A 115,343-nucleotide genomic window follows, 5' to 3' on the forward strand; every position below is an offset into this window, starting at 1 on the left:
GGTTGTTCTGAGAGAGTACCTTACCATGGTTGGTAGGACAGATAGAGTCCCATCACGGATAAATCTGTCGAGGCTGAGTTTCAGTGGTAATCAGAAAAAAAATTGCCATTCCGGTGCGTTCGCCGATCAAAGAGGGTGAAAAAATGAATACAGATAAACTGGTTGGTGCATGGACACTCATATCTTCCATTCAATCTCGAAATAATGTCATATCCCGAACCTTTGGTGATCCACCGTCGGGACAGATTCAGTACACGAACGATGGTCGCATGTCGGCCTTTTTAATGGATCCAGATTGGGCACGAACCGGAAAGAATGCGGTGGAGGAGTCTGACAGATTTTTTGCTTACGCAGGACGATGGGAGCTTGACGGAAATAAGGTAAGCCATTTTATCGAATTCTGCTCGGCTCCGACGAAAATTGGCACGACCTTTGTCCGTAATTTGAATTTTCTAAGTGAAAATGAAATAGAACTTACGACAGAACGTGAAACTACTAAATCAGGGAATGTCTACGAAACAAAACTTATCTGGAGACGGCACGTTTTATCAAAAAATGTGGTATAATGATCTGCGACATTGTATGGATCAGTGAACCTTGAATTCAGGAATTTGACAGCATGAATGTGTTTGTATTGTTTCTATTATCGTTCATCGGAACACTTCCATTAGTATTTCTTTGTTTTTTCTCCATTGCACTTGTATTTAACAGGAAAATTGTTCCCAAAAAGGTGCTTCTTATCTGGTTCCTGTTCACCTGGATCATTGCAACCATCTTTACAGCGATGATGGGACCGCTCAACCCATCTCCTTTTTTGGCCCCTATCGTACTGTCTGCTGTGGTCAATAGTTGGCTGTATTTTAGCCATCGCGACGGTAAGAAAAAAACTTTCCTGTCGAAGCGGACGTGAGCCTCAGCCAGGAAAATCATCTCGCCTGCGACGCAACGGTCATCTGTCTGTACTACACAGACTGCACCGGGGCTGTCGTTGCTTGAGTCGTTGCTGTTGCGGTCAGCCCACCAGACGCAACAGATATACAGTCAGCACGCCGCTGAACATCGTCAGCAGCAAGCGCCGTGTGCCCATATAGACGGCCAGACATGCCACTACCCCGACCACACCCTGCCAACCACTGTGAACCGCGCTGGGAACGACCAGCGACACCAGAATGGTCCCCGGCAGCGCATCGAGAAACATCCGCAGCGGGCCGGTGCGTGGCAGCCGGTCCGCCAGCAGGAGCCCACCGAAACGGAAGCAATACGTGATAAGCGAAGCGGCAATGATTGCCGCAGGCCCATTTTCAATAAACAGATTGGCTGACATGCGCTTGGCTCCCGTTACCGCTTCTGTAATCGCAGATATTCAATGACGCCGGCAACCATCGCCCCACCCACGCCGCCGATGACAATGTACCACTTTCCGGGAAGGAATTTTTCGCTCACCAGCGCCAGGACGATAGCGGCGGCCCACGGTAGCCCATCGTTCCTTCCCCGCCACAGGCTCAGAGTCAAGGCGGCGAAGACCGCGACGAAGGCGAAATCCAGCGCGTATTTTTCGGGCTGGGTGATGAAACTGCCGAGCAGATTTCCCCCAAGCGTGCCGCAGGACCAGGCGCAGAGCAGCAGCAACCCGCCGCCGAAGAGAAAATAGGGGTTGGTGCCGTTCTTTCGATGCTCGGCAATCGTCACCGCCCAGTTCTCGTCGGCGACCAGATGCATCAGCAGCGCCTTGCGCCACAGCGAATGGCCGGCGAAGACCGGATGCAGCGAGGCGCCGATCAGCAGATAGCGCAGATTGATGATGAAGACGGCCATCGCGACGGCCATGACCGACAGCGGCGCCTGCCACATATCGACCATCACGAATTGTGCCGAACCGGCAAACATCAGGACATTCATCGCCGACATCTCGGCCCAGGTCACGCCTTTCTGGGCACTGAGGACACCAAGGACCCCGCCGTAGGTGACGGCGCTGACCGCGAGAGGGATATTGGCCATCGCCCCTCGGTACATGCTGGTGGAAATCGATGCATTCTGTATCGATATGATATCGCTCATAATAACCTCCGTATTTCCCAGGAGATGGATTTGCAAACAGGATTATCAGACATGTATCGCCAACCTTGGATTTTACACCATATGACAGATTAGTGCAGAGTCAGATTCGACTCTTTGATACCGGCAGAGGTTGCCGGCGGCCGGCGGCCAACGATCGTTGGCGTTCCCTCTTCGCGGTGCGATCCTGACAGATCTTCCCCATTTTTCCTGATGCGCGGATCTCGATAGCGGCGCTCTTGTGCCAACCAGGATTGATTTGCCGTTTGCCTGCCGTACTGAGGAGTTACCTGTCCTGACGCCGGATCGTGGCCATCCCCAGGCACGTTACAGGAGGAGGACTGAACCCCGACGTCCGTCGCAACGAGCCGAAATCCTCTGCCAGAAACAAAAATACACAACTGCAAAGACTCATCTTCCTGATATATTTCTGCTTTGTACCGTTTGCCGGCAAGGTGTTTTCGATTTGAGTGGTTAAAAAAGTAAATCAAATTACAATGAAATATCAGCAGTGGACGGGATTCGGCCCGGCCGATATCACATCACGCTTCCATATCGGCCGTATAGACCAATCATGCCGCACACTCCAGCTGATCACGGCACATTTTGATATCCATTAAAATATCGGACACCTTAGACAGAGTGCGAAATCTTTGACCAAGGTCCGCATCGGTCAAAATTTCAGAAATCAGGGACAGGCTGCAGGTTCAATCTTTTGTGGCGTTGTCCCGAGAGTATCGCCGAACCAGAAATGAGGTTTCCTATGAGCATGCTGATCATCGACCAGAAAAAATGCGCCCAGGATGGCCTGTGCGCCGCCGACTGCCCGATGGGGATCATTCACTTCGAGGGGAAAGGCCACTTCCCGGAGATTGCGGCCGCCAACGAAGCCGCGTGTATCCGCTGCGGCCACTGCGTTGCGGTTTGTCCGCACGGCGCCCTGGATCACTCCGAGGTGCCGTTGGCCTCGTGTACGGCCCTCGACGAAGCGCTCGTCATATCATCGGCTCAGGCCGATCAATTCCTCCGCTCACGGCGCTCGATCCGGCAGTTCAAGAACAAGCCGGTGGAACGGACCACAATGCAGCGGTTGATCGAGACCGCCCGCTATGCTCCGTCGGCCAGCAATGCCCGACTGGTGGAGTGGCTGGTCATCGACGATCGGCAACGGCTGGAGGCGATCTCCGCCAAGGTTATCGACTGGATGGGCTCCTTGCTGCAGGACCCCAAAGCGACGGTGATGCCCTACTATCAAGTGCTGGTGAACGCCTGGGATGCCGGCGTCGATTCAATCCTGCGCTCCGCTCCCTGCCTGGTTACAGCGATGGCCAAGGGCCCTGAATCCGTCCGCCTTATCGATGTCACCCTGGCCCTCAGTTACCTGGAACTGGCCGCTCCCAAATATGGGCTGGGAACATGCTGGGCCGGGCTGCTGCAGGGAGCGATGCTCGCCAACCCCGCCCTGAAGCAGGCAGTGGGCATTCCACGCGACTACCCGTATCATTTTCCGCTGATGATCGGCTACTCCAAGGTCCGATATTACCGCCTGCCGGAGCGCAAACCGCCGGTGATCCATTGGGGTTGAGATCCGGAGGACATACCAGCCGTACAAATCAGGGCCGCTCCGGTTTATTCCAGGATCAAGATCCATGGGTCGGATCCCCCTGTTGCTGTTGCAGCCCCTTGCCTGGGATGTGGCTCATCAAAGTTCCCTGCATTGATAGAGCTGACCTTGGCTCAGCACTTTTCACAACCCTCAAAATTTTTAACCGGGTAACGACAATGAACTCGATCACCTCAAAAACTCCTGTTTTCCTGCTGGCATTGGTCATCGTCCTTTATTGCGGAGTGCTGCCCGGTATCCCCGGCGGCCTCGTCAACCCCGACACCGCACTTGCCGACAAGGATGATAACATAGAATACCCCCGGAATGGGGATGGCTGGAAAGATACCCGGGACAACAATGAATATTATCAGGAAATGAACCAACTCGATGTCGAAAGAGATCGTGAACGTAACAAGCTGGAACAAGAGTATAACCGTGAGTTGGAAGGGATAAATCAAGAATTTCAACGCGATATCGCCGAAGAGGACGATCCGGCGGCGGCTGAGGAAAAATATCGGGAAAAACGCGATGACCTCGAATTCAAATTCGAAGAAAAACAACAGCAGCTTTCAGAGTGGTATGAGGAAAAAGCGGCTGAAATCGAGGGACGATGATTGCAGCCGATTCTGTGGCGACGGGCATCAAACTGGCTGTCGTGACGCCTGTACCCACGCCCGGAGAGGAGCAAGAAACACGAGGAGCTATATGAGAAATCCAGTGAAGGCAGTGGTGCTCAATCTTTTCCTGCTGCTTGCCGGACCCAGTCTGGTCCCGGCCGAAGATCTGGGATGCCTGGACACGACGTTCAAGTTGTTGAGCCCCAACGATTCGGTCTGCGTCTCGGCGTTCGAGGACCCGAAGGTGGCCGGTGTCACCTGCCATATCAGCCAGGCCCGAAAAGGTGGTTGGGCCAGTGTGGTCGGTCTCACCGAAGACCCTTCACGTTTTTCCATCGCCTGCCGGCAGACCGGACCTGTTACGCTGCCTGCCAAGTTGCCGGCCCAGCAGAATGTCTTCAGCGAGAAGACCAGCGCTTTCTTCAAGAACACCAAGGTCATCCGGATGTTCGACAAAAAGCACAACACCCTGGTCTACCTGGCCATCAGCAAGAGAGTGATCGAAGGAAGCCCCGACAACGCCATCTCCACAGTGCCCATTATGCCTTGGGGCGGCAAGTAGTGCAGGGACGGGAATCAATCTCCCACCAACACACAATCCCTTATTGTGCACCTACCGACTCGCCCAATCCCCATCGATACTGCCGACCGGGCGAGCTTTTTCGGGCAAAGCCATAAACTCTTCCTGTCGCAACCTGACCGGCATTTCTGGAACACGACCCGTCCCATCCGTAGATACCGGTACAACCTCATTATTCTTTGGGAAGAGTGAAGACAAAATTAGGATGCCCCCCCGGGGAATCCTCGTACCACAGATCTCCCCCGTGACGCCGTACAAGCTCACGGATGACAGGTAATCCAATCCCAGTGCTGGACTCGCTCTCATACATTTCAAATATCGATTTTCTCTTCTCCTCGGGAATTGATTGACCGCTATTGAAAACGTTGAGTTGATACATCTCCCCTTTGTCCTCAAAACCGTAGGCAATGACTCCCCCTCTTGGGGTATACCGTATAGCGTTGGAAAGAAGATTTCGATAAACGATCACGAGCCAATTCTTGTTGGCGGAGATGAAAATCTTATCACCTGGTATGCCACCGAGCCGATTGTCGATCAAAATCTCGCCATTCTCGATTTCCTGTGAAAACTCCTCAAGAAGAGGATCTATGATATCCTCCCGGAGATCGAGTTTTTCTTTCCTGCCAACTCGAGTGGAATTCATCACGCATGATTTGGTCAAATATTCCCCGACAATTTTCTCGAGTTTCACCATGCGGTTGAAGACATCGTTGAGCGTCTGCTTCACGCTTTCGCTCACCTCTCCAAATCTTCCCCTTGACAACAACTTGATGGTTGAAGCAATTGACACGATCGGCGATCGCATATCGTGCGTTGCTATCGAAAGCATTTGCAAGATATGGTGTTCCAGATTTTTTCGTTTAGAGATATTTCGGGAAATTCCAATCACTCCGATAATCTCTCCGCTGGTATGTTTCCACGGAAATTTAGAGACTGAAACCCAGGTGTGGGATCCGTCCGGACGAGTCAGTTCTTCCTCCTTGTCCAGAATCGCCTCACCTGTCTCCATAACGAATATTTCATCATCACGGCATCGTATGGCCTCATCTTGGGGAAGAAAATCAAAATCGGTTTTCCCGATCATATCCTCCCACCGCACCCCTGATCTCCTTGCCTTGGACTCGCTCACCAGGACAAATCTTCCGTCCATATCCTTGAAGAATATGGAATCTTCTGTATGGCGCAACAGCGCCATCATCTCCGGGCACCTTTGGCTGAAATTATTTGCCATGCCTGTGCACCTCCGTAAAGAAGGATAAAGTGGCCGATGTACCACCGCTTTCCAGGAGAGTTTTCAAAATCGGTTCACCTTGCAAGCAAGATATAATTCGTTCTTCCCCAAGGCGTGCAGACAAAAATTCTCTGTGTTTTTTCGCTGCCGACTTCCCGGTCGTTATCCACCAACTGCAATCCAACGAGGCATTCTCTTCAAAAGTATATGTTGCGATATCGGAATATGGAAACAGAAACGCGCACCAGACAATGATAAAAACTCTGCACTTGCAAGGTCCCCTCAATATGCCGACAACCGGGGTCATTCGTTACGGCATTTCTCGCCAGTTCACATGATCTTCATGCCATTTCCTTCAGCCCGGCGATGTCCCTGCCGGATATGCCATGTTATACCTGTCAGATACCTAACATAGCTGATTTTCTGCTCATCTGGCAAGAAAAGGCATTGCAGTTCCTGCCACTGACACATATTGACAACACGGCAACCTCCCCTTAACTTCTCAGAAAGACAGCCTGTTTCTCCCGACAGATGTGTTGATTTTTGAAATTTGATCTGCAAAAGCCAGACTGCCGGGAGCCTCCCGGAATTCCGGGAGTGAAGGAAAGAGGCTGTCGAACAACTCAAACATATGGAGGCTACCCATGACCTATACATGTCAAAACTGCGGTGTTACGGCAAAAGAACGCAGCAAACTCTGTAATCCGGCAAACGAAATCGAACTCGAAAATGCATGTGCCGTTACTGCGGAGAAAGTTTGCAGCGAAAAAATCGATGAAATCAAATTTTCCTGCGATGCCTGCGGCAGCGTTTCGGCATCCTCGGATAATCTGTGCGTCCCGATCGAAATCAGATGAATTACAACAAGGGGATGGACGGTGATCGTGCAATCCCCGGATCTCCGTCCATTCTTTTTCCAACTCCCCTTTCCGAGACGGGAACGGGAAGATGCACCGTTTCCCCGAGTTCACCAACCTCTTCCGCCAAGGGCTCTCCGGTCGCTGTCGCTACTGGAACCAGATCAAAAACCGGCCTTACCTGCACCTGCAGCAAGATCAGCAATGCGCTTGCCAATCTTGTTCCGAAAACCCCTCCCCCTTTGATTCGGCATTCGGCGCGCCGAATACCTCGTAACCTGACAACACCTTGAACCCAGACGGCGCAACACGTTTCAACCCTCCCGTTTTTTTCTTTTTATAACAATAGGTTAAATTCACATACTATTTTTCCTTGCGAAAGTCGCCCATCAACTGTTAGGTAATGGTGCTGACTGTGATCTCCAAACTCTTCCAGGCCCAGGACCGCTCTCTTCCCTTTCCGCCCCTTCCTGGCATCGCGGTTCAGCATGTGCCGGCAAAAAACAATCAGGCACCTCCGCCATTCGATCTCATCGACGCTCCTGCGCAGAGGCTGTTTGCTGAAATTTTTTTGGAATCAATTTGTATACGGTGAGGTAAAAAACCAGTTCTGTACGTGCACGCCCGAAGTAGACCACCAAAAAAGGAGGGTTGAATGATCCAGATTATCGACCATGTCGGGGAAAGATATCTGTGTCCGGTTACGCAAAAAACAGAGACCGTTTTGATTCAGCAAATAACCACCAAACCGAAGGTGGTGGAGATCCGGAAAGAGCATATTTACCCGATTGCCAAAAACTTCGAATACTGCTCCGGGCTTGACGTCTGCGGGGTAATGACAATCCATGGCGATGGCCTCACGTTTTCATGGGAACTGTGTCCATTGAAGGCAAGCCTGTAACGGGAGATCCTGACGCAACCGGTAGTGCAACCGCCCTGATGCGATCAGGTTTTCCCGGTCCCGGAATCCAGCCCGGAAGAGAGAGCCCACCCTGCTGATTTCGTACCCCGGGGAACAGCGATATCCATGGCGTCAACGTCCTGTTGGGGGCAAGGTCTGAAACACCTCGCCCGCAACAACTTGAAAGAGCCGTCGCTTGTATTTCCAGTTCCGGCAATCGCTGCCTCATGGCTCGCTGTTTCCCCCTTCAACCCACGCGAATATATCCGCTGCCGGCGCGAACACGGCCAACCCACCACCATCCCTGCGCCCGGGCAACCTCGGACGGGCAAGACCCATTTCGGACGGGCCTTGCGGATCGATTCCGGCAACGCCCGCTGTCGGCACCTGGTCGACCGCGCCAAGTAAAACATCGGCGACACCGTCGATGCATCCTTTGAATGTGATACCCAAAGTTCATGGATGGACTCCTTCACTTCACCGGGGGAAGGACTTATACTGTTCTGTATCTTCTGGAGAGACGGATAGTGGCAGATAAAGGTTTTTTGCTGTGACCATAGCAATTTACCGTTGATCGCCAATCGGGCCATTGGATTGTTCTCATCTGATAAAACTCCACATCCAATGGAATAGACGCTCAAACCATGAGGGAGGAAGATACATGAAACGACTGCTGTTGTTTGCCGCGATCATCGCTGGATTCATCGCCACACCCCCGGCCTTTGCCGCAGACTCGACGGTTACGATGAATTTGATCGACGAACAAGGGGTCGGCAGGAGCATCGGCACCGTTGCGCTATCCGAAGGACCGGATGGACTGGTCCTTACCCCGAAGCTCACCGATCTGACGCCGGGGCTCCACGGTTTTCATATTCACCACAACCCCGACTGCGCCGCAGTTGCAAAGGACGGCAAGGTGGTTCCAGGTCTTGCCGCCGGCGGTCATTATGATCCGGAGGGAACTGGAAAACATGAAGGCTTTGCGGGCAGGGGACATCTCGGCGACCTCCCTGCACTCAGCGTAGATGCCGATGGCCGTGCCACAACCGCCATGACGGCTCCGAGGCTCAAGTTGTCGAATGTCAGGAACCGGTCACTGATGATCCATGCCGGAGGAGACAACTATGCCGATCAACCGGCCCCGCTGGGGGGTGGAGGGGCACGTATCGCCTGCGGTGTCATCGAATAGTCCGGGAAGCGGAATCCCCTTGCCGGCACGGGTTAACCTGACCCCTCCGTTGCGGTCGACGTCGGCAATCGCCTGCGGAGGGGTGTCCATGCGCATCCGGGCAGCGGTATCCTCTATGCGGGAAAACAACATCTAATCAGCATTTTAAACGAAAAACCTAATGAGAATACTGACAATTCGATGGCAGCGACTCGTTGATGAAAAAGGTCGGACATGCCCCCGTTGCCAATCCACCGGTGATACGGTTTCGAACACGTTCCAGAAGATCGAGAAGGCCCTGGCAGAACTCGGCATCGCCGTCGATTTGAAAACGGAAGCCATCGACTTTCCAATGCAAGTCTCCTGGCGGCAGCGGCCCTGTTCGGTGCTTGACCCGCCTCTCCCCTGTCCCCTATAATTGATAGATGAACCTCTTTTTCACAAATTCACAGCCGCTGCAAACGCGGAATTCAACCGTACACTCCCAAAATGACAGGAGAACACCTCATGACCGATGATAACGTCACCCCCTCTTCCCGCGGAGAAGGCACCGAATCCGCTTTTGTGGTTTTCAAGCCCTATCCCCTGCAGGTCGGCCACCGGATATTTATCGAAAGTGGCCCCCGCCATGGAGACTGGGAGGTCATCGGCGTAGGCGAGCGCAAGGTCAGGCTCCGCTGCCCCTTCACGGGCCGGGAGGTGGAATGGGACCGCTTTTGTTACCTGGTCGAAGAGAAGTACGGCCGATGGCCGCATCCTGAATAACCGGCACCGCCACAACCCATGGATCCGGTCTTGATGCCACGCGACCGCATCCATCGTCCGCTTCGGCAACCGGGATGCTCGGCTGTATCAATTGACGGCTCAACAACGAAGTCACAGGATTGATCCACAGGACAAAATTCGACAACAGGGGGGCGGAACAATGAGATTGAACGACATCACCAGAGGCACGGGGCTCGAAGCGCATGGCATCACCAATGCCAACTTGATTTACTGGACGCCGCCGACATCGGCACTGTACGAGCAGATCGTCAAACGCGGCGAAGGCCTGATTTCCCACCTCGGTGCCGTCGCGGTCAAAACCGGACATTACACCGGCCGGGCCGCCAACGAGAAGTTCATCGTCGACGAGCCGACCAGCCACGACAACATCGCCTGGGGCAAGGTCAATCGGCCCTTCGCCCCGCTGAAGTTCGATGAGCTGTACAAACGGATGTGCGCCTACATGCAGGGACGCGACCTGTTCGTCCAGGACTGCTTTGCCGGCGCCGACCGGGAGCACCGGCTGCCGATCCGGGTCGTCACCGAGAAGGCCTGGCACTCCCTGTTCGCCCGCAACATGTTCATCAATGCGACGGAGGAGGAACTGCAGCACCACGCACCCCGGTTCACCGTCGTCAACATGCCCGACTTCCACGCCCTCCCCTCGATCGACGGCACCAATTCCGAGACCTTCATCATCATCAACTTCGCCCGCCGGATGATCATCTCCGGCGGCACCAGCTATGCCGGCGAGATCAAGAAGGGGATTTTCACCATCCTCAATTATCTGCTGCCGGTGGAAAAGAAGATCATGGCCATGCACTGTTCCGCCAATGTCGGGCCGCAGGGCGACACCGCGGTCTTCTTCGGCCTGTCCGGCACCGGCAAGACAACCCTCTCCGCCGACCCGAACCGCTCGCTGATCGGCGATGACGAGCATGGCTGGGACGACAAGGGGGTGTTCAACTTCGAGGGCGGCTGCTATGCCAAGATCATCAATCTCTCCAGGGAAGCCGAACCGGAAATCTACGAAACGACCCGCCGTTTCGGCACCGTCCTCGAAAACGTGGCGATCGATACCTTTACCCGCCGAATCGACCTGGCCGACGACTCGTTCACCGAAAACACCCGCGCTTCCTACCCGCTGACCCACATCCCCAATATTGTCGGCAGCGGCTGCGGCGGCCATCCGGCCAACATCGTCATGCTGACCTGCGACGCCTTCGGCGTCCTGCCGCCGATCGCCCGCCTGACCCCGGCTCAGGCGATGTTCCACTTCCTCTCCGGCTATACCGCCAAGGTGGCCGGAACCGAGGCCGGGATCACCGAACCGACCGCCACCTTTTCCACCTGTTTCGGCGGCCCGTTCATGCCGCTCAACCCGACCGTGTACGGCGAGCTGCTGCGCACCAAGATCGCCAGGCACAACGTCACCTGCTGGCTGGTCAATACCGGCTGGAGCGGCGGAGCGTACGGCGTCGGCTCGCGGATGAAGATCGGCTACTCCCGGGCCCTGGTCAATGCGGCCTTGAACGGCTCCCTCAATGCCGGGACTTTCGAGAAGGATGCCTTCTTCGGCCTCGACATCCCGACCAGTTGCGCCGGGGTGCCGACCGGGGTTCTCAATCCGCGCAATACCTGGGCCGACAAGGCCGGGTATGACGAAACGGCAACCAGGCTGGTGGGAATGTTCAAGGAAAATTTCAGAAAGTACGAACCGGATGTCACCGCCGATGTGGCCAATGTCATGTGAACACCACTCCACCGGACGACTCCGACCGCGTGCCTTCGCGCCTGGAGCCGTCCGGTTCTTTCTGCGGACCGAATCCCGACCACCGGGTCCTTGTCGAAATCGCCACGCCGCCACGCTTCTTGTTTATCCTGGGCTCATCCTTATAGTGAAAGTATCAGTAGAGTTTCGACTCTGCTGTGTCATTCATTGTGAAGAAAGGAGGTTGCGATGAAGATAACCAAAGAAGCACTATGCAGAAAAATAGAGGAGGTCCTCCCCAAGGTCGGAGCATGCGGGATCGACTTTGATGTCGAATTTGATGACAAGGTCCAGGCATGGACCGTGGACCTGCACCATGAGGATCGTCATTTACGTACATTCGTCGACGTTGATGAGGCGAGCGTCTGCCTCGAAGGAAAGCTGTGCATCCCTCTCGGCGTGCAGGTGGGACAACTCAGACACAACTTCGACCTGCTGACCTGCAGCGACCACTGACACCCGGGAAGCCATGGAGAACAGCGTGCGTTGACAATCAGCAAGGGGGCCGTCCGGCCAGACGGTCCCTTCGTTTACTCAGGCAACCTTTATAAACAGCGTATGCCGGACTTGATCGACAGGATGTATTTTAAACAACTCTCGACACTTGATCCCGCCGAGGTCTGTACGCGGGCTTCATGTACCTACGATGGGGCAAACAGGTTCTACACCGTCGCCGTCTGGGATCAGAACTACAGGGTCTATCCGCACCTGATGCAGGTCGAGCCTGCCGGCGACGGGGCCGAAAAGCTACACCCCTATTTCGACCTCTTCCTCGTCCACTATCTTCTTCGGGCCAAGGCGATCACACCGGCAGGGCAATGGATTTCCGAGAAGGATATCCCGGGCGGCGCCACTTTTTTCCGTGGTCCCCATGCCATCCCGACGGAATCATTGTCGGGGAGTTTCGGCAACGATCTCCAAGCCTTCAAAAACCGATGCGAACAGCTGGGAGGCCTTCCCCTCGACCTCGCCGACGCCGCCTTTGTCTTTGCGATAACGCCACGAACTCCGATTGCTGTCCTGTACTGGGAAGGTGACGAGGAATTTCCGGCAGAGGCGAAGGTTCTGTTCGATCAAACCATAGCCCAGCATCTGGCAACCGATATCGTCTTTGCGGCAGCCGTCGGGATCTGCGAGCGGCTGGGAGAGATGTCCGACTGATCGAACCGGTATATCCCGAATGGATTGTGTCATTTCAATACCATGGAACATACGCGGCGCCGTCGCAGAATCGTGGCGGCGGGAAACAGGATTGTCGTGCTTTTTTAGCAAGAGGAGGGCCCCCAATGGTGTATTCATGCCGAAATTGCGGTGCATCCGCCGAAGATTCCAGCAAACTCTGCAACCCAACCGATGAGGCGCTGAACCACAAGTTCTGCGGCGCTTCACCGGAGGATATCTGCGACGGCAAACTGGTGGAGATGAACTTCGTCTGTACTATCTGCGGCAGTTTTTCAGCAGACTCGGCGACGCTGTGCAGTCCGGACCAGGTCGACTAAAAGCGGGGCAAATCCCCAGCCGGGTCTGGTCACATGCAAACCTGCTATCATTTTCACGGTGATCTGACGAATCTGCTTCGTCGCCGCTGGCGTGGCGCCAATCCGATCATCCAACCGGTCACCCGCTCCGCCTCCATCAAGGATGTGATCGAATCTTTCGGATTGCCGCACACCGAGATCGGCGATCTCCTGTGTGACGGCCGACCGGTGAATTTTTCCCGGCCGGTCGCGGCCGGGCACCGCTTCGACATCCACCCGGTTCCTGCCCCCTGGGATGTGACACGCCCCACCCTGCTGCGCCCCCATCCCCTGCAGGGCCTCGGCTTCGTCGTCGACATCAATGCCGGCCGGCTTGCCCGCTACCTGCGAATGGCCGGGTTCGACACGTTGTACGAGCCCTCCTGGGACAACGCCAAGATACTGCAGGTGCTGCAACTGGAGCCGCGCATCCTGCTGACCCGCAGCCTCGACCTGCTGAAATGGAAACAGGTGGAATTCGGCCGTTATATCCGGGCCGAGGCGCCGGTCGACCAGCTGCGGGAGGTATTGGCTCTCTTCGGCGTCGTGGAATCGCGCCATTCGCTCAGCCGCTGTCTTCAGTGCAACACCGTGCTCCAACCGGTGCCGAAACAGGAGATACTGCACCGCCTGGAACCGCTGACCATCCGCTATGTCGATGCTTTCAGTATCTGCGGCCGTTGTGATAAGATCTACTGGAAGGGAAGTCATGCCACCGGGATGCAGCGGGTGCTGGAAGGTCGATAGGAACTTCCCTTCGGGTCGCTTGCAAAATGCACAGGGAACGGCCGGCATCGCGGATTGAAGATGCCGGCACAGCGAGACATCGACAATGATCCGACCAACCAGAAAGATAGAGTTCATCCCGGAACAGCGCGACGCCACCATCAGGCAGGCGCTGGTGCAGCTCCTTGAAGGCAGGCAGCTGCCCGTCAGCGTTCTTTCGCAAGAGATCCGCAAATCTGAAAAAGAGCTCTACGACCATCTCGAGCATCTGCAACGGTCGGGAATCCTCGTCATGGTCCCGGCTGCATGCGGTGCCTGCGGCTATATCTTTGCCCACAGGTCCAGACCGCGCAAACCCGGCAAGTGCCCCCGCTGCAAGGGGACCCACATCGAACCTCCGCTCTTTTCAATAGCTCTGCCGTAATCAGCTGCGCAAACGGGTTGTACCTGAGGTCACAGGCAGGGGGGAGTAGCGGGCAATTCAGGGGAAACAGATGGAGAGGGGAACAGCCAATCGCCTCGACGGATCCGACCGGGAGACGATTGGCTGAAACAGCTCAGAACGTGTAGCGCATGCCTAAGTAAACATTATGACTGGAGGGTGATTCTACTTCGCCATCCAGAATTTCCACATCATCGATCACAAAATAACGGTATTTTACTTCGAGATCGAAATTTGCATTGACGGCATAGCTCACTCCTGCCCCAACCTGCCAGGCGAACGCGGTATCGTCATCACTCGCCGATGGTTCCCCTGAACCAGGGTAGTCAAGATCATCCATCTCGACTTCGGCCATACCGATGCCGGCAGTGATGAACGGGGTGAATCTGCTGCCGGTGGTAAAATCATAATAGCCATTGGCGAGAAACGACGTTGCCGTCATATCTCCCGACAGTGGCATGCTCCATATGGAATAGCCAATTTCGTCTGTATCGTTGTTCTGGTAACCGATTTCCGCTTCCATTCGCACGTTCCCCATTCGGTAGCCGATCGCGCCGGTAACCGCCACACCCGAATCAAACTCCATCGATAAATTTATAGGCTCACCTTCGACTCCTACGTCGGCATCCTCGGCAAAGGCCATACCGACATCGGCACTGACATACACCCCGTCGGCGCTATAGGCGGTGGCGGTAAAAATGAACGTTGCCGCAACCAGTGAAGTGCAGAGTACTTTCTTCATGACGCCCTCCCCATGAGAATGAAAACAGATTCTACTTCTTGTAATCATTACATCTATGACATCACCTGATGCAATGACCCTCCTTTTTCGAAGAGTAATGGAAACGTCTCTTATAATCATATTGGAACGTATAATTTTTTGTCAAGGTACAATTTTTTTGATCAGGTTATTCCCATGTTGCAGGTGGTGACAGCCCGTTCATCATCGATCGCCAGCGCCTGCCCGGCCGGCTGCCGCCGACCCGGGAGACGCCCCATTGCTCCCCCGCAACTCTCCGCTGGACATCTCGAAACAGATATGAGACCTTTCGACGAGAGGGTATTGCAGTCGCTGCCAACGGAATGAGGCTGGAAGGGGAATTGACGGTATGGATCTGATCATGTTCCGGATTATTGGCCACCCAGCGATGCCGGACTCATCGTGGATCGAGATCGGCAGAGGGCTGAATGTCCTGAAGACCGGCGACACGGACCAGGCCCAGGCCCTCGCCCACACCCTCCAGACCATCAACCCGCCGTATGATATCAACCAGGCAGACCCGTTTCGCGATTTCCCTCAGTACCTCGACGGTCCAGGATATCGCCGCAGAATCGATCCCTCCAGGAAAACCGCCGCCCTGGCGATCTTTGCCGCTTCGCCCCAACTGGTCCGGGAACTGACCGCCATCGATCCGGTATACTATGAAACCGGCCGGATCGAATTCGGCCGAAGGCGTGATCACAGCCGGTGGGTGAATTTCGTCGAACTGGCGGGGTCGATCCGCTGGAGCGAGATCGAACCGACGATCAGTTCCCTGCTCGACCATACCGGAGCGGCCGGCAAAGCCCTCAGGCAACAGCTGCGCCCTGCAATTGCTCCGCTGCGCGGCGTCGATCGTATCAAGGGGCCGGTGGCGGCGACACTGAAAGAGCACCTGGAGACCCTGTCGCCCTTTCTGCCGGCACAGCGACAGGAGCAACTCGACCGGTGCCTGAACGCCATCGACCGGGCCGAACATTTCCGCCGGGCCAAAGACCGGGCCAGCGCCTGGCTGCCGTATTTTGTGCTCATCACCGCCGCCACCGTCGGCCTTACAGGCAACAACGGCGACGAAACAGCCGCCACCCGCCTGCAGGCAATGAGCGTCGCCCCGTTGACCTTTCTCACGGCACGTCTCGCCACCGTCGACACGGACAAGATTTCCTGGAACCAGCGGCTATCCCGGACCAACCGGCAGTTGGAAGACCTCTATCCCGGCCTGACACTGCAGTGCGAGCTTGAAGGAGCCACGGCGACCCTGGAAAGCCGCGAGAGGCCGGACCCTCTTTCATTCCACGAACTGCCGGTGGTCCGGAGGATCGAGGCACTGATGGCGGCTGCCTCCGTCCTGCATGAGCAGCTGCACGGCAACCAGCCGATTTTCCTGCTCGATGTCAACGGCATGCAACTCCAACCCGCAGAGCAGACCGATCTGCTGCAGATTCTGCTTCGCCATTGCCACCACTGGCAGAGCGTGGTCGTCCCCGATCGCGACTTTCTCGCCATCTGCAGCAAACGCCTGGGGCCGGGCGGGAAGGATGGGCATGCCCTGGCGCAACTGGTCGACGCGTCGCCGGCGGCCTAGGCCATCCCCAAGGCCTCCTGCAGTGCCGGCAACATCCTGCGGACACAACCTTTCCCCTCGGCGATGGCCTCATTGGCGCGGTAAAACTCCAATAAACCGATATGGGACAGTCGCGGTGACAGCAGAATGTCAGGCGGATCTCCAGCCATCCGGCTCCTGGTGATTCTGTCCTGCGTGATATTGACCGAGGCGGCGATGGCCTCGAACAGGTTGGGCGGTTGGACATCGACCTTTGCCGGCGCAAACAGCGAGGCCGTATACTCCGTCACCAGATTCGTCAATTTCTCAACAACACCTTGATTTTCCTCTTTTTTAAGAGGGTTTCCAGGTCTTTTGAAATGTTTTCCGACAATATCGCCATTCAAATTGACTGCGATGACAATGTCCGCACCCAAGGCCCGGCAGACGGAAACGGGAACCGGATTGACCAGGCCGCCATCGACAAGCCACGTGTTGTTGTTGCGGATCGCCGGGAAGAGACCGGGCAATGAGATCGACGACCAGACCGCCTCGAGCAGCGGCCCTTTCGTCAACCACACCTCCCTGCCGGTTTCCAGTTCCGTTGCCACCGCGGCATACTGTCTTGCCAGGTCCTCGATCAACGCCTCGTCGCTCGCCACGTATTCATTCAGGAAATGATGCAGCCGCTCCTTGTTCACGAAACCATTGAGGGAATGGTTGATCTCGAAGAATCTGGCGGTCTCAAATTTCGTCAGCGAACAGACCCAGGACTCCAGCTTATCGAGGGTGTCGGACACATACGCGGCGCCGACCAATGAACCGATCGACGTGCCGCAGACGATATCGGGCTCGATTCCCAGTTCGATCAGAGCGCTCATGACCCCAATATGAGCCCAACCACGGGAAGATCCACTGCCGAGGGCCAAACCGATTTTCATTTCATACTCCATTGAAGAGACTGCAACTCTCTGGTCGCACCGCCGTCGCCTCCGGTTCGTGCTGTCACCACGTCGAGGGCCGTCGGCACCATGTCCCGGCAGGGCCCGCCCCCTGACGAATCCCCCCGGCTGATAGTATACGTGGCGGCAGGCGCGTCTACCAGCACCTAATACCGATTTTCGACCATTTCCGGCCACTGCCGCGAAAAATAACGTCAGCATTCTTCTCTCAATCCGATTTGGCGAATAATCGAGGTTGCCCTTGCCAAACCAGGTCTTATTGTCCAAACTATACTCATGTAAAATTTCCGGGAATGGCTGCACCGGATGGCCACTGCCATGGTATGCGGTTACCGATGCAGCAGGGCGTATTCAGAATGCAGCGCCACATTTATGTTGTCGCCTTTTTTCACTGTTCCGATCGCTTGGAGATCGGCCAGTTTTCCGCAATCCGGCGGATTGAAAAAGTAAAGGGAGAACAGCCATGGGATACGATGAACTGAAAGCCGCCGTACTGAATCTTGAGCAGAGCCAGCAGAAACAGCTTGTCATGGAGGTGCTGACGCAACTCCTGCCCAAAGTATGCAACGACGAAGCCTGTCTCGATCAACTCCGGAATTTTGTCGATGAGGAGACCATCCGCTCCTACCGGGAGCAGCACATGGACAGCGTATAAGGGGTACGCTGCAGGCGGGGAAGACCTCGTGGCGCCGACCCCGGCCACGAAGCTTCCCCGCAACGAACGGATGCCGCCCAGAAGGTCGATTGCAGGCGGCAACCGGCATCGCCAACGAGTTACACCTTCTCCACCGCCGTCGGACCGTGTAGTTCGACAGGCGGACGCCAACCGGGTAACAATCTGAGTTTTCTCAATCCCATAGAAAAAAAACGAAGTACCTCTATTGCGGATACTTCAACGGCCTGATAGCCTGCATCCAGGAGACAGGGGTCAGGACGGAACAGGCCTGGTCCCCGATCAAGAGTTCACCGACCTCAAGGACGAGGAGTGACATCCGTCATCCCGCTGTTTGACAGCGTGTAGTGGACACTGCTATTGTTCCCGGCAAGATTTCTCACGCCGTCGTTCATCATCTGACAGGTCTTCGGCGGCTGTTGCAATGGTCTGTTTCCAGGCAGCGGATAATTGAACCGAAATACAACAAGGAGGTGCGCATGGCTCTGTCGGATTTTACCTACTACCGCGTCATCAGCCGGAATGCCGCACTGTACGGCAACAAGCCGGCCTGGCATGAGGCCGAAAGCGGCAGGTTCGCTTCCTTTCGGGAAATCAGGGAGATGACCGACAAACTGGCCGCCGGGCTCAGGGCGGCAGGGATCGGCAAAGGCGACCGGATCGGCGTCGTCGGCAAGAACAGTCTGGAATATTTCCTGCTATACGGCGCCACCGCCGCCCTCGGGGCGGTCATGCTGCCGATCAACTGGCGGCTGTCGGCCGGCGAGATCCGCTTCAACCTCGACGACGGCCAGGCCAAGATCGTGTTCACCGATCAGGAGTTCGAGAAGATCATCGGCGAAATCAAGGACGGCCTGCCAACCGTCGAACACTATCTTTCTCTTTCGGATCACGGCACCGCCCTTCCTCCCTTTTCAAGCCTGTCGATCCCAGCCGCCGACTTCGAACCCGAGGACATCCCGGCCGACAGCGATTTCGTCATCATCCATACCGCCGCCGTCGCCGGCCGCCCCCGAGGCGCGATGCTCAGCCACGCCAATATCGTCCTCTCCAGCCTCGAGTTGATCCGGGCGATGGCACTGAGCGACGACGATGTCCACCTCAACCTCCTGCCCCTGTTCCACGTCGGCGGACTGTTCATGACGATCAGCTCCTTCCATGCCGGGGCATCCTGCCTGAACATGGCGAAATTCGACGCCGCCGCCGCCGTCGACCTGATCAGCGGCCAAAACGCGTCGGTGCTGTTCGATTTCGCCCCGATCCTCGGGGCGATACTCGAGCAGAGCCAGAAGTCGGGGAAAGACATCTCCGCGCTGCAAAAGGTCATCGGCCTCGATTCGCCGGAGACCATCACCCGCTACCAGAGCAGCACGGGCGGCACCTTCTACAGCTTTTTCGGCCAGACCGAGACCTCCTGCCTGACCACGGTCAGCCGTTACAACGACCGGCCGGGGTCGGCCGGCAGGCCGGTGCTCGCCGCCGAGGTCCGTCTCGTCGATGACGACGACCGGCCGGTCGGGGACGGCGAAACCGGGGAGATCGTGGTTCGGGGACCGATGATCTTCAAGGGGTATATCAACCTCCCGCAGGACACGGCCCAGACCTTCCGCAACAACTGGCACCACACCGGTGACCTCGGCCGCTTCGATCGGGACGGCTTCCTCTTCTACATGGGGCGCAAACCCGACAAGGAACTGATCAAACCGGGCGGGGAAAACGTGTACCCGGCCGAGGTCGAGAACGCGATCCTGCTCCACCCGGCGATTGCCCGAACCGTGGTCTTCGGCGTTCCCGACCCGAAATGGAAGGAGGGAATCAAGGCGGTCTGCGAACTCAAGGACGGTTGCCGTCTCACCGCCCGGGAGCTGATCGAGTTCGTCGGCGAAAAGATCGCCCGCTACAAGAAACCGCAGTATGTGGAATTTGTCGACGCGATGCCGCTACTGACGAACGGAGCCCCCGACCGGAAACAGGTCAAGCTGCTCTTTTCATCGCCGGATGCCACTCCGGACCAGCAGTCCCGGTAATGGACAGAAAACGTCGTGCCCCAGCCGCCACAGGCGGCGGCCGGAAAGGTGGAGCATCACATCAGATATCCAATATTCGGCGATGGTCTCCACCCTGCCGTCGCCACTGATTTCCGCAGGCCCATTGTCCCTATGACTCCAGCCATCAATGCCGCCAGGAAGGCCAGGATCCGCTACACGATCCACCAGTACCCCCACGATCCCGCCGCTGATTCCTACGGCCTCGAAGCCGCCGAAAAGCTGGGCGTTCCAGCGGCGCAGGTCTTCAAGACCCTGGTCGTCAGCCTCGACGACGCCCTCGCCGTCGCCGTCGTCCCGGTGTCGGCGATGCTGAGCATGAAGCGCTTCGCCCGGGCGGCGGGGGCCAAGAAAGCGGACATGGCGGCGGCGGCCGAGGTGGAACGCGCCACCGGCTATGTTCTGGGCGGGGTCAGTCCCCTGGGCCAGAAGAAAAGGCTGCAGATCATTGTCGACGCCTCGGCCCAGTCCCTCGCCACGGTGTTCGTCAGCGCCGGCCGCCGGGGGCTGTCGCTCGAACTCCGCCCGACGGACCTGCAAGGCATGACCGGCGCCACCTTTGCGGCAATATGCCGGCACGAGCGCTAGAATCAACGTTGCAGTGAACCGTTGCCGATACTGGGCTTCCGACAGCACAACGGACCACAGCGCCGGCCTGCCGCGCCACCTGATCACCACACGGAGGACACCATGCATATCTATGCCTTGCCGGGAATCAACCAGAAAACGGAAAAATGGGCCACCAACCTGCTGAAAGAGCTTGAAGGGCCGGACAGGACCATGACCGTGCAGCATTACGCCCATTGGGATGGAGGGGGCGAGCAGTGTCTCGATTTGAAAGGTGAAATCGAGAGCCTGAACGGCCGCGACATCGACCTGCTGATCGCCAAGTCACTGGGAGTGATGATCGCCCTGATCGCCTGCGACAAGGGAATCATCGCTCCAAAGAAGATGGTTCTGATCGGCACCCCGGTCACCGGATTCCGGGAAAAGGGCCTCGATCTGCGCCAGCTGGCGGCCGGTCCGGACATTCCCCTGCTCTTTATCCAGCAGGCCCAGGACATCGTCGGCTCCTGCGCCAGCCTGCGCCAGGAGATATCCGGCATGAAGGGGGCGGAGATCGTCGAAATTCCCGGCGATAACCACCAGTACAAGGATCTCAAGCTGCTCGCCCGCCATATCAAGAAACTGTTGTAGACCGGTGCTGCCCGACGGCAGGAAGGCCTGGAGGCGGATGCGCCCCGGCTGATTGGCCACCCCTTGCCTGACCGACCGTTTCTTCAGCCTGGTTCGACCAGCCGAGCGGACCTCTCATGCCAAAACGGCGCCATTGTTTGCGGAGGCAATCGAGATACTTGAAAATGTGCGAGAAAAACGGCATATTGGGTGATCTTTCCGACCCTCCGGCGGCTTCGGCGCAGAGCGATCCCCTTCGAACAAGGATGCGAAATGACGGAATATACCAAAATTTTTAATGTTATTGTCGCGGTTGACTCGACCTACATGAACGAATCGTTCTGGACCTCGGTCATCACCGACTACATGCCCTTTCTGGCCCAGTCTTTCCAGGAAATGGGGGCGGATGTCAGCAAACGCTTCGTCTGCATCACCCGCCAGGACGACGAGGCCAGGATCAATGCCAGCCTGAGGGTGATCCGGAAACACAGCGTTCTCCAGCAATTCGCCGAAACGGTCAAGGGTAGCCCCTGCCCCTTCGACATCCCGGCCATCCTCCGCTTCGCCCTGGAGGAGGCCGAACAGACTCCCCTGCAAGGATTGATCATCTTCGCCGCCAGTCAGCGACAGCCGGCCAAGGCGAAGGCCCTGGAGAACGAGATCCGCCCGCTGGCCCAGCGCTTGAAAGCGCTGGGGGTGACGACCTTCATCTTCGACAGCGCCGACGAACACAATCTGGTTTCCTCGCATATCAGCGGGATGTTCGGCAAGACCGCGCTGTGGGCCAATGGCATGCATGTCTCGTTCCACTCGGGAAACCTGCGGGTCATGTACGAATACATGAAGCTTATCGGCCCCGTGGTCGCCGCCGATCTCGGCGCCTTGAAAAGGCAATCGGGGGACCTGATAACGGTCCACGGCAAACATCTGTTCAGGAAATGCCTCATGCGGCTCGACCCGGGGGCGAAAAAGGGCTGAATTCGGGGGTGCGGATTTTGCCGCCGCAGAGCCACGGCCGGATTGAACGGCGTCCTGAGAACAAAGGAGGAAGACGTGAATGCCTATCTGATCATTGGTGAGCCGGGAACGCGGAAGTCATCACTGCTGCGCAGTCTCACCGGCTGTTTCAACCGGAACTACCGGGATATCGAACTGCTTGACGGCACGACGATCAAGCTCTATGCCCGGGTTTCGACCCTGCAGGAATCGAAGACGAACGCCAGGGATTTCATCGCCGAGGTCGCAAAGCGGGACTGCCCCAACGTCATTTTCAGCCTGTTGCCGGACCCGAATCCACTGTTTCCGATTCCCTATCCGGATGCCCAGAGCTACATCGACACCTTCCTCGAGGCCGGCTGGCATTTCGTCCGTACAGCAGTGGTCGGCGTCCATCCGATCAGTCCGACCATTCCGCACGTCGCTCATTTTCCCCGGGCCGCCTCGCAGCCGATCAATATCGTTGCCAGGAACATCCGGGCTCATTTCGAGTGGTACTGATGCACCGCTTGCCTTCGAGTGATTCCAGCCAGTATCTGCCGGCGGCGCAACTACCTGCCGACGATACGATCCTCGGCGGCAATACACCAGACATAGAGACGGACCGGAACGTTCCATCCCCGGGGTACCGGTACCGGTCACTTCGACTTGACCGTCACGGCCACGACAAGACGATGAGGCGGGCCCGGAGATGAACAGGTGTATGCCTCTGCTCCTGCTCATCATCCAGACCCTGGCGTTGGTTGAAACCGGACTCGGCTGCGAGATTCGGGTCAGGGTGCCGGAAAACAACGCCTATGCGCCCTTTTACATGCAGGACGATTCCGGCCGCTGGAGCGGCCTGAGCATCGATCTTGCCCAGGCCCTGCTCGACGAGGCCGGTTGCACCCCGGTCTACGTCCCCTTGCCCTTCTCGCGCGGCATCTATTCCCTCAAGACGGGTGGAATCGACGTGATGCTCAACTTGTCGATAACCGAGGAAAGAAGGTCATTCCTGACCTTCATAGGTCCGCAACTCGACGATACCGTGCTCTTCGTCACCAGAAAAGACACACCGTTTCCCATTGTTTCCCTGGACGATTTGAAAAAACTACCGGCAGCGGTGGGGATCGAACGAGGCAAGCTCTACGGTGTCGAATTCGAACGCCTGCGGCAGTCCGACCCGGATTTCAGGAACAAACTGGAGGAGGTCAACGAGATCGATCTCAACGCCAGAAAGCTGGCGCTTGGCCGCATCAGCGGCTTTATCAGCTACAGCTACAACGTCACGCATCTGCTCCGCACCAATCCCCTCTATAGAGACTTCAGGATACATCCTTTTATCGTCAGCCGGGACTGGGTCTATGTCGGGGTATCGAAAAAAGCGGTGCCACCCGGCCTGGAAAACAGAATCCGGGACGCCTATGACCGGGCCACTGCCAAAGGCTCGTTCGAGGCAATCCGCAAAAAATACGTCATGGGGCCGGACTGAGGTCGACGGCGCGTCGCAAACACCGGATGACCGCCCGGAAACGCCTCACGATCCCCTGCCGTCTCTCAGGTCTCCAGGGCCTCGCCAACTTTGGCCGCCAGGTCATCGAGGGTGAAGGGTTTCCGGATAAAATGGACGGCCTTCTCCAGGGCATCGTGGTGGCCGATGACATCGGCGCTATAGCCCGAAGTGAACAGCAGTTTCAGATCGGGCTGGATGGCCTGCAGTTTCCTGGAAAGTTCCCAGCCATTCATCTCCGGCATGATGACATCGGTCATCAACAGGTTGATTGTCCCGCCGTATTCGCCGGCCCGATTGACGGCCTCCGCCGGCGTGGTCGCCGTCAGGACGTTGCAGCCGATTTTTTCCAGCATCTCCCTGGTCATGCCCAGGATTGCCGGCTCATCCTCGACCAGCAGCACCGTTGCCTGACCGGCTGGATATCCTCCGCCGGCCTCTGTCCCTTCCCTCCGGTCGCCGTCCCCGACATAACGCGGCAGGTAGACCCGGATCGTCGTTCCCTGGCCCACCTTGCTGTCGACCTTGATGAAGCCGTTGTTCTGATGAACGATGCCATAGATCGTCGCCAGCCCCAGGCCGGAACCATGCCCCGTTTCCTTTGTGGTGTAAAACGGCTCGAACAGCATGTCGATGACATCCTTGTCCATGCCGCAGCCATTGTCGGCAACCGTCAACAGGACAAAATCGCCGGCCGCACACCCCTCGTGACCGGTGCAGAACGAACTGCTGAGGCTGACGTTCTCGGTGGCGATGGCAATCCTGCCGACATCGGCGATCGCATCCCTCGAATTGGTGCACAGGTTGGCGATGATCTGGTCGATCTGGGAGGGATCCATCCACACCGGCCAGATATTCTCCCCCGGCCGCCAGATCACCTCGATATCCTTCCCGACCAGCCGCCCCAGCATCGTCAGCATGCCGGCAACGGTTTCATTGAGATCCAGCATCTTCGGCACGACGTTCTGCCGACGGGCAAAGATCAGGAGTTGACGGGTGAGATCGGCCGATCGCCGTGCCGCATTCTCAATCGCCCGAAGATTTTCGTGGAGCTGGTCGTCCGGCTTGATCTTCAACAACGCCAATTCCACATGGCCCAGGATTATCCCGATCATTGTACTGAAATCATGGGCAATACCACCGGCAAGTCGGCCGACAGACTCCATCTTCCGCCTCTGTGACAGCTGGTCCCGCAGCCTTTCCCTTTCCTCCTCGGCCTGACGCCGCTCCGTCAGGTCGGTCACCATGCCGCAGATCCCATTGACCTTGCCGTCGCTATCGAACAGCGGAAACTTGACCGACAGAAAGGTCCGCCGGCCTTTCGCAGCATCGAGGGTCTCTTCCTGCTCGATCACCTGTACCGATTCCATGACCTCGAGATCGTGGTGTCGGAACTGATCGGCATCGCCGGCGGCGAACAGTTCGGCGTCGGTGCGACCGATGACATTCTCGCGCAGCAGACCGGTAACTGCCTCCCATTTGCGGTTGACCATGGTGTAGCAGCCCTCGCGATCCTTGACGAAGATGAGGTTGCCGCTGTTTTCGATCAGTCCGCCCAGGAAACGACGGCTCTCCCGCAGCTCCTGTTCCGTCCGCATCCGTTCGCTGATATCCCGCATCGCGGCCAGACGAAAATGCCGGCCATTGAGTTCAAAAAAACTACAGGAAATATCGACCGGAAAGACGATGCCGTCTTTTTTCCTGTGGTACCTGAGCGGAATATGGAGCCTGCCGCCGCTGTTGACGATCTGACGGCTGCCTTCCCTGGGGTCGGAGAACAGATCGGTGATGCGGAGGGCAAGCAATTCCTCCCGGGAGTAGCCATACAGCTCGATTGCCGCCTCATTGACATTGATCAGCTGTTGCGTGTCGGCATCGACGACCAGCAGCGCGTCCGAACCGACGTTGAACAGCAGGCGGTATCTCTCCTCGCTGAGCCTGAGATCATCGGTGCGCCTGGTCACCGCCCTTTTCAGCATCTGATTCCAGCCGATCAGGACCAGAATCAGCAAGAGCAGCAGGGCAACCCCCGGCAGGATGAGGCGATAGGGGATGAGACTGCTGATCGAGGCGCCGTACCACCTCCGTTCTATAGCCTTGACTTCCGCTGCGGAGATCTGAGCAAAGCCCGCTTCGACGGTCTGCAGCAGGGCGGTGTTTCCCTTGCTCACGGCGCGGTGGAACTGACCGACGTACAGGGGGTCGGATTCCCGAAACCTGTCCTGAATTCCGTATTTGTAGAGGAAATAGAGGGCCGGCGGCTTGTCGACGACAAAGACGTTGACCTTGTGCTCCATCGCCGCCCGGACGATCTCCTCGTAGTCGTGGAACAGGAGAAGGTTGTCGATGCCGTGGCGGCGGAGGAGATCCACCGCCGCATCCCCCTCTTTGGCGGCGACGGCAAAGCCGCGGAGGGACTCGATATCGGTTATGCCGCTGATTTCCTTGTTGAAGAAGACCGGCACTTCCAGACGGGCGTAGGGATGGGTGAAGTCGAGCCATTGCCGGCGCTCGTCGGTCTTGAAGATGGTGTCGATGACGTCGAACCGCCCCTCCCGCATCGCGACGAGGGCGCCGTTCCAGTCCGTGGCGGTAAGCTCGACCCGGATTCCGGTCTTCTGCTCCCACAGCCGCCACTGATCGACGAGCAGCCCCTGGATCCGGCCGTCGCTGCCATGGAAGACAAAGGGGGGATAGTTGTTGTCCGTCACCACCCTGATCGACTCAGGCGCCTCCGGTCGACTGTCGTCAGGCGTCGCGGCGACGGACTGGACACAGGACAGCAGCAGCGCCACCAGCAACGCTGGATACAGCCGCCATATCTTCACCATTTCCGTCAACACCCGCATCACCGCACCCCCATATTCTGCAAGGCGCATCAGTCGACATCTGCCTCTCTATCCGGTATCGATTCCCCCGCATTTCTCCCTCTCTTCATTAAATGGCCTCCCTCCCCGTTTGTCAAATCGGCAGGGAGGGATGAAAGATGTCGAACGGACACGGCTGTCCAGGCGAAGGGCGTCGACGGGTCGGCTCATCTGTCTGCATGATCGGCCTGATAGGGGTTGGGGCGGCCGATCTCCATGAATTTCCCCGGTTCCTTCAAGGCCGAAAAACCGCAACCCCGGTAAAGGCCGTGGGCGTCGGAGGTGACCAGCAGGATCCGGCGCAATCCCTGCAGGTGCGGGTGCTCGAGGATGCAGGCAACGAGCCGTTTGGCCAGGCCGCGGCCACGGTGATCGGGAAGGATGAAGACATCACCGAGGTAGGCGAAAGTCGCGCGGTCGGTGATCGCCCGGGCGAACCCGACCTGACGGCCGTGGCGATAGACACCGAAACAGAGGGAGTTGGCCAGCGCCTTCTCGACCAGGGCCCGGGGGATCCCCTTCGCCCAGTACGTTTGCCGGAGAAAGCCGTGAATGGTGTCAAGATCGAGATCGTCGGGGTTGTCGGTGATGAGGTAATCCTGCTGCTGCCATTGCATTAACGTTCGCTCCTCTGTGGATTCTTGCGGTAGTTCGGACTGGGGCGACCGGCCAGCCAGATTCCCTCGAGATACGAAAATTTGCGCGGCAGCTGGGCCGGGGTCCCGCGGGCGACGAGAAAATCTGCCTGCCGGCCGACGGCGATGCGGCCACGGACAAGGCCAAGCAGAGCGGCGCCGTTGACCGTCGCGCAGCTGATCGCCCCGCCGAGGGAGAATCCGGCCTGGATCAACAGCTTCATTTCCTCGACCACCGCCTCGCCATGGAGGACGCCGGGACTGCCGGAATCGGTGCCGAGCGCCACCGTCACTCCCAGCTGCCGCGCCAGAGCCACCTGTTCGAGCTGCGCTTTGAGGGCGTTGGCGGCGAGCTTTTTCTCCGCTGCATCGGCCGCCTGTTCGGCGGCGACCTTCATCGCCTGCAGGGTCGGGACCAGGACCACTCCCCTCTCCGCCATCCGCTCCAGGTTGTCCCGCCCCATACGACAGCCATGGACGATCGCCTGGCAGCCGGCGGCAATCGCGGTCCGCACCGGCTCCCGGCCATTGGCATCGACGATGACCGTACCCCCGCCATACTCCGCCTGACCGGCAGCCAAGATGACGACCGGGGGCACGCCTGCCGTGACCGGCTCTTTCCCGTAGCGCTGAAGAAATCCGGGCCGGTCATCGGCATCGCGTACCGCGAGCACCCCGTGAGCGAAAAGATCGTCGATATGACGCCGAATGAGCGGCCGGATGTCCGAGTGGCTTGATTCGGCCAGACGCCTTCGCAGCTGGAGATCGGTCGTGCCGGACAAGGCGAGGTGGACATGGCAGTCGATGAAGGGCGGACAGAGGACGGCGTGGGACAGATCGGTGATCGACAGGGAGTCAATCTCGCTGTTGGACTCATACGGCGTGATCCCCGTGACGATCCCGTTTTTCATCCTTAGCAGCACATTGCGCTGCAGCGGTCCGCCGCCGCCGTCGATCAGCCAGCCGGCACGCACGGCGCGGGCATCGTTCATCGTTTATCTCCTCTTCCATTGGGGTTGATCTTTCCAGTCGAGGCCATCGCGGTCATCGCCCTGCCTCGACCTGCCATCATTCGGCCCGCAGCGCCTCGATCGGATCGAGGCCGGCGGCGTGGCGGGCCGGCAGCACCCCGGCCAAGAGGCCGATCGCCGCCGCCAGGAGTTCGGCGTAGAGGGCAAACAGCCACGGGGTATGGGTCGGCAGGCTGGGGACCAGGGCCCCGAGCAGCCAGGCCCCGCCCGCCCCGATCACCAGGCCGCACAGCCCGCCGATGGCGGCCAGGACCACCGCCTCGCCGATAAACAGCAGCAGGATCTGGCCCCGGCCGGCGCCGATCGCCCGCAGCAGCCCGACCTCCGGGGTCCGCTCGGTGACGGCGATGGTCATGATCGTCAGGATGCCGACCCCGCCGACCAGCAGGGAGATGGCGCCGAGGCCGCCGACCGAGAGGGTGATGATGTTGAGCACCGAGCCGAGGACATCAAGCATCTCTTCCTGGGTGGTGATGGTGAAGTCCTCGGCCCCATGGCGGGCGCTCAGCAGCCGTCTGGCCTGGTCGGCGACGGTCCTGGACTCGAGGCCGGCCTGGTAGAGGAGATCGATCTCCATCAGGCTGTCGAGATTGAACAGGCTCATGGCCCTGACCGTGGGGATGTAAACCGCATCGTCGAGATCGAAACCGAGCATCTGCCCCTTCGATTCCATGATCCCGATCACCCGGTAGCGTTCGCCGCCGATCCGGACGATTTTGCCGAGCGGGCTGGTCTCCCGAAACAGCTCGGTGGCCACGGTGCTGCCGAGGGCGACGTAGGCCCGCGGCGCCCGCTGGTCGTCGACCGGCAGGAACCGGCCCCGGGCCACGTCGATCTTGAAGACGGCCGCCGCCGTCGGCCCGACCCCGAGGATCGTCGTGTGGCGACTGCGTTTCTCCCATTCGACCGGGGCGTTGCCCTGGACCACGGCAATGGTGTCGATGACCCCGGCGATCCGCCGCAGCGCCTCCTCGTCGGCGATCGACAGCGGCCGGATGTTGTTGATGATCGCCCCGGAGACCCCGACCGTCGTGGTCCTGCCGGGATTGATGCTGACCAGATTGGTGCCGAACTGAGTGAACTCGGAGAGCATGAACCGCCGTACCCCCTCGCCGATCGAGGTCAGCAGGACCACCGAGGCGATGCCGACGGCGATGCCGAGGACCGTGAGGAAGCTGCGCATCCGCTGGTCGACGAGGGAACCGAGGGAGAGTCTGATGAGATCGCGCAGAAGCATGCTCCTCACCTCCGCGACAGCGACTGCACCGGGTCGAGCCGGGCCGCCCGCCGTGCCGGCAGGACGCCGAAGACCAGACCGGTACTCAGGGCCACGCCGACGGCGGCGGCAAGCGACCACAGCGGCATGAAGAGCGGGAAGTCGGGAAAGACCCGGCCGAGGACCCAGGTGCCGGCGGTGGCAAGGATCAGGCCGAAGGCGGCGCCGACCAGTGACAGGATCGCCGCTTCGACGAGGAAGAGGGTCAGTATCCGGTTGCCGGGAGCGCCGATGGCCTTGAGCAGGCCGACCTCGGAGCGGCGCTGGGAGACGGCGATCAGCATCACGTTCATGATCAGGATCCCGGCCACCCCCAGGCTGATGGCGGCGATGCCGGCGACCGTCAGGGTCAGGGCGACGAAGATCCGATCGAAGGTCGCGAGAATCGCATCCTGAGTGACGATGGTGACATCGTCCTCGCCGTCGTGGCGTTCGCGGATGATCGCGGCGATCGCCTCCTTCGCCCGACCGATGGCGTCACGGTCGCTGGCCTCGATCATGACCCGGAACAGCGAGGAGACGTTGAACAGGGCCTGGGCCGAGGCCACGGGAACGATGACGATATCGCCCATATCCATCCCCACCGATTCCCCCTTGTCCGACAGCACCCCGATGATCCGGAAACGACGGTCGCCGATCCGGACCGACTCGCCGACGGCCGGGGCCGCCCCGAACAGCTCGGCCTTGATCTCGTAACCGAGGACGCAGATCGGCGCCGCCCGGGTCGGATCGCCTTCCGGCAGGAAACGGCCCTGGGCCATCTCCAACTGGCGGAGCGGGAGGAGCGACGGGGTCGAACCGAGGATGGTGGTCTCCCGTTGCCGCCCTTCCGCCGACACCGGGGCCGCACCGACGGTCAGCGGCGCCACGTGACGGATCGACGACGAGCGGCGCAGCGCCATGGCATCGTCGAGGGTCAGGTCGCGCGGCGTGATGCCGAGTAGCGGCGGGGGGCCGCCGACCGTTTCCGACCGGCCGGGGAGAACGATGATCAGGTTGGTGCCGAGGTTGGAAAACTGGCCGATGACATAGCGGCGGGCCCCTTCCCCCAGGGTCGAGAGGATGACCACCGAGCCGACGCCGATAGCCATCGCCAGCAGCATCAGGAAGGTCCGGACGGGATAACCGAGTGAGGCCCGCAGGCTGAAGCTTATGATATCGCGCAGGTACATGGGTCGTCGTCTCCCCGGCCGCGATCAGCGATCGGACTCGATCCGCCCGTCGACCATCCGGATACGCCGCCCGGCCCGTTTGCCGAGGTCCGGGTCGTGGGTCACCGTGATCAGGGTGAGCCCCCGGCTGTTGAGGTCTTCGAGGATCTCGACGACCTCACCGCCCGACACCCGGTCGAGGTTGCCGGTGGGCTCGTCGGCGAGCAGGGTGTGGGGCTGCATGATGACCGCCCGAGCGATCGCCACCCGCTGCCGCTGCCCGCCGGAGAGCTGATCCGGGCGGTGCCGGGCCCGGTTGCCGATGCCGAAGGCGTCGATGGTCGCGGCCACCCGCTGTTTGCGCTCGCTCGGATCGATGCCGGCCAGGATCATCGGCAGTTCGATGTTCTCCGCCGCCGTCATCCGCGGCACGAGGTGGAAGAACTGGAAGACGAAACCGATCTTGTGGCGGCGCAGCGCCGCCTGCTGCCGATCGCCCAGACCGGTTATGTCCTCGCCGTCGAGAAGGTAGGTGCCGGCATCGGGGCGGTCGAGCAGGCCGATGATGTTGAGCAGGGTCGATTTGCCCGACCCGGACGGCCCCATGACGGCGATATACTCGCCGGTGGCGATCGTCAGATCGACATCACGCAGCGCCGCCACCCGCTCGTCACCGACCATGAACTCCCGGCAGATCCCGGCCAGGGTGATCACGGCCGGTCTCCGCCGGGGACTGCGGCGACGCCGTCGGCCAAACCCGGCTTGTCGACGTTGACGACGACCTGCTGCCCCTCGCTCAGCCCGGCGACGATCTCGGTGACGGCCCAGTTGGCGAGGCCGGTGGTGACGTCGACCAGGTGCACCGTCTTCTTCTCCGGCGAATAGAGGTAGACCCGCCTGCCGTCGAGCAGCGCCTCGGTCGGAATGTACAGGCCGTCGGCCCTGGCGGCGAGGATGATCTCGACATCGACGCTGTAGCCGGCGAGAAGGTCGTTAAAGTCGCCCTCGTTCACGAACGACGCCTCGACATCGACGGTCCGCGCCTGTTTCTCGAGATCGAGGACATAGGGGGCGATGCGGCGGACAGAGCCGGCGAACTGTCGCCCCTTGAATGCGTCGAGAGTGATACGGGCGGTCATCCCGACCCGCACCGCCGCCGCGTCGACTTCGTCGATCGGGGCGGTGACATAGAAGCAGTTGTCCTCGATCAGGTCGACCGCGGGCGGGGTCTGGACCCCGACCGGCGACGGGGTCACGTACTCGTTCAGTTCGCCCTCGATCTTGGCCACCACCCCGGCAAAGGGGGCGACGAGCCGGGTTCGCGACAGGCTGGCCCGGGCGACATCGATCCGGGCCGCGCTCATCGTGACCGCCGCCCTCGCGGCCTCGCACTGGGCGCGGAGCGCGCCGGCCTGGGTGCGGGCCCGGTCGGCGTCTTCTTCCGGCACGACCTCCCGCTCACGGAGCCGATCCGTCCGCGTTGCCTGGCGCTCGGCCTCGGCGGCCGAGAGGCAGGTGGCTGCGGCCTGGGCCCGGGCGGCCTGTTCCTCCCGCTCGGCCAGTGTCAGCTGGGCCGCCAGGTCCTCGTTCCAGATCTCAAGCAGCAGATCGCCGGCCTTGACATGATCGCCCTCGTGAATCGGCAACCGGCCGATCTGGCCGCCGATGCTCGGCGACAGCTTGGCCCGGCGGCAGGCCTCGACGGTGCCGGCGCGGGTATTGGCGACGGTCTGTTCGACCTTGCCGCGGACCACCGGCTGGACAACGATCGCGATCGGCTGCGGCCGCGTCATCACCCAGACGACAACGGCGACGACCGCCGCCAGGACAAACACCACCAGCCAACGCATCGTTTGCCGCATCCTCTTCCTCCTCTTCCCCTCCGGTTCCGAACAGGATGTTTTTTGCTCAGCAATCACGACCGTCCTTGATCGACAGGCTCAAACCCTGCAGCTTCATCGGCAGATCCCGTCAACCGCGGATGGCGTAGCCGCCGTCGACGGTGATGACCTGACCCTGGATCATCGATGACAGGCGGCTGCAAAGAAACAGGGCGACATCGGCGACATCGGCCGGGGTCGTCAGGCGGCCGAGGGGAGTCCGCTCCCGCGCCGCCGCCAGAATCTCCTCGCGGTTGGGAAAGTGCTTCAGGGCATCGGTGTCGACCGCCCCGGCGCTGATGGTGTTGACGTTGATCCCGAGGCGGCCGAGTTCGACCGCCAGATGGCGGACCAGTGATTCGAGCGCCGCCTTGGAGGCCCCGACGGTGGTGTAATTTTCGATGGCTCTGACGGCGCCGAGACTGGAGACCGCGATCACCCTGCCTCCCCGCTGCATCAGCGGCACTCCTTGCTGGACCAGGGTCAGAAGGGCGCGGGCATTGATCTCCATCGCCCAGTTCCAATGGCGCTCGGTCAGTTCCAGAACCGGTTTGAGGACCCCGGAGGCGGCGTTGCTGACCAGGATGTCGAGATGGCGGCCGAAGGTCTGCGCCAACTGGTCGAACATCTCTCTGACATCGGCCTCGTTGGCGACGTTGGCCTTGACGAGCAGACAGCGCCGCCCCAGTCTGTCGACCACCCCGGAGGTCTCCTCGGCATCCCGGCGATGCCGCACGTAGTTGATGACCAGATCGGCGCCGTGTTCCGCCAGCCTGATCGCGATCGCCCGGCCGATTCCTCTGGAGCCGCCGGTCACCAGCGCGACTTTTCCGTCCAGTGCAAACATAACCCGATCCTGTCGATTGAAGATGCATCCTGTCCTGTGGCGCCTTAGCCAATCCGCTCCTCCATTGCATCACAGTTGCGGGCGCAAGGCAAGGACAAAGCGGCGCACCATCCCCCGCACAAACCGCAAGGGGTTGAACCGGATGCCGTTGAGCTCTCCCGGCGCCGTAAACCCGGAGCCGGTGAAGGCCGCCGGCGGCAACGCCGGGTAAACGATATCGGCCAGGGAGCTGCCGGCCATCCCGCGCCGAGCCGCTTCCCGCCACAACGGACTCCGGGACGAATCAAGTTCGAGCAGTGCCAGCAGGGCGGTATCGACGGCAACGGGGTTGCCGGAGGCGGCGACGCAGCCGAGCGCCAGCGCCTCACCGTTGATCGGTCCGTCGCGATGCATGGCGACGATGCCGTCGGCGATGGCCAGATGCGGCGGCAGCAGGTCGAGGAGTTCGAGGATGACCTCGACAAACCGGCCGGTCCGGCCGCCCTCGCGCATGTGCAGCATCGCCTTGCGCATGCCGATGACGAGACCGAAGATGTTCTTCACCGCCAGGGTCACACAGGTCTGGTTGTGGGCCTTGATCTTCGGCAGGTTGACGAGGAGATCGCAATCGAGGCCCTCGGCGGCGATGGCGACGGGGCAGCCGCAGGGCAGTACCCGCGATACAGGGGTGACGAATTCAATCGGTTCGACCGCCAGCCCGCGCAGCGCCGCGATGATCCCCTGTCGTTGCATGGCCCGGGCGGCCGTGCCGAATGCCGGAGAATCACCGATCCGGACCCGGGCCCCGTGCTCAAGAAACCACAGGGCGACGCCGGCGATGAAGTCGGCATCGGTGCAGGCCAGGGCCGGCGCCGCGGCGCTGATGAGGTTGGGCTTGAGGAGGACGGTTTGGCCGGCGTAGGACGACGCCAGACCGAGGGGGCCGGCCATCTCCTCGACAAGCGACGCCACGGCGGTCCGGTCGTAGGCGCTGCTCCTGGCGAGACAGACCGGAATCTCAGGTGCAGCCATTCCGGTCATCAGCAAGGAAGGGCGAGAAAGAAACGGAAAAAGCCGGTTCCACTTGCGCAGAACCGGCTTTTCCAGGAGAAAGGAGAGAAGAGATTATGCCTAGTTCTCTGCAACACGCGTGCCAGATAAAAATAAAATCCCATGGCAACATCAATGATTTGATATAACAGGGTTTAATAATTTCACCCGATCCGTCCTCGGGCCCAGGATATTCAATTATTTGTACCTTTTTCCCTTACTGGCACAAAAATTTTCTCACTTTTGATATTTTATCTGCAAATACGAAAATTTACATGTCGAGTTTTTTTTACTGCAGATGACCGGCTCGCGTCCTGACGATTGGCCGCCGCCGGCGCTCAAGCGAAGGATATGGTCCGGGTCCTGACGACATCGGCATTGTTCTCGATATCCGCCAGAACCGCAGCCGGCACCGCCGATTCGACATCGATGATATTGTAGCCGACCTTGCCGTTCGACTGGTTCAAATAACTGGCGATGTTGATGCCGTGGTGGCCGATGATGTTCGAGACGAGGGCGATCATGCCCGGCACGTCGCGGTTGATGACGATGATCCGGGTATGGACCTTGTCGGTCGGGGTCGATTCGATATTGGGGAAGTTGACGCTGTGGACGACATTGCCGTATTCGAGATAATTTGACAGTTCCCGCACCGCCATGGAGGCGCAGTTCTCCTCCGACTGCGCGGTCGAGGCGCCGAGATGCGGGGTCGTCAGCACCTTCGGGTGGCCGACAAGCCGCGCCGTCGGGAAGTCGCAGATGAAGGCCTCGAGATGACCGCAGTCCAGGGCCTCGACCACCGCCTCCTCATCGACGATCGGGCCGCGCGCGTAGTTGACGAGGATCGCCCCCTTCTTCATCCTGGTGATGAATTCCCGGTTGACCATACCCCGCGTGCCGTCGGTGAGCGGCAGGTGGAGACTGACGATATCGGCGGTGACGACGGTATCGCGGATCGACCGGCAGATCGTCACCTCCGGCAGCAGCTGGTGGATATTGACCAGGGCCGGCGAGGGATCGAAGCCCCTGACCTTCATGAAGCGGTGGACGCCGCCGTTGGCCAGCCGCACCCCGATCTGGCCGAGGCCGATGACGCCGAGGGTCTTGCCGGCGATCTCGTCGCCGCGGAAGGCCGCCTTCTTCTTTTCGACCTCGGCGCCGACCTTGTCCGGCTCCATCTCGGCCAGCGAGCGGCAGAACTGGATACCGGCATAGATGTTGCGCTTCCATACCCCGATCATCGGGAACACCAGGTCGACGACGGCGTTGGCGTTGGCGCCGGGGGAATTGAAGACGCAGATCCCCTTCTCGGTGGCGCGGTCGACATTGATGTTGTTGACCCCGGCCCCGGCCCGGGCGACGGCGAGCAGCGACGGATAGTCGTCGACATCGACCTGGGAACTGCGGACCAGGACGCCCTGAGGATCGGCTTCCTCGGGGGAAACGGCAAAGTTGTCGCCGAAGAGCCTGAGCCCTTCTTTGGCGATGGCGTTGATCCTGCGGATCCTGAAAGCGGGCATTGTCATCTCCTGTGGTTCAAATCATTCGTACCGAATCGTCACGGGGCCATGTGGGCCCTCAGTATACGCCTGTTGCCGCCGACGTCAAATACTTTCCCCGCCGGCGGTCAATATCCTCAGAGGAGCACGACCTCGTTCAACCGGAACAGCGACTCCTCCCGCCGGGCGGTGAAACAGAGGTCAGCGCCGTCGTCGGCCCCGTCCAGCCCCAGGGCCCGTGCAGCCGCCGCCGAGAGGTGGAGGCAGAAGGCCTTGCGGAAGAAATGGTTCCGGCCGCCAAAGTCATACACCCCCGCCACCGCCATCGGCATCGTTCTGTAGAGGCGGTCCCTGGTCGCCTCGGGCCGCTCCCGCCCCTCTTCCAGAGCCAGGCAGGGGGGGAGGAAGCGATGGCCGCAGCGCAACCAGTCGTAGCGGAGCAGATCCCGGACCAGGCCTTCGTCGTCACGCCCGGTCAGATGGAGGCAGAGCAGACGGCACATCAATTCCTGGGTGGCCGCCAGCTGGAAGAAACCGTGGCGGTGGCAGAGGGCCAGCAGGTCCAGGAAGAAGACGGCGATCTCCTCGCCGCCGGCACGGAGGTAGCGCCACAGCGAAACAAAGTAGCGGTTGTTGTGGAAGCGCTCGACGCATTCGCCGAACCAGTAGAGGGCGGCCAGTTCATCACGCCCCAGCCAGCGGGTGGCGAGGACGCTGTAGGGCGGCTCGCTGCAGTGGAGATAGCCCATCGCCTCGGCACCGCGCTGAATCGGGGTGTCGGGCAGGATCTTCAAGAGGCCCATCTGGATATAATGGGCCCCCATCGCGAAGACCGCGGCGAAGGAACGGAGGTAGGTTTCCCTCGTCTCATAGGGAAGGCCGAGGATGAGATCGACATGGAGGTGGATGTTGACCGCGGCCGCCAGCCGCCGGATCAGGCCATGGGCCCGGCGGGGGTCGATGCGCCGGTCGATGGCGGCCAGGGTCGCATCGTTGGTCGACTGGATGCCGATCTCGAACTGGAACCGGCCCGGCGGTACCTGCGCCAGGAAGGCGAACATCTCCTCGCCGAAGCGATCCGGGGCGATCTCGAAATGAAAGAGGGTGTCGCCGCCCTGCGCCGCCAGGAAGCGCCAGATTGCCAGGGCCCGCACCGGATTGTCGTTGAAGGTGCGGTCGACGAAGCGGACAACCTGCGGCCGGTGACGGAGGATTTCCCCCATCTCGGCGAACACCTGCTCCAGGCCCTTGTGCCAGACTCCCTTCTCCGCCGCCGACAGGCAGTAGCTGCAGGCAAAGGGGCAGCCTCGCGAACTCTCGTAGTAGATATGGCGGTGCTGCAGCTGCGAGCGGAAATCTTCGTCGCGATAGGGGAAAGGAAGCGCCTTGTACGGCAGTCGGAGAAAGGAGCCGGCATAGTGCGGTCGCAGCCGGCCGGCGAGCAGGTCGACGTAAAAATCGGGATCGACGGCCTCGATCTCGCCCCGCACCACGGTGATGCTGCCGGGAGGAAGCGACCTGCCGACCTCCCCCGCCTGGGGCCCGCCGACCACGACGGCAAGGCCGGGGAGCAGGCGGAGGCAGTCGCCAATCAGGCGCCGAACGGGTTCGCCGTTCCAGATCGCCGCCGAGAACAGCAGGGCGTCCGGTGATCCTTCGATCAACCGCAGCAGGGTCTGGTGGTAGTCGTCGTTGATCGTTCCCTGGAAGATCTCGATCGCGGCCGCCGGGCAGTGCCGTTCGAGCTCGCTGCGGACACAGAACAGGGCCAGGCAGGAGTGGGTGAAACGGGCGTTGAGGCCGACGAGGCGGATACGGAGCTTCTTCATCTCTCTCTTTTTCTTGGCATCAGCGCCGTTCCGGCATTACTCTTTGTCCAAAGCGGATACCGCGTCGTCCAGCCGATTCATTCACATCCCCAAGGAGTCCAGCATGCCGTCCTCCCTGTCCTTCCTCGCCCTGGTCCTGATCCTGCTGGTGGAGCTTCTGCATGGTTCGAACCTGCCGGCAGCGACGGAAAACCCACCCGGCGCTTATGATCTCGCCGTCTCTTTCTCGCCGTCCACCCGCTCGCTCACCGCCACCGCCAGGATCACCCTGCCGCCGGCAACCGGGCTGGCACTGGAACTGGGCGACCTGGCGATCAGCGGCATGCTGCTGCGCCGGGCCGACGGCAGCGAGGTCGTTCCGGTCGCAGGACCACGAGGACGACTGCAATTGGTGGAGGAGAAAGAACTGCGCGAGCTCTACATCTCCTACCGCCGCCAGGTCGACGGCACCGGCGACGATCTGATCAATCCGGACGGCATCGTCCTGCTCGGGCTCTGGCATCCGCTGCCGGACCGGGAGATGCGGTTCTCGCTGCGGGCCAAACTGCCGCCGGGCTTCATCGCCGTCACCGAATCCGACCGCTTTCCGCTGGCAACGGAAGGTGATGCGACAATCGCCGTCTTCTCCCAGCCCCGCCGGAACCTGCACTTTGTCGCCGCCCCGTATGCCGCCGCCAGCCGCGAGGTGCGGCCGGGGCTGCAGGTCCACACCCTGTTCTTCCCGGAGGAGCGGGAGCTGGCCCCGTCCTACCTGGAATCGGCCGCCGGCTACCTGCAGCGCTACGAGCGGCAGATCGGCCCCTTCCCCTACAACCATTACGTTATCGTCGCCAACCGCCTGCCGACCGGACTCGGCCTGCCGACCTTCACCCTGATGGGGCGGCAGGTCCTGCGGCTGCCCTTCATCCGCCAGACCTCGCTCGGCCACGAGATCCTCCATTCCTGGTTCGGCAACAGCGTCGAGGTCGCGGCGACCGGGGGCAACTGGTGCGAAGGCCTCACGACCTATCTCGCCGATCACGCCTATCGCGCCGACCGGGGCGAGGCGGCGGCGGACCGTAAGGAGCGGATCGTCACCTACCTCAATCACGTCAACGACAACAACGTCATCCCCCTGGCGGCCTTCGCCTCGGCCGATCATCGCCAGCCCCAGGCCGAGGCGGTGCGGGCCGTCGGCTACAATCGGGGCGCCCTGCTGTTCGCCGAACTCGAGGCCAGGCTCGGCCCGGAAGTCTTCACTCGGGCGATCCGCCATTTCTACGCCCGCCATCGGGGCACAACCGCCGGCTGGAACGATCTGCGCCAGGCCTTCAGCGCGACGGCGGGGCAGGATCTTGCCGCCTTCTTCACCGAGCGGCTGGAGCGCACGGACATCCCGGATCTGGCGGTGGAGGAGATCGACATCCGCCAGACCGCAAGCGGCCCGCATCTCTCCTTTCGTCTCCGGCAGAAGACCGAACGGCCCTACTCCCTGCAGGTCCCGGTCGTGGTCACCACCGCCGGCGGCACCAGCCGTTTCTCCGTCACCGCCGCCGGGGGCGACACTTCGGTATCCCTTACCACAGATGGATGGCCGCTTCAATTCAGCATCGACCCGGAATACACCTTTCTCCGCCGGCTGCATCCTGCCGAGGGGCCGCCGGTATGGTCGCAGTTTCTCGGGGCGGAGAAGAAACTGGCGATCCTTCAATCGGAGGCGGTCAGAGCGGTGTACCAGCCCTTGCTCGCCGCCCTGGCCGACGACAGCTGGATCGTCAAGCCCGCCGACGAGGTCAAGGTCGGCGAACTGCAGGACGGTGCCGTCCTCTTCCTCGGCCTCGATCACCCCTTGAGCCGTTCGCTGTTTGCCCGCCCGGATCTCGCGGCGGCGGGATTTTCCCTCGATGTCCGCCGCAACCCCCTCAATTCCGGGCAGCCGGCGGTCCTGATCACCAGCGCCGACCGGGAGGAAACGGCGGCAACGGCCCCGAAACTCCGCCATTACGGCAGGTATTCACGACTGCACTTCACCGGCGGCCGCAACGACCTGCAGCAGATCGCCGCCGCCGACGCCGGGATGACGTTCGTCCTCGACCGGCTGCCGGCCGGGGCCGCCACCGCCGAACTCCAGCCGTTTGCCGACATCATCGCCCGGCTTGCCGCCAACCGGGTGGTGTTTGTCGGCGAGACCCACACCAGCATGGCCGACCATCACCTGCAGCTGCGGATCATCGAGGCCCTGCACCGGCTGCAGCCCGATCTGGCCATCGGCCTCGAAATGTTCCCGACCTCGAGCCAGCCGGCCCTGGATGCCTACAGCAGCGGCGACAAGAGCATGGATGAGCGCAGTTTCCTGAAAGCCTCGCGCTACTTTCAGGTCTGGAACCAGGACTACCGCCTGTACCGCGACATCATCACCTTCGCCCGCAGCAGAGGGATCCCGCTGGTCGGCCTCAATCTCGACAAGGAGGTGACCAGCACCGTGTTCAAGACCGGGTCGACCGCAGCCCTGCCGGAAGCGGCAGGAAACAGCCTGCCGGTCGATCGGGACCTCAGCCTGCCCGGCTATGCCGAACGGCTGGCGGTTATCCACGACATGCACCAGACCGCCGGCCACGGCGACGGTTCCCTGAGCGGCTTCATCCAGGCCCAGGCCCTGTGGGACGAGGCGATGGCCGAACACATCGCTGAATACCTCACCCGCCACCCCGGCCGGCGGATGGTCGTCCTCGCCGGCACCCAGCACACCCGCAAGGACACCGGCATCCCGCCCCGCCTGGCCCGGCGGCTGCAGCTGGACCAGGCGACCGTTGCCGCTCTCCCGGCCAACACTGCCGACCTGGCTACGACCGTCGATTTCGTCTTTGCCACCGAGCCTGTCGTCCTGCCCGATCAGGCGATGATCGGCGTCGTCCTTCAATCGCAAACGCTGGACGGGCGCCCGGCGCTGAAGGTCGGCGGTTTCACCGCAACCAGCAAGGCCGATGAAGCCGGACTGAGGAAAGATGACATCGTTCGCGCCATCGACGGCCTTGCGATCGCAGAGATGGATGATGTCCGCATCGCCCTGCTCGACACCGGAATCGGCGGGCGGATCGCGGTTGATGTCGAGCGCCCGGGGCCGGGGGGAACGATGGAGCGGCTGCAGCTGACCATCGAGCTCGTAGCCCCTGCCGGCCACCCCCGGTGAAGGCTGCGACCGCCGTTGCGGCCGCATGCCGACGACCCGATTCCACGGTCAGGAAAGAAGCGGCGGAGGCCATTGAAAACACCTTGCCGATCGTGCTATCCTTATACGAAACATCACCCTGTTTTTCTGTCGTGCATTTCGCATGCACATCATCTTTCTCCGTCTGTTCGACCGGGAACCACAACATCCACAGCCCGATCTAACAGCCATTGATTGAGGTGAACCATGTTGGCCAGAAAATTCAGCGAGATGCTGGAACCCGCAGGAATCACGATCAACGGCGGCAACCCGTGGGATATCCAGGTTCATGACCGAAGGTGGTACGGACGGATCCTGCGGGACAGGAACCTCGGATTGGGAGAGTCCTACATGGACGGCTGGTGGGACTGCGGCCGGCTCGACGAGATGTTCCATCGGCTGCTGCGCAGCGGCCTGGATGATCGGATCAAAGGCGGGCTGCTCTACCTCGGCCGCCTGCTCCCGGGGTCTCTGATCAATCGCCAATCGCGGCGGCGGAGCCGAATGGTCGCCGAGCAGCACTACGATCTCGGCAACGACCTGTTCCTCTCCTTCCTCGACTCGCACCAGCAGTACAGCTGCGGCTTTTTCCAGGATACCGACGATCTCGACCGGGCCCAGGAGCGGAAACTGCAGCTCATCGTCGACAAACTCGCTCTTTCGGCCGACGATCACCTGCTCGACATCGGCTGCGGCTGGGGCGGCCTCGCCCGCTATGCCGCGCGGCACTATGGCTGCACGGTGACGGCGGTCAACATCTCGAAGGAACAGCTGCAGCACGCCCGCCGGAACTGCGAGGGTCTGCCCGTCCGGTTCCGGGACTGCGACTACCGCTCGCTCTCGGGCCGATTCGACAAGGTGGTGTCGGTCGGGATGTTCGAACATGTCGGCCACAGGAACTACCGCACCTTCATGCAGGTCGTCAGCCGCTGCCTCAAGGATGACGGGATCTTCCTGCTCCATTCGATCGTCGGCAACACCTCGAAGACCTGCTGCGACCCGTGGATCAACAAGTACATCTTCCCGAACGGCGTGCTGCCCGGCATGCGGCAGATCGCCAGGGCCACCGACCAGCTGTTCGTCGTCGAGGACGTCCACAACCTCGGCCCGCATTACGACAAGACCCTGATGGCCTGGAACGACCGGTTCCAGCAGACGTGGCAGAATCTGAAGGACCGCTACGACATGCGCTTCAAACGGATGTGGGAGTACTACCTGCTCAGCTGCGCCGGGGCGTTCCGGGCAAGAAAGATCCAGCTGTGGCAGATTGTCATGACCAAATTCGGTTTCGGCCGCCACCAACCCGATCGCCGGCCCTGATCAATTTCCCAGACAGTCAACGACCAGGCGGGCCTGCCGCCGCGCCGCCCCCAGCTGGGCCCTGGCCGCCTCGCCGGCCCCGGCGCAGGCGAGGCGATAGGCGTCGGGATCCTGCTCGAAACCCAGGATCCGGTCGGTCAGCTCGGCAGCACTGCGAACCATGAACCCGCCGCCGGCCGCCTCGAGCATCCGGGCCGCATCACGGAAGTCATCCATGCTCGGCCCATAGAATACCGCCTTGTCCCAGATCGCCGCCTCCATCAGATTATGGCCGTGGCGCGGCACCAGGCTGCCGCCGCAGAAAACGTAGGTGGCGATCGCGTAGACGGTGAACAGCTCCCCCAGCGAGTCGAGAATCACCACCGGCTGCCGGCGCGGCCGGCCGCCGCGGAGGTCGCTGAAGCACTCGAAGCTCATTCCCTGCTGCTCGAAAAGCGCTTTGACGGCAGCGAGGCGTTCCAGATGCCGGGGGGCGACGACCACAAGCCACCCGCCGGCGGCGGCGAGCCGCTGCATCAGCGGCAGGAGCGCTTCCTCCTCGCCGCCATGGGTCGAACCGGCCACCAGGACCCTGGTGCCGGCATCGATGCCCAGAGTCCGGCACAGCTCCTGCCGCACCCGGTGCGGCTGATCCGGCAACTGCAGATCGTATTTGACGTTTCCCAGCACCTGCAGCCGCGAGGCGATCGCCCCGAGGGCGAGGTAGCGTTCGCGATCGACCTCGCTGATGACCGCCATGGCGGCGAAATTGGCAAGGACCCGGCGGAACGGCCAGCGCCAGCGCCGATAGCCGGCGGCGGCCTTGGCCGACAGCCGGCCGTTGAGCTGGACCACCGGGATCCCGCGGCCGGCGATCGTCCGCAGCAGCAGCGGCCACAGCTCGGTCTCGAGACAGAGATAGGCATCCGGGGCGATCCTGGCCACCGCCCGCTCGACAATGCCGGGGACATCGAGCGGCGCCAGGAAACAGGGGATATCCGGCCCCAGTTGCCGGGCCGCAACGTTACGGCCGTGCAGGGTCATGGTCGTCACCACGAACCCGGCTGCGGGCAGGAGGGCGCGCAGTTCGGCGATCAGGGCCCGCGCCGCCTGCACCTCGCCGACCGAGGCGGCGTGCAGCCAGATCCTTGTCCCCCTTTTCTCCTCGGGCAGAGGCGGATAAAGGCCGAACCGCTCGCCGAGCCCCTGCCGGTGCCGCCCGGTGATCAGGACGAAGAAGAGCAGCAGCGGCAACAGGCTGTAAAAGATCAACCCGATGATCAGGCGGTAGAGCACATACAAGGCTTTCTCTCCGAGGGTCTTCTGTGGTAGTATCTGAGGAATTCTGGCGGCGGGCGAAGGGCCTGGCCGACAGGAAAGCGAACGAATGGCAATAGACCCAGAAAAGGCCCGAGCGTCAAGAACGGTCTTTTTCCCTTTGCAAATGGAGAAAGTATGCATATTTTGTCACTTCTGTCCGTACTTATCATCTCACTCACAATTCTAGCCGGAGAACCAGCAATGGCAGCAAAACAACTCAAGGACGGCCTGTACGCCAATTTCAGAACGACCAAAGGGGACATCCTCTGCAGACTCGAGTTCAAGAAGACGCCGATGACCGTCGCCAACTTCGTCGGCCTCGCCGAAGGAACCAAGGACCTGGGCGGCGGCGCCAAGGCCAAAGGGGATAGATTCTACGACGGCCTCACCTTCCACCGGGTGATCGCCGATTTCATGATCCAGGGCGGCTGCCCGCTCGGCACCGGCACCGGCGGCCCCGGCTACACCTTTCCTGACGAGATCGATCCAAGTCTCAAGCACTCGGGCCCCGGCATCCTGTCGATGGCCAATGCCGGACCAAACACCAACGGCAGCCAGTTCTTCATCACCCATGTCGCCACCCCCTGGCTCGACGGCAAGCACACGGTCTTCGGTCACGTCGTTTCCGGCCAGGACGTCGTCAACAAGGTCGCCGGCGGCGACGTCATCAAGGCCATCGAGATCATCAGGGTAGGCAATGAAGCCGAGGCCTTCAAGAGCGACCAGCAGGCCTTCGACGCCCTGCTGTCAGGCCTTGAGGCACGGGAACGGGAAAAAGAACAGGCCGCCGCCGAGGAAATGGCCAAGGTTATCAGCGAACGATGGCCGAAGGCCATCACCACCCCCACCGGTCTCAAATATGTCGTCACCGACAAAGGCGCCGGCGAGGAGACTCCAAAGGCCGGAACGATGGTCAAGGCTCATTACACCGGCAAACTGCTGGACGGCCGAAAATTCGACAGCTCCTACGACCGCGGCGAGCCGATCAGCTTTCCGGTCGGCCAGGGCCGGGTGATCAAGGGCTGGGACGAGGCCTTTCTCGGCATGAAGAAGGGCGAGAAACGGACGCTGATCATCCCTTCCGACCTCGGCTACGGCGCCCACGGCCGCGGCCCGATCCCCCCCAACGCGACGATGGTCTTCGACGTCGAACTCGTCGATTTCTGATCCGCTCCAAACAGCAAGGGGCCCCTGGTTGACCAGGGGCCCCTTGCCTCGTTCCGCTCTTTCCCCTACTCCCTAGAGACCGATTTCAGCGGCGATTTCCTGCATCGCGGCCAGACTGACGGCGCAGAACTCGGCCAGCGGCAGACCGATCAGCTCGCATTCGGCGATGACCTCGCGATTCGCCCCCCGGGCGAAGGCCTTTTCCTTGAAGCGCTTGGTCACCGACTTGGCCTTGACCGCCGCCAGTTTGCGTTCGGGGTTGACCAGGGCGGTGGCGACAATCAGGCCGGTCACGGTCTCGCTGGCGGCCAACGCATGATGAAAACGGGTCGATCGCTCGCTGCCGGGGTGGGCCGCCGGATTGTGCAGGCGGATCGCCTCGACGATCTCGCGATCGACGCCGATCTCCGTCAGGATTCTCACCGTCTCAATGGTATGAACGGCGAGATCGGGGTGACTGTCGCTGTCGAGATCATGGAGCAGACCGGCCAGCGCCCATTGTTCCTGATCCTCCCCGAGGCGGGCGGCGACCGCCCGCATCACCGCCTCGGAGGCCAGCGAGTGGTTGACAAGGTTCTGATTGACAAGATGGCGGCGGACAAGTTCTAGGGCCGCCTCCCGGGTGATGCCGTAGTCCATATTCCCTCCCGATCAGTACTTGAGACCGACGCGGTCGCGAACCAGGTCGAGGGTAACGGTCGCCTTGGCCCTGGCCTTCTCGGCGCCCTGCTTCAGGATGGCCCGTACCCAGTCGGGATTGGCGAGGTATTCGGCCTTCTTGCGCCGTGCCTCGGCAAAACGGTTTTCGATCAGATCGACCAGTTCCAGCTTGAGGTAACCATAGGCCGCCCCGCCATGAAGGTAGAGATTGCGGACCTCCTGAAGACGTTCCGGGGGCGCGAACAGTTTGAAGATGCTGAACAGGGTACAGGCATCGGGATTCTTCGGCGCCTCGACCGGGGTGGCATCGGTGGCGATGGCCATCACCCGTTTCTTCAGTTCCTTGCCGGCGATGAAGATCGGGATGGTGTTGCCATACGACTTGGACATCTTCTGGCCGTCGAGGCCGGGGACGATGGCCGTCGCCTCACTGATCGCCGGCTCGGGGACGACGAAGGTCTCGCCGTATTCGTTGTTGAATTTCTGGGCCAGGTCGCGGGCCACCTCGAGGTGCTGCTTCTGGTCCTTGCCGACCGGCACCTGGTCCGCCTGGTAGAGGAGGATGTCGGCCGCCATCAGTACCGGATAGGAGAAGAGCCCGTGGCTGGGCTCGATCCCCTTGGCGACCTTGTCCTTGTAGGCGTGACAGCGTTCGATCAGGCCCATCGGCGCCAGGGTCGAGAGAATCCAGGTCAGTTCACAGACCTCCGGGACATCGGACTGGACCCAGAAAAGGCACTTGTCCGGATCGAGTCCCAGGGCAAGAAAGTCGGCTGCCGCCTCGAGGGTGCCTGAGGCCAGTCGCTCCCGCTCCCTGACCGAGGTCAGGGCATGGAGGTCGACGATGAAGACGTAGAGCTCGGATGATTCCATCTGCGCGATCATCGTCTGCATCATTCCAAAATAATTACCGATATGCAACTGGCCGGAGGGCTGTATTCCAGAGAGAATTTTCATAGTACGGCTTCTGGTTGGGGTTGGCAATGAACGGCGGTTGAGACAAAATATCCCGGTATCGTACAACAAACGCACAAAAAAGGGGAGCATGGAAATTTCTTTCCATGCTCCCCGCTGCGGTTGGTTCCAGGTACCGCCCTACTTCACTTCTTCGAAATCGGCGTCGACGACGTCGTCATCCTTCTTGCCCGAGCCGCCGGCCGCGCCACCGCCGCCGGAGCCCTGGTCCGGATTGTCTTTGGAGGCCTGGGCGTACATCATTTCGGCGAGCTTGTGCGAGGCGGCAGTCAGCGCCTCGATGGCTGCCTTGATGGCATCGATGTCATCGCCGGTCATGACCTTTTTGACGTTCTCGATCTCCTTCTCGACACTCGATCTGGTCGCCGCATCGACCTTGTCGCCCAGGTCCTTGAGGCTCTTCTCGCTGGCGTGGACGATCGCATCCGCCTGGTTGCGGGTGTCGACCAGTTCCCGCCGCTTGCGGTCTTCTTCCTTGTGCATCTCGGCATCGCGGGTCATCCGCTCGATCTCGGCATCGGTCAGACCCGACGACGCCGTGATCTTGATCGATTGCTCTTTGCCGGTACCGAGATCCTTGGCCGAGACGTGGAGAATGCCGTTGGCGTCAAGGTCGAAGGTCACCTCGATCTGCGGCACACCGCGCGGCGCCGGCGGAATCGAGGACAGTTCGAAACGACCGATGGTCTTGTTGTCGGCGGCCATCTCGCGCTCGCCCTGGAGGACATGGATGGAGACGGCCGGCTGATTGTCGGCGGCGGTCGAGAAGATCTGACTCTTCTTGGTCGGCACCGTCGTATTTTTTTCGATCAGTTTGGTGGTGACGCCGCCGAGGGTCTCGATGCCGAGCGACAGCGGGGTGACGTCGAGCAGCAGGACATCCTTGACGTCGCCCTGGAGCACGCCGCCCTGGATGGCGGCGCCGATCGCCACGACTTCATCGGGGTTGACGCCCTTGTGGGGATCCTTGCCGAAGATCTCCTTGACCTTCTCCTGCACCTTCGGCATCCGGGTCATGCCGCCGACCAGGATGACCTCGTCGATATCCGAAGCGGAGAGGCCGGCATCCTTCAGCGCGGTCCTACAGGGGCCGACGGTGCGCTCGACCAGATCGTCGACCAGGGCCTCCAATTTGGCCCGACTCAACTTGACGTTGAGATGCTTGGGGCCGGTGGCGTCGGCGGTGATGAACGGCAGGTTGATGTCGGTTTCCTTGGTGGTGGACAGTTCCATCTTGGCCTTCTCGGCCTCTTCCTTCAGGCGCTGCAGGGCCATCTTGTCATTGCGCAGATCGATCCCCTGCTCGCGCTTGAACTCGTCGGCCAGCCAGTTGACGATGCGCATGTCAAAATCCTCGCCGCCGAGGAAGGTGTCGCCGTTGGTCGACTTGACCTCGAAGACGCCGTCGCCGATCTCGAGGATCGAGATATCGAAGGTGCCGCCGCCGAGGTCGAAGACGGCGATCTTTTCCTCGCCCTTCTTGTCGAGCCCGTAGGCGAGCGAGGCGGCTGTCGGCTCGTTGATGATGCGCTGGACATTGAGCCCGGCGATCTTGCCGGCATCCTTGGTGGCCTGGCGCTGCGAATCGTTGAAGTAGGCCGGGACGGTGACGACGGCGTCGGTCACCTCCTCGCCGAGGTACTCCTCCGCGGTCTGCTTCATCTTGACCAGAATCATCGCCGAGATCTCGGCCGGGGTGTAGGTCTTGTCGTCGACGGCGACCGAGACACTGCCGTGCGTCCCCTCGACGATCTTGAACGGGCTGACGCCGACCGATCGTTTGACCTCGTTGTCGGTGTACTTCCGCCCGATCAGCCGCTTGATGGCGTACAGGGTCCGCTCGGGATTGGTCACCGCCTGGCGTTTCGCCACCTGGCCGACCAGCCGCTCGCCGTTATCGGTAAACGCCACCACCGAAGGTGTCGTTCTGTTGCCCTCAAGATTGGTGATGACTTTCGGTTCACCGCCCTCCATTACCGCTACACATGAATTGGTGGTTCCCAGATCAATGCCGATAATCTTCCCCATGACTTCTCTCTCCTTATCTCAATCTGACAGGATAGTGTATCCTTGCTGAATTTCTGTCATTTCCAATATGTAGGCGCCAAACTTCGGCAACCTCTTCTAAGGTTGTCATCTTCACTGATTTGTCAAGAGACAAGCCTTTCTTTTTCCGCCCCGCTACTGCGCCGCCGGCTTGCCGGACGAGACGATGACCCGGGCCGGACGCAGCAGCCTATCCTTGTAGAAATACCCCTTTTCGAACTCGCTGATGACATGGCTGGCCGGTACCGTTTCGTGGGGTTCCATGGTCAGGGCCTCCTGCATGTTCGGGTCGAAGGGAAGGCCGATACTGTCGATAGGTTTGACCTCGAATTTATCGAGGGTTGTCACGAGACTCTTCAGTGTCAAATCCACCCCCTCGTGAAGCGCGGCGAGGTTCTTGTCCGTGGCCAGCATGTCCGCCGATATCTGGTTGATCGCCCGTTGAAGATTATCGACGACGGGAAGCATCTCCCGGAAGATCTGCTCGCCGGCATACTTGAGACCGGCAACCCGCTCCCGCTCCATGCGTTTTTTGAAATTTTCGGTGTCAGCCGCCAGACGAAGCATCCGGTCTTTCAAGGTCGCAACCTCCTCCAGAGCCATGGCGAGGTCCTTCTCGACATTTCTCTCCGCCGTCGATCCGGCCTCGGTCTGATCCTCGCCGGCAGCGCCTTCTCCATTCCCGGCCATCACGGTCTCTTCCGCATCACCCGTCATTTCGATATCTTCCTGCAGTCCCTGCCCTTTATCTTTTGTATTCCCGTTCACCCAGTCCTCCGCTCTTCAAGACATTCGTATTCGCAACAGCCCGGACCATCAAGGATTGCCTTCGGCCGTGCCGTGGTATGGATAAAAACTTGTGCCAACAATAAGTAGCCGATTTTTTATTGTCAAGGCGGGATCCCCTGCCGCAACCATGGGAAGGGACCGGAAACGCCAACGGCCGGAACCCTCCCGGGTCCCGGCCGTTGGTTGTAAACCGTGTGGCAACGAGGGTGATCAGCTTTTCAGATACCTCTTGATGCTGCTGGCGATGGTGCAGAAAATCTTGTGAAATTCCTTTTCATTGCGTTCGAGCAACGTTACCCGGAAACCATGGAGATCGGTGGCGAAGGAGGTCAACGGCACAACGCAGATCCCGGTGGCCCCAAGCAGATAATAGACAAAACGCTTATCCATCGCCGTATCCGGCGGGCTGACCAACTGCTCGACCAATTCCCTGATCTCCTTGTTTTCAATCGGCAGGGACTGGCGGGCGGTGAGAATGCCGCGCTCGAAGCAGACGCTCATGTAGAAGGCGCCGTTCGGCCGGTTGACCAGGACCCCCTTGAGATCCTTCAGGCAATCGTAGGCGATATCGGCGAACCGTTCGTACCGGTGGATCCTTTCGGCTAGATACCCCTGGTAATTGGGATGAGTGACGACCTTCGGATAGACGATCTGCGGCAGGGTCGTCGAACAGACCTCGACCATCTTGGCATGAAGGATGGAAGTGATGTATCTGGCGAACATCGGATCCTTGTCGGCGTTGTAAACCTCGATCCAGCCGCAGCGGGAACCGGGCCAGGGCATCTCCTTGGAGATGCCGCGCATGGCGATTGCCGGCACATCGCCGATGACGTCGGAAAGCGGGGAGGTGCTGATGCCGCTGTAAACCATGTTATGATAGATCTCGTCGCAGATCAGAAAGAGATCGTAGCGATGCGCGATTTCGACGATCCGCTCGAGAATCTCGGTGGGATAGACGGCGCCGGTAGGATTGTCGGGATTGATGATCAGAATCCCCGCCACCGCCGGGTTGAATTTGACGTGCTTTTCGATGTCATCGATATCCGGATACCAGTGGTGGTTCGGATCGAGGATGTAGGTCAGCGGCCGATCGCCGACATGGGCTGCCTCCGCCGAGGAATGGGTGGTGTAGCTCGGGGTGGGGACAATGACCCGGGCGGTGCGGCGGAGAAAGCCGAAGACCTTGGAGATGGCGTCGCCGAGGCCGTTGAAGAAGATGATATCCTCGGCGGTGATCTGAACCTTGCCCCGGCTGTTGGTCTGCGCGGCGATAAACTCCCGGGTCGCCAGCACCCCTTGGGTCGGAGAATAGGCGTAACTGCTGTCCTCCATGACCGCCTCGGCAACAATCTCCTTCATCCACTGGGGAATCAGCTCCCCCTTGGCGACGGGATCGCCGATATTCTCCCAGTTGACCTTCAGCCCTACCTTTTCAAGCTTGTTGCCGACATTGACGATATTGCGAATCTCGTAGGTCAGTTCGCCGGCGCCGCTATGAACAATATCCGTTCTCATCCCTTTACACTCCACAGTTCTCGTATGGTCGGCCTTCGCCATTGTCGCACAATCAGCCGGCGGGCCGGAAACCTGCAGAAATACCACAGCGATGGAGTCAAGTCAAGCAAGCTTCGAACAGCGGGGAAGAGAAATACGAGAAAGGCGGCATGGCGGCGGGCAGCGGTTCGAAACAGCATGGCTCAGCCCTCCTCTTCATACTTATGGAGTTTGTTCTGCAGGGTCTTTCTGGTGATGCCGAGCCGCCGGGCGGCCTCGCTCTTGTTGCCGCCGGTCTCGTCGAGGGTCTGATAGATCATCTCCTTCTCGACCTCGGACAGCGACAGCGGCCTGGCGTCGGCAACGGCATCCTGCTCCTCCGCCATTTTCTGGATCGTCAGCGGCAGGCTCTTTTCCGTCAACTGCTCGCCCCGCATCAGGATGATCCCCCGCTCGATGGCATTCTCGAGTTCCCGGACGTTGCCGGGCCAGGAATAGCGCCGCAGCAGTTCGATGCATTCCGGGGTGATCCCCTCGAGGCGACGCCGGTTCTTGTGGGCGAAGAGCGCGGCGAAATGGCGGACCAGCAGGGTGATGTCGTCGCCGCGCTCCCGAAGCGGCGGCACCGTCAGCATCACGACATTGAGGCGGTAGTAGAGGTCCTCGCGGAAGGTCCCGCGCCGCACCTCCTCCTCCAGATTCCGATTGGTGGCGGCGATGATCCGGACGTCGACGCTGATCGTCTCCTCGCCGCCGACCCGCTGCAGCTCCTGTTCCTGCAGGACCCGCAGCAGCTTGACCTGCATCGCCTGGGTGGTCTCGCCGATCTCGTCGAGAAACAGCGTGCCGCCGTCGGCCTGGACGAACTTGCCCTCCCGCCGTCGGTCGGCGCCGGTGAAGGCTCCCTTCTCATGACCGAACAGCTCCGATTCGAGCAGGCTCTCGGCCAGCGCCGCGCAGTTGACCTTGACAAAGGCCCGATCCCGCCGCAGGCTGTTGCGGTGCAGGGCCTCGGCCACCAGCTCCTTGCCGGTCCCGGACTCGCCGGCGATCAGTACCGTCGCCTCGGTCGGCGCCACATAGCGGATCATCTCGAGCAGTTCGAGCACCGGTGGCGACGTCCCGATAATGGCGGTATCGAGCGGGGCCTCTTCCTCCGTCCCGTGCTGCTGCCGCTCGACGACCTGGCGGCGGTCGACCGCCCGCTCCAGGGTCAGGCGCAGACGGTCGAAATCGAGCGGTTTGGTGAGATAGTCATGGGCCCCGTGCCGGATTGCGGCAACGGCATCATCGACGGAGGAATAGGCGGTCATGATCACGACCGGCAGGGACGGCTGCAGCGCGTGGATCCGGGAAAACGCCTCGCGCCCGTCCATCCGCGCCATCCGCACGTCCATCAGCACCGCGTCGTAGGTGTGCTTGTCCACCGCGGCGACGGCGGTCTCGCCGTCGTCGGCCTCGACGCAGCGCCACCCCCACTCCCGCAGCATCGAACAGAGCATGTAGCGGTGGACCTGCTCGTCATCGACGACCAGTATCGTTGTCTGCCTTTCCTTTCTGCCCATTGCTTTTCCCTCCCCGACGGCTGCCGGTCATCTCCATCGGCATCGCCTCCACCCCATTCCCCTGTCCGCGGCTCAAAGCGATGCCGGGATGCTCACACTGTCTGCCGCGCTTCCGAGCTGACGACCTCCGGCACAAGCACCCTGCACATTCGTCCCGGCCGGCCAAAGAGCCGTCCCCCGGATTTTCGGGGACAGAGGATATGTGGACACGCATCCCTGGTGCCGCCCCTGGGCCGATATTGTCATGTCATCCCATAAATGTCAAAGGAAAGGATTTCCATCATTTCGTGGCCGCAGCCGTTGCTTTCACCCCGTCCGGACCGACACACTGATGTTTTTTTGCAAGAAACATGTGTTACCGATTGCTGTTTTGTGTTACACATCGCGTGATGCAACGTTCTTCTTCGACCTGACATACTTCACAGGAGAAACATCATGCATATGGCAGACGCCCTTCTCTCCCCGACCATCGGTGGCGCAATGTGGGCGGCGACCGCCGGCACCATCGCGATCTGCGCCAGAAAGGTGCAGCGGGATCTCGACGACCGCAAGGTCCCGTTGATGGGTGTACTCGGGGCCTTCGTCTTCGCCGCCCAGATGATCAATTTCACGATCCCGGCCACCGGATCCTCCGGTCACCTTGGCGGCGGCATGATACTGGCGGTCCTGCTGGGCCCGTGTGCCGCCTTTCTCACCATTGCCTCGGTGCTCACCATACAGGCCCTGTTTTTCGCCGATGGCGGTCTCCTGGCGCTTGGCTGCAATATCTTCAATCTCGGGTTCTTCCCCTGCTTCATCGCCTATCCGTTTGTCTACCGGCCGCTCGTCGGCAGCAACCCGACCCCGATGCGCATCGCTGTCGGCGCCGTTCTCGGCGGCATCGTCGGCCTGCAGCTCGGCGCCCTCGCAGTCGTGGCCGAGACCGTTCTGTCGGGGATATCCGAATTGCCGCCGGCGGCCTTCCTGGCGGCGATGCTGCCGATTCATCTGGGCATCGGCCTGGTGGAAGGGCTGGTGACGGCGGCCGTCGTCTCTTTCATCTGGAAGGCCCGTCCGGAAATTCTGCAATACACGATCGAGTCGCGCCCCCTCGGCCATCTCCGCCTGCAAAAGGTGCTGATCGGGCTCGGGGCTGCGGCCCTGATCACCGGCGGCGCCCTTTCCTGGTTTGCTTCATCGAATCCCGATGGCCTGGAATGGTCGATGGCGAAAACATCCGGCAAGGAAGAACTCGAAGCCCCGCCCACCGCTATCCACCGGCTGCTGGCCGGGCTCCAGGAACAGACCTCGTTTCTGCCTGATTACGGGTTCAAGGACGGCGGCACCGAACCTGAAATCGCCGGAGAATCGTCATCTTCATGGCCGGCGGTGGACAAGGGTACCAGTACCGCCGGTCTGGTCGGTGGCGGCCTCACCTTGGCCCTGGCGGTCATGATCGGCCTGTTGTTCAGGAAACGGAAACAGACTCCGTAACCGGCAACGCCGGTCGCGATCATCCGTGTCACTCCGGCAACGGCGGGCCAGTGCCGCCGTTGCCCAGCCATTCCGCTCAGCCCCTCAACCGCATCCTGCATGGCAAAAATCGAATCCGCGTTCCTCGACCTGACCTATCTCGACAGACTGGCCACCGGGGACACCGTCATTCACCGGCTCGATCCCCGCGTCAAGGTGGTGATTGCGGCCCTGTTCGTGGTCTGCGTCGTCTCCTTCGACAAATACGCGATTGCGGCGATGCTGCCGTTCGCCGTGTTGCTGATGATCATCATGGGACTGGGGGAGATACCGGCAGGCTACGTCATCACCAAGCTCGTCGTCACCTCGCCGTTTGCGGTCATGGTCGGGATCTTCAACCCGCTGCTGGACCAGCAGATCGTCCTCCATCTTGGCTCATGGGCGATATCCGGCGGCTGGGTCTCCTTTCTCTCGATCCTGCTCCGTTTCGGCCTGACGGTTGCCGCCATGCTGGTCCTGATCGCCACCACCGGCTTCAATCAGGTCTGCATGGCCCTGGAAAGACTCGGCATACCGAAGATCTTCGCGGTCCAGCTGCTGATGCTCTACCGTTACATCTTCGTCCTGCTCGAAGAAGGTCAGCGCATGCACCGGGCCCGCGCCCTTCGCAGTTTTCAAAAACGAGGGATGGAAATGAAGCAGTACGCCTATCTCCTCGGCCAGCTGCTGCTGCGGACGATCGATCGCGGCCAGCGCATCCATCTGGCCATGCTCTGCCGCGGTTTCGACGGCACGATCAGGATCAGGCAGAACCTGCGGATCACCACTCGGGATATCGTCGTGTTCCTGGCCGGCGGCATGGTCCTGATCGTTATCCGCCGGTTCAACATCGCCCTGCTGCTCGGCAATTTTATCACGGATCTGCTGCAATGAGCCATCATATCGTCGAAGTTCACGAACTCGAGCACACCTACCCCGACGGCACCGCCGCCGTCAGAGGTATCTCCTTCCGCATCCATCATGGCGAGGCGGTCGCCGTCGTCGGCGCCAACGGGGCCGGCAAGTCGACCCTGCTGCTCCACCTCAACGGCTATCTCACCCCGCAGAGCGGGACGGTGCGGATCGGTGATTTCCCGCTGACGAAAGAGACCGTCAAGGATATCCGCAGGGCCGTCGGCATGATCTTCCAGGACCCCGACGACCAGCTGTTCATGCCCTCCGTCTATGAGGATGTCGCCTTCGGTCCGCTCAATCTCGGTCTGCCGCCGGAAGAGGTCGAGCAACGGGTGCAGCAGGCGCTGCAGCGGACCGGCGTCGAACACCTCCGCGAGCGTCCGCCCTACAAGCTCTCCGGCGGAGAAAAACGCGCCGTGGCGATCGCCACCGTGCTGGCGATGTCGCCGGACATCCTGGTCATGGACGAACCGACCTCCAACCTCGACCCGCTGTCGCGCCGGACCCTGATCGAACTGCTGGCCGGTTTTCACCACACCAAGATCATCGCCACCCATGACCTCGACATGGTCATCGATCTGTGCGAACGGACGATCGTCATCCATGAGGGCACGATCATGGCCGATGGGCCGACCACCGACATCTTCAATGACGACCTGCTGCTGAAGAAGAGCCATCTCGAACGGCCGTTGCGGATGCAGGCCTGCCCGTTCTGTTCACGGCGCTGAAGGAAAACCTGCAGAACAAAGGGAAGCGATTGGATGAAGCGAGCCGTCGTCTACCGTTCGATCGAGTAGAAGATATCGGCGGCATTCGAGTCGGCGGAGCTCCTGGTGACGACGGAAAATCCAAGACCGAGGTTGTAGTTCGCCAGGAAGGACCCTTTCTGGTCGAAGAAATTGTGGTCATAGCCGATATACAGACGGTCGGTCAGCTTCTTGCCGACCACCAGCGAGTAGTCGCCGTCCTCCTCGGTCCCTTCGAGGTGCATCTCATCGAGAGGGAGCAGCCCGGTCAGGGTCGTCACCAGTCCCGCCCCTTCCTCCAGGCCGATGGTCGAGGCCGCCGCCTGCAGCACCCCGCCTTCCCCCTCCTTGACATCCGACATCGAATGCCCGACCACCATGTAGGCGAGGATATCGCCCTCATCCATGTTCGGGTCGGAGAACAGTTTGAAATCCAGTTCCTGGAGGGAGCCGCTGACATCGACACCGATCGTCAGGTTGCCGCCGAAATCGCTCTTTTCCCGGATAAACTGAACGGCACGGGCATCGATGCCGGGGTTGTCGACCGGGCCGTCGTTGAAAAACATCCGGCCCCGCCTGATGGCCAGGGAGCGGCCATACAAGCTGAAGGTACCGTCGTTGAGGGTCAACTCGCCCTTGCCGCTGACAAAGGTGTCCGAGGTGTTGCGGATTGCCAGCGAGCCGCTCAGCCTCCCCGTCAGTCCATACCCGTCAAGCCGCACGTCATCGCCCAGGCGCAGGTCCAGCCGCGAAACGAGCGGCCAGTGCCGGACCTTTTCCTCTTTCTCCAGATCGGTATAGACCACGTCTTTGGACACCGCGATCGTGTCCTTCATCTCGCTGGGGGCGATATGGGCCTTGGGCACGGTGACGACCCCGCTCAATTCCCCACCATCCCTGGTAAAAGTGAAGCGGATATCAGGATTGACGAGAACCTCGTACTCCGGCAGGCTGACCGCCTGAAACTGCTGTCCGGACACGGTGAAATCTCCCTGCAGCCCGGACCCGTCGTCATAGCTCAGTGTCCCCTCGGCCGTTGCCTCGCCGGGACCGGACCTGGCATTGACCTCCATCTCGACCTCCTCGCCGGCGGCGGCCAGGGAGATCCCGACCTCCTCGAGGAAAATACCGAGCGACGGCAGGGCGACGCGTCCCCCGTGGAGATCGAGACGCCCTTCGAATACCGGGCGCGACAAGGTGCCGGCGATGGCCAGGGTACTGTCGATCCGACCCGTCGGCCGCAACAGGAAATCGGTCAGGGGCGCGATCGGCCCGAGGTCCTGGAGCTTGAGCCGCAGCCGGCCGTTGACCGGCTGCCGCAGCAAGGAAGCGGTGAGGCTGCCGGCGTCGGCGATCGTCAGCTCCAGCTCCAGCGAGCTGTTGTCCTGGAAATGCGACTGCAGCGCTCCCTGCAGCCGGCCGTCGGCGAGTTGGAGTTCCAGGGCGTTGCCATGCAGGACAATATTTTCGAACCCGTCTTCCGCCAACCCTGACTTTATACGGATCTCCGGGATCGCCACGGTCATCTCACCGCTCTGCACCCGTTCGCCGTCCCCGTTGGCCGTAAGTGCCGCCGTGACGTTGCCGGCAAGCGGCCAGGGGGTGAGACCCGTTTCGCTGAAAAACTGCAGCGGCAGGTCGGCGACATCTCCCTTGACCGTCCATTCCCCTCGGGCCTCGTCGCTGCGCCACCCGGCGTGGAGACAGATCCGTCCCGGATCGCGAGCCAGGCACAGACCGAGAAGGTCGGCGCCCGTCCTCGAGATCTGCAGATCGGCCTTGACGAGCTGGCGCCAGTTGCCGAGATCAGGTCCGGACAGGGTCGTATCCTCGATCCTCCCCTCCCACTCCAGGTCCTCGAGTCCGCCATGGATGGTAAACTTCAGATCGCCGGCAGCGGAATGCAGAGAAGCCGAGAGATCATGGGCCTCGGTGGTTCCATCGAGATGCAGCGCCCCCTCGTCGACAACGATGCCGGCCCAGTCGATAGCCTCGAGATCGACCGTCGCCTCCATATCGGCGCCGGCGCGGGTATCGACATGGACCTTGGCGATCATCCGACCGATCTTCTGTCCGCAATAGCGGATGGCGGCAGCGTCGAGATCGAGATCAAGGGCGGGAAAATCCCGGTCGCCGCCGACCTGTCCGCGGACGCTGAGTTCCCCCTCGCCATCCGGCAGCACCTCACCGATATCGGGGGAGGCAAACTCGAACTGGAGATCGTAGGTCTCGGCAATCGTGCCCGCCGCCTGGACGAAGGACGCACCGCTCTGCAGAAAGACATTCTCCATCTCGAAACGGGCGGCAGCGGAGCGGATCCGGCCCTTGCCGCTGACCGGGAAGCCACGCATGGCACCGTCGACGGAATGGACCTCGGTATCCGTCCGCAGTTCGTCATCGTCCTCGTAGCCGAGATGGCCGGTCGACCGCAGGTCGGCGGTCAGGACACCCTCGAACCGCCGGTCGAAGCCGGCGGGATTGAACGATCGGGTTGTGGCCTCGCCACTCCAGCTGAAGGCGTCCAGCCACCCCAGGACGAGATTGGCGATATCGATATCCCCATCGGGAGACCTGAGTTTGACGACCCTGGCGCTCAGCCCCCGACCGGTGCCGTCGACGTCGGCGGTCGCGGTGATACCGTGAAAATCGAGAAACGAGCCGCCGGCCTTGATCGTGCCGTGGTAGCGGCCGAAATCGCCGGCGGCGTCGACGGTGGCATCCAGCATCAGCCGCGGCCAGCCGTCATGGAATACCGGGAACCAGACCTGGCGGCCGACAGCCCGGGCCTGCCAGTGCGGATTGGCGGGGAGACCCTCCAATACCCCGGACACCCGGACGTCGGCCGGTCGGTTCGCCGCGGCGCTGACCTGGAGGCGATCGAAGGGGCCGCGGGCCGAATAGGTCCCGGCCATCTCGGCATAGCCGCCGGCCGGGCTGATGCGCCAGGCGCCGATGACGTCGGTGGCCCAACCGGCGCCGGCATCGATGAAGCCGCTCAACCGCAGCCCGTAGCGGGCGGCGTCGATCACCCCTGCGCGGATCTCGATCCGCTCCCGGTCGGCGCTCAATCCCAGGCGCAGCTGGTGGATATCGGTGGCGGTACTGCCGTCGGCAAGGACGACCTTCAGTCCGGTGATATCGACCTCGTCGACGTCCAGGGCAAACGGCAGCAGCACCGCCGGGAGGCCGACCGGTCCGGTCTCGGCCGCCGGCTCCCCGGCCTGACCGCCCCGCAGGGTGACGACGATACCGGTAGCGGTGAGACGATCGACGGTCAGCTTTGCCTTCACCAGGTCCACCGGCCGCCAGTTGCCGGCCACTTCGGCGATGACGATGTCGACGCCGGGCAGTTTGAGCTCCAGATCCCGCAACTGCCAGGCGGAAAACAGCCGGCCGTCGACCTGGCCGACGGCGAACGACCGCTGCGAGAGATCCGAGGCCAGCCGCAGCAGCGAACGCAGCCCTGTCGGAGAAGCGGCGAAGACGACGATGGCGGCCGCAAGCGACAACAGCAACATCGGCAACAGCAGTTTTTTCATAGATCGCCACCGACGGAGAGATGGAGCCGGACCGGGTTGTTGTCGTCGGAAAGAGCGGTCGCCAGATCGAACCGCACCTGACCGAAAGGCAGCCGGTACCGCAGGCCGAGACCGGCCCCCTGTTCAAAATCGACCTTGGGATCATCCATCGCGTTGCCGACATCGAAAAAGGCGGCAAGACTCCAGCTTTCGTCGATGATTCGCTCCAACTCGGCACTGCCGACCACCAGGTAGCGGCCGCCGACGACCGTCCCGGAAGCATCCCTGGTGCCCAGTTCCTTGTAATCGAAGCCCCGGATGCTCTGATCGCCGCCGGCATAAAACCGGAGCGACGGCGGCAGGTCATCGATCGAATCCACCAGCGTCGCGCCGAGGGTGCCGCGGCCGATCAGCCGCCAGGGCCGGAACGGGGAAAAAATGAGTTTCGATGACCCGGTGACCTGGAGGAAGGTGGCGTCGGAGCTGGTCGCTTCGGTCGCCCCGTTGAGATTGACCGCCAGTTGCAGACCGTTTTTCGTATTCACCAGGCTGTCGGCCCAGATTATCGCCAGGTTCGCCCCCGGCATCAGCAGCTTGCTGGTGCCGCTGGTGGCCCCGACATCGTACTTCTCGTTCCGCCCTTCGATCGAAACGCCGTAGCGGATGCGCGGCTCGCCATGGTCGAGGGTCAGGCCGGCGGCCACCAGCCGGGTCTGGGTCTGCTCCCACGACTGGTCGTTATAGGTGGCGCCGACGACATAACTGTCATAGCGGGGATCATGCCGCGGGATGTCGTAGCGGAGGGTGAATTTATTCTCCAGCTCGGCAATCTGCAGTGCCCCCCTGGCCTTGTGGCCGCTGGTGTTGAGGAGGCGGTTGCGCCATTCGAGCTGGGTCCTGGCGCCGGTGTCGGTGGCGTAACCGAGACCGAAGCTGTAACGGTTCAGATGTTGCGGCGTCTCGAGCTCGACGGTCACCGGTATCTGCAGGTCGCGCGCCGCGTCGATATCGCCCCGCACCGACACCCGGTTGAAGAAATCGGTGGCATAGAGGATCCGCTGCAGTTCAAAGAGCCTGGCCGGGGCCCACGGGTCGCCTACCTTGTAAGGCAGATAACGGGCAAGCAGTCCCGGTTTGATGATCTTCTGCTCGGAGGTCGTGATACCGAAGAGAAAGCGGGGCCCGGTATCGAGCACCAGGTCGACCTCGCCGGTCTTCGCCTGGCGATTGATCCGCAATTCAAGCCTTGAGAAGCGGGCGGTGAGAAACCCCAGCCGCAGGGCCGAACGCACCATCTGCTTCTTGCCTTTTTCGTAGAGACTCTGATCGAGGACATCGCCGATCTCGAGCGGAAACTCCCTGGCGGTCCAGGCCAGGTCATCACCGCCCGGTCCCTCCACCTCGATCCGCACCGCCTTCACCCGGACCGGCTCCCCGCGATTGACGGTATATACGGCTCTCCAGGTGTCCCCCTCCTGATCCAGGGTGCCGACGATGATCGGCGCATAGTAGCCGAACGGCGCCAGGGCCTCTTCGATATCAGCCTTGGCGTGGCGGTGCAGGCGCGTGATCTCGAAGCCGGTGAGACGCCTGCTGTCCTTGTGGAGAAAGATCTTCAGGCGAGAGAGGATATTGTCGTACATCGCCCCCTTGACCCCCTTGACCTGGACGTCGACCGTCACCGCGGCAACCAGCGGGGATGGCAGCAGGAAGAAGAGGGCCAGCAGGAAGAATAGGATTCGACAAGACAAGGATGTTATATTATGAAAGGTTCAAAATCCAGACGGGTCGTCCGCGGCGCCTGTAAACCTCGGTCCGCCGCCTCAATTGCTGGTGTAATTACAGTTATTCTACACCACCGGTCGGTATTTGGAAGATGAATATCCATGACCTCACGATTAACAAACTGATCAATGGCGGCTACGGCCTGGGCCGTCTCGACGACGGCCGGGCGGCCATGGTCCGCCTCGCCCTCCCCGGCGAGACCGTCGACGTCCGCATCGAGCGGCAGACGAAATCGCTCGTCGAAGGAGTGGCGGTCCGAGTCCATGCCCCGCATCCCCGGCGGATCGAACCTCCCTGCCCTTACTATGGCGACTGCGGCGGCTGCGACCTGCAGCACGGCGATTATCCCTGCCAGCTCGAACTCAAAAAAGCGATCATCAGCGACCTGCTTCAACGCCATCCCGAACCGGCCGTGCGCCGGGCGACGGCCATCCTCGCCGAACCGCTGCCCTCCCCCCTAGCTTTCGGCTACCGCCAGCGCATCCGGCTGCAGATCGATGCGCATGGCCGCACCGGCTTCCGCCGCTTTCACCGCCACGAGATCGTGGCGGTGGCAGGCTGCCAGATCGCCCGGGACGATATCAACCAGACCCTCGCCACCCTCCGCCCGCACCCGGCGTATGCCTCCCTGCTGCAACAGACAACGGAACTGGAGATCATGGCCGATCCCGACGGCGGCGGCACGGTCTGCGTCTTTATCCTCAAACGGCGGCCGCGACCCCGCGATTTCAACCAGGCGACCGCACTCTGTCGTGAGTCGGAGATCATGAACCGGATTTTCTTCGCCGGTCGCGATTTTCCCCTCACCCCCGCCGCCGGACGTGACCCGCAGATCGGCCGCAGCCTCTCCGTAACCTATCCGGCGGAACCGGGAAGGCCGGCGCTGACGCTGGGCTGGGAGGCCGGCGGTTTCTGTCAGATCAACCTGGCGCAGAACCGCCGGCTGATCGCCACCGTCGTCGACCTGGCCGCGCCCGGCCCGGAGGAATCGGTCCTCGACCTGTTCTGCGGCATGGGCAACTTCTCGATCCCGCTGGCCACAGGGTGTCGCCGCCTGCTCGGCATCGAGGGCCAGGGCTCGGCGATCCGCAGCGCCAGGGCCAACGCCCGGTGCGCCGGCATTGACAACGCCGAGTTCCGCCAGGCGCCGATCCATGATGCCTGCACCCAGTTGACCGCCCAGGGTCAACCTTTCGACTGTGTGATCATCGACCCGCCGCGCCAGGGAGCCCCCGGCCTGGCCCGGCAACTGGCGGCGCTCACCGGCCGCCGCCTGGTCTACATCTCCTGCGACCCGGCGACCCTGTGCCGCGATCTCGGCGACCTGATCGCCGCCGGCTTTACCGTCCGGCGGCTGCAGCCGGTCGACATGTTCCCCCAGACCCACCATATCGAGACCGTCGTCCTATTGGAAAAGAATTGACAGCACCGACGAATCCCAGTAAGTCGTAGGGTACTCGTTTATCTGGAGAAGCGGCAGATTCTGCCGCTTTTTTTTATAGCCGGCCGAAACTCCTCGGTGAATCTCAGCTCATCACGGACCATGAACAAGGACAACCAAATACTGACCCAGCGCCGGGAGAAGGCCGATGCCCTCGCCGCCCTTGGCGTCAACCTCTACGCAAACTCTTTCAAGCCTGCCAATTCGGTGCAGGAACTGCTGCCCAAAGGCGACAACCTGCAACCGGAACAGGCGGAACCGGGCAACAGCCGCTACAGCGTCGCCGGCCGGGTGCTGTCGCTGCGCAAGTTCGGCAAGGCCGCCTTCTGCCATCTCGCCGACGCCACCGGCCGGCTCCAGATCTACCTGCAACGCGACACCCTGGGCGAGGCCCAGTACACTATCTTCAAGAAATGGGACATCGGCGACATCGTCGGTGTCACCGGCACCCTGTTCAAGACCAGAACCGGCGAGTTGTCGCTGCTGGCCTCGACCATCACCATGATCTCGAAATCGCTCCGGCCGCTGCCGGAGAAATGGCACGGCCTGACCGATGTCGAAACCCGCTACCGTCAACGCTACGTCGATCTGATCGTCACCCCGGAAAGCCGCGAGACCTTCCGCAAGCGGGTCGAGATCATCCGTCTGGTCCGACAGTACATGAACGATCACGGTTTCATGGAGGTCGAGACGCCGATGATGCAGCCGGTGCCGGGCGGCGCCACCGCCAAGCCGTTTCGGACCCACCACAATGCCCTCGACATGGACCTCTTCCTCCGCATCGCCCCCGAGCTCTACCTGAAGCGTTTGCTGGTCGGCGGTTTCGAACGGGTCTTCGAGATCAACCGCAACTTCCGCAACGAAGGCCTGTCGACCCGCCACAACCCGGAATTCACGATGCTCGAGTTCTATCAGGCCTATGCCACCTACGCCGACCTGATGGACCTCACCGAGGAGATGATCGCGTCGATCTGCCGGGAGGTCAACGGCACGCTGCAGATCAGCTACCAGGGGACGCCGGTGAACCTCACCCCGCCCTGGCGGCGGCTGACCATGGAACAGGCCCTGGTGAAGATCGCCGGCATCGACCCGGCGATCCTCGCCGACGAGGCCCAGGTCTTCGCCCTGGCGCGTGACAAGGGAATCAAGCTCGAACCTCTGGCCGGGGTCGGCAAGGCCAAGACCGAGTTGTTCGAGCTGCTGGTCGAGGAGCAGCTGGTCGACCCGACCTTCATCACCTCGTACCCGACCGAGGTGTCGCCGCTGGCCCGCCGCAACGAAGCCGATCCGACCGTGACCGACCGCTTCGAGCTGTTCATCACCGGCCGCGAGATCGCCAACGCCTTCAGCGAACTGAACGACCCGGTCGACCAGCGCCAGCGCTTCGAAAAGCAGATCGCCGAGCGCGGCAGCGACGAGGAGGTCCACCCGGTACTCGACGAGGATTACATCCGCGCTCTCGAGTACGGGATGCCGTCGGCCGCCGGCGAAGGCATCGGCATCGACCGGTTGGTCATGCTGCTGGCCGATGCGCCGTCGATCCGCGACGTCATTCTCTTCCCCCACCTCAAACCGGAGACCCGGGGACAGGTGAAGGACAGGGAAACGGCAGGGACAGAGGGCTGAGATGTACGAGTGGTTCATCAGCCGCCGCTACCTCAAGGCCAAGCACCGGAACGGCTTCATCTCGTTGATTTCGTTGATCAGCGTCGCCGGGATCACCGTCGGCGTCATCGCCCTGATCGTCGTCCTTTCGGTCTACTCCGGATTCACCGACGGTCTGCGCGATCAGATCCTCGGCATCAATTCGCACATCATCGTCCAGCAGGTCGGCGGCAGCATTCCTGACTACCGCAAGGTCCGCGAGCAGATCCTTGACGCCGACAACGTCGTCGCCGCCACCCCCTATCTTTATGCCCAGACCCTGCTCAGCGGCGCCAGCGGCGGCACCGGCGTCGTCCTGCGCGGCATCGACCCGGAAACGGCGGAAACGGTCATCAAGCTGCCGACCCAGATGACAGTGGGCAATATTCGCAATCTGGTCCAGGACGAAACGGCGAGGATACCGCCGATCATTCTCGGCAAGAACCTGGCCCAGGACCTGCAGGTCGAGGTCGGCGACCGGGTCCGGCTGATCTCGCCCTCGGGCCCCCTGACGCCGACCGGCGTCATCCCAAAGATCAAGACCTGCCTGGTCATCGGGATCTTCGAATCGGGAATGTTCGAGTACGATTCGACCCTGGCCTACATGTCGATCGCCAACGTCCAGGCCTTTCTCGGCAGCGGCGATATCGTCCACGGCATCGAGGTCAGGATCAAGGACCGGGAACTGAACCGGGCCGATCAGGTCGCCGACAGCCTCATCACCAGACTGGGTCCCGGATTCATCGGCAAGGACTGGATGTCGATGAACCAAAATCTTTTCGCCGCCTTCAAGCTGGAAAAGATCGGCATGTTCATCTGCCTCGCCCTGATCATCCTGGTGGCGGCGCTGAACATCATCAGCGCCCTGGTGATGGTGGTGATGGAGAAGGGACGCGATATCGCCATCCTCATGTCGATGGGTGCGACCTCGACCTCGATCATGCGGATCTTCTTCTTCCAGGGGGCGGTCATCGCCCTGGCCGGAACCACCCTCGGAGTCTTCGGCGGCCTCGGCCTCTGCGAGATCCTGTCCCGCTACCAGTTCATCGAACTGCCCTCGAACGTCTACCCGATGACCACCCTGCCGATCAAGGTGCTGCCGCTCGACGTCGCCATCGTCGCCGTCAGTTCGATCATCATCACCCTGACCGCCACCCTCTACCCGTCGTGGAAGGCGGCCCAGGTCCGCCCCGCCGAGGTGCTGTCATGACGCCGCTGCTCGAGGCGAGGGCGATATCGAAGACCTTTGCGGTGGGCGACGGGGAGTTGACGGTCCTGCACGAGATCAACCTCAAGGTTCAGGCCGGAGAGATGCTGGCGATCGTCGGCGCCTCGGGTTCGGGCAAGAGCACGCTGCTGAAGATCCTCGGCACCCTCGACACCCCCTCGGGCGGCGAACTGCTGTTCAACGGCGAATCTTTTTCCAGGAAAAACGACCGGGAACTGGCGCGGTTCAGGAACAGCGCCCTCGGCTTCATCTTCCAGTTCCACCATCTGATGCCGGAATTCTCCGCCCTGGAGAACGTCATGATGCCGGCCCTGATCGCCGGCAGAAACAAAGCCGGGATCGAACCGGCGGCCCGGGAACTGCTGGCCCGGGTCGAACTCGACCACCGGCGCGACCACCGCGTCGCCGAGCTGTCGGGCGGCGAACAGCAGCGGACGGCGCTGGCCCGGGCCCTGATCATGCAGCCGGCCCTGCTCCTCGCCGACGAACCGACCGGCAATCTCGACAGCCGCGCCGGCAACCTGGTCTTCGACCTGCTGCACGGCATGTGCCGGGAACGCTCACTCGCCACCGTCATGGTGACCCATAACATGGACCTGGCCCGGCGCATGGACCACTGCTGCACGCTGAAGGACGGCGTGCTGCTTGCCGGCCGGGAAGAAAAAGACTGAAAAGCCGCCCAGACCCGGTGGACGAGACGGATCGCTCCGGCCGTCTCGAGACCGGAGACGACAACCCCACCCACGACCACCATGCACAGTCAAACGATCGAACAGTGGCAGCACCGCCATGACTTCAGCACCGTCAGCCGGCACGGCGAGAAAAAGACCCGTCTGGTCCTCTACCTGACGGCCGTGACGATGGCGGTCGAGATCGCCGCCGGCCTCGCCTTCGGCTCGATGGCCCTGCTTGCCGACGGCTGGCATATGGCCACCCACACCGCCGCCTTCCTCATCACCATCTTCGCCTACCGTTACGCGGCACGAAACGCCGGCAACCCCTCGTTCGCCTTCGGCACCGGCAAGGTCAGCGTCCTCGGGGGCTTCGCCAGCGCCATCGCCCTGGCCAGCGTCGCCCTGATGATGATGGCCGAATCGCTCCAGCGCATGGCGATGCCGGAGCCGATCCGCTTCAACGAGGCGATCGCCGTCGCCTGTCTCGGCCTCGCCGTCAACATCGTCTCCGCCTTCCTGCTGCAGGACCACCACCATCACGACGATCACCATCACGACGGAGCCGGACATGACCATCACCACCATCACGATCACAACCTCAGGGCGGCCTACCTCCACGTCATGGCCGACGCCCTGACCTCGGTACTGGCAATCGTCGCCCTCCTCTTCGGCAAGTTCCTGGGCTGGCAGTGGCTCGATCCGCTGATGGGGATCGTCGGGGCGCTGGTCATCAGCCGCTGGTCGCTCTCGCTGCTGCGGCAGACCGGCCCGATCCTGCTCGACAGCGGCATCGACGGAGAGTTTCTGACCACGATCCGGGCCGCGATTGAACGCGACCGGGACAACCGGGTCTCAGACATCCACATCTGGCGGGTCGGCCCGGCCGACTACGCGGCGATCATCGCCATCGTCACCCATGCGCCGCTGCCGACCGACCACTACAAGGGCCTGCTGCAGCAATTCGCCGAACTGTCGCACGTCTCCATCGAGATCCATGCCTGCGACGGCGAACCCTGTCTCCCCATTCCCACCCCCGGTTCGTGAATGTTGATTGTCAGGGATATATCACTTCCAACGCATCGGTGGTATCACCGTAAGTCAGACTGATCTTCCACATCTCTTCCTCGACTTCGAGGAAGGCATCGGCGAGGTCGGGATCGAAGGCGGTCCCCCTCCCTTTCATCAGGATGGCCCGTGACTGTTCGCGGGTATAGGCGTTCTTGTAGCAGCGTCGGCTGATCAGGGCGTCGTAGACCTCGGCAACGGCGACGATCCGCCCCGCCAGAGGGATCGCCTCTCCCCGGAGACCGCGGGGGTAGCCGCCGCCGTCCCATCGCTCATGGTGGCTACCGATGATGTCCAGCGCCAGGTCAACGAATTCCCGGTCCTCCGCCCGCCAGCCAACCGCCAGCAGCAGAGCCTCGCCGAGTTCCACATGGCGTTGCATCTCCGTCGTCTCCTTCTCCGTTAAACGTTCCCGCTTCAACAGCACGGCATCCGGCACCGCCGCCTTGCCGATGTCGTGGAGCGGACAGAGCAGGACCAGGAGTTCCCGGTAGCGCGAGGTCAGGATGGCGGCATGCCTGCCGCTCCGCGCCAGGCGTCCGGCCAGGACCCGGACATAATTCTGCATCCTGGCGATATGGCCGATACAGGTGGGGTCGCGCGTCTCGACCAGGGTCGCCAGCAATTCGAGCATCCGCTGCTGAAAACTGCCCTGCCGGTGCAGCCGCAAGGATCGCCGCAGACGGAGGGAAAGCGAGCCGAGCACAATCAGGAAGAGGCTGTACACCAGGACCGAAACCAGGGGCAGGGCCGGAGAGACAAACCAGCCCTCGGTCTGGAAGAGGAGCACGTCGGCGCCGATCGTCACCCCGACCAGGAGCGGCGCCGCGACGGGAAGAAGGGCGCGGCGGACAATGAAGACGGTTGTCAGGGACAGCCAGACGACACCGCTGAAGGCCAAAGAGATCAGGGCCGCGGCCGCTGGCAGACCCCCGGATCCAACGGGGACGGGGAGGTGGAGAACTTTGTCCAGTCCGCCCGCAACCCCCCGGTCGATGGCCGTGCAGATGGCGCCGCTGGGACAATCGATCAGGATCAGGGCAGCGACGAGCAGAACACCACCGGCTAGGGGCACGGCCAGGGGTCTGGTCAGCAAGTGACGAACGGCGGTGGATGACACGGGATCTTCCTTTCATTCATGGCCGAAGGGAAACCAGGGTAGCGACCTGCCTCATTCGATTCCGGATAAAGATGACGATGGACGCCCAGAGCCGACACACCTCGACGGCTGTCACGGCACCGGGCATTCATTTACCCCACAGGCACCGCTTCGGCCAATAAAAAAAATACCCTTGGACCGGAATGGCAGCCCGCCTCCGCCCCGATCCTTTGACAGCCGGTCATTCATTCTTATTGTAGACCATAGACGGCGACTCCCCGTCGCCACCCCTATCCCCCATTATCTCAGGAGATGCCATGAACGACAAGGCTCAAGCCATGGTGCTCGCCTCGCTGGCAGCGGACTCACTCGCCCTTGGCGCCCATTGGATCTACGATACCGACACGCTTGCCCGGGAGATCGGCCGGGTCGACCGCCTGCTGGCGCCACCCAAGGGATCCTATCACCCAACCAAGAAACGCGGCGAATTCACCCACTACGGTGACCAGACACTGCTCCTGCTGGAGTCGCTGGCCGAGACCGGCGACTTCTCGCTGGCCGATTTCGCCGACCGCTGGCGGCAGTTCGCCACATCGACCACCGGGTATCTCGACCGGGCGTCCAAGGATACCCTGAACCGCTTCGCCCAGGGCCTGACCGCCACCGCCAGCGGTTCGTCCTCAACCGACCTCGGCGGTCCGGCACGGATTGCACCGCTGGTCTACCGATACCGCAACGACCTCGAGTCCTTGCTGCAGGCGGCCCAGCAGCAGACGGCGATGACCCATGCCGGCCCGGGAATCAAGGACGGGACCGCCTTCATCGTCCGCTGCGCCTTTGCCGTGCTCCATGGAGCGACGGCGAAAGAGGCGATCATGAAGGCGCTTGAGGAGGGTGTCGGCGATATCGATCTTGATCTGCGGCTGCGCCAGGCTGTCGATTCAGTCGACCGTGACAGCCTGGCGGTGATCAAGGAATTCGGGCAGATGTGCGCCATCAACGCCGCCCTGCCGGCGGCCGTCCATCTCATGCTTCGCCATGAGACGGATCTGCGGCAGGCCCTGATCGAAAACGTCATGGCCGGCGGTGATTCGGCGGCCCGTGGCATGGTGGTCGGGATGATCCTCGGGGCGGCAGCCGGTCCGGCGGCGATTCCGGCCGAATGGCTGGAAGAACTGACGGCCATGCCGCAGATCCAGAACTGCCTGTCTCGCCTTCCCTGAACGACAGGGATTACGACAAGCCTATACCGATAACAGATCTGTAACTTGAATGGGGATCATGTAACCGGCACGACCGGTTGGAGTCGGAGCGCAACAGTGTCATGTGACAGGACAACATGTGAAAAGAGCCGCAAATGATGGGCTTCACATCCATGGCATGGGAGTTGCAAGATCCTTCCCCGCAAGAATCAATCCCAAGCCCCCCCAACCGGGTTGAGCCAGTGCAGTCTGCTGGTTCTCCCCGGTTTTTTTATGCGACTCGGCCACCTGGCCTCCAGTTGTCTCTTCTCCGTGATCGGCAAGGCTCAGTTATTCCTTGACGACGAATTGCCCGTTTTCGACAATACTGATCGAGACATGTGGCCGTGACACATCACCGAACCGGTCGAAATGAAACGAACTCTGCAGGCCTTCGAATTCCGGTATGTCCAGCAGGGTCTGTTTCAGATCATCGCCCTTTTTCATCCTCGCCAGGGCCTCGAAGATGACGCCGGCCGACTCGAAGGCATAGATCCCGGCAAATCCCGGTTCACGGTTGAACCGGCTGAGATACGCCTGCCGGAACTCCCGGTAGCGGAGATTGAGGCTGTCACGATCGAAGGTCTGAATGACGGTCACCCCCTCCACGGCCCGCCCGCCGAGTTCCAACAGCCTCTCGGTGGCCCCCCAGTCGGCCAGGGTGATCGGAACCACACTGTCGAGCTTGCGGATCTGCTGACAGAGCAGGGCCGAATCGACGGATTTGGCAATGATCAGGATCCCGTCCGGGCCACTGGTCAACGCCTTTCGCGCCAGCTCGATGTACTTCTCATCGCCTCCCGATACGAAACTTACCTCGGAGACGATCTCGCCGCCTCCGGCGACGAAGGTCCGACGGAAATTCTGCAGCCAGTTGACACTGAAGGACCGATTCCCCAGGTCGTAAATTGCCGCCATCCGCCGCAATTTTTTGGTCCTCAACTGGTACTCGGCATTTCTGGTCGAGAAATACCCGGTTGTCGATGACACCCGGAAAAAATAATCATCAAGGCCGGTCAGATCCTCGGTCGTGACGGTCGGACTCACCAGGACGACCTTGCGCTCATTGGCGATCGGCACCACCGCTACCCCCATGGCGCTCGTCATCGGCCCGACGATGGCGGACACGCCGAGTTCGACAAGGTCTTCAACGCCCCTGCGCGCCATCTCCTGATCCTGGTGATCATCCCTGAAAATGATTTCAACCGGACGGCCGCCAATACCTCCCGCCTGGTTTCTCTGTTCCACCGCCAGTTGCACGCCATCCCGCCCGGTGATCCCGAGATCGGCACCCCTTCCCGAAATACCGCCGACATAGCCGATCCGGACAGGTTCCGGGGGCGAACAGCCGGAGGCAATGACAAGAAGCAGGCCGGCCAGAATGAAAAGCGGGAGCCGCTGCACCCCGGAAATCAAGGAATTGCGGTGAACCTGTGACATGGGGTCCCTCTCATATCCAAACCGGCAAAAAGCAAACCGGGAGGTGTCTGCGTCAAGTTCTGCAAGGTATTTTCAACATGTGGTTTCCGTGAACAATAACCGCACGTCGAAGGCGCATCAGTATGCAGCTCGAGCTCCGATAGTCCCAGTGTATATCCGAACTCATTTTGAATCCGAGGAAATGACGGACTCTCCGACCGGTCCCGAATCGGGACCAGACCCCCGATCGACCGCGCTTCACGGCTCACACCGCGAGCGCGGCTCCCGTCCCGCCGTCGCCAGGCGCTAAAGCTCAATGAACTTGACAGGCGTGCGAAGGCGAGAACGACTGCATGATCGATGCTGAGAAAATACGATCATCACCGGGAAGCGAGAACAGCCTGTTCCGATCCCTGGACCGGAGCCGCAAAGACCAGCAGCGGCTCCGCCTCCACCCCCCTGATGCCGAGAGAGAAGGCCCGGAAACGGCGCCGGCCGCCAGCGATCGGCGTCAGGTCCAGGCCTTCGATAATGAGGATATCCCGACCCAACAGGCGGCAATGGGTATGATGATCGGGCTGGTTGCGTTCGATCCCGAGTTGATCGATGCCGACAAAACGCAGCGGAAACTGCGCCAGCCAGTCGGCGCCGGCGCCGCTCAGCCAGGGAAAATCCGGATCAAAGCGCCGCAGCAGTGTCCGCCGGGTCTTGATGAACACCGCCTCCACCCCCGTCAACGGCAGATCGCGGACCTCGTCCAGGCCGATGCTGACCGGCGCCAGCGCCGTCACATCGACCACCAGGGCCTCGAATTCGGCCGGAAAGAGCTGGTAATCACTTGAACATTTGCCTCCAGGAAGTGCATGCAGGGGATAATCGATATGCGTACCGGTATGCAGCGGCAGGTGAAGAGTGCTTTCATGCATCCCGTGCACGGCAAATTCCCGACTGATCTCGATAACCGGCCGCTTTTCCGGATTATCCCGGTACACCGCCATATCTTCATGGATCGCCTGCGACACCGGTATCCAGTTCAACATCCCATCCCTCCTTCGCCGCCGACAATCATGGTCCCGGGTTCATAGACCACCGGTCCTCGTCCGCGGGCGGCACCACGGATCCGGTCGGCAATCCGCCATTGTACCAGCAGTTCGGCAAAACTGGCGAAAAGGGTCTTGTCACCGGCCAGGGCGTCCTTCAACAGCTTGACATAGGCCTCCGGCTTGTAGCCGTCGACCCTGCAGCTGTGGCAGTAGTGGGCCAGCACCGGTTCCAGTGCGTATCCGTACCCGGGAACCTTGGAATTGAAACGAAAGAGAACCCCCTCCTGGGGGTAGACCTCGATCACCAGTTCGTTGGCCGCCGCCGTCACCTTCTCGGTACAGTTCAGACACATGGAGCTGGCGCGGTAGCGGAGACGGATTTCGGTCCGTTTTTCACCCATTTTCTTGCCGGTTTTGAGCAGAAAGACGGTGTCGGGCCACTGTCCGGTATCGACCCGGAAGGCGGCCTCGACATAGGTCTCCGTCTGCGACGCGATCCCCTCGGGTCCATAGCCCCGATACTGGCCGAGAACGGGTGGGCGATCGGGGTCGAGACCGACATGCTGGAGGACGTCGATCTTGCGCCGGCGGATCGGCTCCGCCTCGAAGTTGTCCGGCGCCGCCATCGCCACCAGCGCCAGCATCTGCAGGAGATGACTCTGGACCATGTCGTTGATCGCCCCGGCCCGGTCGTAATACTCGAACCGCTCCTCGGCTCCGGCCGTCTCGATGCTGGTAATTTCCACCGTTTCGATGGCCCGCCCGTGCCAGCTCTCGGCAAAGATCCGGTTGGCGAAGCGGATGGCGAGGAGATTGCGGATCATGTCCTTGCCGAGATAATGGTCGATCCGGTACACCTGCTCCTCGACGGCGAGGGTCATCAGCCTGGCCTGGATCTCCTCGGCCGAGGTCCGGCTCTCGCCGAAAGGCTTTTCAAACAGCAGTCGATGGTTGGGCTCGCCGCCGATGAAGAGGCCGGCCTGCTGCAGGCGGGTGGCCACGGTGACGAAGGCCTCGGGTTTGACCGCCAGGAAGAACAGCCTCCGCCCATCGACGGCAGGTTCCGTGTCGCAGCGGTCACGGAGGTCGGCATAGGCCCAGGGGTCATCGAATTCCAGGCGATGGTAATCGATCCGCGCCCGCAGGGGGTCGGTCAGAAGGAATCCGCCTTTTTCCTCGACCAGGCGGCAATAGCTCTGCTTGTCCAGCGATCGCCTCCCCAGGCACCAGATCCGGGCAAAAGGCATCTCCTCGCCATACCATTGCTGCAACGCCGGCAGGATCTTCTTGGTGGCCAGATCCCCGGTGGCGCCGAAAATAAACAGCAGCGATCCCATGTCCATGGTTCACTCCCCTTGGTCGGCAACAACGCTGTGACCGCCGAATTCGCGACGCATCGCCGCCACGGTCTTTTCCGCGTAGCGCAGCTTGTCCTGGGATTTGAAGCGGGAAAACAGGGCGGTAGCGATCACCGGCGCCGAGACGCCGATACGCACCGCCTCCTCGACGGTCCAGTTGGCCTCGCCCGAGGCGGCGACGATCCCCTGGATCGATTCCAGGCCCGGCTCCCGGGCCAGCGCCGCCGCCGTCACATCCAGCAGCAGGCCGGAAACGATCGAGCCCCGCTGCCACACCGCGGTGACCCGATCCAGTTCCAGGGGCAGAGGGCCGTGACGGAGGATCTCCAGCCCCTCGCCGATCGCCTGCATCATCCCGTATTCGATGCCGTTGTGGATCATCTTGACATAATGCCCGGCCCCGGAGGGTCCCAGCAGGGCGCAGCCCATGCCGCCACTCAAGGCGACGAACACCGGTTCCAGGGCGGCATAGACCGCAGCGTCGCCGCCGATCATCAGGCAGGCGCCGTTCCTCGCCCCGCCGGTGCCGCCGCTGGTGCCGACATCAAGGAAGTGGATGTCCCGGTCGCCTAGTTCCTGGTGCCGCCGCTGGCTGTCACGGTAGTGGGAGTTGCCGCCGTCGATGATGCAGTCACCGCCCTCCAGCAGGGGCAGCAGCCGGGCGATGGTGTCGTCCACCGCCTTGCCGGCCGGAACCATCAGCCAGATCGCGCGGGGGCGGCGCAGGGCTGCGGTGAATTCCTCCAGCCGGGCGAAGCCCCGGACCCCCTCTCGTTCCAGCATCGCCAGTTTTTCGACCCCTGTCGTGTGGACGACGATATCGAGTCCCTTGTCCCGCCCGTTGAGGGCGAGCGGCAGACCCATTTTTCCCATGCCGATGATACCAAGTTCCATACCCTTCCCTCCCTTGTCAGTTGTCACCTTGTCCCGGCCCATACCGGCTCGGGGTCTGCAGCCCCAGATGCCGTCATCTCCGCCTCCGCCAGATCCCGCATGAGGCGGAGCACCGCCAGTTCCTTGGCCTTGGCCTCGATATCGACCGTCATCGTCATCCCCTGCCAGCAGGCCGGCACATCATCCGGATCGATATAATCGGCATGCGGTTTCGGGTTGCCGCCCTGCCATCCCGCCCGTGGCGAGGATATATGGCAGTATTGCTCACGACCGGTCGCCTGCCAGGTTGCCCCCGCCAGCCGCGTCGCCTCCACGACCGACAACCCGTCCGGCAGGCAGCGATGGTGGTGGACATCATAGACCAGAGGAATCTCCAGGCGTTCGGCCAACGGCAGGAGATCACGGACCGTATAGCTGTTGTCGTCGTTTTCAATCGCCAGCCGGCTCCGCACCCGCGGTGACAGTGTCGGAAAGACCCGGCGGAAGCGCTCCAGCGCCCCTTGCTTGTCACCGTAGACCCCGCCGCCGTGGATATTGATGACATCGGCCCCCACCATTTCGGCCAGCCAACCCTGGTATTCGAGTTCGCGGATGGAATTGGCGACGACCGCAGCATGCGGCGACGACAGAACGACGAACTGGTCGGGATGAAAGCTGAGACGGATATCGTGGGAAAGCGACCACTTCCGGACTTCGTCGAGCAGTTCCTCTATCCGCTGGCCGTCGGGAAGATCGGCCAGGCGATAGCCGACATCGGGGTGGGTCATCCGCGGAAACAGCGGCGACATGATGCGAAAGGCGCCGATGCCGAGTCGCTGCACGGCCTTGACCGCCTGCAACAGGCTGTCGGCGTTGGCGGCGCAGACCGCGGATAGCCTGTACGGCCGATCCGCGGCGGCCAGGTTCAGCAACGTCCTGGCCGTAATGGTCTTGAAGGAGATCTCTTCTTTTTTGAAAAGGCAGCACAAACCCAGTCGCACACCACACCTCACCTGCTCATCAACCAATCTGCCAACGCCGCTCCAGTACGGCAATTTTCTGCAGATCATTCTCTCTCGTTCTTTATACCCCTTCCAAGCCCATGAATGACAGGTTTTTCAATGATAGTTATTACTATTATTTTCTTATCACCAAACACATGTCGTATTCGCACCTGCCAGATTTAAAGGAGAGGCGGGGGAAACGCATGCAGCGGACATTCCCTGCCAACGACCACAACGGCACGCGAGGGTAACGGGAACGGTGATATCGGGTCCGACACCCGGATTTCACCCCTGAGGTTGCCGTGCCCCTTTCACCACGGCCTCAGCCAGATCCTGAAAGACCAGGTTGTGCAGTGGCAGCACGGAATACCAGTACAGCCGGCCGAGCAGGCCGCGGGGCAGAAAATGGGCGGTCTGGACCAGCTGCTGCGGCTGGACATCGAACTCCAGCCAGGCCTGGCCCGGCACCTTCATCTGGGCGTAGAGCAACAGCCGTTTGTCTTCACGGATATCGACGACCTTCCAGAAATCGATGGCATCACCGACCCGCAGACTGTCAGGTGCCCGTCGGCCGCGGTTGAGACCGTAGCCGCCGGCCACTTTATCCAACAGGCCGCGCAGACGCCACAGTACGGTATACCTGGACCAGCCGAATTTGCCGCCGAGCCGGCAGGCACAGCGAAAGACATCCTGCTGCCTCTCGCCCCGGGCGAACGGCACGACCCGGACATCGCGCAGGACCGCCCCGGCCGGGTCATCGTAATCACGGATATCGCAGACCCGGAGGGCGCTGCTGTCGCACCAGCGGCTGACGACCTGGTTGTGGGCCAGATCGAGTTCGGCGGCAGCCACCGCCTGACTGAAGTTCAAGGGTCGGACCTGCGGATAGTAGCGCGCGGCGTGGTCGTTCTGGAGGATGGTTTCGCTTTTCAGCCCCTCCACCAGGGCCGAGGCGATCTTGTAGGGAACCGGGGTGAAGAAGATCAGCCAGTAGGATGACAGCCGCGGCGAAAGGACCGGAACGGGCAGGATGACACGTTTCAGCCCCATGGCCGCACCGGCCTGGACGATCATGTCCTGGAAGCGAAGGGCCTCCCCACCGATGTCGACCACCAGATTGCCGGCAACCTCCAGGTCGGCGGAATGCTGGAGGTAGGACAACACGTCGGCGATCGCGATCGGCTGCGTCCTGGTGCGGACCCACCGGGGAGTGATCATCAGCGGCAGTTTCTGGGCGAGGTTGCGGATGATCTCGAAGCTGGCGCTGCCGGAACCGATGATGACCCCGGCCCGCAGCCAGATCGTCTGGACCTTCTCCGGTTCGGCCGACAGCACCTCCCCGGTTTCGATCCGGCTCAGCAGGTGGGTGCTGGCGCTCTCTTTCTTGCCGAGACCGCCCAGGTAGACGATCCGCCGCACCCCGGCGGCGATGCAGGCGCGGCGGAAGTTCTCGGCGCTCTCCCGGTCGAGGCGGCGGTAATCCTCGCCCTCGCCCATCGAATGGATCAGGTAGAAGGCGCAATCGACCCCTTCCAGCGCGGCCGTAAGCGATGCGGCGTCGAAAGTCGATCCCTCGCGGATGTCCACCTGCCCGGCTATCGCCACCTGGACCTTGTTGCGGTTGCGCACCAGCAGACGGACCCGGCAATCGCCGGCATCGAGAAGCCGATGGGTGAGGCGGCGGCCGATATAGCCGGTCGCGCCGGTGATCAGGACGGTTTTTGATGTTGGATCGGCCACTGACTTTCCTCCTTGTCAACACAGTTGATGGCAGGCAATACGCTTTCCGCCGACCGGCCGGGAAAAAGCGAGAGGGCTCGTCGCCCACCGCCTGAACCGAGGCCCCCAACCGGTTCCGGCAGCACCACCGACCCGCAGGCGGATGGCAATCACAGCATGACGATGAAGAGCACGGCCAGGGTGACCAGAAAACCAAAGGGCAGAACGACCATCCTCGACTCCAGATTGTCGCCCGCCAGCACCCGGTTGACAATGCGGTAGGTGGCATACATCGAAGCCAGCAGACCGCCGATCACCGTCAGGGTCTGGAGAACGGCGGTCGAATCACGGCTGATCAGACGGATATCGCCGGTGGCAACCGGCAGTTTCAAGGCCTCCTGGACAATCAGGACCAGATTCCAGGAATCCCTGACAAAGAACTCGAGATGGGCCGCCAGGTAGCCGCCGAGAACCAGGGGAATGAAGCCGTAACCCAGCAACGGCAGCAGCAGCTTCTTGTTGACCCTCAACGCGCGCGCCTCGAGAGTCACCATCAGATAGTAGGCCACCTGAAAGATCAGGATCATCGCGAAAAAGATCAGACTGCCGACGACCGGGTCGGGCAGGTGGAGACCATATCGTTCGCCGAGTCCCTGGATGGCCGTTATCATCTCGAAATAGTTCCGATGCAGGGCGAAGGGGAAAAAGATCGCCCCGAGAGAGACGATGAGGAAGCTGTCCTCCCAGCGGGGGTTCTGCAGGGTCCACAGTTCCTGCGGGGCCAGGCGCAGATTGAGATGGACCGCCCGGTGGCTGCAGCTCTTGATGCAGGCGGTGCAGAAGATGCAGTCCCGGTTGTTGTCGACAAGGTAAGGATGCCGGAACATCGGGCAGCCGGTGTTTTCCTCGCCGCCGGCAAAACAGGTATGGGTCTCGCAGTGGTTGAGGCAGACATGGCGGTTGGAGCGCAGCTCGATGATCGAGGGCATCGCGAATATGGCGTTGATCGCCCCGAGCGGGCAGAGATAGCGGCACCAGGCCCGACGGGAATAGATGACGCTCGTCAGCAGCGAGCCGAGGGTGATGGTGAGGATGATCGAGCCGGTCAGGATCGGGTTATCATAAGCGTTCCAGACGACCTCGACCCACAGGAGGAGGATGCAGAAGACGGCCATGATCCAGCCGGAATACCGCTTGATGATCTCCGGCAGCTTGCGCTGGGGCTTGATCACATTCTGCATCAGGATGCCCGGCATGGCGAGGCTGCAGACGCTGCACCAGGTCCTCGCCAGAAAGAAGAAGGAGAAGAACAGCAGGGGCCAGCCGATCGACCAGCTCAGGGTGATGCCGAGATTGCGTTCCGCCTCCTTCGGCCCGAAGAAAAGAGTGATTACCGCCAGCAGCAGGATCGCGCCGACAATCATCTGGGGGACCCGGGGGAAAAACGGACTCCTGAGAATCCTGTTGATCCAGCCGATCCGCAGAATGTTGAACTCCCATTTACCTTCGGTCTTCGGCAGGCCGAGAAGGATCTGGTCGGCGATGATCTCGTCGGTTCGTGCCAGCATCACCGCCCGCCGAATGACGCTCGAGAGCTCGGCGAGGTTGCCCGGCCAGTCGTAGTTCATCAAGAGGCCGAGGGTCTCCGGTGACAGTTTCTTGATCTTCTTGCCGAACTCCCTGCCGAACCGCTCGAGATAATGTTCGATCAGACGCGGCAGGTCGCGCTTGTGCTCGCGCAGGGACGGCACCCGGTAGTGCTGTTTCGTGAACAGGGCGAGCAGGCCTGGAAGCAGTCTGCCGTTGCCTCTCAGGTGGTCGAGATCCTGATTGCAGACGAACACGATCCGCGACTGCAGGGCGATCGGCCGCTCACTGTCGGTGTGGGAAAAGGTGCCGCTGTCGATGGCCTGGAGAATCCGGTGCTGCAGGTCGAAAGGGATCAGCTCGGCATGGGTGAAGACCAGGGTGCCGCCGCAGGTCTGTTCGAGGTAGCCGGCCTGACGGGATTGAACAAAGGGGAAGGGGGTCTGCTCGTTGCCGAACAGATTCTTGTAGAGGTCGACAGGGTCGTGCTGCCGCACATCGACCTCCAGGTACGGGCCATCCCTCCTGCCGCCCTGGTTGTGAATCTGGCGGGCAATGATGGTCTTGCCGGTCCCGGCCTCCCCGGTCAACATGAACGGCTCACTGCCGGCGGCGAGCCGATTGATGACGATATTGGTCCGGCGGGCCGTCGGCGATTCGCAGATTGCCTTCTGCCATTTGGCAGTCTGCCCTTTGGCGCGGATCAGATGCGGGACCTTCTCCTTCATCAGGATGACATCTTCAAACCCGCTCGTCGACTCCGTCGCCGGGCTCAGACTGCAGAGCGTATCGGCCTGGTCAAGAAAGGCGACACGCAGCCGCTCCGCCAGGATCACATCGAGCTGACGGTGGAGGCGGCTGTTGGCCAGCAGCACGTTGCGGAAGGTCCGCCGGTCAAAACAGATCAGGGTCAGATCGAAGAGGGCGCGAAGGCTGAGGGAATGGGGCTTGCCGGTTAGCAGGCCGGTCTCGCCGAAATGACCGCCGGGGCCGATTCGGCCGACGATGCAGGTCCCCTTCCCGCCCTGCTCGAGAATCATTTCGACCTCGCCGCAGGCAATGATATAGAACACCTCGCTGGCCTCACCCTGGCGGTAGACGTATCCTCCCGCCGAGACTGTCTGAATGCGGCAGATCTCGCTGAAAGCGGCAAGATCGGAGGCATCGACGTCCCGAAAAAGAATCGACCGCTGCAGGCTCTGTTGGATGTGTTCTTTGTTCATGCCGTGCTTCGCCGCATTGATACGGGTCCACCGGTCCCAGGTCAGGCCGACGCCCATGATCCGCGCCCCGGCTTCCTGCCCGACCGGCCTTCCCCTGCCGCGTTCAGAGCTGGAGATGTTTCTCAAGGATTTCAGCAAGCAGGGGGGCCACCGAATAGACATCGAGAAGTTCGTCCGAGACGCTGCCGGGATAGGTATCGGAGCCGATGATCCTGCCGATCGGGCTTGCCTTGAACCGGTCGCGGGAATCTCCCGACAGCACCAGGTGGGTGGCCATGACGACCACATCGGCGGCCCCGGCATCGAGACAGCGTTGAGCGGTCTGGATAATCGAACCGCCGGTGCGGATCATGTCGTCACAGACCACCGCGGTCCGGCCGCGGACGACGCTGGAGATCTGGCCGACGATGGTCCTGTCGGTGTCGAAGCGGTCCTTGTCGGCGGCGGTATGCGGACAGTCGAGCATGCTGGCCAGTCGGGCGATCCGCTTCGAAAAGCCGTAGTCGGGCGAAACGAGGACAAAATTCTCCAGCCCCATCGACTGGATCTTCTCCACCGCCAGGCTGTCGGTCCAGACATGCTTGGTGCTGATCTCGCCGCCATGGGCGTGGAGCACCGCCTCGGAATGGAGGTCGACGAAGGCGACGAAATCGGGCCTGGCCTTGAAGATCTGGCGGGTGCGGGTGATCCCCTTCGGGATTTCGTGCGAATCGGGTTTGGCCCTCTCCATCGTCGAATAGCCGAGATAGGGGATGACGACGTTGATCGAGGCGGCGTTCCAGTACCTCCCCCCTTGGATCAGGTCCAGCAGCTCCTGGTACGAGTATTCGGTATGGGTGGCGCCGATAATGATCAGGTTCTTGCCGGAGATCGAACGGGGAAAGGCGTGATAGGTCTCGCCGTCGGCGAATCGCCGCCGCAACATCTCGGAAAAGGGGACATCCAGCCGGGCCGCCACCTTCCGGGCCAGATCGGTCGAGGCCTCGTTGGCCACCAGAATGATATCTTCCTTCAGCGACATCTCCTCCTCCGGGTATTACAGTGCCGCGACAATGGCATCGCCCATCGCCGCCGTGCCGACCGCCCGGCTGGGGTCGACGGCGATATCGGCGGTACAGGTGCCCTTCTCCAGCGTCGTCTCGACCGCCCGGTCGATGGCGGCGGCGGCCTCGTCCCAGCCGAAGCTGTAGCGCAGCATCATCGCCGCCGACAGGATCTGGGCGATCGGGTTGGCGATGCCCTGACCGGCGATGTCCGGGGCCGAACCGCCGGCCGGCTCGTAGAGGCCGAAGCGGTCCTTGTTGATCGAGGCCGAGGCGAGCAGGCCCATCGATCCGGTCAACATCGCCGCCTCGTCGGAGATGATGTCGCCGAACATGTTGCCACACAGCAGGACGTCGAACTGGTGCGGGTCGCGGACCAGCTGCATCGTCGCGTTGTCGACGTAGATATGGTTGAGCCGCACGTCCGGGTATTCCTGCGCCACCTCGATCACGACCTCGCGCCACAGGACCATCGTCGTCAGGACATTGGCCTTGTCCACCGAGGTGACTATTTTGCGCCGCAGCCGGGCCGCCTCGAAGGCCATGCGGGCGATCCGCTGGATTTCGAAGCGGGTGTAGAGCATCGTGTCATAGGCCCGTTCCTCGAGACCGGTACCGTCACGGCCCTTGGGCTGGCCGAAGTAGATGTCCGAGGTCAGTTCACGGACGCAGAGGATGTCGAACCCTTCCCCGACGATATCGGAGCGGAGCGGGCAGGCGGCGGTCAGGGATTTGAACACCTTGGCCGGACGCAGGTTGCAGAACAGATCGAAATGCTTGCGCAGCGGCAGCAGGGCCGCCCGTTCCGGCTGCTGCGCCGGCGGCAGGTCCTCCCACTTCGGCCCGCCGACCGAGCCGAAGAGGATGGCATCGCTGCCTTCGCAGAGGGCCAGGGTCGACGCCGGCAGGGCCTCGCCGTGCCGATCTATGGCGCAGCCGCCGACATCGGCGGCGGTAAAGGACAATTCGACGGCAAATTTCTTCTGCACCGCCTTCAGGACCTTGACGGCCTCGGCCATGACCTCCGGGCCGATCCCGTCACCGGCCAGTACCGCTATTTTCTTCATTGGTATCACCTGAATAATATATCTCGATTTCGTCCTTTCGGAATCCCTGGGTAGACAAACCGGTACACCGCGAGCTCTTCTTTAACAGATAGCGCCCGATTTGGCCAGTGCCACGTCATCAGCGGCGGCAAAGACCAGCAGCGCCCGCATGGCGCCGGAAAACGGCAGGGTCGTCTCGCAGACCTGTTCGAGCTTCAGCCCCAGGGTGGTGATGACGGGATCGGCGGCGGCAATTTCCTCCTGCCATTTCGGCCCCTTCATGCAGATCAGCCTCAGTCCCGGCTGCGCGAACCGGCCGGCCATCGTCAGAAAGCCGGCAATATCGGCAACGGCTCGACTGGTGGCATGGGTGAAGGGGGCCGTCGACGGCAACTGCCGTTCGTCCTCGATCCGACCGGCAACGATCGTCACCCCGGTCACGCCCAGGGTCCGGACGATGTGACGCAGAAACGAGACGCGTTTGAGCCGCGGTTCGACCAGGGTCAGGCGCAGATCCGACCGCACCGCCTTGCACGCCAGCCCCGGAAAACCGGCGCCGGTGCCGATATCGAGGAGACGGGCACCGGTCGGCAGCAGGGGCAGCAGGGTCAGCGAGTCGAGAAAATGGCTCTCGACGATCTGGGCCTCCGGCGTGTTCCTGGCGATCAGGTTGACCTTGCCGCTCCACCGTTGCAGCTCGCGATGGTAGAGGGCCAGAGCGGCAACGGCCTCGCGGTCGAGTTCCAGCCCCAGCGCCGCCGCCCCCCGGAGCAGGAGATCCGGGAACGCCTCCCCCCGCCCCGGCTCCGTCTTACTTCCCATCGCCGAGCCGGACCGTCACCGAGGCGGCATGGGCGGTCAATCCCTCGAGACCGGCCAAGCGGCGGATATGGTCGGCATCCCGGGCCAGCGCTGTCCGGGAATAGGAGATGAGCGAGCTCTTCTTGAGGAAGGTGTCGACCCCGAGGGCCGAGGCATAGCGGGCCGTCCCCATCGTCGGCAGGACGTGGTTGGGGCCGGCGAGATAGTCGCCGGCCGCCTCCGGGGTATGGTGGCCGAGGAAGATGGCGCCGGCGTGCCGGATATGGGGGATCTGGGCCCAGGGATCGGCGATCATCAGCTCGAGATGCTCGATGGCGATCGCATTGGCCAGATCGATCGCTTCGGCAAGGTCGGCCGCGACCAGAATGACCCCGCGATCGGCCAGGGACCGGCGGGCGATCTCCTGCCGCGACAGGGCGGCGAGCTGCCGCTCGAGTTCGGTCGGGACCCGGCCGGCCAGCTCGGCGTCGGTCGTCACCAGCACCGACAGGGCCTGGGAATCGTGTTCGGCCTGGGCCAGCATGTCGGCGGCAACCGCGGCGGCATCGGCCTCGCCGTCGGCGACGATCAGGACTTCGGACGGCCCGGCGATCATGTCGATCCGCACCATCCCCGATACCTGGCTCTTGGCCTCGGCGACATACTGGTTGCCGGGCCCGACAATGACATCGACCCGCGGGATGGTCGCGGTACCGAAGGCCAGGGCGGCGATGGCCCAGGCCGACCCGACCTTGTAGATCTCGGTGATGCCGATCTCCTGCGCCGCCACCAGCAGGTGAGGGTTGACCTCACCCTGTTCGTCCGGCGGCGTCACCATGACCCGTCGGCCAACCCCGGCGATCCCGGCCGGGATGCCGTTCATCAGCACTGACGAGACCAGCGGCGTCGAGCCGCCCCGCCCGCCCGGGACGTAGAGGCCGGCTGAATCGACGGGACGGACCAGCCGGCCGACGATCGCCCCGTCATCCCGGGTCTGCAGCCAGCTGTCCTCCATCTCCCGCTCATGGAAGACGCGGACCCGCTCGATCGCCACCTTCAGGGTGGCAAGAAAATCCGCATCGATCAAGGTGTAGGCGGCCCGCATCTCCGGCTCCGTCACCCGCAGGCCGGCGCTGGTCATCGCAGGGGCATCGAAACGCCGGCAGTATTCGAGTACCGCCGCATCCCCTTCCGTCCGCACCCGCTGCAGGATCTCCGCCACGGCAGTGCGGCAGGAGGAATCGGCATCCTGGAACCGATTGAGCAGATTCGAAATCTTTTCCCGGCCCTCCGGACTCGCTGTGGCTACTGGAACGATTGACATAATGTTTCCATTTCTCTCTGATTGAGGACCGAGGCCCGTTGATAGTGGCGATAATGACGACAGCGGCACATTTTTCCATGACGGCATGTCGAATACGGCTGGCGAACCCTGGTTCGCGGCAACGCCAGCACGAAAGAAAAGTATATTCAACTTCAAGGCAAGTGGAAATAGAAATCCTCGACCGGTGCCGATTGCCGCACTTGCCCGTGTCGACCCGACCTTACCTGGCATGCCGGACCTTTATTTCACCGGCAGAAATGTTTACTGTTTTTCCACTGATGGCCATTTTGTCTTTTTTATCCTGGAAAAAGACAATATACTGAGTCACTTGGAGGATGATCCGGCCCACCGCCGACCGCGCGGAGATTGCCGCAGCATTCCTGCCTGACATTCTTTCTGCGGAGCAATCATGGATTTCGAACCAAAATGGATCGCCTGGGAAATTACCCGCCGCTGCAACCTCCGATGTGTCCATTGTCGTTCCTCTTCCCTGCTCGAGGCCGGGGATCATCCCGATTTTTCCCTTCACCAGGCCAGACTGGTCCTCGACGACATCGCCTCCTACGCCAGCCCGGTGGTGGTTCTGTCCGGCGGAGAGCCGCTGCTGCGATCGGACGTTTTCGATATCGCCAGCCATGGAACCGGTCTCGGGCTGCGGATGTGCATGGCGACCAACGGCACCCTGGTGACCGAGGCCGTCTGCGACGGGATCAAGGACAGCGGCATCAGGATGGTCTCCCTCAGTCTCGATGGCGCCAGGGCCGAAACTCACGATAATTTCCGCAACCAGGCCGGAGCATTCGCCGGCACCATGAACGCCATCCGCCTGTTCAACGAGCGCGGCATTCCCTTCCTGGTCAACTCCTCCTTCACCGTCCGCAACCGGGCAGAGATCCCGGAAATCTACCGGTTGGTCAAGCAGCTCGGCGCCAAGGCCTGGTATATGTTCATGATCGTGCCGACCGGCCGCGGCGAGGACATCATGGACGAGTTGATCCCGGAGGATATCTACGACGAGATCCTCGACTGGCATTACCGGATGGAGAAGGAGGAAGACGAACTGCTGATGCGGCCGACCTGCGCCCCGCATTATTACCGCATCGTCCGCCAGAAGGCGAAGGAGGAGGGCAGCTCTTTCAAGCGCCGGAACCTGCAGTTCTCGACCGGCGGCTCCAAGGGCTGCCTGGCCGGTCAGCTGATCTGCCTGATCGATGTCGACGGCGAGATTCTGCCCTGCAGTTACTTCCCCAAATCGGCGGGCAATGTGTTTCAAACCCCGTTCAAGGAGATCTGGGAGAAATCCGAGCTCTTCCTCCAGCTCCGCGACTTCAAGAGCTACAAGGACAACTGCGGCAGCTGCGAATACGTCGGGGTCTGCGGCGGTTGTCGGGCCAGGGCCTACGCCATGACCGGCGACTACCTCGCCCAGGAGCCTTTCTGCAGCTATGTCCCGCTGAAACTGCGGCGGCAGGAAGATTCGACGAACCCTGACTCCGACCAGCGGCCGGCGTCTCAACGGCCATGAGCCCACACCGGTGACCACCATGAACGATACCTTTCTCAAGGCCTGCCGCGGCGAGAAGACCGATTACACCCCGATCTGGATGATGCGCCAGGCCGGCCGCTATCTCCCCGAATATCAGAAGGTGCGGGGCAATATCTCCTTTCTCGATCTGTGCAAGAATCCGGAACTGTGCGTTGAGGTGACCCTGCAGCCGGTGGGTATCCTCGGCATGGACGCGGCCATCCTCTTCTCCGACATCCTCATCCCGATCGAGGCGATGGGGGCCAGGCTGGAGTTCCACGAAGGACAGGGACCGCTTCTGCCGGACAGAATCAGGACCGGCGCCGCAGTCGATCGGCTGGTCGTCCCCGACCCCGAGGCAACGATGCCCTTCGTCATGGAGACCATCCGCCTGCTGCGCCGGGAATTGAAGGTGCCGCTGATCGGCTTCGCCGGCGCCCCCTTCACCTGCGCCACCTACATCATCGAGGGCGGCTCGTCGAAGACCTTCTGGGAAACGAAGAAGCTGATGTACACCCAGCCGGAGGTCTTTCACCGCCTGATGGCGAAAATCAGCCGCACCACCCTGCTCTACCTCCTGGCCCAGGCGCGGGCCGGGGCCCAGGCGCTGCAGCTCTTCGACAGCTGGGCCGGCATCCTCGCCCCCTGCGATTTCGAGCGCTTTGCTCTCCCCTATGTCCAGGAGATCATCGCCGGCCTGCAGCAGACCGGGCTGCCGATCATCTATTTCGCCAATAACGGGGCGACGCTGCTTGACCTCTCGGTCTCATCCGGAGCCGATGTCATCGGCCTCGACTGGCGGATCAACATCGGCGAGGCAGTGCGGCGGGTCGGCCGCAGGGCGGTGCAGGGCAACCTCGACCCCTTCGCCCTGCTGCTGCCGAAGGACGAATTGCGGCGGCGGATCCAGGGCATCCTCGACGGGGCGCAGGAGGCCTTCGGCCATATCTTCAACCTCGGGCACGGCATCCACCAGTTCACTCCGCCGGAGCAGGCCAGAATCGCCGTCGAAGCGGTGCACGAACTGAGTTGCCGCCGGCCATGAACCGCAATCGGGAGACGCAGATGAACATCCCGACCATCGCCCAGTGTGTCGCCTACATGGACGATTTCGCGATGTATGCCAACATCCGCGACCACTCCTTTATGGTGGCGAAGGCGGCCGCGGCCCTGCTGGAGGGATTGAAGCGGGCGGACAGGGTCGACTCCCCCCTGCCGCCGGATGACCTGGTGATCGCCGGGGCCCTGCTCCATGACATTGCCAAGACCCTGTGCCTCAAGGAAAATTGCCGTCATGCCGAGGTCGGCCGGGAGATCTGTCGGGATCTCGGCCACCCCGAGATCGGCGAGATCGTCGCCGAGCACGTGGTCCTCTCCGATTTTTCCCTCGACCGTTACCGCCGGGGCGCCTTCACCGCCGGCGAACTGGTCTACTATGCCGACAAGCGGGTGCGGCACGATGTCGTCGTCCCCCTTGCAAGCCGGCTGGACTACATCCTGGAACGATACGGCAACAACGATCCCGAACGGGAACACATGATCGCCACCAACTTCCGACGCTGCCGGGAACTCGAAACCCACCTCTTCGAATACCTCGACTACCGGCCCGAGGACCTGTCCCGCTTCATCCCCGCGACCCTGGCCACAGCACGGAAAGAACCAGGCTATACTTCTCTATAGCTCCAATTTCACTCCATCCTGAGAGCGGCGGCGGAGAAGGTTCGGACCGGACCTTCTCCCGCTCGCGAATCTACATCCCTGTCGTCAGGAAAAGGGCGATCGATCGAACGAGTGGATGGAGGACGGTTCCGATCACATCCCTGTCGAGCAGTCTGGCTGCGACGAACCAGGCGAGCAGCAGGAACGGACTGATCAGACGAACATAGCGCACCGTCTTGTCAAACCCCTCGCCGCCGCGGAAGACCAGGCCCACAATCGATGATCCCGGAAGCGGATAAACGCATATCAGACCGTAGATCGCCATCATCAGGTTGACGACAACGACGGACGAGAAGGCCTTGTCCTCGAACCCGAAATTGGTCAGCAGCGCGTAAATGCTGGCGGCAATGCTGGCCATCATGAAATTGCCCAGGGGGCCGGCAAGCCGGCTCAGCATCAGGTAGAAACGGGGATGTCTGAACTTTGCCGCATCGATCTTGACCTCCTTGGCCCAGCCGAAACCGGCGACGAAAAAGCAGAGGGTGCCAAGGGGATCGAGATGAAGAAAGGCATTGAATTGGAACCGTTTTCCCCCGCCCGACTGCCGGTCGCCGAGGAGGGTGGCGGCCAGGCCCTGGCTTTCGGCGCTGACGGTGACGGCGACAAGGGCAGCGACACAGAAGACGGCGATATCCTCCACCGTCGATCCGGGAAAGTGCAACAGAAAAGGCACGGGTACGGCAAGCGGTGCAGGCATCGTTCTCTCTTTATGTTTCGATAAAAAAACGGGAGGGCGAAGGCCGCAGGACTGACCTCCGCCCTCCCAACAGGCAGATATTCAACCGAATATGCCCGTTATCCTACCATCTTCTTGATCTCCTCGACAACCTCTGGATTGGCCAGGGTCATGACGTTGCCGACATCACCGTGGTTGGAGATGGCACCGAGTACGCGGCGCATGATCTTGCCGGAGCGGGTCTTCGGCATATCCGGCACGATCCAGATCTTGCGACATTTGGCGATCTTGCCGATCTGGTAGGTGATGGCTTCATCGATCTTCTTGACGATCTCATCCGAGGCCTTGAAACCAGGTTTCAGGGCGACATACAGATCCGGTTCCTTGCCCTTGACCTCATGGGCGACCGGCACGACCGCAGCCTCGGCGACCTCGTTCACCGTCAGGGCCGCCGACTCGATCTCCTTGGTTCCGAGACGATGGCCGGAGACGTTGATGACGTCATCGATCCGGCCGAGAATACGGAAATAGCCGTCCGGGGCCTGGACTGCGGCGTCACCGGTCAGGTATGGCCAATCGCGCCAGTCTTTGCTGTCGAGGTTCTTGCAGTAGCGCTCGAAGTAGTTCTTGACGAACCGGGGGCGATCGCCCCAGATGGTCTGGAACATGCCCGGCCACGGATTCTGGATGCAGATGTTGCCGGCCTTGCCGGAACCTGCAGGCAGCTCGTTGCCGTCCTCATCGAAGATGACCGGGTGGATGCCCGGTACGCCGGGACCGGCGCTGCCCGGTTTCATCGGCTGGAGGCCCGGCACGGTCGAACAGAGGAAGCCGCCGGTCTCGGTCTGCCACCAGGTGTCGACGATGACCGCCTTCTCCTTGCCGACCTCTTTCTGGTACCACTTCCAGACCTCGGGCTCGATGGGCTCGCCGACCGTGGTCATGTGCTTGAAGTTGTAGGTGTACTTGGCCGGCTCGTCCGGTCCGACCTTGCGCAGAGCGCGGATCGCCGTCGGCGCGGTATGAAAGATATTGACATCGAGGGCCTGGGCGATACGCCAGCAGCGGCCGGCATCGGGATAGGTCGGCACGCCCTCGTAGATGACCGTCGAAGCGCACAGGGCCAGCGGGCCGTAGACGATAAAGCTGTGGCCGGTGATCCAGCCGATATCGGCCATGCACCAATAGACATCCTCGGGATGAATGTCCTGGATATATTTCGACATCGCCGTGACATAGGCCAGGTAACCGCCGGTGCCGTGCTGGCAGCCCTTCGGCTTGCCTGTCGTCCCACTGGTATACATCAGGAACAGCGGATCTTCCGACAGCATCTTCTCCGGCTCGACCCTGACCCCGTAATACTTCTTCAATTCATCATTGACGATAATGTCGCGGCCCTCAACGGCTGGGGTATCCGATGAGTTCTTGCCGGGATACCGCTGCCAGACCAGGAGGGTATCAACGACCTGGCCGCCTTCGGCGGCTATCTGGCAGGCTTCTTCATCGACGGCCTTGTGATTGAGCAGCTTGCCGCCGCGGTAATAGGCATCCATCGTGATCAGGACCCGGCTCTGGGAGTCGACGATCCGGTCGGCGCAGGCGCTGGCAGAGAATCCACCGAAGACCACCGAATGGATGACGCCGAGACGCGAGCAGGCCAGCATGGTGATCGGCAGCTCAGCCGACATCGGCATGTGGATCGTGACCCGGTCGCCGCGTTTCAGCTTCGCGGTGTCGCGCAGCAGGGCGGCGAACTCGTTGACCCGGACATAGAGCTCCTGGTAGGTGATGTGCTGAATCGCCTCATCCTCGAGCTCGGAGACAAAATGGATCGCGGTCTTGTTCTTGTTGGCCTTGAGATGACGGTCGATGCAGTTGTAGCTGGCATTGATTAGACCGCCCTTGAACCACTTGAAGCAGGGGGCATCGCTGGAATCGAGGACCTCGTCCCAGTACTTGTACCAGGTCAGCAGCTCCGCAAATTCGGTGTAATAATCGGGAAAGTTCTTCAGGGCAAACCGCTCGAAGATCGATTCATCCGTCAGGTTGGCTTGTCCGATAAAACCCGGTGATGCATGAAAATATGCTTCTTCCTGCCAATGAACGGCGATTTCGGCTTCTGATGTTTCGACTACATCTTTCGTTTTTTCAGACATGTACGCACTCCTCTTACGTAATGGATGAACTCTGTGGGCAAGGGTCGGCCGGCTTGGCCTCCCTGCCCGTTATCAATCACGCCACGACAGTCTCACCGTGGTACATCGGTCTTCTGGTCAATTTAGCGAGTACGACCGCCGAAACCAGCAACGCACCGGAAATATAGAATGCCATATCCAGGCTTCCGGTCAGATCCTTGATGGTACCGCCCAGACGGGCCATAAAGAAACCGAGGCCCCAGCCGAGGAAGATCAACCCGTAGTTCATACCGAGGTTTTTCGGGCCATAGAAGTCAGCGGCAAAGGACGGCATCAACGACAGACCGCCACCGTACTGCCAGTAGGCAATACCAACGGCCAGGAACAGCAGCGGGATGCTGCCGGAGGCCATGATGTACGGCAGCGAAAACAGACAGAGGGCCGATATCCCGCAGTTGAGACAGTAGGCGTTGAGCCGGCCGATCTTGTCCGAATAGAAACCGGTGCCGACACGGCCGCTGGCATTGATGAGCCCGCCGAAGGACACGAGAATCCAGCTGTTGGCGATCAGGAACGGTGAATCCTTCGCCGCTTCCTTGAGAATCTTGCTGGCAAAGGCGATGATCAGAAGACCGGACTGGGTGGTCAGGATGAACATGACGACCAGGGCGTAGAACTGCCAGGTCTTGACGATCTCTCCCGGTTCCCAGTTGGTGATGGTCGAACCCTTCGTTGCCACACCTGCGCCGGCAAGGGTCGGCGGGACATAGCCGGCCGGAGGAGTCTTCAGCAGCTGCCCGGCGATGACAACCACCACGGCAAAGAGGGTCCCCAAGGTCACGAAACTTCCGGTCAGGCCGAAATTCTTGATCAGATAGTTGGCGAGCGGGCCGACATACAGGGCGGCGCCACCATAGCCGCCGACAACGATACCGGCGATCAGGCCGCGTCGGTGCGGTCCAAACCATTTCAATGCCGCCGGGGTTGGAGCGGCATAACCAATACCCATGCCGATACCGCCGAAAATTCCAAAACCGATGATCAGGCCGGTATAACTTTTCATCATCCCGGCGATGATACAGCCTGCGGCAAGGAGAAGACCACCCAGGGTCGCACCGAACTTCGGGCTGATCTTATCCTGTATCTTGCCGCCGGGAATCATCAGCAGCGCAAAGATGATAACACAGAGAGAATACGGCGTTGAAGCCTGCGCGTTGGTCAGATAGATCCAACCTTCATTGAGGCCGGTCATCGGCTGACCGGCTTTTTCCACATCGGTTAGGGCAGTCCCCCACATGCTCCAGGCATAGAGGATGCCCAGACAGAGATTAATTGCCATTCCGGCAAAAACTGTCACCCACGCTTGCGTTGGTTCTTTTTGCATCGTCTGCCCCATTTCCCACTCCTTTTATCGTAAGGTTAAGTTGAAGAGAGCAAATCAAGCTTCAGGTCCTGCGGTTTTTTATTAATCCACCTCCTTTTTGAGTTATTCCATTTGGCACCTTCGCTTCCCGTCTCAGCCAGAAACAACGCATCTATACTTTAAAACCTTGTTATCTTTGATTATTTATTAATTAACCGGCAAGAATGCGGTCCCTTCAGGTCAAGCCCTTGCCTTTACCGGTTTTTTTCTCAACCTTTACTGATGGAAAAAGTATTGCTGGGAGAAATCGATTCCGAAAAAGCCCTGATCGAAAGCCATTTCTCCAGTAAATTGGATAACAAACGGATCAGTCGCAACCCGTGAAGCCAGCTTTATTGTGCTAATACAGCAAAGCGCTTTCAGGAACTGCAAAGATAAGGATGCCGGTCGCCTTTCCTGATGGCAGCCCGGTTGCACTTATCAATTTTGTAAATGAAGTATATACATCAATTTTACAAATAAAGTGCATTAAGTATTTAGATAAACCATTATTCCATTATTCTCCATTCGTCAACTATTTTTCTTTAAGAAAAAGTGAGACTAATTCTCAGTTTATCTTTCTCGATGCAACCCGTCCGCTTTATCTGTTGGATGGTATACTTGTAGACCAGGGCTCACCCGGATGTACTGCCGATCGCCACCGAATCAGTTTGATTGGAACGAAATCGGTCGATCAACTGAGCAAAATAAAAAACTGCGACATGTATATGAACACATGGGATTTATTTACTCTTTTCGCCAAACAGGGTATTCTTTCAAAACGTGTTCCGTCCAACCGGCCCAAGCATTCACAACCATTACAAGAACACCCAGCGATGTCGGCGGTGTCGATTGCACTGCCGCGGAGAGGAAAAAATGAGTCTACAGGAAACAATCCAGGCGGAACTGAAGACCGCCATGAAGGCTAGAGACGCAGCCAGAACCGGCGCGGTCCGCATCCTGATCGGCGAATTCCAGCGTCAGCCGGAGAAAACCCTGACCGATGATCAGGTCATCGCCATCATCAAGAAATTGATCAAATCCGAAAGAGAGCTCCTGGCTTCGGCGAAACAGGAGACATCCGATTTCCTGGCGATCATGGAGAGTTATCTGCCCCGCCAGGCCGGCAGGGAGGAAATCGTTGCCTGGATCGACGCCAATATCGATTTCTCGACCTTTGCCAACAGGATGCAGGCGATGCGACCGATCATGGCCCATTTCGGCAGCGCCGTTGACGGCAACACGGTCAAGGACATTCTCCAGAACATGTGATCTGAAAAGCAGCAGTTCAAGGCTCCCCTGCCGCCGCTGTGCAACAGGAAAGCAAGCGCTGGCGCTGCTGTACAGCCGATCGCCGATTCGGTATACTTTCAGGAGATGACATGCCGTCACCAACCAGGCCAGGAATGTGAACATGGGAATTGCCGCCGACATCGCCATCATCATCGTTGCCGCCCTGTTCGGCGGGCTCATTGCCCAGAGACTCAAACAGCCCCTCATCCTCGGCTATATTCTCGCCGGCATTTTGGTCGGCCCCAACACCGGCGGCATCACGGTCTCAGACATACACGACATCGAACTGCTGGCCGAGATCGGCGTCGCCCTGCTCCTCTTCGCCCTCGGCCTCGAGTTCTCCTTCCGCGACCTCCAGCCGGTACGCCATGTCGCCCTGATCGGGACGCCGATCCAGATGCTGCTGACCATCGCCTACGGCTACGCCGCCGGCCGCTGGCTCGGCTATGCCATCATCCCCTCGCTGTGGATCGGGGCGATCATGTCGCTCTCCAGCACCATGGTGATTCTCAAGACCATGATGGCGCGCGGGTTGATGGGCACCCTGTCGAGCCGGGTCATGATCGGCATGCTGATCGTCCAGGACCTCGCGGTCATCCCGCTGATGATCATCCTGCCCCAGGTCAGCGATCCCGAGGCCGGCCTGCCGCTCGTCGCCTGGGCCGCCCTGAAGGCCGCCGCCTTCCTGGCGACGATGGTCATCGTCGGCACCAGGTTGATCCCCCGGCTGCTGACCTCCATCGCCTCCTGGAATTCGCGCGAACTCTTTCTCCTCTCGGTCACCGCCATCGGTCTCGGGGTCGGTTACGCCACCTACCTCTCCGGCCTGTCCTTCGCCTTCGGCGCCTTTGTCGCCGGCATGATCCTGAGCGAATCGGAGTACAGCCACCAGGCCTTAAGCGAGATCATCCCGCTGCGCGACATCTTCGGCCTGCTGTTCTTCGTCTCGGTGGGGATGCTGCTCGACCCGTCCTTTCTCTTCGCCCACATCAAAGAGATCCTGCTGCTGGTGCTGCTGATCATTGTCGGCAAAGGGTTTATTTTTGCGACTTTGGTCAGATTTTTCGGCTATGGCAACGTCATCCCCCTCGCCGTCGGTTTCGGTCTGTTCCAGATCGGCGAGTTCTCCTTCGTCCTGGCCGGCGTCGGCCTCAGCAGCAAATCGATCGACAGCGATCTCTACTCTCTGATGCTCAACACCGCCATCTTCACGATGCTCCTGACCCCGGCGCTGTCGAGCCTGACCGCGCCCCTGTACGCCTTGAAGAAAAAATGGTTCCGCCATGAAACCCTGCAGACCGTCAACATCCCCGAATCCGGCCTGCACGACCATGTCGTCATTGCCGGCGGCGGCCAGACCGGCGCCTACACCGCCCAGGTCCTGAAACATCTGGGGATCGATTTCGTCATCATCGAGTTCAACAGCCTCCAGGTCAGCCACTTCAAGGATATACAGATGCCGCTGGTCTTTGGGGATGCCAGCCAGCAGCTGGTTCTCGAGGCGGCGTCGATTGAAAACGCCCGGCTGCTGATCATCACCACCCCCTCGCCGATCACCACGAAGGCCATCGCCGAACAGGCCCTGACGCTCAACCGGAAGCTGCATATCGTCGCCCGCTCGGGCGGCCGCGAACACATGCGGATGCTGCGTGATCTCGGGGTGCACGGCGTGGTCCAGCCGGAATTCGAGGCCGGCCTGGAGATTACCCGTCAGGCCCTGCTGGAAATGGATGTTGCCGACAGCGATGTCCGTCATTTCACCGATCTGGTGCGCGAGAAGCTCTATGCCCCCTTCCTGGAGGAGGAGAAGGAGAAATCGGCATAACGTGCCAGTCAGTTCCCGGGAAACGTCACCGATCCGGCCACCAATCAAGCCATCGTCGCCAGCGTCTTGCGAAACCGCGCCAGGGAAAGGGTGAATAAGGCCACGCCGATCAGAACCAGGCTGATGAACTGCGGCCAGACAACCTCGAACCCGGCGCCACGATACAGGATCGCCTGGGCCAGCATGACGAAGTGGGTGTTCGGCGCCACGAGCATGCCTGCCTGGACAAAACCGGGCATGCTCTCGCGGGGGGTGACGCTGCCGGAAAGGATCTGCAGCGGCAGCAGAACGAGCATCAGCAGCAGGCCGAACTGCGGCATCGTGCGCGCCAGCGTCCCGAGAAAAATCCCGAGCGAGGTGGTAGCGAACAGATGCAGCGCCGTACCGCCAAGAAAGAGGGGAATAGAGCCTTCGATCGGAACTTTCAGCAGTCCCTGGACTACAAAGAACAACGAACAGGCCGAGGCGACGAGGACCACCAGCGCCATCGCCCACACCTTGGCGGCCATGATCTCGAAGGGGGTGACCGGCATCGCCAGCAGGTGTTCGACCGTGCCATGCTCACGTTCGCGAATCAGCGCCGCTCCGGTCAGGACGATGGAGAGCATGGTAATACTGCTGATGATTTCCATGACCCCTCCGAACCATTTCTTGTTCAGCTCGGGGTTGAAACGCGACCGCAAGACCAGATCCACTGTCGGGGTAACATTCGTCCGGTAGCCTTGCACAAAGGCGCTCACCTCGCTGCCGATAATGGATTGGACATAGCCGTTGCCGGTGAAGGCCTGGCTCATCCTGGTGGCGTCGATATTGAGCTGGATGGCCGGGCTGCGTCCGGCCAGCACGTCGCGCTGGAAATCCGGAGGGATATTGACGGCGAAGGTATCCAGGCCGGCATCCATCCGGGCGTCCATCTCCGTCTGCATGATCAACGCCGGCGGAGCGAAGAATGGCGGATAAAAGGCGTCGATAATTCGCTCTGACAGTTGGGAGCGGTCCTCGTCGACAATGGCGATGGGAGCCTTGTGCAAGGTCTCGGGCATGGCTGTGGCGGCAGTGTAAATGGAAAAGCTGAAAGAGTAGACGATCAGCACCATCAGCATCGGGTCACGCAGCAGACTGCGCAGCTCTTTGATGCCGAGGTGGAGAATATTGGCGGTGCGCATGATCAATGCTCCTGTTTCCTGAGCAGGACTGTGCCCAGAACGATCAGGATGGGCACAGCCAGAAGCAGAGGAATAAAAGAAGCCTGGAGATCATGGAACCCGAGCCCTTTGGAAAAGGTCCCGCGGGCGATGGTCAGGAAATGGGTGGTAGGGTAGACCCCGCCGATGGCGGCGCCGACCCCTTCCAAGGAAGAGACCGGATCGATCATCCCGGAAAACTGGACCGCCGGCAGGAGGGTCAGAACGGCGGTACCGAACAGGGCGGCCACCTGGCTGCGCATAAAGGTCGAGATCACCAACCCGAACCCGGTGGCGGCAATGACATACAGAAAAGCCGCCAGTGCCAGGGTCGGAAAATTTCCCTTGACCGGAACATGAAACAGGGTGACTGCCAGGATGGTCAGCAGCATAAAGTTGATCATCGCCAGCAGCACATAGGGGATCTGTTTGCCGAGCAGGAACTCCAGCCGGGTTACCGGGGTGACGTAGAGATTGACGATGGAGCCCAGTTCCTTTTCCCGCACGACCGACAACGCCGACAGCATCGCCGGAATCATCATCAGCAGCAGAGGAATCACCGCCGGCACCATGGCCGGCAGGCTTTTCACATCCGGGTTGTAACGGAAGCGCGTCTCGATCGTGGCCGCTCCGGCGGTTACCTTGGTGCCGGAGGCCTGTCGCGCCATGGTCGACAGCCAATGGGAATGCATCCCTTGGACATAGCCGCGTACCGTTTCCGCCCGGGTCGGCATGGCCCCGTCAATCCAGGCGCCGACGGCAACCGGAGTGCCGCGTTGCATGTCACGGGCGAAGCCGGGCGGCAGTTCGATGGCCAGGCTGATCTCACCGGCCCGCATGCGCTGATCCAACTCAGCGTAATCACGGAGAGGAGGACGTTCGATGAAGTAGCGCGAACCGGCAAGATTGAGGACGTAATTACGGCTGGCGGCGGTTTGATCCCGGTCGAGCACCGCAAAGGCGAGATCCTCAACATCCAGGCTGATGCCGTAGCCCATGACGAACATCAATATGACGCTGCCCAGCAAAGCCAGGGTCAGGCGGATCGGATCACGGCGCAGCTCGAGGGATTCACGCCGGGTATAGCTGAGCAGGCGACGCAGACTGAACCGACCGCTCCGTGCAGCCGAGGCCGGGGGTTGCTCCCCGAGCCGGGGAGCAACGGCCACCCTCCCGGCAGCCGCTGCAGACCTCTTCTCGCCTGGGTCGGCCGCCTCTTCAAGATAGCTGATGAAGGCCTCTTCCAGCGAAGCTGTTCCGCGCTTCTCGATCAGCGCCGCCGGCGAGTCGCTGACCAGGACCCGGCCCGCGTGCATCAGCGAGATCCGGTCGCAGCGCTCGGCCTCGTTCATGAAATGGGTGGAGATGAAGATCGTCACCCCGTCCTGCCGCGCCAGGTCGATCATCATCTGCCAGAAGGCGTCCCGGGCAATCGGATCCACCCCCGAAGTCGGTTCGTCGAGGATCAGCATCTCCGGCCCGTGGATCATCGCCACCGCCAGGGAGAGCCGCTGCCTCAGGCCAAGCGGCAGGGCGCTGGGGAGGCTCTCCAGAACCTTTTCCAGACCGAAACGCCGCACCATGTCCTGTACCCGGGCGGCAATACGTTCTTCCGGTATCTTGAACAGGCGGGCATGGAGGACCAGGTTCTGCCGCACCGTCAATTCGCCGTACAGCGAAAAGGACTGGGTCATATAGCCGACCCGCCGCCTGGTGTCGATATCGTGCGGGTCCACCGGACGGCCGAACAGCCAGGCTTTTCCAGCACTGGCGGGCAACAGGCCGGTCAGCATCTTCATGGTGGTGGTCTTGCCGCAGCCATTGGAACCGAGGAAGCCGAAGATCTCTCCCCGGCCGATACGGAAACTCACATGATCGACGGCGGTGAAATCGCCGAAACGCATGGTCAGGTCGTGGGCCTCGATGGCGGCCTCTCCGGTCGCATCGGCCTGGCGGGCCGGGATGATGACCGGTTGGTGGCCGTCCCGCTGCGACCGGGGCAGCAGGGCGATGAACGCCTCCTCCAGCGTCGCGGCCCCGGTCTGCGCCAGGAGTGTTTTCGGGGCGCCGGTGGCGAGGACCCGTCCGCCGTTCATCGTCACCAGCCAGTCGAAACGCGCTGCCTCCTCCATGTAGGCGGTGGCGACCAGTACGCTCATGCCCGGCTGTTTGCTGCGGATACGGTCGATCAACCCCCAGAACTGGCGACGCGACAACGGGTCGACACCGGTGGTGGGCTCGTCGAGGATCAGGAGTTGAGGATCGTGGATCAGGGCGCAGCAGAGCCCCAGTTTCTGTTTCATGCCGCCGGAAAGCTTGCCGGCGGGACGACCGGCAAAGGGCGCCAGGCCGGTTGTCTGCAGCAGTTCACCTATGCGCCGTTGACGCTCCTGACGGTCATGGCCAAACAGACGGGCGAAAAAATCGACATTTTCGAACACCGACAAAGTCGGATAGAGATTCCTGCCCAATCCCTGGGGCATGTAGGCCACCTGCGGGCAGACCACCTGGCGATGGCCCCGGTGAGCCATGCTGCCACCCAGCACATCAACCTGACCGGACTGGATCCGTCGTGAACCGGCAATCAGGGAAAACAGCGTCGACTTGCCGACGCCATCGGGGCCGATGACCCCGACCATGCAGCCGGCCGGCAATTCCAGATCGACAGCATCCAGTGCCAGGGTCCTGCCGTAGCGCTGGCTGACCCCCAGCAGACGCGCGACCGGTGAGATTGCCTGGTCCTGCTTCATGGCCGCGTCGGTGGTGCCTCATGCAGCTTGACCTGCAGGTGGTCCGGCCAAGCGCGGCTCTGGTCCAGGCGAACATAGGCCATGCCGGGCAGGCCCGTTTTCACCCGGGTGATATTGGCTTTCAGCAATTCGGGATCGATGCGGGCCTTGACCCGAAACATCAGTTTCTGCCGCTCACTGGCGGTCTCCACAGTCTTGGGGGTGAACTGGGCAACATCGGCGACAAAGGAAATCCGTGCCGGAACGACAAACCGGGGTGCGGCGTCGAGCACCAGATGGACTTCAGAGCCAAGTTCTATTTTCCCGGCAACAGCGGTCGGCAGGAAAAATGTCATGTACACTTCCCCGAGATTGACCAGATTGAGAATCTTGCCGCCTCCGGCCAGAACTTCACCCGGCTGGGCCACCCGGTACTGAATACGGCCATCGCAGGGCGCCTTGAGGGCGCCATCTTCGATATCAACCTGCAGGCGTTCAATACCGGCCTCGACTGCTTTTATTGCCGACCGGCTGCCGAGAAGTTGCGATCTGGCCGTCGCTACAGCCGCCTCGGTTGCCGCAATCTGGGCCTCGGCGGCACTGACGGCTGCCTTTCCGCTCAGAAAACGGGCCTGAACATCATCAAGCTCCTGGGCCGCAATCGCATCCTTTTTCGCCAGGACCTCAAAGCGATGCAATCGTTTCCGCAAAGTCTCCAGTTCGGCCTGGCGCTGGGCGAGCCCGGCCACAGCGGCCTCCTTTTCGCTCAGTCTCTGGTTAACCTGGCTCCCGGCCGTTTCGACTGCATAGCGGGCCTGCTGCAATTGGGCCTCGGCCTCGCGACGCTGCGCCTCCAGGTGCTGGGTATCCATGCGTGCCAGAATCTGACCGGCGGTCACGAAATCACCCTCATCAGCCAGGATTTCCTGGATGCGGCCGGCGCTCTTGGCGGCGATATCGATCTCAACCGCTTCGATCCTGCCGTTGCCACTGACCAGACCATCTTCCGATGCTTCCGGTTGCATGTATCGCCAGGAGTAGAAAGCACCAGCGGCCACGGCGACAGCGATTATCAGCCATAGCCGTTTTCCTTTCAGATTTACCATCAAATAACCTCCATCCTCAGGGACGGCGTGTTTCCTGGTCAGACATCTATCCCATGGAACCTGTCATCCCCAACGCATGCCTGCGGCTCCAACAGTACGTTGCGGTTGCGCCTGCATGACAATGGGATCAAGCCGATTGACCTGAGGGGATAACGCGATCATTTTCCGGACATGTTGTTGATTTTCCATCCACTTCCTATCGAGGTCCCCTCAGAAAGTGAAACGAAGTTCGATCTGGGCGAGGTTGAGACTCGGGTTCTTGTCATAAATGCTGCCATTCGACTGATGGGACAATCGTATGGCGACAGAGAAGATGGAGGACAGCGGCAATCTGACACCTGCATGGGACAGGAAAAACAGCGGCCCCCCGAAATCGTAATCACCCAGGACAGAATCTTCCATGGCGCCAACCCCGACCCCTGCGAAATAGACCACTTTGTGTTGAGGGGAAGTCAGCACGAGGTCGGTGGAAAGAGAGGCACTCAGTCCATCCTCTTCATCCCGATTGAGGACGTTCACTGACAATTCACACAGAGAACCGAGGCTCCAGCCGGATGCAAACTGTCGACGCCACGGCAATTCCCTGGCGACGAAGATATCATACTGCTCGGTATCCTCTCCATTTATCGAATCACCAGCACGCATACCCGCCGAATACGCGCCCGTTGGCGCCGACACTCCGTCTATCGGCATGTGGAGAAGGCAGACTACAACAACGACAAACGCTAGACGAATCCTGTTTACCCGCATCACTTCCTCTTTGAAAATGTGTTGAATCATCAACTGGCCCGAAGGGAATCTTTCCACCAGTTGCCGGCAGAGCTGCAGTTCCTCGTTCCGACACCTGCCATGGCACGGATTGGCCAAAAACTGAAACAGCACCTTCTAGCCAGAAGTACGGTGTTGGAATAATCCCATGCGCAGCAGATCGATGACATGTCTTGCCAATACATCGGGCTGGTCATGTTCAGGCCTGTATCCCGGCATGAACTTACGAATCTTTCTCCCTTCAGAAGAGAGGAACACCAGACTGATGATCGACATGGAAAGCATATAGGGGTCGTAATGAGAATTCAATTTGGCCACCAATGCATGCACAGCGAGAAAGAGATCCTTGAAGACATGGACCGCAAGTTTTTGCTGCCGTATCTCTTCGCTGTCCAGTCTCACCCATTGCATAAGACGCAGGAAGATTTCGTCCTTTGCCGCCAGATGGGCCAAGTTGGTAATGAAATTCTCAAGTTGCACCCACGGTGAATCAGAGTCCTTGAGATTGTTTAACAGGGCAGCCGACTTTTCCCTGAATGCATGCGCCACAACCTCTAGATAGAGAGCCTCCTTGTGGGGAAAGTGGTAGTACAGCGCTGCCGGAGTGAGGCCGCAGACTGCAGCGACGTCCCGCATGGAAACACCATCGTAGCCGAACTCTGCAAAGAGAGACACTGAGAATTCGAGAATATCTTCCCGCGTTTGTCTCTTGCCGATTGATTGACCCATAGAATCACCTTGGCTAAAGGCTGCCCAAAAATTTGAACGAACGTTCAATAAAATATAGAGGGACGGTCCGTCCGTGTCAATGCATTAGTTGGCCGGCCGATTATTTTCAAAGCAGGAGGAGGTTCCGATCACCCCTTCACATCTCTTCCAACCTGTTTCAGGCGATTGATCTCCCCTGTGCATGACGGAATTGAACGGTTATACCGGTTCTGACCGCAACCGCTCGTTTTGGGTCATTCCGATGGCAAAACGAGATGTATTTTGAAAGCTGAAAGGAAGAGAGCCCTCGGAGGGATATTGACGTGCAGCCCTTCAATAATGCAAAGCGACGGGGGTATCAGCGAATCAGGCGGGCCGCCTCCAGATCCCCCGGCAGGCCCCGGCGTTCGAGATAGGCGCGGATCCCCGCCTTGTCGGCATCGCTCTTGTTCTGGGCCAGGCCGCTCTTGCCGCTCATCCGCTCGATCCGCACCGCCACGACCAGGCAGGCCGCGACCCCCGGATCGGCGGCACCAATCCGGCCGAAGCCGGGCACCCCCTCGTGGACCGCCATCAGGGCGTTGAGGGCGGCGACCTTCTCTTCCACCGCGGTGACGACCTCGGCCCGGCCGCGGATGACCACCGAATGATACAACTGGCTGACGCTGCAGGCCGGGGCCTCGGGGTCACAATCGGTGCCCTTGTAGGCCAGCGGGATATCGACCTCGAAGCACACCCGGGGGTCGCGGGCGATGTTGTGAAGCTTTTCGCCCTGCCGGGCACAGTGGAACCAGATCGCCCCCTGCCGGTAGACATAGTTGAGCGGGGTGATGTAGGGATAGCCGTCGGCGCCGACCGTCGCCAGCCGGCCGATCCGGCAGCGCCGCAGAATCTCTTCGATTTTTCCCTTGTCCTTGATCTCGCACTGGCTGCGCCGCATCGCTGTTTCCTCCCTGTCAGACATCCAGTCCCGGTGCGGCCGCCGGGGCCAGACCGAGCACGGTCTTGATCGATTCCTTCCAGCGGATGATCGGCAGATCGCCCAACTGCCGATAGATTTCCCGGATCCGGGCGTCATCCTGCTGCCGCTCGATCCGCGCGATCTCCCGTGCCATCGCCGGCGAATCACAGCTCACCCGCTCGCCGACCCGGTTCATTTTGCCGATCCAGATCGAGTGGCTGACCAGCGGCAGCAGGTCCTGGACCATTGCCACGACATCACCGCCGTCAAGCATCGGCTCGACGCTCACCGAGGTGGCAAAACCATGGCCAAAGGCCTGGGCGAGAGCGGCCCGGCGCTCATCATAGCCCGGCGCCCGCGGCTCCCACAAGTGAAGGATCCGCTCATCGCGGGCGGTGATCGTGAACCGGAACAGCAGCTGCTCCCGGAATCGCCAGAGCTCGCGGCACAGGGTCTCGATGCAATCAGGATGCGGCTTCGACACCACCAGCACCCGGTTGCCGGCCGCCAGCAGGCTGCTCAGCACGGCACAGCAGGCGGCGAGATTCTCCGGGACTATATCGTGGTGGGCCGGGAACATGACCTGACCGGGATACAGCGGGTGCTTGCGCCGCACCGCCTCCTCGTCGATCCGGAAGGTCGACCAGGCCGCCGGGGCGACCAGCCCCAGGCGGTCGACCAGTTTGGCGCGGGCGTAGCAGTAGCGGCAGCCGTGGGGGCAGCCGATGCCGCAGTCGACAGTGGCGACCGCCCATTCGGCGGTGCCGCGGACCGGCTTTCGGAAGTTGTCTTCCATCCGTTTGGACGATCGCTGCCGCTACCGTCCGCCCTCCCACAGTCCCAGGAGTTCGGTGATCCCCTTGCGCGCCAGCGCCGCCATCGCCACAAAGCTGTCGTGCGAAAAGGGGACGCCTTCGGCCGTCGACTGGATCTCGATCCAGCGGCCGTCGCCGGCCATGACGAAATTGGCGTCGGCCTCGGCAGCCGAGTCCTCGGCGTAATCGAGATCGAGCAAAGCCTGGCCGCCCACCAGGCCGACCGAAACGGCGGCGACCGGCAGCACCGGCGGCAGCGCCGCCATCCGGCCGTCGTCAACCAACCGGCCCAGGGCCGCCCGGACCGCCAGCGCCGCCCCGGTGATCGCGGCGGTGCGGGTGCCGCCGTCGGCATTGAGCACATCGCAGTCGACCCGCAGGGTCCGTTCGCCGAGCTCCTTCAGATCGACCATCATCCGCAGGCTGCGGCCGATCAGACGCTGGATCTCGAGGCTGCGGCCGGACTGGCCCGAGGTCTCGCGGCGATGGCGGGTCGAGGTGGCGCAGGGCAGCATGCCGTACTCGGCGGTGATCCACCCCTGCCCCCGATCCTTGAGAAACGGCGGCACGCTCTCCTCGACGGTGACGGCGCAGAGGACATGGGTGCCGCCCATTCGGATCAGCACCGAGGCATGAGCCTGGGGCTGAAAATCTCTTTCGATGGACAGCGGCCGCAGACAGTCGGCGGCCCGGTTCAGGTGACGCATAATGATTGGGGTTTCCTCGGATGCAAAAGGCCCGACCCCCGTGACGGGGAATCCGGGCCGTGGGTTAAAATACGGTGCCTCCCGGCTGCGGGGCTAGAACTTCCTTCTGTCGATCACCCGGTTGCCCTTGCCGTCGAACCGTTCCAGGGTCCTCTCCTCCACCAACTTGACCTCGACGCTGATCCCCAGTTCCGAGGCCAGGCGGCGCCGGATCGTTTCGACCAGGGCCCGCTGCTTCTTCATCTCATCGAAGAAGATCGATTCGACCGCCTCGACCATGACCGTCACCTTGTCCTCATTCCGCTCGCGTTCGACAACAAGGCGGTAGTGGGGCTCGGTTCCCTCGATATCGAACAGTACCGACTCGATCTGGGTCGGGAAGACGTTGACCCCCTTGATGATCAGCATATCGTCGGTTCGCCCCATGATCCGACTGATCCGTTTGAATGTCCGGCCGCAGGGGCATTCTCCGGGCAGGAAACGGGCGAGATCGCGGGTGCGGTAGCGGATGACCGGGAAGGCCTCCTTGGTCAGGGTGGTGATGACCAGTTCCCCGACCTCGCCTGGGGTCACCGGCTCGAGGGTCGTCGGGTGAAGGATCTCGACCAGGAAATGGTCCTCGTTGAGATGCAGACCGTTGCACTCCCGGCACTCACCGGCGACGCCGGGTCCCATGACCTCCGACAGACCGTAATTGTCGGTGGCGATGATGCCAAGGCGCTCGTTGATCTCCCGTCGCATCGCCTCCGACCATGGTTCGGCGCCGAACAACCCGTACTTCAACGACAGACCGTTCGAGTTGATCCCCATCTCCATCATCACATCGGCGATCTTCAAGGCATACGAGGGGGTGCAGACCAGGGCCGTGGTCTTGAAATCCTGCATGATCTGGATCTGGCGCTTGGTGTTGCCGGAGGAGATCGGGATGACCGAGGCCCCCAGCCGCTCGGCGCCGTAGTGCAGCCCGAAGCCGCCGGTGAACAGGCCGTAGCCGAAGGCGATCTGGATCACGTCGTCGGCGGTCACTCCGGCGCTGCACAGGATCCGCGCCGCCAGATTCGACCAGGTCTTGATATCGTTTCTGGTATAACCGACGACGGTGGCCTTGCCGGTCGTCCCGGACGAGGAATGGAGCCGGACGACGTCGCGCAGGGGCACGGCGAACAGGCCGTAAGGGTAGTTGTCGCGCAGGTCCTGTTTCATCGTGAACGGCAGCCGGCGCAGATCTTCGAGCGAAGTGATGGCCTCGTAATCGACCTTGAGCTCGTTGAATTTCTGCCGATAGAAGGGCACATGCGTTCCCACCCGGTAGAGGGTGGACTGCAACCGTTCCAGTTGGAGCTGCTCCAGGTCCTCCCTGGCCATGCATTCAAGTTCCTTTTCCCAAAACATAGGGGGCTTCTCCGGCTGAAGTTGATCTTTTCCCTGTTCCCGGTGCTCTGTCCAGACTCCGCTGCCCCCGGGGTACTCCTCGTCTCCGGGGCGGGCCGCTGGCGGCCGGGTGCCGCTACTGAATCTTTTCCCGGCCGAGATAGGCGCGCTGGACATCCTTGTTGGCCAGCAGGTCCTCGGCTGACCCCTGGAGAATGACCTTGCCGGTCTCGAGCACATAGCCGCGGTCGGCGATGGCGAGCGCTGCCTTGGCGTTCTGTTCGACGAGGAGGACGGTGTTGCCCTCCTGCCGCAGGCGGACGATGACCTGGAAGATATCGCGAACGATCAGCGGCGCCAGACCGGTCGACGGTTCGTCCATCATCACCAGTGACGGTCGCGACATCAGCGCCCTGGCCATCGCCAGCATCTGCTGCTCGCCGCCGGACAATGTCCCGGCCAGCTGGCTGCGACGATCCCGAAGGATCGGAAACAGTCCGTACTGATGGTCGAGCAGCGCCGGCAGCTCCTTTCTCCCCGCCCGGCCCAGGGAGTGGCCGCCGAGCAGCAGGTTCTCCTCCACCGTCATCGAGGCGAAGACCTGCCGTCCCTCGGGCACCATGACGCAGCCCTGACGCGGTATTCTCGAGGCCGCCAGCCTGGTGATCTCCTGATTCTGGAAGCTGATTTCCCCGGAAGTGGCGCGGATGAGGCCGGCGATCGTCGACAACAGTGTGGTCTTGCCGGCGCCGTTGGCGCCGATGATGGTGACGATCTCGCCGGGGTTGACATGCATCGAGATGTTCTTCAACACCCGCAACCGTCCGTATCCGGCCTCAAGATTCCGTATTCTCAGCATCCTGTCGTCTTCCCCCTATTCACCGAGATACACCTTGATGACTTCCGGATTGTTCTGGATCTCGGCCGGCAGCCCCTCGGCGATCTTCTCGCCGAAGCTGAGGACCACGATCTCCTCCGAAATATCCATGACCAGCGACATGTCGTGCTCGACCAGGAGGATCGTCACCCCCAGATCCCTGATCCTGGCGATCAGCCGACCGACCTCGGCGGTCTCGTAAATATTGAGTCCCGCCGCCGGTTCGTCGAGAAGGAGCAGTTTCGGTTCCAGGGCCAGGGCCCGGGCCAGTTCGACGGCGCGCTGCTGGCCGAAGGAAAGGCTGGTCGCCTCGATGTCGGCGCAGTCGGCGATGCCGAGGAAATCGAGCAGTTCGAGCGCCTTTTCCCGGATCGCCACCTCTTCCCGGCGACTGCGAGGGGTCCGCAGCATCGAGGCGACAAAACCGGCACCCGACTGGACATGGCGGCCGACCATGACGTTCTCGAGCGCCGTCATCCCGGCAAACATCTTGATGTTCTGAAAGGTCCTGGCGATGCCGAGGGCGGCGATACGATAGGGCTTCAGTCCCTGGATCGTCTTACCCTGGAACCGGATCTCGCCGGAGGTGGGGGCGAGGGCCCCCGAAATCAGATTGAACAGCGTCGTCTTGCCGGCCCCGTTGGGACCGATGACCGCCTTGATCACCCCTTGCCGCAGGGAAAAGCCGACATCGTTGACCGCCTGCAGGCCGCCGAAGCGTTTGCCCAGTTGCATCAATCGCAGCAGAGCCATCAGGACGCCCCCTCTTTTCCGCTCTTCGCCTTCGGCCTCAGCCGCTCCCACAGTCCACCGAGACGCAGGGTGAGGATGCCGCCGGGGGCAAAGAGCATGATGAGGATCAGGATCAGGCCGAAGACCGCATCGTCATAGGAGCCGAACAGGCCGCGCAGCGACAGGAAATTGAGGACCACCCCCATGATCAGGGCCCCCCAGAGGTTGGCCATGCCGCCGACGGCGACGATCGCCACATAGCGCACCGATTTCATGATGCCGGCCTCGGAAGGGCCGATGCCGCCGTTGTAGTGGGTAAGCAGGACCCCGGCGAGGGCGGCGAAGACCGCCGACAGCACAAAGGTGTAGACCTTGAAGCGGGCGGTATCGACGCCCACCGCATCGGCGGCCTCGATCGACCCATGGATCGCCCTGAGCGCCCGGCCGGCCCGCGAGTTGATCAGGTTGCGGAGCAGCAGCATCCCGAGGAGCAGAACGCCCCAGGCGATATAGTAGTTTTCAACCCGGCTGGAAAACTCGCCATTGACACTGAGTCCGGGCAGCAGCGTGAAACCGGGAACGCCGGAAATGCCGTCGGCCTCACCGAAATAGCTGCTCGCCAGGACGATCCGGTAGATGATGATGCCGAAACCGAGGGTGGCCATCGCCAGGTAATGGCCCTTCAGCTTCAGTACCGGAATGCCGAGCAGCAGGGCGACGACCGCCGCCGTCAGGACCGCGATGACGCAGGCGGCCCACGGCGTCACCACCAGCATGGGTTCGCCGTAGATGTCCTGGCCGGCACTCAGGCAGCCGGCGGCATGCAGCAGCCGAACGAGGGTATGATCCTGGAAGGCGACAAGACTCCGGGTCGTCAGGGCCGCCGACAGGTAGCCGCCGATGGCGAAAAAACCGGCATGGCCCATCGAAATCTGGCCGGCATAGCCCATCAGCACGCAGAGACCGATGATGAGCAGCGAATAGTAGGCCGACATCGTCAACTGGGTCAGGTAGTAGATGCTGTCGGTGGCGCTGCAGAGTACCTGGACCAGGACAATGACGGCAAAAAGAGGCAGGAGGGCGAGGTTTCTCCACTTCACGGTCAGAACTCCTTCAGCCCGGCGGCGGCACTCGATCCGAACAGGCCGTGGGGCCTGACGAAGAGAATGACAAGCAGGATGGCGATGGAGATGGCGTCCTGGAAGGCCAGCGGCACGACGGACACCGAGAAGGCCTCGATCACCCCGAGAAGCAGGCCGGCGGCGACGGCGCCCAGCGAGTTGCCGAGGCCGCCGAGGATGGCGACGGTGAAACCCTTGATCGCCAGTCCGGTGCCGATGTCGTACTGGGTGTAGGTGATCGGTGACATCACCGCCCCGGCCACGGCGCCGATGCCGGCGCTGAGAATGAAGGACAGCGTCACCATGTTGCGGGTATCGATGCCGCAGAGGACGGCCGCGGTGCGGTTGGCGGCGCAGGCCCGCATCTCCCGTCCCACCGACGTCATCTGGAAAAAGACGATGAGGAACAGGACCATCAGGCCGCAGGCGCCGATGACACACAGGACCTGCGGCGACACCCGGGCGCCGAAAATGGCGATGGTGCTGACCGCATTGCCGACGAAATAGGGCAGGGAATGGACATTGTCGCCCCAGACATGGAGGGCCGCCTCCCGTATCAAAATCGAGATGCCGACGGTGATCATGACGATCCGCAGCACTCCCGGATTGTGCAGCCAGCGGATGAACAGGATCTCGATGGCGGCGCCGATCGCCATGGTGCAGAGGACCGCGACGGCGATCGCCAGCGGCAGCGGCAGGAAGTGGAGAAAGGTGATCGACAGCATCCCGCCGAGCATGACGAATTCCCCCTGGGCGAAATTGATGATGCCGGTGGTGTTGTAGATGATGTTGAAGCCGATGGCGACGATCGCGTAGATGCTGCCGTAGGTGATGCCGGCAACCAGGTACTGGATGAAGAGTTCGACGGTCATAACGTATCGCGTCCCCGGGGCGGGTAGACAAAAAAGGCCGGGACGGACGGCGGCCCGGCCTGGAATTACCGGCTATTTCCCGGCAGAAGTGACGGATTTGCCATCCTTGACGGTCATCATCTCGAAAGCATCAAAACCGTGACCGCCGAAGATGGAGGCGGTTTTCTTCAGGAACAGCTCGACCGGCATCTCGAGGGCGCGCTCGAAAACGCCCTCAAGGCAACGAAGACCACGGTGCAGGCCGTCCCTCACCCGGCCGGCTCAATCCTGCTGCTGATCACCGCCACTTACAACGATTTCCTACCATGATCATTCGCACCTGCAAAGAACTATAACGCACAGATCTGCTCACCGGTAAGCATCGTGAATCCGGCCGCCTGCAGCGATCCTATGGCCTTGTCCATGTCCTCGAAGCGGAAGATCAGGACGGCGTTCTCGCCGGACTTGTTGACGAAGGCGTACATGTACTCGACATTGATACCGGCCTTTTCGATGGTCTTCAGGACCATCGCCAGGCCACCGGTCCGGTCCGGGACTTCGACCGCCAGGACATTGGTCTTGCCGACGGTGAAACCGTTGTCCTTCAGCACCTTCTTGGCCAGTTCGACCTTGTCGACGATCAGCCGGAGGATGCCGAAATCGGCGGTGTCGGCCACCGACAGGGCCCTGATGTTGATGCCGTTGTCGGCAAGAACGGCGGTGATCTCCGCCAGCCGCCCGGATTTGTTCTCCAGAAACACTGCAATCTGTTCTACGCGCATAGTGGCCTCCTGCGATTAGAGCTTACGTTTGTCGATGACGCGCTGGGCTTTGCCCTCGCTGCGCTGGATCGTCCTCGGCTCGACCAGTTTGACCGAGCAGGTCACCCCGAGCAGGTCCTTGATCTCGACCTGGATCTTCTTGGCGAGATTTTCCAGGATCCGGATCTCGTCGGAGAAGACGGTCTCGCTGACCTCGACCAGCACCTGCATGGTGTCGAGATTGCCCTCCCGCTCGACGACGATCTGGTAATGGGGTTCGACGCCCTTGATCCCGACCAGGACATGCTCGACCTGGGACGGGAAGACGTTGACGCCGCGGATGATCAGCATGTCGTCGGTACGGCCGGTGACCTTCTCCATCCGCACCAGGGTCCGGCCGCAGGAACAGGTGTCGTAGAAGAGCCGGGAAATATCCTTGGTCCGGTAGCGGATCAGCGGGATGGCCTCCTTCGTCAGGGTGGTGAAGACCAGTTCCCCCAGTTCGCCGGGCGGCAGGACCCGGCCGGTATCGGGGTCGATGACCTCGGGCAGGAAATGGTCCTCGGAGATGTGCAGGCCGCCGTTGGAGTTGCGGCATTCGATCGCCACCCCCGGACCGATGACCTCGGACAGGCCGTAGATATCGACAGCCTTGATGTTGAGCTTCTTCTCCACCTCCTCGCGCATGTTCTTGCTCCACGGCTCGGCGCCGAAAATCCCGATCCTGAGCGACAGGGTGGCCGGATCGACCCCGACCGCCTCCATCGTGTCGGCCAGGTTGAGGGCATAGGAGGGAGTCGACATCAAGACCGTCGGCCCGAAATCCTGCAAGATCGTGATCTGGCGCCTGGTATTGCCGCCCGACACCGGGATGACGGCGGCGCCGAGCCGTTCGGCGCCGTAATGGGCGCCGAGGCCGCCGGTGAACAGGCCGTAGCCGTAGGCGTTGTGGACGATATCCCCGCGATGGGCGCCGGCACAGGTCATCGCCCGGGCCATGAGGTTGGCCCAGGTGTCGATATCCTTCCTGGTGTAGCCGACGACCGTCGACTTGCCGGTCGTACCGGAGGAGGCGTGCACCCGGACGACTTCATCGAGCGGCACGGTAAACAGGCCGAAGGGATAGTTGTCACGCAGGTCGTTCTTGTAGGTGAAGGGCAGCTTCTGCAGATCGGCCAGGGTCCTGATGTCGTCGGGTTTGACCCCGGCCGCGTCCATCTTCCGCCGATAAGGCTCGACCTTGGCATAGACCCGCGCCACCAGCCTCCGCAGCCGCAGCAGCTGGATCGATTCCAGCCCGGCGCGGGGCAGTGTTTCCATCTCTTCTTCCCAATACGTTGTCGTCATTGCTTCTCTCCTATGTCGCCAGGGCCCGGGCCCCGGCAAAGAAGGCGCCGAGGGCGACGGCCTCGTTGCCGGACATCCACAGCATTTCATCCTTTGCGTTCGTCACGGTTTCTCCTGATGGTTGTTGTATCCCGGTACGCCCGACGCCGGCCCAGCGGCCCCGACAACAGCGTACACACGTTGAAATAACAGAGCAAGCTACCCTGAAAGGCTTATCCCCGGCAAGCCTTTTTTGTCCTCTTTACCGTCCGCTTCCGGCTCCATCCCGCACAGGGATCGGCACCCCTGCATTTCGGCCGGAAACATAATATAACTGGCTGCAATCACCGTCATTATGATATACTCATAGCAGCGACGGAAAACAGTTCCACCAGCCACCAACCTTCTGCACTAGGAGAGATGTCATGTATATCGGCAGAATCATGCACACCGACCTGATCACAGTCGCCCCGGAGACCTCGCTGGCGGATGCACGGGATTTGATCGAGGAAAAGAAGATCGACCACCTGCTGGTAGTCGACAAACACAAAAAACTGGTGGGAATCGTCTCCGACCGCGATCTCAAACAGAACTGGGCCTCGCCCGCCACCTCTCTCAGCGTCCACGAACTGAACTATCTGCTGCAGAAGGTCGAGGTCAGGACCATCATGACCAAAACGGTCGTCACCGTCTCGCCGGACACCACGATCGAGCGGGCCGCCTACATCATGCAGACCCGGGACATCAGCTCGCTGCCGGTCATGGAAGGGGGGAACCTTGTCGGCATCATCACCAGCACCGATGTCATGGAGGTCCTGCTCGAGGCCATCGGCATCAGCGATAACAGCGTCCGGCTCGGGATCTTCGTCCGTGACAGCATCGGATCACTGGCCGGGGTTTCGGAACTGCTCAAGGAGGCAGAGATCAATATCCAGAGCCTCTTCAGCTGGCCGGAAAAAGATTATCCCGGCGTTACCCAGCTGGTCATACGGGTGGCAGCCGCCGACGGCGACAAGGCGATCAGGGCCCTGACCGAGGGCGGATTCAAGGTCAAGACCCGCTATGAAAAGGATATCGTCCCGTTCCTGCCGCCGATGCCGTGACAGCACCGGGGACAGGGCCGGTTGCGGCTGTCCCCGGCTGGGGGCAACCGCAGACGTCATGGAGACGGTGGCGATCCGTCACAACCCGGCGTCGCCACTGCCGCTCATCTCCCCCTTCCGGCGAAGACCAGCTTGCCGCCGAGATGCCCGGCGATCGCGGCTGCAACAAGCATGACGAGACTGATGCCGAGGTAGAGCAGACGATCGGTCGAAGCCGGATCGGTCACCGTCGGATCGATGAAGCGCCAGATCACCAGGGCCAGAAGACAGAGAAGGACAACGATGCTGCAGGATATCTTGACCAGAAAAAGAAACGTCTTCGCCCCCTGGTAGCGCCGCTGCCACTCGAGGTAGCCGGTGACCATGACGACCGGCATCATCGCCAGGACGAAAATCATGTTGAAAAAGGCGGCCTCACCGAACGCCGCCAGACCGAGAAAAATGCCGATGGCGAGAAAGACCACCGACGCCGGCAACAGGCCATTGGGAAAATGAACCGATATGGGGTGCAGGTGAAGGCCGAGCACCAGCTTGGCCAGCATCCCGCCGAATCGTGATTGCCGCGGTGCAGGGACCGCAACCGTCTCCTGGGGGACAGGCGCCGGCTTGGGTTCTTCGACCGGGGCGGCGGTAATTTCATCGCCATTCGCATCAATCTCGGCGAATTGAGTCCTGTCGGCCATGCAGATCGGACATTTCTCCGGGGGTTCCGCCCCCTCATGAATATAGCCGCAGACCTTGCACTTCCATCTTCGCATCGCAATCCCCCCTTCTAGTGAGTATCAACCGGTCTTTACCGTAAAGACCCGTCCCCGACCATCAACGCCAACGCTCCATGACCCTACGCCCAGACGCACCTGCAGGCCTTGAAAATGGGGAACCATGACTGTCGGTCACCATACCGTGCCTGCGCCCGTTCGACAACGGGATTCATTGACATCGGCCTCCCCGACCTCGATCGGGCCGAGGCTGATCGCCAATCACTCGCAAAGGTCCCGGTCGATCTCTTCAACCTTGCCCTGGGCCGTCTCCCACCGCTCATACCACCTTTCCAATCGCCGCTTGCACTCCTCGTAGGCCCGGCTGGTCGCCACCCAGGCCTTCTCGTCGCGGTACAGATCCGGATCGGCCATCTGGGCCTCCAGCTCGTCCTTTTCCGCCTCGAGTTTTTCCACCTGCGCTTCCGCCTCCTTGACCTTCTGCAGCCAGGGACCTGCCCGGCGACTGCGTTCCTGGCGCAGCAGGGCCTCCTGCTTCTTGCGCTCGCGCCGGTTGGAGGAGGGGTCGCCGTCGACGGTCGCCATCTCGCCCCTGGCCGCCGCCGCTATTGACGCCTCCCGTTCCTCGCCCAGTTCGGCCTGCTTGACCAGATACTCGGAGACATTGCCCTCATACAGGGTGATCCGGCCATCCTTGACCTCGATCACCCGATTGACGAAGCTGTCGACGAAATAGCGGTTGTGGGAGACGACGACGATCGTGCCGTCGTACTGGGCCATCGCCTCCTGCAGCACCTCCTGCGAACTCATGTCGAGATGGTTGGTCGGCTCGTCGAGCAGCATCAGGTTGGCCGGGGTGGCGATCATCCGCGCCAGCGCCAGCCGGCTCTTCTCGCCGCCCGAGAGCACCGCCACCTTCTTCTCGACCTCGTCGCCGCGGAACAGAAAGGCCCCGAGCAGCGAGCGCATCCGGGTGACGGTCAGGTCCTCGCCGACCAGGGCCATGGTCTCGAGCGCCGACAGCTGCGGCGACAACTCCTGGGCCTGGTGCTGACCGAAGTACGAGCGACGGACATTGGCCCCGAGCCGCACCTCACCGCGATCCGGCGCGATCAGCCCGGCAAGGATCTTCAGGAAGGTCGATTTGCCGGCGCCGTTGACGCCGACCACCGCCGCCTTGTCGCCCCGCTGCAGCTGGAGGTCGACGCCGCCGAAGACCTCCCGATTGCCGAAACTTTTGGCCAGGCCCTCGACCTGGAGTACATCGCGGCCGGAGGACGGGGCCGGCGGGAAGGTGAAGCGGATCTGCTGCTCGTCGTCCTCCAGCTCGATCAGCTCCAGTTTCTCCATCTGTTTGACCCGGCTCTGCACCTGTTTGGCCTTCGTCGACTTGGCCCGGAAACGCTCAACGAATCGCATCGTCTGGCGGATCTTGGCCTGCTGGTTGTCATAGGCCGCCTTCTCCACCGTCCGCCGCTCTTCCTTTTCCCGGACAAAATAGGAATAGTTGCCCTTGTAGGCGGTCAACCGGCCGAGGCTGAGCTCCCAGGTCATCTCGGTGGTGCGGTCGAGGAAGGTCCGGTCATGGGAGATGATCACCATCGCCCCGCGGTGATTGCGCAGGAATTCCTCGACCCAGGTCAGCGACTGCAGGTCGAGGTGATTGGTCGGCTCATCGAGCAGCAGCAGCGACGGGGCCTCGAGCAGCATCTTGGCCAGCATCAGCCGCATCAGCCAGCCGCCGGAAAAAGACGAGGCCGGGGCCGTCAGGTCCTGCTGGGAAAAGCCGAGGCCGAGCAGGACCTTCTCGATCCGGGCCCGGACCGTATAGATGTCGCTGCCGTCGAGGCGGTGCTGGATATCTCCCTGCCGCTCGAGCATCTCGCGGAACTCGTCACTCGCCGGGTCGCAGGTCTTGAGCTCCTCGTGGAGCTGGTCGGCCTCCCGCTGCAATGCGAGCAACGGGGCGAAGGCGCTCTCGGCCTCCTCGTAAAGGGTCTTCTGCGACAACAGGGCGCTCGACTCCTGCGGCAGGTAGCCGACGGTAAAGTGGCGCGAGCGGTTGACGACGCCGTCGTCGGTGGCGGTAATCCCGGCCATGGTTTTCAACAGCGTCGACTTGCCGGCGCCGTTGACTCCGACCAGGCCGATGCGGTTGCCGGTATGGACCTGAACCGAAATGTCCTTGAACAGGTACTTGTCGCCGTAACGGACATCAAGGTGATTGACTGACAGCATGCTTGTATATGGTTTTTCTCGTTATATTGATCTGTTGCACCAGGTAAAACGCATCATTACCGAGTTCGGACACCAAGTGTGTTCACAACTTTGAAATACGCTAAATAACTGTATTAACGGTATAATACTATATGAGGTACGGAAGAGTATACCAGCGGTGCGGAATAATTGAAATTCCCTTTCACTGCTGGCCAAAACAGGTCGTAAGCAGACAGCCGTCCTGCTGAATTGTGGTGCAGGATATTTGCACCGACGGTGAAATAACCTGCCGGCCGAGGGGCTACCCACTTTAAGAACGCGGCTATCTCTAATGACATTGGTATCAAAGAAGGTTTTTATAAATATTTTTTGTCCAGATATTTCTTGTAATCTTTTTCGTCTACTTGCTTCTCTTTAAGTATCCCCTTCAATGATCTTATAGTTGGAGTGAGCGTTTCTTCCTTATTCAACTTCTCATTTTTTATTATTTCAAATAGATCAGCAACGATCCGCGACACAGATTTTCCAGTTTGCGCAGAGTATTCTTTGGCTGATTCAATCAAATTGTCGTCCATCCGTATTCTGCCCCATGTCAGGGGTTTTCGTCCCCACTTGGCACCCTTCGATAGATGACGTGGTAAACAAGTGCCACTATCACACTGCCGCCGATGAGGTTGCCTAGAATTACCGGCACTATATTGCTAAAGAATCCAACCCAGGTGATGGCATCGGTGTTCAATCCGGTGTGACCAAAAGCTTTCAGCAGCATGGCAAGCGGGATAAAGTACATATTGGCGATGCTATGTTCAAAGCCGGCGGCAACGAATGCCGATATCGGAAAGACGATCGCCACGACCTTATCGATGACGCTGCGCCCGGCAAATGCCATCCACACGGCCATGCAAACCAAAACATTGCACAGAACTCCTTTAAAGAAAGCTGTCCAGAACGGCATGGTGCATTTGGCAGCGGCGATTTTGAGATATTGATCTGCAATTG

At 61.2% G+C, this 115,343-nt stretch carries 104 protein-coding genes (1 of these 104 running past the window's edge); 45 read left to right on the top strand and 59 right to left on the bottom strand.

The annotated features are described in order from the left end of the window. Positions 1-83 precede the first annotated feature (83 nt). Both HNQ81_RS10640 and HNQ81_RS10645 read left to right on the top strand, forming a co-directional pair. Positions 84-566, top strand: coding sequence for a lipocalin-like domain-containing protein (locus HNQ81_RS10640; RefSeq protein WP_183351180.1), 483 nt, complete (start codon positions 84-86; stop codon positions 564-566). 53 nt (positions 567-619) lie between these two features. Continuing rightward, the gene (locus HNQ81_RS10645) at positions 620-910 is read left to right on the top strand and encodes a hypothetical protein (protein WP_183351182.1); all 291 of its coding nucleotides are present in this window, start codon (positions 620-622) and stop codon (positions 908-910) included. Positions 911-1,012: 102 nt separating this feature from the next. On the opposite strand, the gene HNQ81_RS10650 is transcribed toward HNQ81_RS10645, so the two are convergent. Together HNQ81_RS10650 and HNQ81_RS10655 are read right to left on the bottom strand one after the other, a co-directional pair. Next, the gene (locus tag HNQ81_RS10650) at positions 1,013-1,324 is read right to left on the bottom strand and encodes an AzlD domain-containing protein (protein WP_183351183.1); all 312 of its coding nucleotides are present in this window, start codon (positions 1,322-1,324) and stop codon (positions 1,013-1,015) included. A gap of 14 nt (positions 1,325-1,338) precedes the next feature. Then, the gene (locus HNQ81_RS10655) at positions 1,339-2,058 is read right to left on the bottom strand and encodes an AzlC family ABC transporter permease (RefSeq protein ID WP_205240221.1); all 720 of its coding nucleotides are present in this window, start codon (positions 2,056-2,058) and stop codon (positions 1,339-1,341) included. Between the two features lie 760 nt (positions 2,059-2,818). Between HNQ81_RS10655 and HNQ81_RS10660 the strand changes: the two genes are divergently transcribed. The 3 genes from HNQ81_RS10660 (at position 2,819) to HNQ81_RS10670 (ending at position 4,840) form a co-directional block, all read left to right on the top strand. Next, complete coding sequence (locus tag HNQ81_RS10660; protein WP_183351185.1) at positions 2,819-3,640, top strand: nitroreductase family protein; 822 nt, start codon at positions 2,819-2,821, stop codon at positions 3,638-3,640. 197 nt (positions 3,641-3,837) lie between these two features. Beyond that, a complete protein-coding gene (locus HNQ81_RS10665; RefSeq protein ID WP_183351187.1) occupies positions 3,838-4,275 on the top strand; it encodes a hypothetical protein in 438 nt (145 codons plus the stop codon). Positions 4,276-4,366: 91 nt separating this feature from the next. Further along, entirely contained in the window at positions 4,367-4,840 is a 474-nt protein-coding gene (locus tag HNQ81_RS10670; RefSeq protein ID WP_183351189.1) for a CreA family protein, read from the top strand. A 190-nt stretch (positions 4,841-5,030) separates the two neighbouring features. Here HNQ81_RS10670 and HNQ81_RS10675 read toward each other — a convergent pair whose 3' ends face one another. Next, the gene (locus HNQ81_RS10675) at positions 5,031-6,089 is read right to left on the bottom strand and encodes a PAS domain-containing sensor histidine kinase (protein ID WP_183351191.1); all 1,059 of its coding nucleotides are present in this window, start codon (positions 6,087-6,089) and stop codon (positions 5,031-5,033) included. 644 nt (positions 6,090-6,733) lie between these two features. Between HNQ81_RS10675 and HNQ81_RS10680 the strand changes: the two genes are divergently transcribed. The 11 genes from HNQ81_RS10680 to HNQ81_RS10730 all read left to right on the top strand — a co-directional run bounded on the left by HNQ81_RS10680 (position 6,734) and on the right by HNQ81_RS10730 (position 14,218). Next, positions 6,734-6,946: a hypothetical protein gene (locus HNQ81_RS10680; protein ID WP_183351193.1), complete on the top strand. Its 213-nt coding sequence runs from the start codon at positions 6,734-6,736 to the stop codon at positions 6,944-6,946. Positions 6,947-7,601: 655 nt separating this feature from the next. Continuing rightward, positions 7,602-7,847 carry a hypothetical protein gene (locus HNQ81_RS10685; RefSeq protein ID WP_183351195.1) on the top strand — a complete coding sequence of 82 codons (246 nt, stop codon included), beginning with the start codon at positions 7,602-7,604 and terminating at the stop codon, positions 7,845-7,847. A 661-nt stretch (positions 7,848-8,508) separates the two neighbouring features. Next, a complete protein-coding gene (gene sodC / locus HNQ81_RS10690; RefSeq protein ID WP_183351197.1) occupies positions 8,509-9,036 on the top strand; it encodes a superoxide dismutase family protein in 528 nt (175 codons plus the stop codon). Between the two features lie 160 nt (positions 9,037-9,196). Next, positions 9,197-9,433 (top strand): DUF2703 domain-containing protein, encoded by a 237-nt coding sequence (locus HNQ81_RS18135; RefSeq protein WP_183351199.1) that lies wholly within the window; start codon positions 9,197-9,199, stop codon positions 9,431-9,433. Positions 9,434-9,522: 89 nt separating this feature from the next. After that, complete coding sequence (locus HNQ81_RS10700) at positions 9,523-9,780, top strand: hypothetical protein (RefSeq protein ID WP_183351201.1); 258 nt, start codon at positions 9,523-9,525, stop codon at positions 9,778-9,780. 160 nt (positions 9,781-9,940) lie between these two features. Next, positions 9,941-11,533 (top strand): phosphoenolpyruvate carboxykinase (ATP), encoded by a 1,593-nt coding sequence (pckA, locus tag HNQ81_RS10705; protein WP_183351203.1) that lies wholly within the window; start codon positions 9,941-9,943, stop codon positions 11,531-11,533. 207 nt (positions 11,534-11,740) lie between these two features. Further along, positions 11,741-12,007 (top strand): hypothetical protein, encoded by a 267-nt coding sequence (locus HNQ81_RS10710; protein ID WP_183351205.1) that lies wholly within the window; start codon positions 11,741-11,743, stop codon positions 12,005-12,007. A gap of 123 nt (positions 12,008-12,130) precedes the next feature. Then, positions 12,131-12,712, top strand: coding sequence for a DUF3786 domain-containing protein (locus tag HNQ81_RS10715; RefSeq protein WP_240191702.1), 582 nt, complete (start codon positions 12,131-12,133; stop codon positions 12,710-12,712). A gap of 125 nt (positions 12,713-12,837) precedes the next feature. Further along, the gene (locus HNQ81_RS10720; RefSeq protein ID WP_183351209.1) at positions 12,838-13,050 is read left to right on the top strand and encodes a hypothetical protein; all 213 of its coding nucleotides are present in this window, start codon (positions 12,838-12,840) and stop codon (positions 13,048-13,050) included. A gap of 33 nt (positions 13,051-13,083) precedes the next feature. Next, positions 13,084-13,815 (top strand): Mut7-C RNAse domain-containing protein, encoded by a 732-nt coding sequence (locus tag HNQ81_RS10725; protein ID WP_183351211.1) that lies wholly within the window; start codon positions 13,084-13,086, stop codon positions 13,813-13,815. A gap of 85 nt (positions 13,816-13,900) precedes the next feature. After that, complete coding sequence (locus HNQ81_RS10730; RefSeq protein ID WP_183351213.1) at positions 13,901-14,218, top strand: transcriptional regulator; 318 nt, start codon at positions 13,901-13,903, stop codon at positions 14,216-14,218. Between the two features lie 133 nt (positions 14,219-14,351). Here HNQ81_RS10730 and HNQ81_RS10735 read toward each other — a convergent pair whose 3' ends face one another. Then, a complete protein-coding gene (locus tag HNQ81_RS10735; protein ID WP_183351215.1) occupies positions 14,352-14,978 on the bottom strand; it encodes an outer membrane protein in 627 nt (208 codons plus the stop codon). A gap of 379 nt (positions 14,979-15,357) precedes the next feature. On the opposite strand from HNQ81_RS10735, the gene HNQ81_RS10740 reads away from it, so the two are divergent. Beyond that, on the top strand, positions 15,358-16,581 hold the full coding sequence (locus HNQ81_RS10740) for a hypothetical protein (RefSeq protein WP_183351217.1): 1,224 nt from the start codon (positions 15,358-15,360) through the stop codon (positions 16,579-16,581). Here the strand turns inward: HNQ81_RS10740 and rssA are convergent. After that, a complete protein-coding gene (gene rssA, locus HNQ81_RS10745) occupies positions 16,578-17,480 on the bottom strand; it encodes a patatin-like phospholipase RssA (protein ID WP_183351219.1) in 903 nt (300 codons plus the stop codon). The two genes, HNQ81_RS10740 and rssA, sit on opposite strands and share 4 nt — an antisense overlap. A 484-nt stretch (positions 17,481-17,964) precedes the next feature. Here rssA and HNQ81_RS10750 point away from each other — a divergent pair, with 484 nt between their 5' ends. The 7 genes from HNQ81_RS10750 to HNQ81_RS10780 all read left to right on the top strand — a co-directional run bounded on the left by HNQ81_RS10750 (position 17,965) and on the right by HNQ81_RS10780 (position 23,862). Then, positions 17,965-18,156, top strand: coding sequence for a hypothetical protein (locus HNQ81_RS10750; protein ID WP_183351221.1), 192 nt, complete (start codon positions 17,965-17,967; stop codon positions 18,154-18,156). A gap of 497 nt (positions 18,157-18,653) precedes the next feature. After that, complete coding sequence (locus tag HNQ81_RS10755; protein WP_183351222.1) at positions 18,654-20,201, top strand: AMP-binding protein; 1,548 nt, start codon at positions 18,654-18,656, stop codon at positions 20,199-20,201. 132 nt (positions 20,202-20,333) lie between these two features. Continuing rightward, entirely contained in the window at positions 20,334-20,807 is a 474-nt protein-coding gene (gene ybaK / locus HNQ81_RS10760; RefSeq protein WP_183351224.1) for a Cys-tRNA(Pro) deacylase, read from the top strand. A gap of 102 nt (positions 20,808-20,909) precedes the next feature. Then, on the top strand, positions 20,910-21,416 hold the full coding sequence (locus HNQ81_RS10765; protein ID WP_183351226.1) for an alpha/beta fold hydrolase: 507 nt from the start codon (positions 20,910-20,912) through the stop codon (positions 21,414-21,416). 252 nt (positions 21,417-21,668) lie between these two features. Beyond that, entirely contained in the window at positions 21,669-22,373 is a 705-nt protein-coding gene (locus HNQ81_RS10770; protein ID WP_183351228.1) for a hypothetical protein, read from the top strand. A 75-nt stretch (positions 22,374-22,448) separates the two neighbouring features. After that, on the top strand, positions 22,449-22,892 hold the full coding sequence (locus HNQ81_RS10775; RefSeq protein WP_183351230.1) for an ATP-binding protein: 444 nt from the start codon (positions 22,449-22,451) through the stop codon (positions 22,890-22,892). A gap of 190 nt (positions 22,893-23,082) precedes the next feature. Beyond that, a complete protein-coding gene (locus HNQ81_RS10780) occupies positions 23,083-23,862 on the top strand; it encodes a substrate-binding periplasmic protein (protein WP_183351232.1) in 780 nt (259 codons plus the stop codon). Positions 23,863-23,927: 65 nt separating this feature from the next. Here HNQ81_RS10780 and HNQ81_RS10785 read toward each other — a convergent pair whose 3' ends face one another. From HNQ81_RS10785 to HNQ81_RS10835, 11 genes are all read right to left on the bottom strand, one after another. Continuing rightward, complete coding sequence (locus HNQ81_RS10785; RefSeq protein ID WP_183351234.1) at positions 23,928-26,759, bottom strand: PAS domain S-box protein; 2,832 nt, start codon at positions 26,757-26,759, stop codon at positions 23,928-23,930. Between the two features lie 155 nt (positions 26,760-26,914). Further along, on the bottom strand, positions 26,915-27,364 hold the full coding sequence (locus HNQ81_RS10790; protein ID WP_183351236.1) for a GNAT family N-acetyltransferase: 450 nt from the start codon (positions 27,362-27,364) through the stop codon (positions 26,915-26,917). Next, positions 27,364-28,374 (bottom strand): amidohydrolase family protein, encoded by a 1,011-nt coding sequence (locus HNQ81_RS10795; protein WP_183351238.1) that lies wholly within the window; start codon positions 28,372-28,374, stop codon positions 27,364-27,366. Before HNQ81_RS10795 ends, HNQ81_RS10790 begins: the two co-directional genes overlap by 1 nt. A gap of 76 nt (positions 28,375-28,450) precedes the next feature. Then, on the bottom strand, positions 28,451-29,650 hold the full coding sequence (locus tag HNQ81_RS10800; RefSeq protein WP_183351240.1) for an ABC transporter permease: 1,200 nt from the start codon (positions 29,648-29,650) through the stop codon (positions 28,451-28,453). 5 nt (positions 29,651-29,655) lie between these two features. Continuing rightward, positions 29,656-30,861: an ABC transporter permease gene (locus HNQ81_RS10805; RefSeq protein WP_183351242.1), complete on the bottom strand. Its 1,206-nt coding sequence runs from the start codon at positions 30,859-30,861 to the stop codon at positions 29,656-29,658. Positions 30,862-30,885: 24 nt separating this feature from the next. Continuing rightward, complete coding sequence (locus HNQ81_RS10810; RefSeq protein WP_183351244.1) at positions 30,886-31,554, bottom strand: ATP-binding cassette domain-containing protein; 669 nt, start codon at positions 31,552-31,554, stop codon at positions 30,886-30,888. Continuing rightward, on the bottom strand, positions 31,551-32,702 hold the full coding sequence (locus HNQ81_RS10815) for an efflux RND transporter periplasmic adaptor subunit (protein ID WP_183351246.1): 1,152 nt from the start codon (positions 32,700-32,702) through the stop codon (positions 31,551-31,553). The genes HNQ81_RS10810 and HNQ81_RS10815 overlap by 4 nt, the downstream gene beginning before the upstream one ends. Before the next feature lie 109 nt (positions 32,703-32,811). After that, entirely contained in the window at positions 32,812-33,558 is a 747-nt protein-coding gene (gene fabL, locus HNQ81_RS10820) for an enoyl-[acyl-carrier-protein] reductase FabL (RefSeq protein ID WP_183351381.1), read from the bottom strand. Positions 33,559-33,636: 78 nt separating this feature from the next. After that, positions 33,637-34,578: a DUF362 domain-containing protein gene (locus HNQ81_RS10825; protein ID WP_183351248.1), complete on the bottom strand. Its 942-nt coding sequence runs from the start codon at positions 34,576-34,578 to the stop codon at positions 33,637-33,639. 356 nt (positions 34,579-34,934) lie between these two features. After that, complete coding sequence (locus HNQ81_RS10830) at positions 34,935-36,116, bottom strand: phosphoglycerate dehydrogenase (RefSeq protein WP_183351250.1); 1,182 nt, start codon at positions 36,114-36,116, stop codon at positions 34,935-34,937. Positions 36,117-36,232: 116 nt separating this feature from the next. Then, the gene (locus tag HNQ81_RS10835) at positions 36,233-37,924 is read right to left on the bottom strand and encodes a B12-binding domain-containing radical SAM protein (protein WP_183351252.1); all 1,692 of its coding nucleotides are present in this window, start codon (positions 37,922-37,924) and stop codon (positions 36,233-36,235) included. A 103-nt stretch (positions 37,925-38,027) separates the two neighbouring features. Here HNQ81_RS10835 and HNQ81_RS10840 point away from each other — a divergent pair, with 103 nt between their 5' ends. Continuing rightward, entirely contained in the window at positions 38,028-41,093 is a 3,066-nt protein-coding gene (locus tag HNQ81_RS10840; RefSeq protein WP_183351254.1) for a ChaN family lipoprotein, read from the top strand. A 225-nt stretch (positions 41,094-41,318) separates the two neighbouring features. Next, positions 41,319-42,431: a cyclopropane fatty acyl phospholipid synthase gene (gene cfa / locus HNQ81_RS10845; protein WP_183351257.1), complete on the top strand. Its 1,113-nt coding sequence runs from the start codon at positions 41,319-41,321 to the stop codon at positions 42,429-42,431. Here the strand turns inward: cfa and HNQ81_RS10850 are convergent, their stop codons facing one another. Continuing rightward, positions 42,432-43,706 (bottom strand): 3-deoxy-D-manno-octulosonic acid transferase, encoded by a 1,275-nt coding sequence (locus tag HNQ81_RS10850; RefSeq protein WP_337833444.1) that lies wholly within the window; start codon positions 43,704-43,706, stop codon positions 42,432-42,434. A 225-nt stretch (positions 43,707-43,931) separates the two neighbouring features. Here HNQ81_RS10850 and HNQ81_RS17835 point away from each other — a divergent pair, with 225 nt between their 5' ends. After that, entirely contained in the window at positions 43,932-44,897 is a 966-nt protein-coding gene (locus tag HNQ81_RS17835) for a peptidylprolyl isomerase (protein ID WP_275888825.1), read from the top strand. A gap of 72 nt (positions 44,898-44,969) precedes the next feature. Here the strand turns inward: HNQ81_RS17835 and HNQ81_RS10860 are convergent, their stop codons facing one another. From HNQ81_RS10860 to HNQ81_RS10885, 6 genes are all read right to left on the bottom strand, one after another. Next, positions 44,970-45,536 (bottom strand): HDIG domain-containing metalloprotein, encoded by a 567-nt coding sequence (locus tag HNQ81_RS10860; RefSeq protein ID WP_183351263.1) that lies wholly within the window; start codon positions 45,534-45,536, stop codon positions 44,970-44,972. A gap of 12 nt (positions 45,537-45,548) precedes the next feature. Continuing rightward, a complete protein-coding gene (trpS, locus tag HNQ81_RS10865) occupies positions 45,549-46,514 on the bottom strand; it encodes a tryptophan--tRNA ligase (protein WP_183351265.1) in 966 nt (321 codons plus the stop codon). Positions 46,515-46,652: 138 nt separating this feature from the next. Then, positions 46,653-48,560, bottom strand: coding sequence for a molecular chaperone DnaK (gene dnaK, locus HNQ81_RS10870; protein WP_183351267.1), 1,908 nt, complete (start codon positions 48,558-48,560; stop codon positions 46,653-46,655). Between the two features lie 153 nt (positions 48,561-48,713). Further along, on the bottom strand, positions 48,714-49,346 hold the full coding sequence (locus tag HNQ81_RS10875; protein ID WP_337833442.1) for a nucleotide exchange factor GrpE: 633 nt from the start codon (positions 49,344-49,346) through the stop codon (positions 48,714-48,716). A gap of 231 nt (positions 49,347-49,577) precedes the next feature. After that, complete coding sequence (locus tag HNQ81_RS10880; RefSeq protein WP_183351269.1) at positions 49,578-50,882, bottom strand: pyridoxal phosphate-dependent aminotransferase; 1,305 nt, start codon at positions 50,880-50,882, stop codon at positions 49,578-49,580. Between the two features lie 182 nt (positions 50,883-51,064). Further along, positions 51,065-52,426 carry a sigma-54-dependent transcriptional regulator gene (locus HNQ81_RS10885; RefSeq protein WP_183351271.1) on the bottom strand — a complete coding sequence of 454 codons (1,362 nt, stop codon included), beginning with the start codon at positions 52,424-52,426 and terminating at the stop codon, positions 51,065-51,067. A gap of 435 nt (positions 52,427-52,861) precedes the next feature. Here HNQ81_RS10885 and HNQ81_RS10890 point away from each other — a divergent pair, with 435 nt between their 5' ends. From HNQ81_RS10890 to HNQ81_RS10900, 3 genes are all read left to right on the top strand, one after another. Then, positions 52,862-53,899 carry an energy-coupling factor ABC transporter permease gene (locus tag HNQ81_RS10890; RefSeq protein ID WP_183351273.1) on the top strand — a complete coding sequence of 346 codons (1,038 nt, stop codon included), beginning with the start codon at positions 52,862-52,864 and terminating at the stop codon, positions 53,897-53,899. A 99-nt stretch (positions 53,900-53,998) separates the two neighbouring features. Continuing rightward, positions 53,999-54,811, top strand: coding sequence for a cobalt ECF transporter T component CbiQ (cbiQ, locus tag HNQ81_RS10895; protein ID WP_183351275.1), 813 nt, complete (start codon positions 53,999-54,001; stop codon positions 54,809-54,811). After that, entirely contained in the window at positions 54,808-55,560 is a 753-nt protein-coding gene (locus HNQ81_RS10900) for an energy-coupling factor ABC transporter ATP-binding protein (RefSeq protein ID WP_183351277.1), read from the top strand. The genes cbiQ and HNQ81_RS10900 overlap by 4 nt, the downstream gene beginning before the upstream one ends. 50 nt (positions 55,561-55,610) lie before the next feature. Here the strand turns inward: HNQ81_RS10900 and HNQ81_RS10905 are convergent, their stop codons facing one another. Beyond that, positions 55,611-59,117 (bottom strand): translocation/assembly module TamB domain-containing protein, encoded by a 3,507-nt coding sequence (locus HNQ81_RS10905; RefSeq protein WP_183351279.1) that lies wholly within the window; start codon positions 59,115-59,117, stop codon positions 55,611-55,613. Continuing rightward, complete coding sequence (locus tag HNQ81_RS10910; protein ID WP_183351281.1) at positions 59,114-60,847, bottom strand: autotransporter assembly complex protein TamA; 1,734 nt, start codon at positions 60,845-60,847, stop codon at positions 59,114-59,116. Before HNQ81_RS10910 ends, HNQ81_RS10905 begins: the two co-directional genes overlap by 4 nt. 125 nt (positions 60,848-60,972) lie before the next feature. On the opposite strand from HNQ81_RS10910, the gene HNQ81_RS10915 reads away from it, so the two are divergent. The 5 genes from HNQ81_RS10915 (at position 60,973) to dmeF (ending at position 66,912) form a co-directional block, all read left to right on the top strand. After that, positions 60,973-62,304: a class I SAM-dependent RNA methyltransferase gene (locus HNQ81_RS10915; RefSeq protein ID WP_183351283.1), complete on the top strand. Its 1,332-nt coding sequence runs from the start codon at positions 60,973-60,975 to the stop codon at positions 62,302-62,304. Between the two features lie 120 nt (positions 62,305-62,424). Next, positions 62,425-63,948, top strand: coding sequence for a lysine--tRNA ligase (gene lysS / locus HNQ81_RS10920; protein WP_183351285.1), 1,524 nt, complete (start codon positions 62,425-62,427; stop codon positions 63,946-63,948). Between the two features lies 1 nt (position 63,949). Beyond that, positions 63,950-65,176 (top strand): lipoprotein-releasing ABC transporter permease subunit, encoded by a 1,227-nt coding sequence (locus tag HNQ81_RS10925; RefSeq protein WP_183351287.1) that lies wholly within the window; start codon positions 63,950-63,952, stop codon positions 65,174-65,176. Continuing rightward, positions 65,173-65,865: an ABC transporter ATP-binding protein gene (locus tag HNQ81_RS10930; RefSeq protein ID WP_183351289.1), complete on the top strand. Its 693-nt coding sequence runs from the start codon at positions 65,173-65,175 to the stop codon at positions 65,863-65,865. Before HNQ81_RS10925 ends, HNQ81_RS10930 begins: the two co-directional genes overlap by 4 nt. 81 nt (positions 65,866-65,946) lie before the next feature. Further along, entirely contained in the window at positions 65,947-66,912 is a 966-nt protein-coding gene (gene dmeF, locus HNQ81_RS10935) for a CDF family Co(II)/Ni(II) efflux transporter DmeF (RefSeq protein ID WP_183351291.1), read from the top strand. 10 nt (positions 66,913-66,922) lie between these two features. Here dmeF and HNQ81_RS17935 read toward each other — a convergent pair whose 3' ends face one another. Next, entirely contained in the window at positions 66,923-68,053 is a 1,131-nt protein-coding gene (locus tag HNQ81_RS17935) for an HD domain-containing phosphohydrolase (protein ID WP_183351293.1), read from the bottom strand. A gap of 296 nt (positions 68,054-68,349) precedes the next feature. On the opposite strand from HNQ81_RS17935, the gene HNQ81_RS10945 reads away from it, so the two are divergent. Beyond that, positions 68,350-69,255, top strand: a complete 906-nt coding sequence (locus tag HNQ81_RS10945; protein WP_183351296.1) for an ADP-ribosylglycohydrolase family protein — start codon at positions 68,350-68,352, stop codon at positions 69,253-69,255. A 309-nt stretch (positions 69,256-69,564) separates the two neighbouring features. Here the strand turns inward: HNQ81_RS10945 and HNQ81_RS10950 are convergent, their stop codons facing one another. The 11 genes from HNQ81_RS10950 to hisD all read right to left on the bottom strand — a co-directional run bounded on the left by HNQ81_RS10950 (position 69,565) and on the right by hisD (position 83,713). Further along, positions 69,565-70,713 carry an ABC transporter substrate-binding protein gene (locus HNQ81_RS10950; RefSeq protein WP_183351298.1) on the bottom strand — a complete coding sequence of 383 codons (1,149 nt, stop codon included), beginning with the start codon at positions 70,711-70,713 and terminating at the stop codon, positions 69,565-69,567. Positions 70,714-71,072: 359 nt separating this feature from the next. Further along, on the bottom strand, positions 71,073-71,732 hold the full coding sequence (locus HNQ81_RS10955; RefSeq protein ID WP_183351300.1) for a cyclase family protein: 660 nt from the start codon (positions 71,730-71,732) through the stop codon (positions 71,073-71,075). Next, the gene (locus tag HNQ81_RS10960) at positions 71,726-73,078 is read right to left on the bottom strand and encodes a glucose-6-phosphate dehydrogenase (RefSeq protein WP_183351301.1); all 1,353 of its coding nucleotides are present in this window, start codon (positions 73,076-73,078) and stop codon (positions 71,726-71,728) included. The genes HNQ81_RS10955 and HNQ81_RS10960 overlap by 7 nt, the downstream gene beginning before the upstream one ends. 3 nt (positions 73,079-73,081) lie before the next feature. After that, entirely contained in the window at positions 73,082-73,987 is a 906-nt protein-coding gene (gene gnd / locus HNQ81_RS10965; protein WP_183351303.1) for a phosphogluconate dehydrogenase (NAD(+)-dependent, decarboxylating), read from the bottom strand. 23 nt (positions 73,988-74,010) lie between these two features. Continuing rightward, entirely contained in the window at positions 74,011-75,036 is a 1,026-nt protein-coding gene (gene uvsE, locus HNQ81_RS10970; RefSeq protein WP_205240218.1) for a UV DNA damage repair endonuclease UvsE, read from the bottom strand. A gap of 219 nt (positions 75,037-75,255) precedes the next feature. Beyond that, entirely contained in the window at positions 75,256-76,710 is a 1,455-nt protein-coding gene (locus HNQ81_RS10975) for a DUF2867 domain-containing protein (protein ID WP_183351305.1), read from the bottom strand. 149 nt (positions 76,711-76,859) lie between these two features. Continuing rightward, positions 76,860-79,637 (bottom strand): sigma 54-interacting transcriptional regulator, encoded by a 2,778-nt coding sequence (locus tag HNQ81_RS10980; protein WP_183351307.1) that lies wholly within the window; start codon positions 79,635-79,637, stop codon positions 76,860-76,862. Beyond that, positions 79,603-80,520, bottom strand: coding sequence for a ribose-phosphate diphosphokinase (locus HNQ81_RS10985; protein WP_183351308.1), 918 nt, complete (start codon positions 80,518-80,520; stop codon positions 79,603-79,605). The genes HNQ81_RS10980 and HNQ81_RS10985 overlap by 35 nt, the downstream gene beginning before the upstream one ends. Positions 80,521-80,535: 15 nt before the next feature. Continuing rightward, positions 80,536-81,609, bottom strand: coding sequence for a 3-isopropylmalate dehydrogenase (gene leuB / locus HNQ81_RS10990; protein WP_183351310.1), 1,074 nt, complete (start codon positions 81,607-81,609; stop codon positions 80,536-80,538). Positions 81,610-81,690: 81 nt separating this feature from the next. Continuing rightward, the gene (rsmG, locus tag HNQ81_RS10995) at positions 81,691-82,410 is read right to left on the bottom strand and encodes a 16S rRNA (guanine(527)-N(7))-methyltransferase RsmG (RefSeq protein WP_183351312.1); all 720 of its coding nucleotides are present in this window, start codon (positions 82,408-82,410) and stop codon (positions 81,691-81,693) included. Then, positions 82,400-83,713, bottom strand: a complete 1,314-nt coding sequence (gene hisD, locus HNQ81_RS11000) for a histidinol dehydrogenase (protein ID WP_183351314.1) — start codon at positions 83,711-83,713, stop codon at positions 82,400-82,402. The genes rsmG and hisD overlap by 11 nt, the downstream gene beginning before the upstream one ends. 85 nt (positions 83,714-83,798) lie before the next feature. Between hisD and HNQ81_RS11005 the strand changes: the two genes are divergently transcribed. The 4 genes from HNQ81_RS11005 to HNQ81_RS11020 are packed head-to-tail and all read left to right on the top strand — an operon-like array spanning position 83,799 to position 86,918. Further along, positions 83,799-84,101, top strand: a complete 303-nt coding sequence (locus HNQ81_RS11005) for a hypothetical protein (RefSeq protein WP_183351316.1) — start codon at positions 83,799-83,801, stop codon at positions 84,099-84,101. Positions 84,102-84,122: 21 nt separating this feature from the next. Next, positions 84,123-85,238, top strand: a complete 1,116-nt coding sequence (locus HNQ81_RS11010; protein ID WP_183351318.1) for a radical SAM/SPASM domain-containing protein — start codon at positions 84,123-84,125, stop codon at positions 85,236-85,238. Between the two features lie 19 nt (positions 85,239-85,257). Continuing rightward, complete coding sequence (gene hemE, locus HNQ81_RS11015) at positions 85,258-86,283, top strand: uroporphyrinogen decarboxylase (protein ID WP_183351320.1); 1,026 nt, start codon at positions 85,258-85,260, stop codon at positions 86,281-86,283. Between the two features lie 20 nt (positions 86,284-86,303). After that, positions 86,304-86,918 (top strand): HD domain-containing protein, encoded by a 615-nt coding sequence (locus HNQ81_RS11020; RefSeq protein WP_240191790.1) that lies wholly within the window; start codon positions 86,304-86,306, stop codon positions 86,916-86,918. 70 nt (positions 86,919-86,988) lie between these two features. On the opposite strand, the gene HNQ81_RS11025 is transcribed toward HNQ81_RS11020, so the two are convergent. From HNQ81_RS11025 to HNQ81_RS11035, 3 genes are all read right to left on the bottom strand, one after another. Beyond that, positions 86,989-87,654: a site-2 protease family protein gene (locus tag HNQ81_RS11025; protein ID WP_183351324.1), complete on the bottom strand. Its 666-nt coding sequence runs from the start codon at positions 87,652-87,654 to the stop codon at positions 86,989-86,991. A 98-nt stretch (positions 87,655-87,752) separates the two neighbouring features. After that, positions 87,753-89,789, bottom strand: a complete 2,037-nt coding sequence (gene acs / locus HNQ81_RS11030) for an acetate--CoA ligase (protein ID WP_183351326.1) — start codon at positions 89,787-89,789, stop codon at positions 87,753-87,755. Between the two features lie 76 nt (positions 89,790-89,865). Continuing rightward, a complete protein-coding gene (locus HNQ81_RS11035) occupies positions 89,866-91,164 on the bottom strand; it encodes an L-lactate MFS transporter (protein ID WP_183351327.1) in 1,299 nt (432 codons plus the stop codon). A 407-nt stretch (positions 91,165-91,571) separates the two neighbouring features. On the opposite strand from HNQ81_RS11035, the gene HNQ81_RS11040 reads away from it, so the two are divergent. From HNQ81_RS11040 to HNQ81_RS11050, 3 genes are all read left to right on the top strand, one after another. Beyond that, positions 91,572-92,099, top strand: a complete 528-nt coding sequence (locus HNQ81_RS11040) for a hypothetical protein (protein WP_183351330.1) — start codon at positions 91,572-91,574, stop codon at positions 92,097-92,099. After that, complete coding sequence (locus HNQ81_RS11045; RefSeq protein ID WP_183351332.1) at positions 92,047-92,442, top strand: GatB/YqeY domain-containing protein; 396 nt, start codon at positions 92,047-92,049, stop codon at positions 92,440-92,442. The genes HNQ81_RS11040 and HNQ81_RS11045 overlap by 53 nt, the downstream gene beginning before the upstream one ends. A 142-nt stretch (positions 92,443-92,584) precedes the next feature. Beyond that, positions 92,585-94,288 carry a cation:proton antiporter gene (locus tag HNQ81_RS11050; RefSeq protein WP_183351334.1) on the top strand — a complete coding sequence of 568 codons (1,704 nt, stop codon included), beginning with the start codon at positions 92,585-92,587 and terminating at the stop codon, positions 94,286-94,288. A 44-nt stretch (positions 94,289-94,332) separates the two neighbouring features. Here the strand turns inward: HNQ81_RS11050 and HNQ81_RS11055 are convergent, their stop codons facing one another. The 13 genes from HNQ81_RS11055 to HNQ81_RS11115 form a co-directional block, all read right to left on the bottom strand. Continuing rightward, positions 94,333-95,454, bottom strand: coding sequence for an ABC transporter permease (locus tag HNQ81_RS11055; protein WP_183351335.1), 1,122 nt, complete (start codon positions 95,452-95,454; stop codon positions 94,333-94,335). A 2-nt stretch (positions 95,455-95,456) separates the two neighbouring features. Further along, on the bottom strand, positions 95,457-98,222 hold the full coding sequence (rbbA, locus tag HNQ81_RS11060; protein WP_183351337.1) for a ribosome-associated ATPase/putative transporter RbbA: 2,766 nt from the start codon (positions 98,220-98,222) through the stop codon (positions 95,457-95,459). Then, positions 98,219-99,307, bottom strand: a complete 1,089-nt coding sequence (locus HNQ81_RS11065; RefSeq protein WP_183351339.1) for an HlyD family secretion protein — start codon at positions 99,305-99,307, stop codon at positions 98,219-98,221. Before HNQ81_RS11065 ends, rbbA begins: the two co-directional genes overlap by 4 nt. Before the next feature lie 210 nt (positions 99,308-99,517). Next, on the bottom strand, positions 99,518-100,189 hold the full coding sequence (locus HNQ81_RS11070; RefSeq protein WP_183351341.1) for an acyloxyacyl hydrolase: 672 nt from the start codon (positions 100,187-100,189) through the stop codon (positions 99,518-99,520). Between the two features lie 3 nt (positions 100,190-100,192). Next, entirely contained in the window at positions 100,193-100,804 is a 612-nt protein-coding gene (locus tag HNQ81_RS11075; RefSeq protein ID WP_183351343.1) for a TetR/AcrR family transcriptional regulator, read from the bottom strand. A 337-nt stretch (positions 100,805-101,141) separates the two neighbouring features. After that, entirely contained in the window at positions 101,142-101,723 is a 582-nt protein-coding gene (locus HNQ81_RS11080; protein ID WP_183351345.1) for a pyridoxamine 5'-phosphate oxidase family protein, read from the bottom strand. 16 nt (positions 101,724-101,739) lie between these two features. Next, positions 101,740-102,540, bottom strand: a complete 801-nt coding sequence (locus HNQ81_RS11085; RefSeq protein WP_183351346.1) for a radical SAM family protein — start codon at positions 102,538-102,540, stop codon at positions 101,740-101,742. 21 nt (positions 102,541-102,561) lie between these two features. Then, on the bottom strand, positions 102,562-103,266 hold the full coding sequence (rph, locus tag HNQ81_RS11090; RefSeq protein WP_183351348.1) for a ribonuclease PH: 705 nt from the start codon (positions 103,264-103,266) through the stop codon (positions 102,562-102,564). Between the two features lie 93 nt (positions 103,267-103,359). Continuing rightward, positions 103,360-104,658 carry a phenylacetate--CoA ligase family protein gene (locus HNQ81_RS11095; RefSeq protein ID WP_183351351.1) on the bottom strand — a complete coding sequence of 433 codons (1,299 nt, stop codon included), beginning with the start codon at positions 104,656-104,658 and terminating at the stop codon, positions 103,360-103,362. A gap of 115 nt (positions 104,659-104,773) precedes the next feature. Continuing rightward, positions 104,774-105,496 (bottom strand): ABC transporter ATP-binding protein, encoded by a 723-nt coding sequence (locus HNQ81_RS11100; RefSeq protein ID WP_183351353.1) that lies wholly within the window; start codon positions 105,494-105,496, stop codon positions 104,774-104,776. A 15-nt stretch (positions 105,497-105,511) separates the two neighbouring features. Then, positions 105,512-106,267, bottom strand: a complete 756-nt coding sequence (locus HNQ81_RS11105; protein WP_183351355.1) for an ABC transporter ATP-binding protein — start codon at positions 106,265-106,267, stop codon at positions 105,512-105,514. Further along, positions 106,267-107,346 carry a branched-chain amino acid ABC transporter permease gene (locus HNQ81_RS11110; RefSeq protein ID WP_337833443.1) on the bottom strand — a complete coding sequence of 360 codons (1,080 nt, stop codon included), beginning with the start codon at positions 107,344-107,346 and terminating at the stop codon, positions 106,267-106,269. Before HNQ81_RS11110 ends, HNQ81_RS11105 begins: the two co-directional genes overlap by 1 nt. A 2-nt stretch (positions 107,347-107,348) precedes the next feature. Further along, the gene (locus tag HNQ81_RS11115; RefSeq protein ID WP_183351357.1) at positions 107,349-108,239 is read right to left on the bottom strand and encodes a branched-chain amino acid ABC transporter permease; all 891 of its coding nucleotides are present in this window, start codon (positions 108,237-108,239) and stop codon (positions 107,349-107,351) included. Between the two features lie 138 nt (positions 108,240-108,377). Here HNQ81_RS11115 and HNQ81_RS11120 point away from each other — a divergent pair, with 138 nt between their 5' ends. Continuing rightward, complete coding sequence (locus tag HNQ81_RS11120; protein WP_183351359.1) at positions 108,378-108,548, top strand: hypothetical protein; 171 nt, start codon at positions 108,378-108,380, stop codon at positions 108,546-108,548. 20 nt (positions 108,549-108,568) lie between these two features. Here HNQ81_RS11120 and HNQ81_RS11125 read toward each other — a convergent pair whose 3' ends face one another. Further along, on the bottom strand, positions 108,569-109,000 hold the full coding sequence (locus tag HNQ81_RS11125; RefSeq protein ID WP_183351361.1) for an ACT domain-containing protein: 432 nt from the start codon (positions 108,998-109,000) through the stop codon (positions 108,569-108,571). A gap of 15 nt (positions 109,001-109,015) precedes the next feature. After that, positions 109,016-110,326 (bottom strand): phenylacetate--CoA ligase family protein, encoded by a 1,311-nt coding sequence (locus tag HNQ81_RS11130; RefSeq protein ID WP_183351363.1) that lies wholly within the window; start codon positions 110,324-110,326, stop codon positions 109,016-109,018. Positions 110,327-110,730: 404 nt separating this feature from the next. On the opposite strand from HNQ81_RS11130, the gene HNQ81_RS11135 reads away from it, so the two are divergent. Continuing rightward, positions 110,731-111,408, top strand: coding sequence for a CBS and ACT domain-containing protein (locus HNQ81_RS11135; protein ID WP_183351365.1), 678 nt, complete (start codon positions 110,731-110,733; stop codon positions 111,406-111,408). Between the two features lie 104 nt (positions 111,409-111,512). On the opposite strand, the gene HNQ81_RS11140 is transcribed toward HNQ81_RS11135, so the two are convergent. From HNQ81_RS11140 to HNQ81_RS11155, 4 genes are all read right to left on the bottom strand, one after another. Further along, complete coding sequence (locus tag HNQ81_RS11140; protein WP_221270861.1) at positions 111,513-112,166, bottom strand: rubredoxin-like domain-containing protein; 654 nt, start codon at positions 112,164-112,166, stop codon at positions 111,513-111,515. 222 nt (positions 112,167-112,388) lie between these two features. Beyond that, a complete protein-coding gene (gene abc-f / locus HNQ81_RS11145; RefSeq protein WP_183351367.1) occupies positions 112,389-114,365 on the bottom strand; it encodes a ribosomal protection-like ABC-F family protein in 1,977 nt (658 codons plus the stop codon). 335 nt (positions 114,366-114,700) lie between these two features. Continuing rightward, on the bottom strand, positions 114,701-114,919 hold the full coding sequence (locus tag HNQ81_RS11150) for a DUF6364 family protein (RefSeq protein WP_183351369.1): 219 nt from the start codon (positions 114,917-114,919) through the stop codon (positions 114,701-114,703). Between the two features lie 17 nt (positions 114,920-114,936). Continuing rightward, positions 114,937-115,343, bottom strand: partial view of a formate/nitrite transporter family protein gene (locus tag HNQ81_RS11155; RefSeq protein WP_183351371.1) — the end only. It continues 427 nt past the right edge of the window; the window shows 407 of its 834 coding nt (coding positions 428-834); its start codon lies off the right edge, out of view; its stop codon occupies positions 114,937-114,939.

Origin of the sequence: Desulfoprunum benzoelyticum (genome assembly GCF_014201505.1) — a bacterium.
GTDB lineage: Bacteria > Desulfobacterota > Desulfobulbia > Desulfobulbales > Desulfocapsaceae > Desulfoprunum > Desulfoprunum benzoelyticum.

What these genes read in the sequence shown, in the direction of transcription:
- HNQ81_RS10645 (WP_183351182.1), top strand. Translation starts at nt 620, where the DNA reads ATGAATGTGTTTGTATTGTTTCTATTATCGTTCATCGGAACACTTCCA.
- HNQ81_RS10650 (WP_183351183.1), bottom strand. Translation starts at nt 1,324, where the DNA reads ATGTCAGCCAATCTGTTTATTGAAAATGGGCCTGCGGCAATCATTGCC.
- HNQ81_RS10655 (WP_205240221.1), bottom strand. Translation starts at nt 2,058, where the DNA reads ATGAGCGATATCATATCGATACAGAATGCATCGATTTCCACCAGCATG.
- HNQ81_RS10660 (WP_183351185.1), top strand. Translation starts at nt 2,819, where the DNA reads ATGAGCATGCTGATCATCGACCAGAAAAAATGCGCCCAGGATGGCCTG.
- HNQ81_RS10665 (WP_183351187.1), top strand. Translation starts at nt 3,838, where the DNA reads ATGAACTCGATCACCTCAAAAACTCCTGTTTTCCTGCTGGCATTGGTC.
- HNQ81_RS10670 (WP_183351189.1), top strand. Translation starts at nt 4,367, where the DNA reads ATGAGAAATCCAGTGAAGGCAGTGGTGCTCAATCTTTTCCTGCTGCTT.
- HNQ81_RS10675 (WP_183351191.1), bottom strand. Translation starts at nt 6,089, where the DNA reads ATGGCAAATAATTTCAGCCAAAGGTGCCCGGAGATGATGGCGCTGTTG.
- HNQ81_RS10680 (WP_183351193.1), top strand. Translation starts at nt 6,734, where the DNA reads ATGACCTATACATGTCAAAACTGCGGTGTTACGGCAAAAGAACGCAGC.
- HNQ81_RS10685 (WP_183351195.1), top strand. Translation starts at nt 7,602, where the DNA reads ATGATCCAGATTATCGACCATGTCGGGGAAAGATATCTGTGTCCGGTT.
- sodC (WP_183351197.1), top strand. Translation starts at nt 8,509, where the DNA reads ATGAAACGACTGCTGTTGTTTGCCGCGATCATCGCTGGATTCATCGCC.
- HNQ81_RS18135 (WP_183351199.1), top strand. Translation starts at nt 9,197, where the DNA reads ATGAGAATACTGACAATTCGATGGCAGCGACTCGTTGATGAAAAAGGT.
- HNQ81_RS10700 (WP_183351201.1), top strand. Translation starts at nt 9,523, where the DNA reads ATGACCGATGATAACGTCACCCCCTCTTCCCGCGGAGAAGGCACCGAA.
- pckA (WP_183351203.1), top strand. Translation starts at nt 9,941, where the DNA reads ATGAGATTGAACGACATCACCAGAGGCACGGGGCTCGAAGCGCATGGC.
- HNQ81_RS10710 (WP_183351205.1), top strand. Translation starts at nt 11,741, where the DNA reads ATGAAGATAACCAAAGAAGCACTATGCAGAAAAATAGAGGAGGTCCTC.
- HNQ81_RS10715 (WP_240191702.1), top strand. Translation starts at nt 12,131, where the DNA reads ATGTATTTTAAACAACTCTCGACACTTGATCCCGCCGAGGTCTGTACG.
- HNQ81_RS10720 (WP_183351209.1), top strand. Translation starts at nt 12,838, where the DNA reads ATGGTGTATTCATGCCGAAATTGCGGTGCATCCGCCGAAGATTCCAGC.
- HNQ81_RS10725 (WP_183351211.1), top strand. Translation starts at nt 13,084, where the DNA reads ATGCAAACCTGCTATCATTTTCACGGTGATCTGACGAATCTGCTTCGT.
- HNQ81_RS10730 (WP_183351213.1), top strand. Translation starts at nt 13,901, where the DNA reads ATGATCCGACCAACCAGAAAGATAGAGTTCATCCCGGAACAGCGCGAC.
- HNQ81_RS10735 (WP_183351215.1), bottom strand. Translation starts at nt 14,978, where the DNA reads ATGAAGAAAGTACTCTGCACTTCACTGGTTGCGGCAACGTTCATTTTT.
- HNQ81_RS10740 (WP_183351217.1), top strand. Translation starts at nt 15,358, where the DNA reads ATGTTCCGGATTATTGGCCACCCAGCGATGCCGGACTCATCGTGGATC.
- rssA (WP_183351219.1), bottom strand. Translation starts at nt 17,480, where the DNA reads ATGAAAATCGGTTTGGCCCTCGGCAGTGGATCTTCCCGTGGTTGGGCT.
- HNQ81_RS10750 (WP_183351221.1), top strand. Translation starts at nt 17,965, where the DNA reads ATGGGATACGATGAACTGAAAGCCGCCGTACTGAATCTTGAGCAGAGC.
- HNQ81_RS10755 (WP_183351222.1), top strand. Translation starts at nt 18,654, where the DNA reads ATGGCTCTGTCGGATTTTACCTACTACCGCGTCATCAGCCGGAATGCC.
- ybaK (WP_183351224.1), top strand. Translation starts at nt 20,334, where the DNA reads ATGACTCCAGCCATCAATGCCGCCAGGAAGGCCAGGATCCGCTACACG.
- HNQ81_RS10765 (WP_183351226.1), top strand. Translation starts at nt 20,910, where the DNA reads ATGCATATCTATGCCTTGCCGGGAATCAACCAGAAAACGGAAAAATGG.
- HNQ81_RS10770 (WP_183351228.1), top strand. Translation starts at nt 21,669, where the DNA reads ATGACGGAATATACCAAAATTTTTAATGTTATTGTCGCGGTTGACTCG.
- HNQ81_RS10780 (WP_183351232.1), top strand. Translation starts at nt 23,083, where the DNA reads ATGAACAGGTGTATGCCTCTGCTCCTGCTCATCATCCAGACCCTGGCG.
- HNQ81_RS10785 (WP_183351234.1), bottom strand. Translation starts at nt 26,759, where the DNA reads ATGCGCCTTGCAGAATATGGGGGTGCGGTGATGCGGGTGTTGACGGAA.
- HNQ81_RS10790 (WP_183351236.1), bottom strand. Translation starts at nt 27,364, where the DNA reads ATGCAATGGCAGCAGCAGGATTACCTCATCACCGACAACCCCGACGAT.
- HNQ81_RS10795 (WP_183351238.1), bottom strand. Translation starts at nt 28,374, where the DNA reads ATGAACGATGCCCGCGCCGTGCGTGCCGGCTGGCTGATCGACGGCGGC.
- HNQ81_RS10800 (WP_183351240.1), bottom strand. Translation starts at nt 29,650, where the DNA reads ATGCTTCTGCGCGATCTCATCAGACTCTCCCTCGGTTCCCTCGTCGAC.
- HNQ81_RS10805 (WP_183351242.1), bottom strand. Translation starts at nt 30,861, where the DNA reads ATGTACCTGCGCGATATCATAAGCTTCAGCCTGCGGGCCTCACTCGGT.
- HNQ81_RS10815 (WP_183351246.1), bottom strand. Translation starts at nt 32,702, where the DNA reads ATGCGGCAAACGATGCGTTGGCTGGTGGTGTTTGTCCTGGCGGCGGTC.
- HNQ81_RS10825 (WP_183351248.1), bottom strand. Translation starts at nt 34,578, where the DNA reads ATGGCTGCACCTGAGATTCCGGTCTGTCTCGCCAGGAGCAGCGCCTAC.
- HNQ81_RS10830 (WP_183351250.1), bottom strand. Translation starts at nt 36,116, where the DNA reads ATGCCCGCTTTCAGGATCCGCAGGATCAACGCCATCGCCAAAGAAGGG.
- HNQ81_RS10835 (WP_183351252.1), bottom strand. Translation starts at nt 37,924, where the DNA reads ATGAAGAAGCTCCGTATCCGCCTCGTCGGCCTCAACGCCCGTTTCACC.
- HNQ81_RS10840 (WP_183351254.1), top strand. Translation starts at nt 38,028, where the DNA reads ATGCCGTCCTCCCTGTCCTTCCTCGCCCTGGTCCTGATCCTGCTGGTG.
- cfa (WP_183351257.1), top strand. Translation starts at nt 41,319, where the DNA reads ATGTTGGCCAGAAAATTCAGCGAGATGCTGGAACCCGCAGGAATCACG.
- HNQ81_RS17835 (WP_275888825.1), top strand. Translation starts at nt 43,932, where the DNA reads ATGGCAGCAAAACAACTCAAGGACGGCCTGTACGCCAATTTCAGAACG.
- HNQ81_RS10860 (WP_183351263.1), bottom strand. Translation starts at nt 45,536, where the DNA reads ATGGACTACGGCATCACCCGGGAGGCGGCCCTAGAACTTGTCCGCCGC.
- trpS (WP_183351265.1), bottom strand. Translation starts at nt 46,514, where the DNA reads ATGAAAATTCTCTCTGGAATACAGCCCTCCGGCCAGTTGCATATCGGT.
- dnaK (WP_183351267.1), bottom strand. Translation starts at nt 48,560, where the DNA reads ATGGGGAAGATTATCGGCATTGATCTGGGAACCACCAATTCATGTGTA.
- HNQ81_RS10880 (WP_183351269.1), bottom strand. Translation starts at nt 50,882, where the DNA reads ATGAGAACGGATATTGTTCATAGCGGCGCCGGCGAACTGACCTACGAG.
- HNQ81_RS10885 (WP_183351271.1), bottom strand. Translation starts at nt 52,426, where the DNA reads ATGGGCAGAAAGGAAAGGCAGACAACGATACTGGTCGTCGATGACGAG.
- HNQ81_RS10890 (WP_183351273.1), top strand. Translation starts at nt 52,862, where the DNA reads ATGCATATGGCAGACGCCCTTCTCTCCCCGACCATCGGTGGCGCAATG.
- cbiQ (WP_183351275.1), top strand. Translation starts at nt 53,999, where the DNA reads ATGGCAAAAATCGAATCCGCGTTCCTCGACCTGACCTATCTCGACAGA.
- HNQ81_RS10900 (WP_183351277.1), top strand. Translation starts at nt 54,808, where the DNA reads ATGAGCCATCATATCGTCGAAGTTCACGAACTCGAGCACACCTACCCC.
- HNQ81_RS10905 (WP_183351279.1), bottom strand. Translation starts at nt 59,117, where the DNA reads ATGAAAAAACTGCTGTTGCCGATGTTGCTGTTGTCGCTTGCGGCCGCC.
- HNQ81_RS10915 (WP_183351283.1), top strand. Translation starts at nt 60,973, where the DNA reads ATGAATATCCATGACCTCACGATTAACAAACTGATCAATGGCGGCTAC.
- lysS (WP_183351285.1), top strand. Translation starts at nt 62,425, where the DNA reads ATGAACAAGGACAACCAAATACTGACCCAGCGCCGGGAGAAGGCCGAT.
- HNQ81_RS10925 (WP_183351287.1), top strand. Translation starts at nt 63,950, where the DNA reads ATGTACGAGTGGTTCATCAGCCGCCGCTACCTCAAGGCCAAGCACCGG.
- HNQ81_RS10930 (WP_183351289.1), top strand. Translation starts at nt 65,173, where the DNA reads ATGACGCCGCTGCTCGAGGCGAGGGCGATATCGAAGACCTTTGCGGTG.
- dmeF (WP_183351291.1), top strand. Translation starts at nt 65,947, where the DNA reads ATGCACAGTCAAACGATCGAACAGTGGCAGCACCGCCATGACTTCAGC.
- HNQ81_RS10945 (WP_183351296.1), top strand. Translation starts at nt 68,350, where the DNA reads ATGAACGACAAGGCTCAAGCCATGGTGCTCGCCTCGCTGGCAGCGGAC.
- HNQ81_RS10950 (WP_183351298.1), bottom strand. Translation starts at nt 70,713, where the DNA reads ATGTCACAGGTTCACCGCAATTCCTTGATTTCCGGGGTGCAGCGGCTC.
- HNQ81_RS10955 (WP_183351300.1), bottom strand. Translation starts at nt 71,732, where the DNA reads ATGTTGAACTGGATACCGGTGTCGCAGGCGATCCATGAAGATATGGCG.
- HNQ81_RS10960 (WP_183351301.1), bottom strand. Translation starts at nt 73,078, where the DNA reads ATGGACATGGGATCGCTGCTGTTTATTTTCGGCGCCACCGGGGATCTG.
- gnd (WP_183351303.1), bottom strand. Translation starts at nt 73,987, where the DNA reads ATGGAACTTGGTATCATCGGCATGGGAAAAATGGGTCTGCCGCTCGCC.
- uvsE (WP_205240218.1), bottom strand. Translation starts at nt 75,036, where the DNA reads ATGATCTGCAGAAAATTGCCGTACTGGAGCGGCGTTGGCAGATTGGTT.
- HNQ81_RS10985 (WP_183351308.1), bottom strand. Translation starts at nt 80,520, where the DNA reads ATGTCGCTGAAGGAAGATATCATTCTGGTGGCCAACGAGGCCTCGACC.
- leuB (WP_183351310.1), bottom strand. Translation starts at nt 81,609, where the DNA reads ATGAAGAAAATAGCGGTACTGGCCGGTGACGGGATCGGCCCGGAGGTC.
- rsmG (WP_183351312.1), bottom strand. Translation starts at nt 82,410, where the DNA reads ATGGGAAGTAAGACGGAGCCGGGGCGGGGGGAGGCGTTCCCGGATCTC.
- hisD (WP_183351314.1), bottom strand. Translation starts at nt 83,713, where the DNA reads ATGTCAATCGTTCCAGTAGCCACAGCGAGTCCGGAGGGCCGGGAAAAG.
- HNQ81_RS11005 (WP_183351316.1), top strand. Translation starts at nt 83,799, where the DNA reads ATGTCGAATACGGCTGGCGAACCCTGGTTCGCGGCAACGCCAGCACGA.
- HNQ81_RS11010 (WP_183351318.1), top strand. Translation starts at nt 84,123, where the DNA reads ATGGATTTCGAACCAAAATGGATCGCCTGGGAAATTACCCGCCGCTGC.
- hemE (WP_183351320.1), top strand. Translation starts at nt 85,258, where the DNA reads ATGAACGATACCTTTCTCAAGGCCTGCCGCGGCGAGAAGACCGATTAC.
- HNQ81_RS11020 (WP_240191790.1), top strand. Translation starts at nt 86,304, where the DNA reads ATGAACATCCCGACCATCGCCCAGTGTGTCGCCTACATGGACGATTTC.
- HNQ81_RS11025 (WP_183351324.1), bottom strand. Translation starts at nt 87,654, where the DNA reads ATGCCTGCACCGCTTGCCGTACCCGTGCCTTTTCTGTTGCACTTTCCC.
- acs (WP_183351326.1), bottom strand. Translation starts at nt 89,789, where the DNA reads ATGTCTGAAAAAACGAAAGATGTAGTCGAAACATCAGAAGCCGAAATC.
- HNQ81_RS11035 (WP_183351327.1), bottom strand. Translation starts at nt 91,164, where the DNA reads ATGGGGCAGACGATGCAAAAAGAACCAACGCAAGCGTGGGTGACAGTT.
- HNQ81_RS11040 (WP_183351330.1), top strand. Translation starts at nt 91,572, where the DNA reads ATGCCGGTCGCCTTTCCTGATGGCAGCCCGGTTGCACTTATCAATTTT.
- HNQ81_RS11045 (WP_183351332.1), top strand. Translation starts at nt 92,047, where the DNA reads ATGAGTCTACAGGAAACAATCCAGGCGGAACTGAAGACCGCCATGAAG.
- HNQ81_RS11050 (WP_183351334.1), top strand. Translation starts at nt 92,585, where the DNA reads ATGGGAATTGCCGCCGACATCGCCATCATCATCGTTGCCGCCCTGTTC.
- HNQ81_RS11055 (WP_183351335.1), bottom strand. Translation starts at nt 95,454, where the DNA reads ATGCGCACCGCCAATATTCTCCACCTCGGCATCAAAGAGCTGCGCAGT.
- rbbA (WP_183351337.1), bottom strand. Translation starts at nt 98,222, where the DNA reads ATGAAGCAGGACCAGGCAATCTCACCGGTCGCGCGTCTGCTGGGGGTC.
- HNQ81_RS11065 (WP_183351339.1), bottom strand. Translation starts at nt 99,307, where the DNA reads ATGGTAAATCTGAAAGGAAAACGGCTATGGCTGATAATCGCTGTCGCC.
- HNQ81_RS11075 (WP_183351343.1), bottom strand. Translation starts at nt 100,804, where the DNA reads ATGGGTCAATCAATCGGCAAGAGACAAACGCGGGAAGATATTCTCGAA.
- HNQ81_RS11080 (WP_183351345.1), bottom strand. Translation starts at nt 101,723, where the DNA reads ATGCGGCGCAGCCAGTGCGAGATCAAGGACAAGGGAAAAATCGAAGAG.
- HNQ81_RS11085 (WP_183351346.1), bottom strand. Translation starts at nt 102,540, where the DNA reads ATGGAAGACAACTTCCGAAAGCCGGTCCGCGGCACCGCCGAATGGGCG.
- rph (WP_183351348.1), bottom strand. Translation starts at nt 103,266, where the DNA reads ATGCGTCACCTGAACCGGGCCGCCGACTGTCTGCGGCCGCTGTCCATC.
- HNQ81_RS11095 (WP_183351351.1), bottom strand. Translation starts at nt 104,658, where the DNA reads ATGTTTTGGGAAAAGGAACTTGAATGCATGGCCAGGGAGGACCTGGAG.
- HNQ81_RS11100 (WP_183351353.1), bottom strand. Translation starts at nt 105,496, where the DNA reads ATGCTGAGAATACGGAATCTTGAGGCCGGATACGGACGGTTGCGGGTG.
- HNQ81_RS11105 (WP_183351355.1), bottom strand. Translation starts at nt 106,267, where the DNA reads ATGGCTCTGCTGCGATTGATGCAACTGGGCAAACGCTTCGGCGGCCTG.
- HNQ81_RS11115 (WP_183351357.1), bottom strand. Translation starts at nt 108,239, where the DNA reads ATGACCGTCGAACTCTTCATCCAGTACCTGGTTGCCGGCATCACCTAC.
- HNQ81_RS11125 (WP_183351361.1), bottom strand. Translation starts at nt 109,000, where the DNA reads ATGCGCGTAGAACAGATTGCAGTGTTTCTGGAGAACAAATCCGGGCGG.
- HNQ81_RS11130 (WP_183351363.1), bottom strand. Translation starts at nt 110,326, where the DNA reads ATGACGACAACGTATTGGGAAGAAGAGATGGAAACACTGCCCCGCGCC.
- HNQ81_RS11135 (WP_183351365.1), top strand. Translation starts at nt 110,731, where the DNA reads ATGTATATCGGCAGAATCATGCACACCGACCTGATCACAGTCGCCCCG.
- HNQ81_RS11140 (WP_221270861.1), bottom strand. Translation starts at nt 112,166, where the DNA reads ATGCGAAGATGGAAGTGCAAGGTCTGCGGCTATATTCATGAGGGGGCG.
- abc-f (WP_183351367.1), bottom strand. Translation starts at nt 114,365, where the DNA reads ATGCTGTCAGTCAATCACCTTGATGTCCGTTACGGCGACAAGTACCTG.
- HNQ81_RS11150 (WP_183351369.1), bottom strand. Translation starts at nt 114,919, where the DNA reads ATGGACGACAATTTGATTGAATCAGCCAAAGAATACTCTGCGCAAACT.